The organism is Pseudonocardia sp. C8 (assembly GCF_014267175.1).
Classification (GTDB): Bacteria; Actinomycetota; Actinomycetes; order Mycobacteriales; family Pseudonocardiaceae; genus Pseudonocardia.
In genome coordinates, this window is the sequence record NZ_JACMTR010000002.1 from 5,966,816 (window position 1) to 6,082,158 (window position 115,343).

General features: G+C 75.3%; 92 protein-coding genes (2 of these 92 running past the window's edge). 53 read left to right on the forward strand and 39 right to left on the reverse strand.

From position 1 onward, the window contains the following. Together H7X46_RS28380 and H7X46_RS28385 are read right to left on the reverse strand one after the other, a co-directional pair. Positions 1-883, reverse strand: partial view of a VWA domain-containing protein gene (locus H7X46_RS28380; protein ID WP_186362255.1) — the 5' portion only. It extends 254 nt beyond the left edge of the window; the window shows 883 of its 1,137 coding nt (coding positions 1-883); the start codon lies at positions 881-883; its stop codon lies off the left edge, out of view. 26 nt (positions 884-909) lie between these two features. Next, the gene (locus tag H7X46_RS28385) at positions 910-1,821 is read right to left on the reverse strand and encodes a MoxR family ATPase (RefSeq protein ID WP_186362256.1); all 912 of its coding nucleotides are present in this window, start codon (positions 1,819-1,821) and stop codon (positions 910-912) included. A gap of 489 nt (positions 1,822-2,310) precedes the next feature. On the opposite strand from H7X46_RS28385, the gene H7X46_RS28390 reads away from it, so the two are divergent. Beyond that, positions 2,311-2,895 carry a transglycosylase family protein gene (locus tag H7X46_RS28390; protein WP_186362257.1) on the forward strand — a complete coding sequence of 195 codons (585 nt, stop codon included), beginning with the start codon at positions 2,311-2,313 and terminating at the stop codon, positions 2,893-2,895. A gap of 141 nt (positions 2,896-3,036) precedes the next feature. On the opposite strand, the gene H7X46_RS31025 is transcribed toward H7X46_RS28390, so the two are convergent. From H7X46_RS31025 to moaC, 3 genes are read right to left on the reverse strand one after another with little or no spacing between them, the layout of a single operon-like run. Further along, complete coding sequence (locus H7X46_RS31025) at positions 3,037-3,477, reverse strand: molybdenum cofactor biosynthesis protein MoaE (protein ID WP_186362258.1); 441 nt, start codon at positions 3,475-3,477, stop codon at positions 3,037-3,039. Next, the gene (locus H7X46_RS31030; protein ID WP_186362259.1) at positions 3,474-3,956 is read right to left on the reverse strand and encodes a MogA/MoaB family molybdenum cofactor biosynthesis protein; all 483 of its coding nucleotides are present in this window, start codon (positions 3,954-3,956) and stop codon (positions 3,474-3,476) included. Before H7X46_RS31030 ends, H7X46_RS31025 begins: the two co-directional genes overlap by 4 nt. Continuing rightward, positions 3,953-4,450 carry a cyclic pyranopterin monophosphate synthase MoaC gene (gene moaC, locus H7X46_RS28405; RefSeq protein ID WP_370589032.1) on the reverse strand — a complete coding sequence of 166 codons (498 nt, stop codon included), beginning with the start codon at positions 4,448-4,450 and terminating at the stop codon, positions 3,953-3,955. The genes H7X46_RS31030 and moaC overlap by 4 nt, the downstream gene beginning before the upstream one ends. Before the next feature lie 443 nt (positions 4,451-4,893). Between moaC and H7X46_RS28410 the strand changes: the two genes are divergently transcribed. Further along, positions 4,894-5,496 (forward strand): transglycosylase family protein, encoded by a 603-nt coding sequence (locus tag H7X46_RS28410; protein ID WP_186362260.1) that lies wholly within the window; start codon positions 4,894-4,896, stop codon positions 5,494-5,496. Positions 5,497-5,579: 83 nt separating this feature from the next. Here H7X46_RS28410 and H7X46_RS28415 read toward each other — a convergent pair whose 3' ends face one another. Continuing rightward, complete coding sequence (locus H7X46_RS28415; RefSeq protein ID WP_222131464.1) at positions 5,580-6,140, reverse strand: NTP transferase domain-containing protein; 561 nt, start codon at positions 6,138-6,140, stop codon at positions 5,580-5,582. Between the two features lie 44 nt (positions 6,141-6,184). Continuing rightward, positions 6,185-6,364: a hypothetical protein gene (locus tag H7X46_RS28420; RefSeq protein WP_186362262.1), complete on the reverse strand. Its 180-nt coding sequence runs from the start codon at positions 6,362-6,364 to the stop codon at positions 6,185-6,187. 100 nt (positions 6,365-6,464) lie between these two features. Here H7X46_RS28420 and H7X46_RS28425 point away from each other — a divergent pair, with 100 nt between their 5' ends. Next, positions 6,465-8,768 carry a helicase-associated domain-containing protein gene (locus tag H7X46_RS28425; RefSeq protein WP_186362263.1) on the forward strand — a complete coding sequence of 768 codons (2,304 nt, stop codon included), beginning with the start codon at positions 6,465-6,467 and terminating at the stop codon, positions 8,766-8,768. On the opposite strand, the gene H7X46_RS28430 is transcribed toward H7X46_RS28425, so the two are convergent. The 4 genes from H7X46_RS28430 to H7X46_RS30445 all read right to left on the reverse strand — a co-directional run bounded on the left by H7X46_RS28430 (position 8,765) and on the right by H7X46_RS30445 (position 15,235). Then, on the reverse strand, positions 8,765-9,316 hold the full coding sequence (locus H7X46_RS28430) for an ATP/GTP-binding protein (RefSeq protein WP_222132526.1): 552 nt from the start codon (positions 9,314-9,316) through the stop codon (positions 8,765-8,767). The two genes, H7X46_RS28425 and H7X46_RS28430, sit on opposite strands and share 4 nt — an antisense overlap. Positions 9,317-9,356: 40 nt before the next feature. Beyond that, entirely contained in the window at positions 9,357-10,016 is a 660-nt protein-coding gene (locus H7X46_RS28435) for a DUF742 domain-containing protein (protein WP_186362265.1), read from the reverse strand. Positions 10,017-10,082: 66 nt separating this feature from the next. Further along, positions 10,083-10,511 carry a roadblock/LC7 domain-containing protein gene (locus H7X46_RS28440; RefSeq protein ID WP_010235343.1) on the reverse strand — a complete coding sequence of 143 codons (429 nt, stop codon included), beginning with the start codon at positions 10,509-10,511 and terminating at the stop codon, positions 10,083-10,085. Next, complete coding sequence (locus tag H7X46_RS30445) at positions 10,508-15,235, reverse strand: nitrate- and nitrite sensing domain-containing protein (RefSeq protein ID WP_186362266.1); 4,728 nt, start codon at positions 15,233-15,235, stop codon at positions 10,508-10,510. The genes H7X46_RS28440 and H7X46_RS30445 overlap by 4 nt, the downstream gene beginning before the upstream one ends. A gap of 443 nt (positions 15,236-15,678) precedes the next feature. Here H7X46_RS30445 and H7X46_RS28450 point away from each other — a divergent pair, with 443 nt between their 5' ends. The 9 genes from H7X46_RS28450 (at position 15,679) to H7X46_RS31035 (ending at position 24,935) form a co-directional block, all read left to right on the forward strand. Then, a complete protein-coding gene (locus tag H7X46_RS28450) occupies positions 15,679-17,340 on the forward strand; it encodes a DNA repair helicase XPB (RefSeq protein ID WP_186362267.1) in 1,662 nt (553 codons plus the stop codon). Between the two features lie 62 nt (positions 17,341-17,402). Next, positions 17,403-18,599 (forward strand): histidine kinase, encoded by a 1,197-nt coding sequence (locus H7X46_RS28455; protein WP_186362268.1) that lies wholly within the window; start codon positions 17,403-17,405, stop codon positions 18,597-18,599. After that, complete coding sequence (locus tag H7X46_RS28460) at positions 18,596-19,240, forward strand: response regulator transcription factor (protein ID WP_186362269.1); 645 nt, start codon at positions 18,596-18,598, stop codon at positions 19,238-19,240. The genes H7X46_RS28455 and H7X46_RS28460 overlap by 4 nt, the downstream gene beginning before the upstream one ends. A gap of 167 nt (positions 19,241-19,407) precedes the next feature. Continuing rightward, positions 19,408-20,220 (forward strand): ABC transporter ATP-binding protein, encoded by an 813-nt coding sequence (locus tag H7X46_RS28465; RefSeq protein ID WP_186362270.1) that lies wholly within the window; start codon positions 19,408-19,410, stop codon positions 20,218-20,220. Beyond that, positions 20,217-21,032, forward strand: coding sequence for an ABC transporter ATP-binding protein (locus H7X46_RS28470; RefSeq protein ID WP_186362271.1), 816 nt, complete (start codon positions 20,217-20,219; stop codon positions 21,030-21,032). Before H7X46_RS28465 ends, H7X46_RS28470 begins: the two co-directional genes overlap by 4 nt. After that, on the forward strand, positions 21,032-21,910 hold the full coding sequence (locus tag H7X46_RS28475; protein ID WP_186362272.1) for a branched-chain amino acid ABC transporter permease: 879 nt from the start codon (positions 21,032-21,034) through the stop codon (positions 21,908-21,910). Before H7X46_RS28470 ends, H7X46_RS28475 begins: the two co-directional genes overlap by 1 nt. 4 nt (positions 21,911-21,914) lie before the next feature. Beyond that, positions 21,915-23,111, forward strand: coding sequence for a branched-chain amino acid ABC transporter permease (locus tag H7X46_RS28480; protein ID WP_370589033.1), 1,197 nt, complete (start codon positions 21,915-21,917; stop codon positions 23,109-23,111). Next, positions 23,108-24,400, forward strand: coding sequence for an ABC transporter substrate-binding protein (locus tag H7X46_RS28485; RefSeq protein WP_255426238.1), 1,293 nt, complete (start codon positions 23,108-23,110; stop codon positions 24,398-24,400). Before H7X46_RS28480 ends, H7X46_RS28485 begins: the two co-directional genes overlap by 4 nt. A gap of 175 nt (positions 24,401-24,575) precedes the next feature. After that, positions 24,576-24,935, forward strand: coding sequence for a PspC domain-containing protein (locus H7X46_RS31035; RefSeq protein ID WP_222131465.1), 360 nt, complete (start codon positions 24,576-24,578; stop codon positions 24,933-24,935). A 203-nt stretch (positions 24,936-25,138) separates the two neighbouring features. On the opposite strand, the gene groL is transcribed toward H7X46_RS31035, so the two are convergent. Further along, on the reverse strand, positions 25,139-26,770 hold the full coding sequence (groL, locus tag H7X46_RS28495; protein ID WP_186362273.1) for a chaperonin GroEL: 1,632 nt from the start codon (positions 26,768-26,770) through the stop codon (positions 25,139-25,141). A 215-nt stretch (positions 26,771-26,985) separates the two neighbouring features. Between groL and glp the strand changes: the two genes are divergently transcribed. The 4 genes from glp (at position 26,986) to H7X46_RS28515 (ending at position 33,133) form a co-directional block, all read left to right on the forward strand. After that, on the forward strand, positions 26,986-28,224 hold the full coding sequence (gene glp / locus H7X46_RS28500; RefSeq protein WP_186362274.1) for a gephyrin-like molybdotransferase Glp: 1,239 nt from the start codon (positions 26,986-26,988) through the stop codon (positions 28,222-28,224). Between the two features lie 566 nt (positions 28,225-28,790). Then, complete coding sequence (locus H7X46_RS28505; protein ID WP_186362275.1) at positions 28,791-29,528, forward strand: phosphatidylserine decarboxylase; 738 nt, start codon at positions 28,791-28,793, stop codon at positions 29,526-29,528. 3 nt (positions 29,529-29,531) lie between these two features. Next, a complete protein-coding gene (gene pssA / locus H7X46_RS28510) occupies positions 29,532-30,542 on the forward strand; it encodes a CDP-diacylglycerol--serine O-phosphatidyltransferase (protein ID WP_186362276.1) in 1,011 nt (336 codons plus the stop codon). A gap of 158 nt (positions 30,543-30,700) precedes the next feature. Beyond that, positions 30,701-33,133 (forward strand): AAA family ATPase, encoded by a 2,433-nt coding sequence (locus H7X46_RS28515; RefSeq protein WP_186362277.1) that lies wholly within the window; start codon positions 30,701-30,703, stop codon positions 33,131-33,133. Between the two features lie 81 nt (positions 33,134-33,214). Here H7X46_RS28515 and H7X46_RS30450 read toward each other — a convergent pair whose 3' ends face one another. Then, positions 33,215-34,063, reverse strand: coding sequence for a LytR C-terminal domain-containing protein (locus tag H7X46_RS30450; protein WP_186362278.1), 849 nt, complete (start codon positions 34,061-34,063; stop codon positions 33,215-33,217). Positions 34,064-34,114: 51 nt separating this feature from the next. Then, entirely contained in the window at positions 34,115-34,429 is a 315-nt protein-coding gene (locus H7X46_RS28525; RefSeq protein WP_186362279.1) for a DUF3263 domain-containing protein, read from the reverse strand. A 205-nt stretch (positions 34,430-34,634) separates the two neighbouring features. Between H7X46_RS28525 and H7X46_RS28530 the strand changes: the two genes are divergently transcribed. Continuing rightward, positions 34,635-35,219 carry a peptide deformylase gene (locus H7X46_RS28530; RefSeq protein WP_186362280.1) on the forward strand — a complete coding sequence of 195 codons (585 nt, stop codon included), beginning with the start codon at positions 34,635-34,637 and terminating at the stop codon, positions 35,217-35,219. Between the two features lie 53 nt (positions 35,220-35,272). On the opposite strand, the gene H7X46_RS28535 is transcribed toward H7X46_RS28530, so the two are convergent. After that, entirely contained in the window at positions 35,273-35,704 is a 432-nt protein-coding gene (locus H7X46_RS28535) for a nitroreductase family deazaflavin-dependent oxidoreductase (protein ID WP_186362281.1), read from the reverse strand. Positions 35,705-35,864: 160 nt separating this feature from the next. On the opposite strand from H7X46_RS28535, the gene thiC reads away from it, so the two are divergent. From thiC to H7X46_RS28560, 5 genes are all read left to right on the forward strand, one after another. Continuing rightward, positions 35,865-37,499 carry a phosphomethylpyrimidine synthase ThiC gene (gene thiC, locus H7X46_RS28540; RefSeq protein WP_186362282.1) on the forward strand — a complete coding sequence of 545 codons (1,635 nt, stop codon included), beginning with the start codon at positions 35,865-35,867 and terminating at the stop codon, positions 37,497-37,499. Between the two features lie 198 nt (positions 37,500-37,697). Continuing rightward, positions 37,698-38,564 (forward strand): bifunctional hydroxymethylpyrimidine kinase/phosphomethylpyrimidine kinase, encoded by an 867-nt coding sequence (gene thiD, locus H7X46_RS28545; protein ID WP_186362283.1) that lies wholly within the window; start codon positions 37,698-37,700, stop codon positions 38,562-38,564. Positions 38,565-38,638: 74 nt separating this feature from the next. Beyond that, complete coding sequence (locus H7X46_RS28550; RefSeq protein ID WP_186362284.1) at positions 38,639-40,909, forward strand: xanthine dehydrogenase family protein molybdopterin-binding subunit; 2,271 nt, start codon at positions 38,639-38,641, stop codon at positions 40,907-40,909. Next, positions 40,906-41,454 carry a (2Fe-2S)-binding protein gene (locus H7X46_RS28555; RefSeq protein ID WP_186362285.1) on the forward strand — a complete coding sequence of 183 codons (549 nt, stop codon included), beginning with the start codon at positions 40,906-40,908 and terminating at the stop codon, positions 41,452-41,454. The genes H7X46_RS28550 and H7X46_RS28555 overlap by 4 nt, the downstream gene beginning before the upstream one ends. Then, positions 41,451-42,275 carry a xanthine dehydrogenase family protein subunit M gene (locus H7X46_RS28560; RefSeq protein WP_186362286.1) on the forward strand — a complete coding sequence of 275 codons (825 nt, stop codon included), beginning with the start codon at positions 41,451-41,453 and terminating at the stop codon, positions 42,273-42,275. The genes H7X46_RS28555 and H7X46_RS28560 overlap by 4 nt, the downstream gene beginning before the upstream one ends. 108 nt (positions 42,276-42,383) lie before the next feature. Here H7X46_RS28560 and H7X46_RS28565 read toward each other — a convergent pair whose 3' ends face one another. Genes H7X46_RS28565 through H7X46_RS31040 form a run of 3 tightly spaced genes read right to left on the reverse strand, consistent with a single transcriptional unit; the run spans position 42,384 to position 45,398 of the window. Further along, a complete protein-coding gene (locus H7X46_RS28565; protein WP_370589034.1) occupies positions 42,384-43,031 on the reverse strand; it encodes a response regulator in 648 nt (215 codons plus the stop codon). Between the two features lie 58 nt (positions 43,032-43,089). Beyond that, positions 43,090-44,118, reverse strand: a complete 1,029-nt coding sequence (locus tag H7X46_RS28570) for an iron-siderophore ABC transporter substrate-binding protein (RefSeq protein WP_222131466.1) — start codon at positions 44,116-44,118, stop codon at positions 43,090-43,092. A gap of 38 nt (positions 44,119-44,156) precedes the next feature. Further along, the gene (locus H7X46_RS31040; protein WP_186362287.1) at positions 44,157-45,398 is read right to left on the reverse strand and encodes a histidine kinase; all 1,242 of its coding nucleotides are present in this window, start codon (positions 45,396-45,398) and stop codon (positions 44,157-44,159) included. Positions 45,399-45,508: 110 nt separating this feature from the next. Between H7X46_RS31040 and H7X46_RS28580 the strand changes: the two genes are divergently transcribed. Continuing rightward, entirely contained in the window at positions 45,509-46,705 is a 1,197-nt protein-coding gene (locus H7X46_RS28580; protein WP_186362288.1) for a DUF418 domain-containing protein, read from the forward strand. Here the strand turns inward: H7X46_RS28580 and mftM are convergent. From mftM to mdo, 5 genes are all read right to left on the reverse strand, one after another. Beyond that, positions 46,659-47,369 carry a mycofactocin oligosaccharide methyltransferase MftM gene (mftM, locus tag H7X46_RS28585; protein ID WP_186362289.1) on the reverse strand — a complete coding sequence of 237 codons (711 nt, stop codon included), beginning with the start codon at positions 47,367-47,369 and terminating at the stop codon, positions 46,659-46,661. The two genes, H7X46_RS28580 and mftM, sit on opposite strands and share 47 nt — an antisense overlap. A gap of 85 nt (positions 47,370-47,454) precedes the next feature. Continuing rightward, positions 47,455-48,054: a hypothetical protein gene (locus H7X46_RS28590; protein ID WP_186362290.1), complete on the reverse strand. Its 600-nt coding sequence runs from the start codon at positions 48,052-48,054 to the stop codon at positions 47,455-47,457. A gap of 125 nt (positions 48,055-48,179) precedes the next feature. Continuing rightward, positions 48,180-49,727 (reverse strand): VWA domain-containing protein, encoded by a 1,548-nt coding sequence (locus H7X46_RS28595; protein ID WP_186362291.1) that lies wholly within the window; start codon positions 49,725-49,727, stop codon positions 48,180-48,182. Positions 49,728-49,751: 24 nt separating this feature from the next. After that, the gene (locus H7X46_RS28600) at positions 49,752-51,044 is read right to left on the reverse strand and encodes a MoxR family ATPase (protein WP_186362292.1); all 1,293 of its coding nucleotides are present in this window, start codon (positions 51,042-51,044) and stop codon (positions 49,752-49,754) included. A 129-nt stretch (positions 51,045-51,173) separates the two neighbouring features. Beyond that, the gene (gene mdo / locus H7X46_RS28605) at positions 51,174-52,466 is read right to left on the reverse strand and encodes an NDMA-dependent methanol dehydrogenase (RefSeq protein ID WP_186362293.1); all 1,293 of its coding nucleotides are present in this window, start codon (positions 52,464-52,466) and stop codon (positions 51,174-51,176) included. Positions 52,467-52,701: 235 nt separating this feature from the next. Between mdo and H7X46_RS28610 the strand changes: the two genes are divergently transcribed. From H7X46_RS28610 to H7X46_RS28625, 4 genes are all read left to right on the forward strand, one after another. Next, positions 52,702-53,559: a siderophore-interacting protein gene (locus H7X46_RS28610; protein WP_370589036.1), complete on the forward strand. Its 858-nt coding sequence runs from the start codon at positions 52,702-52,704 to the stop codon at positions 53,557-53,559. A gap of 104 nt (positions 53,560-53,663) precedes the next feature. Continuing rightward, positions 53,664-53,876: a CbtB-domain containing protein gene (locus H7X46_RS28615; RefSeq protein ID WP_186362989.1), complete on the forward strand. Its 213-nt coding sequence runs from the start codon at positions 53,664-53,666 to the stop codon at positions 53,874-53,876. Next, entirely contained in the window at positions 53,876-54,619 is a 744-nt protein-coding gene (locus H7X46_RS28620) for a CbtA family protein (protein ID WP_222131467.1), read from the forward strand. Before H7X46_RS28615 ends, H7X46_RS28620 begins: the two co-directional genes overlap by 1 nt. An 84-nt stretch (positions 54,620-54,703) precedes the next feature. Next, positions 54,704-55,588, forward strand: a complete 885-nt coding sequence (locus H7X46_RS28625; protein WP_186362295.1) for a universal stress protein — start codon at positions 54,704-54,706, stop codon at positions 55,586-55,588. A 55-nt stretch (positions 55,589-55,643) separates the two neighbouring features. Here H7X46_RS28625 and H7X46_RS28630 read toward each other — a convergent pair whose 3' ends face one another. Continuing rightward, the gene (locus tag H7X46_RS28630) at positions 55,644-57,167 is read right to left on the reverse strand and encodes an ABC transporter substrate-binding protein (RefSeq protein WP_186362296.1); all 1,524 of its coding nucleotides are present in this window, start codon (positions 57,165-57,167) and stop codon (positions 55,644-55,646) included. A 212-nt stretch (positions 57,168-57,379) separates the two neighbouring features. Between H7X46_RS28630 and mftA the strand changes: the two genes are divergently transcribed. Genes mftA through mftE form a run of 6 tightly spaced genes read left to right on the forward strand, consistent with a single transcriptional unit; the run spans position 57,380 to position 65,547 of the window. Further along, entirely contained in the window at positions 57,380-57,466 is an 87-nt protein-coding gene (gene mftA, locus H7X46_RS28635; RefSeq protein WP_186362991.1) for a mycofactocin precursor MftA, read from the forward strand. Then, positions 57,456-57,809 (forward strand): mycofactocin biosynthesis chaperone MftB, encoded by a 354-nt coding sequence (mftB, locus tag H7X46_RS28640; RefSeq protein WP_186362297.1) that lies wholly within the window; start codon positions 57,456-57,458, stop codon positions 57,807-57,809. The genes mftA and mftB overlap by 11 nt, the downstream gene beginning before the upstream one ends. Before the next feature lie 7 nt (positions 57,810-57,816). Then, positions 57,817-59,034 carry a mycofactocin radical SAM maturase gene (mftC, locus tag H7X46_RS28645; protein WP_186362298.1) on the forward strand — a complete coding sequence of 406 codons (1,218 nt, stop codon included), beginning with the start codon at positions 57,817-57,819 and terminating at the stop codon, positions 59,032-59,034. After that, positions 58,992-63,278: a mycofactocin system FadH/OYE family oxidoreductase 1 gene (locus H7X46_RS30300; protein WP_370589037.1), complete on the forward strand. Its 4,287-nt coding sequence runs from the start codon at positions 58,992-58,994 to the stop codon at positions 63,276-63,278. The genes mftC and H7X46_RS30300 overlap by 43 nt, the downstream gene beginning before the upstream one ends. A gap of 17 nt (positions 63,279-63,295) precedes the next feature. After that, positions 63,296-64,813 (forward strand): MFS transporter, encoded by a 1,518-nt coding sequence (locus H7X46_RS28655; RefSeq protein ID WP_186362299.1) that lies wholly within the window; start codon positions 63,296-63,298, stop codon positions 64,811-64,813. A 17-nt stretch (positions 64,814-64,830) separates the two neighbouring features. Further along, entirely contained in the window at positions 64,831-65,547 is a 717-nt protein-coding gene (mftE, locus tag H7X46_RS28660) for a mycofactocin biosynthesis peptidyl-dipeptidase MftE (RefSeq protein WP_186362300.1), read from the forward strand. A 10-nt stretch (positions 65,548-65,557) separates the two neighbouring features. On the opposite strand, the gene H7X46_RS28665 is transcribed toward mftE, so the two are convergent. Further along, positions 65,558-66,682: an alkaline phosphatase family protein gene (locus H7X46_RS28665; protein ID WP_186362301.1), complete on the reverse strand. Its 1,125-nt coding sequence runs from the start codon at positions 66,680-66,682 to the stop codon at positions 65,558-65,560. A gap of 90 nt (positions 66,683-66,772) precedes the next feature. Here H7X46_RS28665 and mftF point away from each other — a divergent pair, with 90 nt between their 5' ends. The 5 genes from mftF to H7X46_RS28690 all read left to right on the forward strand — a co-directional run bounded on the left by mftF (position 66,773) and on the right by H7X46_RS28690 (position 73,402). Beyond that, entirely contained in the window at positions 66,773-68,440 is a 1,668-nt protein-coding gene (gene mftF / locus H7X46_RS28670) for a mycofactocin biosynthesis glycosyltransferase MftF (protein ID WP_186362302.1), read from the forward strand. A 281-nt stretch (positions 68,441-68,721) separates the two neighbouring features. Next, on the forward strand, positions 68,722-69,243 hold the full coding sequence (locus tag H7X46_RS28675) for a (2Fe-2S)-binding protein (protein WP_186362303.1): 522 nt from the start codon (positions 68,722-68,724) through the stop codon (positions 69,241-69,243). A gap of 1 nt (position 69,244) precedes the next feature. Beyond that, the gene (locus tag H7X46_RS28680) at positions 69,245-71,737 is read left to right on the forward strand and encodes a xanthine dehydrogenase family protein molybdopterin-binding subunit (protein ID WP_186362304.1); all 2,493 of its coding nucleotides are present in this window, start codon (positions 69,245-69,247) and stop codon (positions 71,735-71,737) included. After that, positions 71,734-72,585 (forward strand): xanthine dehydrogenase family protein subunit M, encoded by an 852-nt coding sequence (locus H7X46_RS28685; RefSeq protein ID WP_186362305.1) that lies wholly within the window; start codon positions 71,734-71,736, stop codon positions 72,583-72,585. Before H7X46_RS28680 ends, H7X46_RS28685 begins: the two co-directional genes overlap by 4 nt. Before the next feature lie 94 nt (positions 72,586-72,679). Next, the gene (locus H7X46_RS28690) at positions 72,680-73,402 is read left to right on the forward strand and encodes an SRPBCC family protein (RefSeq protein WP_186362306.1); all 723 of its coding nucleotides are present in this window, start codon (positions 72,680-72,682) and stop codon (positions 73,400-73,402) included. A gap of 88 nt (positions 73,403-73,490) precedes the next feature. On the opposite strand, the gene H7X46_RS28695 is transcribed toward H7X46_RS28690, so the two are convergent. Beyond that, a complete protein-coding gene (locus H7X46_RS28695; RefSeq protein WP_186362307.1) occupies positions 73,491-73,718 on the reverse strand; it encodes a hypothetical protein in 228 nt (75 codons plus the stop codon). Positions 73,719-73,882: 164 nt separating this feature from the next. On the opposite strand from H7X46_RS28695, the gene H7X46_RS28700 reads away from it, so the two are divergent. The 5 genes from H7X46_RS28700 to H7X46_RS28720 all read left to right on the forward strand — a co-directional run bounded on the left by H7X46_RS28700 (position 73,883) and on the right by H7X46_RS28720 (position 82,661). Then, positions 73,883-74,869, forward strand: a complete 987-nt coding sequence (locus H7X46_RS28700; protein ID WP_186362308.1) for a P1 family peptidase — start codon at positions 73,883-73,885, stop codon at positions 74,867-74,869. 65 nt (positions 74,870-74,934) lie between these two features. Next, the gene (locus H7X46_RS28705; RefSeq protein ID WP_186362309.1) at positions 74,935-76,386 is read left to right on the forward strand and encodes a hypothetical protein; all 1,452 of its coding nucleotides are present in this window, start codon (positions 74,935-74,937) and stop codon (positions 76,384-76,386) included. Beyond that, on the forward strand, positions 76,383-77,186 hold the full coding sequence (locus H7X46_RS28710; RefSeq protein WP_255426239.1) for a hypothetical protein: 804 nt from the start codon (positions 76,383-76,385) through the stop codon (positions 77,184-77,186). The genes H7X46_RS28705 and H7X46_RS28710 overlap by 4 nt, the downstream gene beginning before the upstream one ends. Further along, positions 77,179-81,681 (forward strand): hypothetical protein, encoded by a 4,503-nt coding sequence (locus H7X46_RS28715; RefSeq protein ID WP_186362310.1) that lies wholly within the window; start codon positions 77,179-77,181, stop codon positions 81,679-81,681. Before H7X46_RS28710 ends, H7X46_RS28715 begins: the two co-directional genes overlap by 8 nt. After that, positions 81,678-82,661: a DUF2399 domain-containing protein gene (locus H7X46_RS28720; protein ID WP_186362311.1), complete on the forward strand. Its 984-nt coding sequence runs from the start codon at positions 81,678-81,680 to the stop codon at positions 82,659-82,661. The genes H7X46_RS28715 and H7X46_RS28720 overlap by 4 nt, the downstream gene beginning before the upstream one ends. A gap of 374 nt (positions 82,662-83,035) precedes the next feature. Here H7X46_RS28720 and H7X46_RS28725 read toward each other — a convergent pair whose 3' ends face one another. From H7X46_RS28725 to H7X46_RS28735, 3 genes are all read right to left on the reverse strand, one after another. Beyond that, complete coding sequence (locus tag H7X46_RS28725) at positions 83,036-83,494, reverse strand: PepSY domain-containing protein (RefSeq protein ID WP_186362312.1); 459 nt, start codon at positions 83,492-83,494, stop codon at positions 83,036-83,038. A gap of 159 nt (positions 83,495-83,653) precedes the next feature. Next, positions 83,654-84,931, reverse strand: coding sequence for a HAMP domain-containing sensor histidine kinase (locus tag H7X46_RS28730; RefSeq protein ID WP_186362313.1), 1,278 nt, complete (start codon positions 84,929-84,931; stop codon positions 83,654-83,656). Next, complete coding sequence (locus H7X46_RS28735; RefSeq protein WP_186362314.1) at positions 84,931-85,635, reverse strand: response regulator transcription factor; 705 nt, start codon at positions 85,633-85,635, stop codon at positions 84,931-84,933. Before H7X46_RS28735 ends, H7X46_RS28730 begins: the two co-directional genes overlap by 1 nt. Positions 85,636-85,740: 105 nt before the next feature. Here H7X46_RS28735 and H7X46_RS28740 point away from each other — a divergent pair, with 105 nt between their 5' ends. Continuing rightward, a complete protein-coding gene (locus tag H7X46_RS28740; RefSeq protein ID WP_186362315.1) occupies positions 85,741-86,232 on the forward strand; it encodes a hypothetical protein in 492 nt (163 codons plus the stop codon). 5 nt (positions 86,233-86,237) lie between these two features. Here the strand turns inward: H7X46_RS28740 and sbnB are convergent, their stop codons facing one another. The 4 genes from sbnB to H7X46_RS28760 all read right to left on the reverse strand — a co-directional run bounded on the left by sbnB (position 86,238) and on the right by H7X46_RS28760 (position 96,280). Then, entirely contained in the window at positions 86,238-87,305 is a 1,068-nt protein-coding gene (gene sbnB / locus H7X46_RS28745; RefSeq protein WP_186362316.1) for a 2,3-diaminopropionate biosynthesis protein SbnB, read from the reverse strand. Next, the gene (locus tag H7X46_RS28750; RefSeq protein WP_186362317.1) at positions 87,302-88,279 is read right to left on the reverse strand and encodes a TauD/TfdA family dioxygenase; all 978 of its coding nucleotides are present in this window, start codon (positions 88,277-88,279) and stop codon (positions 87,302-87,304) included. The genes sbnB and H7X46_RS28750 overlap by 4 nt, the downstream gene beginning before the upstream one ends. Before the next feature lie 13 nt (positions 88,280-88,292). Continuing rightward, positions 88,293-91,607, reverse strand: a complete 3,315-nt coding sequence (locus H7X46_RS28755; RefSeq protein WP_186362318.1) for an amino acid adenylation domain-containing protein — start codon at positions 91,605-91,607, stop codon at positions 88,293-88,295. Positions 91,608-91,834: 227 nt separating this feature from the next. Further along, a complete protein-coding gene (locus H7X46_RS28760; protein WP_186362319.1) occupies positions 91,835-96,280 on the reverse strand; it encodes a Pls/PosA family non-ribosomal peptide synthetase in 4,446 nt (1,481 codons plus the stop codon). 194 nt (positions 96,281-96,474) lie between these two features. Here H7X46_RS28760 and sbnA point away from each other — a divergent pair, with 194 nt between their 5' ends. Further along, positions 96,475-97,452, forward strand: a complete 978-nt coding sequence (gene sbnA / locus H7X46_RS28765) for a 2,3-diaminopropionate biosynthesis protein SbnA (RefSeq protein WP_186362320.1) — start codon at positions 96,475-96,477, stop codon at positions 97,450-97,452. Here sbnA and H7X46_RS31045 read toward each other — a convergent pair. The 4 genes from H7X46_RS31045 to H7X46_RS28785 are packed head-to-tail and all read right to left on the reverse strand — an operon-like array spanning position 97,404 to position 102,728. Continuing rightward, positions 97,404-100,073, reverse strand: coding sequence for an ATP-binding protein (locus H7X46_RS31045; RefSeq protein ID WP_186362321.1), 2,670 nt, complete (start codon positions 100,071-100,073; stop codon positions 97,404-97,406). The two genes, sbnA and H7X46_RS31045, sit on opposite strands and share 49 nt — an antisense overlap. Beyond that, positions 100,070-101,398, reverse strand: coding sequence for a hypothetical protein (locus tag H7X46_RS28775; protein ID WP_186362322.1), 1,329 nt, complete (start codon positions 101,396-101,398; stop codon positions 100,070-100,072). Before H7X46_RS28775 ends, H7X46_RS31045 begins: the two co-directional genes overlap by 4 nt. A gap of 59 nt (positions 101,399-101,457) precedes the next feature. Then, positions 101,458-102,120 (reverse strand): response regulator transcription factor, encoded by a 663-nt coding sequence (locus H7X46_RS28780; protein WP_186362323.1) that lies wholly within the window; start codon positions 102,118-102,120, stop codon positions 101,458-101,460. Then, positions 102,111-102,728: a sensor histidine kinase gene (locus H7X46_RS28785; RefSeq protein WP_186362324.1), complete on the reverse strand. Its 618-nt coding sequence runs from the start codon at positions 102,726-102,728 to the stop codon at positions 102,111-102,113. Before H7X46_RS28785 ends, H7X46_RS28780 begins: the two co-directional genes overlap by 10 nt. Positions 102,729-102,890: 162 nt before the next feature. On the opposite strand from H7X46_RS28785, the gene H7X46_RS28790 reads away from it, so the two are divergent. Continuing rightward, on the forward strand, positions 102,891-105,776 hold the full coding sequence (locus H7X46_RS28790; RefSeq protein ID WP_186362325.1) for an Hsp70 family protein: 2,886 nt from the start codon (positions 102,891-102,893) through the stop codon (positions 105,774-105,776). 8 nt (positions 105,777-105,784) lie between these two features. On the opposite strand, the gene H7X46_RS28795 is transcribed toward H7X46_RS28790, so the two are convergent. Together H7X46_RS28795 and moaA are read right to left on the reverse strand one after the other, a co-directional pair. Then, a complete protein-coding gene (locus H7X46_RS28795) occupies positions 105,785-106,066 on the reverse strand; it encodes a MoaD/ThiS family protein (protein WP_186362326.1) in 282 nt (93 codons plus the stop codon). Further along, on the reverse strand, positions 106,063-107,151 hold the full coding sequence (gene moaA / locus H7X46_RS28800) for a GTP 3',8-cyclase MoaA (protein ID WP_186362327.1): 1,089 nt from the start codon (positions 107,149-107,151) through the stop codon (positions 106,063-106,065). Before moaA ends, H7X46_RS28795 begins: the two co-directional genes overlap by 4 nt. A 237-nt stretch (positions 107,152-107,388) precedes the next feature. Here moaA and H7X46_RS28805 point away from each other — a divergent pair, with 237 nt between their 5' ends. The 7 genes from H7X46_RS28805 to H7X46_RS28835 all read left to right on the forward strand — a co-directional run. After that, positions 107,389-107,793 carry a helix-turn-helix transcriptional regulator gene (locus tag H7X46_RS28805; protein ID WP_186362328.1) on the forward strand — a complete coding sequence of 135 codons (405 nt, stop codon included), beginning with the start codon at positions 107,389-107,391 and terminating at the stop codon, positions 107,791-107,793. An 80-nt stretch (positions 107,794-107,873) separates the two neighbouring features. After that, positions 107,874-108,647 carry an ABC transporter permease gene (locus H7X46_RS28810; protein ID WP_186362993.1) on the forward strand — a complete coding sequence of 258 codons (774 nt, stop codon included), beginning with the start codon at positions 107,874-107,876 and terminating at the stop codon, positions 108,645-108,647. Next, positions 108,644-109,735, forward strand: coding sequence for a sulfate/molybdate ABC transporter ATP-binding protein (locus tag H7X46_RS28815; protein ID WP_186362329.1), 1,092 nt, complete (start codon positions 108,644-108,646; stop codon positions 109,733-109,735). Before H7X46_RS28810 ends, H7X46_RS28815 begins: the two co-directional genes overlap by 4 nt. 96 nt (positions 109,736-109,831) lie before the next feature. Then, a complete protein-coding gene (locus H7X46_RS28820; protein ID WP_186362330.1) occupies positions 109,832-111,013 on the forward strand; it encodes a S8 family peptidase in 1,182 nt (393 codons plus the stop codon). A 29-nt stretch (positions 111,014-111,042) separates the two neighbouring features. Next, positions 111,043-112,668 (forward strand): phosphatidylserine/phosphatidylglycerophosphate/cardiolipin synthase family protein, encoded by a 1,626-nt coding sequence (locus tag H7X46_RS28825; protein WP_186362331.1) that lies wholly within the window; start codon positions 111,043-111,045, stop codon positions 112,666-112,668. Between the two features lie 89 nt (positions 112,669-112,757). Then, the gene (locus tag H7X46_RS28830; RefSeq protein WP_370589038.1) at positions 112,758-113,825 is read left to right on the forward strand and encodes an alpha/beta fold hydrolase; all 1,068 of its coding nucleotides are present in this window, start codon (positions 112,758-112,760) and stop codon (positions 113,823-113,825) included. Between the two features lie 138 nt (positions 113,826-113,963). Next, a protein-coding gene (locus H7X46_RS28835) for a helix-turn-helix domain-containing protein (RefSeq protein ID WP_186362332.1) crosses the window boundary here: on the forward strand, positions 113,964-115,343 show its 5' portion. It continues 414 nt past the right edge of the window; only the first 1,380 of its 1,794 coding nucleotides appear in the window; its start codon is at positions 113,964-113,966; its stop codon lies off the right edge, out of view.

Below are 115,343 nucleotides of genomic sequence, written 5' to 3' on the forward strand. Positions count from 1 at the left end.
CGCCGCGCCGGCCCCAGCGGTCGACGAACGCCTTCAGCACCTCGCCGAGCCGGGTCCCGCCGGACCAGTCGGGGATCGCCTTCCCGGCCGCACCGAGTGCGCGTTCGGCGTCGCGCTGGCGCAGCTCCCGGGTGATCCGGGTGAGCCGGGTGCCGAGGGTGAACGCCTCCACCGACCGGGGCGCGCGGCGCACGAACACGTGCGCGAACCGCATGAGCGCATCGGCGTAGGGCTCCATCGAGCCGGACACGTCGATCAGCAGGACGACCTTGCGCGGCCGCCGGGACGCGTCCCGGCGCTTGATCGAGAACAGCTCGCCCTGGTTGCGCAGCGCCGCACGCAGGGTCCGCTGCCGGTCCGGATCGCCGCGGCGGTGCCGGTGCTTGCGGCGCGACGCCCGGGTCGGCGGCTCCGGCCGCAGCAGCGTCATCAGCCGGCGCAGGTGCTCGCGTTCGGCCGGGCTCAGCTCGCCGAGATCGCGGCTGCGCAGGATCTCGGTGCCGGTGGCGGCGGCCTTGATCTGCGGGCCGTCGTCGGAGTCGTCGTCGCCGGTGCCCTCGCGCCCGGGGACGAGCGCGGCGAGCTTCGGCGGGGCGGGCGGCCGCTCGTCCCGGTTGGTCGCCCGGCGGGCTTGCGACGGCTCGAACCAGGCCGGGAACGCCAGGTCGTAGCGGGCGACGTCGTCCGGGTCCGCGCACAGGGTCAGCCGCCCCGCCCAGTACGCCTGGTCGCGGTCGGTCACGTCGAGGGCGTCGGCCGCCTCCAGGAACGCGGCGGTCCGGTCGCTGGTCACCGGCACCCCGGCGGCGCGGAGCACCTCGGTGAAGCCGACGAGCCCGGTGAGCAGGGTGTCGGCCTCGGTGCGTTCCGTACTGCTGGTCATGGCGATGGTCAACCGGTCACGGCGGTCTACGACGCCAGCAGCGCGTCGAGCTGCTGGTGCACCCGGTCGGCGTCCTCGCGGTACTTGAGGACGGCGCCGAGCGTGCGGGCTGCGGTCCCGACGTCGAGGTGACGGGCCCCGACGAGCTGCAGCGCCCGCGCCCAGTCGAGGGTCTCGGCGACCCCCGGGGGCTTGATGAGGTCGGCGTGGCGCAGCTTCTGCACCGCCCGCGCCACCGCCGCGGCGAGCCGCTCCGGGACGTCGGGCAGCCTGCTGTGCAGGATCTCGATCTCGCGTTCGATCGTCGGGTGCTCGAGCCAGAGGTAGAGGCAGCGGCGCTTGAGCGCGTCGTGCACCTCGCGGGTCCGGTTGGAGGTGAGGACGACGATCGGGGGCGTCTCGGCCCGGACCTCCCCGATCTCGGGGATGGTGACGGCGTGCTCGGTGAGCACCTCGAGCAGGAAGGCCTCGAACTCGTCGTCGGCCCGGTCGATCTCGTCGATCAACAGGACCGAGGGCGTGGTGCGCAGCGCGCGCAGGACCGGGCGGGCGAGCAGGAAGCGCTCGTCGTAGAGGGAGGCCTCCACCGAGTCGACGTCGAAGTCGCCGCCCGCGGCCTCCAGCGTGCGCAGGTGCAGCAGCTGGCGGGGGAAGTCCCAGTCGTAGAGCGCCTGGCCGGCGTCGATGCCCTCGTGGCACTGCAGCCGGATCAGAGGTGTGCCGAGGATCTCGGCGAGTGCCTGGGCCAGCGCGGTCTTGCCGGTCCCGGGCTCGCCCTCGCAGAACAGCGGACGGTTCATCTGCATGGCCAGGTAGGTGGCCGTGGCCAGGCCGTCGTCGGCCAGGTAGCCGGTCGCGCGCAGCGCCTTGGCGAGCTCGTCCGGGCTCCCGGGGGCCGGGTGGCCGAGCGGGGCGCCGGCGGGTGCGGTGTCGTTCACCGAACCAGGATGCCGGACGGTGGGCAGGGGCGGCCACAGCGGCACTCCGGAGGGTCAGGAGGCCGACTTGCTTCCGATCCTGAACTGTTCATGGGTCCGTGATACGTCCGTGATGTGACGTCGTTGACCAGGGCGTTTAGGTCCCGTCTGATAATCACAAGCATGTAACCGTGATTCCGCTCACCCATTCCATGTTTGACGGATTCCATTCCCGCATTCACATTTCTCGTCGGCCGGTCCGACCGGAGCGGCCAGCTGAACGAGCCAACATCCGGGCCCGCCGCGCCGAACACCCCCGTCCCGCGGCTGCCCGGTCCGTCGAGGAAAACGGAACGGGACGGGGACGAGAGAGACCACTTCCGCGGGCGTCATGGACGTCGCTCCCCGGTCCCGATCGACGCTCCGCGGCGAACGGCGGGCACACGTGTGTGTCCGGGGACCACTGCGCGGACGTGTGACCGATCGGGCCGGCGCGGTGGGAGCAGACCAATGACCAAGGGACCCAAGGGCCGAAGTCTCCTGCGCGTGGCCGCGGCGGGCATCGTCGCGGTCGGCGCGACGGCCGCGATCTCCGGTACCGCCAACGCCGCCCCGGACAACGTCTGGGACCAGCTCGCGCAGTGCGAGAGCGGCGGCAACTGGTCGATCAACACGGGTAACGGGTACCAGGGTGGCCTGCAGTTCTCGCCGTCCACCTGGCGCGCCTACGGCGGCAGCGGGTCGGCGAGCAGCGCGAGCCGCGCCGAGCAGATCGCCGTCGCCGAGCGCGTGCTGGCCGCGCAGGGCTGGGGCGCGTGGCCGTCCTGCTCCAAGAAGCTGGGCATCACCGGCCACTCGGCCGACCCCGGCAAGCGCGTGAAGGCGTCGGCCCCGGCCGCGAAGGCCGCGCCGAAGAAGGCCGCCCCGAAGGCGGCCGCGCCGAAGGCCGCCGGCGGTGGCTACACCGTCAAGTCCGGCGACACCCTGTCGAAGATCGCCGCGGCGCACGGCACCTCGGTCGCGAAGCTCGCCGCCGCGAACGGGATCGCGGACCCGGACGTGCTCAGCGTCGGGCAGGCCCTCACGCTGCGCTGACCTCCGCTCCCGGACCGCCATCCGGGAGCGCGGCACGGGGCGTGCGGTGTCCCCAGCACCCGCCCCGGCGGACGACGGCCCGGGTCCTCCCTGCACGGGAGGGCCCGGGCCGTTCCGTTGCCGCAGGTGTACCGGGCGCCCTCAGGTGGAGTTGACCCACTCGTCGGTGCCGTCGGCGAAGCGCTGGTGCTTCCACACCGGGAGCAGCCGCTTCACCTCGTCGACCAGCTCGGCGCAGGCGGTGAAGGCCTCCTGCCGGTGCTCGGCCGCGACCGCGCAGGCCAGGGCGACCTCCCCGACCTCGAGCGGGCCGACCCGGTGGCTCACGGCGAGCGCCCGGACGCCCGGCGAGCCCGCGGCCACCTGCTCGGCCACCTCGGCGACGATCCGGCCCGCGGTCGGGTGCGCGCTGTACTCCAGGCCGTGCACCGACTTCCCGCCGTCGTGGTCGCGGACCACGCCGGCGAAGGTGACGACGGCGCCCGCGGCCGGGTGCTCGACGAGGCGGGCGTGCTCGTCGACGTCGAGCGGCTCCTCGCCGACCGCGGCCCGCAGGACGAGCGCGTTCGCGGCAGACGTCATCGGTGGTCACCTCCGTGGAGCTGGTCGACGGCGTGGTCGAGGACGCGCCCGAGCACGCCGAGACCGTCCTTCACACCGCCCGGGGACCCGGGCAGGTTGACGATCAGGGTCCGGCCCGCCACCCCGGCCACGCCCCGGGACAGGACGGCCGTGGGGACCGCGTCCTCCCCGGCCCGCCGGATCGCGTCGGCCAGCCCGGGCACCTCGTGGTCCAGCACCGCCCGGGTGACCTCGGGGGTGGCGTCGGTGGGGGAGATCCCGGTCCCGCCGGTGGTCACGACCACGTCGACGCCGTCGGTGACGGCTGCCCGCAGCGCCTCCCCGACGGGCTCGCCGTCCGGCACGACGACGGGGTCGGGGGTGGCGTAGCCGCGCTCGCGCAGCCATTCGGTGATGAGGGGCCCGCCCCGGTCGGCGTACACGCCCGCGGCGGCCCGGTTGGAGGCCGTGACGACGCGTGCGGTGCGGCCGGTGCTCACGGCCGGTCCCCGGGCCGCGTCCAGTGCCCGGTCTTGCCGCCGTCCTTGCTCTCCACCCGGACGGCGTCGAGCACGGCGGCCGGGTCGACGGCCTTGATCATGTCGTGCAGCGTGAGACCCGCGACGGCGACCGAGGTCAGGGCCTCCATCTCGACGCCCGTGCGGTCGGTGGTCCGCACCTCGGCCCGGATGGCGATCCGGCCGGCGTCCCCGTCCGTGCCGGGCTCGAGGTCGACGGTGACTCCGCTGATCGCGATCGGGTGGCAGAGCGGGACGAGGTCCGGGGTCCGCTTGGCGCCCATGATCCCGGCGATCCGCGCGGTCGCCAGCGCGTCGCCCTTGGGCAGGCCGTCGGACTGCAGCAGCCGCACCACCTCGGCGGTGGTGTGCAGGACGCCGGTCGCCACCGCGGCACGGCGCCCGGGCTGCTTCTCCGAGACGTCCACCATGCGGGCCGCCCCGGCCTCGTCGACATGGCTCAGCTCGCTGCTCACGCCACGACCCTATACGCCCGCGGGGGCACGTCCGAGGCTCCTCCGGGAGGGCGCTCAACCGGGGCTTGAAGTGTGATCTGCATCACGTTTATGTTTTCACACACACAGTTTCCGTCAACGTATTCACTTCGTGATCTGCGGCAATGACCAGCGGAAACGGTTTACTCGATCTTGATCTGCCGGATCGGGCGCGCGCCGAACCGTGTCGCGGACGACTTCCGTCTCACTCCGACGTGTCCTACCTTCGTCCGCGGCCCGGCCGACTCCCCCTTTGCGGACGGGCTCCGGTGCCGCAGCGCTCCCTGTCCGGCGGTACACCGGCCCCCGAGGTATCCGTGGGACAGGGCCGACCGCAACGGCGGATCGGTGGTCACTCCCCGGCCACCGGACCGCGCGCCCGCTCCCCAGGGCGCTGTCGGAACGCGCCACGCGGGAGACCAGCCATGGCTCGATACCGCGGCAAGCACCGCAAACCCAGTACGGCCGGCCGCACGATCGCCCGGACCGCCGCCGCAGGCGCGGTCCTCGGAGCCCCGATGCTCGCGGTCGTCCCGGCCAACGCCGCCAGCGACGCCACGTGGGACAAGCTGGCGCAGTGCGAGAGCTCCGGCAACTGGCAGGCCAACACCGGGAACGGCTTCTCCGGCGGGCTGCAGTTCACCCCGAGCACCTGGAAGGCCTTCGGCGGCGGCGAGTACGCGCCCGCCGCGCACCAGGCCAGCCGGGCCGAGCAGATCGCCGTCGCCGAGAAGGTTTTGGCCGGGCAGGGCTGGAACGCCTGGCCGTCCTGCTCCAAGAAGACCGGCGCCTCCGGCTCCTCCACGCCGCGCACCGTCGAGCGCGACGCCGGCAGCCAGGCCCCCCAGCGCGTGAAGCTCAGCGCGCCGGCCGCGAAGTCCGGCAAGACCTACACGGTCAAGTCCGGCGACACCCTCGGCAAGATCGCCGCCGCGCACGGTGGCGGGCACTGGAAGACCCTGCTCGCGAAGAACCCGGGCCTCGGCGCCGGGCAGCTGATCCACCCGGGCCAGGTCATCAACGTCTGATCCGGCCCCACCCGGGCTCCCGCTACACCCGTGCTCCGGTTCCCTCGTGGAGGGGGCCGGAGCACAGGTGGTCCGGGCGGAGGTCAGGTGCCGGCGAGCCGGCGGAGCTGGGCGGGCGTGTCGACGTCGTCCGGGACCGCGACGTCGGAACACTCGACCAGCTCGAGATCGGGGCGGCCGGCCAGGTAGCCGCGGGCACCGGCGTCGCCCGCGGAACTGCCCACCACCCCGGACCAGTGATCCCGGCCGAGCAGGACGGGGTGGCCGGGGACGCCGTCGTAGGCGGCCCGCCGCAGCGACGCGTGCGTCGCCCCCTCGATGACCCGCGCGACGGCCTCCGGCCCGACGCCGGGCAGGTCCACCAGGTGCACCAGCGCGGCCCCGGTGCCGGGCAGGTGCGCGAGCGCGCCCAGGCCGCGCCGCAGCGACGCGCCCATGCCCTCGTCCCAGTCCTCGGCGACGACGACGCCGACGTCGCTGCCGCGGGCACCCATCCCGGCGCTGCGCAGCAGGTCGGTGACGTCGTCGGCGCGGGCGCCGAGCACCACCGTCACGGGGCCGCAGCCGCCCGCCTGCAGCGCCCGCACGGCGCGCACGGCCAGCGGCTCGCCGTGCAGCCGCACCAGCGCCTTCGGGGTGCCCATCCGGCGCCCGGCACCACCGGCGAGGAGCAGGCCCGCGACCACGGTCAGCGGTTGATCTCGGTGACCGGGTGCTCGTAGGGCACGCTGTCGACCGGGAACTCGACCTCGCCGAACGGCGACATGTTCCCCTGCACGCTGCCCGTGAGCTCGGTGACCGGGTGCTCGCCGTCCGGCAGCTGCGGCCAGGTCGGGTCGATCCGGTCGGGGTTGGCGGGCTTGGCCATCGGGGGTCCTCCAGCGTGCTGTCCGGCGTGTCGGGTGTCATTATCCCGGACGGCCACGGGTCCTGTCCGCCCCGGTGCGGATCCGCCGACTACCCTGGTCGTGGTGCAGACGTCCCTGGTCGAGTGGCTGCGCGGGCAGGACGACGGGTTCCTCGCCGCGCTGCTCCGTACGCGCCCGGACCTCGCCGTGCCGCCGCCGGCCGATCTCACGGTGCTGGCCACCCGGGCCTCCATCCGAGCCTCCGTGCAGCGTGCCTGCGAGGACCTCGGCACCGTCGCCCTGACCGTGCTGGAGGCGCTGGTCCTCGCCGGGGCCGGCAGCGGCCCGGTGGACGGCACGGCGACCGGCCACGGGCCCCGCTGGTGGCTCGGCCCGGACGTCGACGCCACGACGTTCGCCGACGGCCTCGCCGCGCTGCGCGCCCGCGCGCTGGCGTGGGGCCCGGACGAGGCCCTGTCGGCGGTCCCGGCGGCCGCCGAGGTCGTCGGTCCGTGGCCGGCCGGCCTCGGCCGGGAGGAGGCGGGCGTCCCCGGCCCGGCCGAGCTCGCCGACCTCCTGGCAGGAGCCGGCGAGGACGAGCGCCGGGTGCTCGACGTCCTCGCCCAGGGGCCGCCGATCGGGCGCTCCCGCGGCGCGTCCGAGGGATCCGGACCGGTCGGCGCCCTGCTGGCGAAGGGCCTGCTGCGGCGCCGGGACCCGGACACCGTCGAGCTGCCCATGCAGGTGGCGCTGGCGCTGCGCGGGGAGCGGCCGATGGGCCGGCTCGACATCGCCCGGCCGGACGTCGGACTGCGCGAGCGCGATCCCGCCACCGTGGACGGCACCGGGGCCGGTGCGGCGCTCGAGTTCCTGCGCCGGGTCGACCGGGTCGTCGAGTTCATCGGACGCGAGGCGCCCGGGGTGCTGCGGTCCGGCGGCTTCGGGGTGCGGGACCTGCGCCGGGCGGCCAAGGAGGCCGGCACCGACGAGCCCACCGCCGCGCTGGTCGTCGAGCTCCTGCTCGGCGCCGACCTGATCGGCGAGAGCGAGGCGATGGCACCCGAGTGGCTGCCGACCACCAACGCCGATGTCTGGGCCGCCGCGCCCGAGGAGTCCCGCTGGGCGGTGCTGGCCCGGACCTGGCTGGAGCTGCCCCGGCTGCCCGGACTGGTCGGCCGCCGCGACGAGGCCGACAAGCCGATCACCGCGCTCTCCGACGGCCCGCGCCGCCCGCCCGCCCCGCGGGACCGGCGGCGGATCCTGGAGACCCTCGCCGACCTGCCCGCCGGCACCGCCGTCGGCTCGGCCGGCGACCTGGCGCGGGTCCTCGCCTGGGCCGCCCCGCGGCGCGGCGGGCGGCTGCGCGACGAGATGGTGGAGTGGACGGTCGCCGAGGCCACCACGATCGGCGTCGTCGCCCTGGACGCGCTCACCACGGCCGGGCGGGTGCTGCTGGACCCGGTGACCCGCGACGCGCGGCACCCGACCGACCTGGCCGCCGCGCTGCACGCCGCGCTGCCCGCCCCGGTCGAGGAGGTCCTGCTGCAGGCCGACCTCACCGCCGTCGCGCCGGGGCGGCTGTCCGCCGACCTGGCGCACGAGCTGGCGATCCTGGCCGAGGTCGAGTCCGCGGGCGGCGCGACCGTCTACCGGTTCACCGAGCAGAGCCTGCGCCGGGCCCTGGACACCGGCCGCACCGCCGAGGACGTACACGCGTTCCTGGCCGCACGCTCCCGCACCCCGGTGCCGCAGACCCTGACCTACCTGGTCGACGACGTCGCCCGCCGGCACGGCCGGCTGCGCGGCGGCGCGGTCAGCTGCTTCCTGCGGTCCGACGACGACGTCCTGCTCTCCGAGGTCCTCGCGCACGAGGGCACGGCCGGGCTGGGCCTGCGCCGGATCGCCCCGACCGTCGTGGTGAGCGCGCTGCCGCTGGCCGAGGTGCTGGACGGGCTGCGGGCCGCCGGGTTCAGCCCGGCCGCCGAGGACGCGGGTGGGGCCGTGCTCGACCTGGCCGCGAAGGGCAGGCGGGTCGAGCCCCGCCGGCGTGGCACGAACGGCCGCCCCGTCGTGACCGAGAGCCCCACCGACCGGGCCGATGAGCTCGTCGAGCGCCTGCGCGCCGGGGACGCCCTGGCCGGGGTGCGGCGCAGCGTCGCCGGGCGGCGGGAGGCCACCGGCTCCACCGGCAACCTCGCGTCGCTGCAGGCCGCGGCACGCGAGGGCCGGACCGTCTGGATCGGCTACGTCGACGCGCACGGCGTCGCCGGGGACCGGGTGCTGGCGCCGACGTCGGTGGGCGGTGGGGTCGTCGAGGGCCGGGACGCCCTCGACGGGGAGCTCCGCCGGATCCAGCTCCACCGGATCACGTCGATCGCGCCCGTGGAGCCCGGCGGGGCCACCACCGGCGCCAGGTCCTCCTAGCGCGCCCCGGCGGCCATCCGCTGGTGCATGGCGTGCTGCACCAGCGCGATCAGCGTCTCCTTCGTGGACTGCCGCTGACGCGCGTCGCACACCACCATCGGGACGGTCGGGTCGATCGACATCGCCTCGCGGACGTCCTCCAGGCCGTGCTGCAGGCGCCCGTCGAACGCGTTCACCCCCACCACGTAGGGCAGCCCGCGGTCCTCGAAGAAGTCGATCGCGGCGAACGAGTCGGCGAGCCGGCGGGTGTCCACCAGCACGACGGCGCCGATCGCGCCGCGGACCAGGTCGTCCCACATGAACCAGAAGCGTTGCTGGCCCGGCGTGCCGAACAGGTAGAGCACCAGGTCGGCGTCCAGCGAGACGCGGCCGAAGTCCATCGCGACGGTCGTCGACCGCTTGTGCGGGGTCGCCGACAGGTCGTCGTGCGACGAGCTCGCCTCGGTCATCACCGCCTCGGTGGTCAGCGGCATGATCTCCGAGACCGAACCGACGAACGTGGTCTTCCCGACGCCGAACCCGCCGGCGACCACGATCTTGGCCGACATCGTCGCGGCACGGGCGACGGGCTGCTGCGGTGCCTGCGGTCTAGAGCCGACGGAGTCCACTCAACACCCTTTCCATCAGCGCGAGATCCGGCACGTCACCGGGGGTGCTCGCGGTCTGGTGAACGGTCACCGTGCCGCCCGAGGCCATGTCCCCGAGCAGCACCCGGGCCACGCCCAGGGGGAGCGACAGCAGCGCCGCGACCTCCGCGACCGAGCGGGTCTGCTCGACGAGGAGGTCGGCGACGGAGCGGTGCTCCATCGGCAGCCGTTCCAGCTGGCTGCGGGCCCGGTTGCTGACCGAGACGAGGGTCTCGACGGCCAGCTCGTAGCCCGACTTGGTCCGTCCCCGGGTCCACGTGTAGGGCCGCACGAAGGCAGCCCCACCCGCGGTCGGTGGGGACGGTGGGGGCGGCGCCGCTGCCGCAGGGGGGTCGACGGGACCGGGCTGGTGCGCGGACTCCAGCTCGGCCGGCGTGGGGGGCATCCCGTAGGCGGCCGAGCCGCTGATCGGCCCGGTCATCTCGGCCGGCCCGGGCTGCGGGGCCCGGGGCTCCGCCGGTTCCGGCCCGGCGTCCGGCGCGTCGGACGGTGTGCGACCCCATCGCCGCTTCTTCGGTGAGCGCTTCGAGTCGAGGCTGAACCCGTTCATGACGTCAGCGAACGTGGGCTCGGGGCCCGACCCGCCCGGGTCCTGGGTCATCGGATCTCACCCGCTCTGGTCGATCCTCGGATGGGGTGCATGACGCTTCCGGCTCCGGCTGGACCATCAGGGGCCGAACGAGCCCTGCAGCTCCGCGCGGAGCTCGGGGGTGAGCAGCTGGCCGACCCGGTCGACCAGCAGCGTCATCTCGTAGCCGACCAGGCCGATGTCGCAGCTCGGCGAGGCGAGCACGGCCAGGCAGGAACCGTCGCTGATGGACATCAGCAGCACGATCCCACGGTCCATCTCCACGACGGTCTGCACCACGCCGCCGGCGTCGAAACACCGCGCCGCGCCCTGGGTCAGGCTGACGAGCCCGGACGCGACCGCGGCGAGCTGGTCGGCGCGGTCCCGCGGGAGCCGGTCCGACGCGGTCAGCAGCAGCCCGTCGGCCGACACCACGATCGCGTGCGCGACCCCGGGGACGCGCTCGGCGAAGTTCGTGACCAGCCAGCCGAAACGGCTCTGGCTGGGCTGTGCCTGGGGTGCCCTCACTGGTTCTCCTCCGGGTCGGACGGGTTCGATCGGTCGGCGGACGGCTCGGGGGTGCCGTCCGCGGTGGTCCGGGGGGTGCGCGACCGGCCGGCGCTCTCCCGGCCCTGGCGCACCCCCTGCTGGTAGCTGGCCAGGCGACCGCGCACGCTCTCGGCGCTGCGCGACTCACCGGCCGGCGAGGGGCTGAGCACCGTGGATCCTGCCGCACTGCCCGGGAGCAGCCGCGCCCGCGGACGCCGCTTGGGCAGACCGGCGGAGGTCAGTTCGTCCGGACGGTCGCCGTCCTCGACCTCCTGGGCCTGGCGCCACGCCTCGTCCGCGGGGGAGGCGAAGCCGGGGTCACGGCCGTCCTCGGTCGCGGTGCCGGCCCGTGCGGTGGGCGCGGGCTGCTCGGCCGGGCCGTCGGCTCGCGCGGGGCCACCGGACTGCCACCGGACCGGCACCGACCGGTTCGAGCGGAACCAGGCGGAGGCGATGTCGTCGAAGATCGGCGTGGTCTGCTCGACCTCCTGCCCGGTGTACACCCGGGCGGGCTCGAGCGCGCCCGGCCGGCGCAGCTGGCCGCGGTCGCCCTCGACGGGCACCCGCGGTGCGAACAGCTCGTCCGCCGCGGCGCCGCCCGCCCCGGGCTGCGGGGCGGTGGCACCGCGGGCCGGGTACGGCTGGTCGGCCGGGCCACCGTGCGGAGCGTCCGGTGCCCCGGCGCCCGCCGGACCGCCCGGGGTGGGCCCGTACAGGGCGTTGCGGCCGGGGACGCGCTGCGGCAGACCTTGCTGCCCGGGCCCGTGCTGTCCGGGTCCCTGCTGGCCCGGTCCCTGCTGGCCGGGCCCGTGCTGGCCGGGCCGGCGGGTCGGGAGCGATCCCGGCCCCCGGGACGGGCCGCGGCCGGCCGGCATGACCGGGCGGCGGCCGGGGCTGGGCCGGGCCCCGTTCGGCCGGGACGACGGCGGGCCCGCCATCGGCTCCCGCCCGGACGGCCGGACCGTCGGGAAGGCGGCGGTCGTCGGGTCGTGGTCGCCGGTCCCGTCGGTGCCGCTCGTGCTGGTGCCCGCCGCACCGGCGCCGCCGGTGCCGGTGTCCGTGCCGCCGGTGTTTGCGCCGCTGGTGCTGCTGGTGCCGGCGCTGCTGGTGCCGGTGTCGGAGTCTCCGGTGCCGGTGGTGCCGGTGCCGGAGCTGCCGATGTCGCCCCGGTCGGAGCCGGCGGTGCCGGTCTCGCCGCCGGTGTCACCGGCCGTGGAGGCACTGCCCTCGGTGCCGGTGCGCCCGGCGTCACCACCGGTCACGCCGGCGCGGCCGGCATCGTCGCGACGGGCCTCGTCGGGCCGGTCGGTGGCCGTGCTCCCGGCGGTCTCCCCGCCGGATGCTCGCTCGGCCGCCGCCTGCCCGGATGCGGACCGTTCGGCATCGGACCGCTCAGTGGTGGACCGCTCGGTGGTGGACTGCTCGGCAGTCCCGTCCGTGGTGGACCGCTCCGCGGTGCGGTCGGCGGTGCGCGCCGCGCCGAGGCCCGCGACCGCGGCCGCCCCGGCCACGGCCGCACCTGCGGCGGCCGCGCCGGCCGTCGCCGCACCGTTTCCGGTCTCCGCGGGCGCGTCCTCGCCGCTCGGCCCGGTGGATCCGGTCGTGCCGGCCGTCCCCGTGGCGTCCGAGGCTCCGGCGGTGCCGGAGCCCGCACCGGCGGACGCCGGCGTCCCGGTGCCCGTGCTGGTCCCGGCCGACGGCCGGTCGGTGTCGCCACGATCGGTGGATCCGGCTGCGATCGAGCCGGTCGCCGTGGAGCCGGTCGTGGTCGAGCCGGTGGCCGCGGAGCCGGCCTCGGCGGCCCGGGCACCGGACCCCCGCTCGGCGTCCGTGGCCCCGGCCCCCTCCGCGGAACCGGGCAGGGTGCTGCCGGCCGACCCGTCGGCGGTGGTGCCGGACCCGGTCGTGCCGGTCGACCCGGCGTCACCCGTGTCGGGGGCCGCGGTGGTCGCCGCCCGGGCCTCGGCCGGCGCGTCCGCGAACCCACCGGGCAGGTCGATCTCCCCGGTCTCCCCGGTGACGTCCTGCCCGGCCGCGTCCGCCCGGTCGGCCGGCGCGTCCCCGGCGGCGGGCGGCGGACCGTCCCCGGTCGCCGCGTCGATGACCACGGTGTCGTCCATCTCGCCGCCGGCCGGCCGGCCGGTGCCGGACCGTGCCGCGGCCGCCCCGGCGAAGCCGAGCCCGAGCCCGAGCGCGGCGGCGGTCCCGGCCCCGGCCGACCGGGGGGCGTCCCCGGCGTCCGTGGCCGTGCCGCCGGCGGTGTCGCCGCCGGTCGGCGCGTCGTCCCCGGTGCGGGTGCCCGGCCGGCCCTGCAGGGCGTGCGGGCCCGTGCCGGTGCGCTCGTCCGCACCGCCGGCCTCCTCGGCCGGGGTGAACATGTCGGCCGGTCCCCGGTCGTCGTCGCGGGACGGCGAGAACGCGTCCAGCCCGCCCGGGGCGACCCCGTTCGCCGACGCTTCCTGTCCGCTCGGCGCATCGCCGGCGGCATCCGAGGCGCTCTTGCGGAGCGACGAACCGGGCGTGCGGGTCGGCAGCGCGGCGGCGGCGCCGTTCCGGGCACCGCCGGTGACCGTTGTGCCCGCCTCGAACGTCGGCGTCAGCGGGCCGTCGGAGCCCGCCACCAGCGACGGCAGCGACCCGCTCCGGCCGGCGCCGTTGACCGCCCCGGCCGGCACCGGGGCGGCGCCCTCCGCGGCCTCCGGGGCCTCCGGCGCGGGCGGCGCCGCGGCCGCGGCCTGCGGCGGCGGGCCGGCGTCGAGGTGCTCCTCGGGCCGCTGCGCGGACGGCACGAGCTGCGCCGGCACCGTCACCGACGCGCTCAGGCCACCGGACCCGCCACCGACGGCAGCCGACGCGAGCCGGACGCCGACGTGGTGCCGGGCCGCCAGCCGTCCGACCACGAACAGGCCCATCCGGCGCGAGGCCGACACGTCGACCTCGGCGGGGCCGGAGAGCCGCTGGTTGGCGTCGGCGAGCTCGGCGTCGGACATGCCGACACCACGGTCCGAGATCTCGATCAGCAGCGACTCGTCGGCCGTCCTCGTCGTCGACATGACGACCTGCGAGTCCGGCGGCGAGAAGTTGGTCGCGTTGTCCAGCAGCTCGGCCAGCAGGTGGACGAGGTCGTTCGCGGCCCGCCCGGCGATCGTCGCGGTCGGCGGGGTCTGCACGACCACCCGCTGGTACTGCTCCACCTCGGACACCGCAGCCCGCAGGACGTCGACGACCTGCACCGGCGCCACGTTCCGCTTGGCGAGGTCGGTCCCGGCGAGCACCAGCAGGTTCTCGCTGTTGCGCCGCATACGGGTCGCGAGGTGGTCGAGCTGGAACAGGTTCGACAGCTGGTCCGGGTCCTGCTCGTTGCTCTCCAGCTGCTCGATCAGCTGCAGCTGCCGCTCGACCAGCGCCTGGGAGCGGCGGGAGAGGTTGACGAACATGCTGTTGACGTTCTGCTGCAGCCCCGCCTGGTCGGCCGCCAGGCGGATCGCCTGGCCGTGCACGGCGTCGAACGCCCGCGCGACCTCGCCGATCTCGTCCCGGCTGTCCAGCGGCACCGGCTCCACCAGCGCGTTCGGCGCCTGACCCGAGCGCATGGACTGCACGGCCGCCGGCAGCTTGCGCTCCGCGACCTCCAGCGCCGAGCTGCGCAGCAGCCGCAGCGACCGCACCATCTGCCGGCCCAGCAGCAGGATGACGCCACCGGTCAGCAGCAGGGTCAGCATCAGCAGCACCGAGTTGAGGCCCGCGGTGTTGCCGGCCTCCTCGGCGGCCGCGGACCGGGCGTCCACGAGTGCCTGCTCGGCGGCCTCCGTCGACCGCTCGACGGCCTGCCCGGAGCGGTCCACGGCGCCGTTCCATGCCGCCGGGTCCACCGAGGGGGACGGCCCGGCCAGCGCCTGGTCGCGCAGCCGGTTGCGGTCGGCGTCGCCCGGGCCCGCCAGGTCACCGATCGTGCCGGCCTGCTCCGGCGACAGCGAGGACCGGAAGTCCCCGGCCGCAGCCTGGAAGGAGGCCTCGGCCCCGGTGACCTGCGCGCGCTGCACCTCGTCGAGCCGGCCCCCGGACACCGCGCCGTTGATCACCGTGCGTTCGAGCTCGAGCGCCTCGCGGGCGTTCGCGCCCGCGCCGACCGCGCCGGCCAGGCCGCCGGTGTCGGCGGTCTGGAGCCGGCCGACGATCGCCCGGTCGAGCCCGAGCGTCCGCTGCACCACCGAGGTGTAGCGGCTCGTCACCTCGGATGCGGGGGCCGGGCCGCCCGTCACCTGCGCCCGGATGGCGGGCAGCTGCTGCAGCGTCGACTCGGCCTGCTCGCGGGCCGTCGCCAGCTGCGGCTCGTCCGCCGTGGCCGCGTCGAGCTGGGCGGTGGTGTCGCGCAGCGCGGTGTCGGTGGCGCCCTGCGCCCGGTCGACGGCGGCGCGGTCGCCCTGCCGGTTCCCGGCGACGAACGTCACACCGGCGTTCCGCTCGGCCTGCAGGGCCCCGGTGAGCGTCTCGATCTGGCGGTGGACGTCCACCAGGCCGGTGCCCCGGCTCAGGTCCTCGGCCACTCCTGCCTGGTCCATCACCCGGAGCGCCCCGATGGTCAGGGCGAGCACCGTCGGGACCAGGCCGACGACCGCCAGCTTGGCGACCAGGCTCCAGTTCCGCGGGTCGAGTCGCTCCGACCAGGTGCTCGGGCGTTCCGTGCTGGTCACGGTGGTCACGGCGAGGTCTCCCTGTCGGTCTCCGGTCCGGGCACGGGCAGCGCCGTCGGCGCGGCCGGCGCAGCGTCGCTCGGCACGGTGGCTCCCGCGCGTTCCCGGCGGGCAGCGGGCGGTCGTCCCGGCCGTGTGGGGTCGAGGAAGGGGAGCATCAGCTGGTCCGGTGCGCCTTTCGGGGTCACGACGGATCCGTTCGACCGGCTCCGCGCCGACACGGGGCGGCAGTGCCGCGCCCCGGGGGAGCCGGGCGGATATGATCGAGCCGGGTCTCGTCTGTGCATGACGGACGGCTCCGGAGTCTAGCCCCCGTAAGGTGCCCCTCCCGAGTGGCGTATCGCCGGTTCGGGCACCGGTCACGTGATGTGACCCACCCCGACCGCTCGTCTCTGCTCGTCGTCCGGCGGGCCCGTCCAGCTCGAAGAACCGGCGTCGAAGGGATCCGTTCCGTGACCGACGGTCCACTGATCGTGCAATCCGACAAGACCCTTCTGCTGGAGGTCGACCACCCCGATGCGGAAGCCGCCCGGGCCGCGATCGCGCCGTTCGCCGAGCTCGAGCGCGCCCCGGAACACGTCCACACCTACCGGGTCACGCCGCTGGCCCTGTGGAACGCCCGTGCCGCGGGGCACGACGCCGAGCAGGTCGTCGACGCACTCGTCCGCTGGGCCCGCTACCCGGTGCCGCAGCCGCTGCTGGTCGACGTCGTCGACACGATGGGCCGCTACGGGCGGCTGCAGCTGTCGAACCACCCGGCGCACGGCCTGGTCCTGACCGCCCTGGACCGCGCGGTCCTCGAGGAGATCGTCCGGCAGAAGAAGATCACACCGATGCTGGGGGCGCGGATCGACGACGACACCGTCGTCGTCCACCCCTCCGAGCGCGGCCGGCTCAAGCAGGCGCTGCTCAAGGTCGGCTGGCCGGCCGAGGACCTGGCCGGCTACGTCGACGGCGAGGCGCACCGCATCGAGCTCGAGCAGGACGGGTGGTCGCTGCGGGACTACCAGCGCCAGGCCGTCGACGGGTTCTGGGAGGGCGGCTCCGGCGTGGTCGTGCTGCCGTGCGGGGCCGGGAAGACCCTGGTCGGCGCGGCAGCGATGGCCAAGGCCGGTGCGACCACGCTGATCCTGGTCACCAACACCGTCGCGGGCCGGCAGTGGAAGCGCGAGCTGATCGCGCGGACGTCGCTGACCGAGGAGGAGATCGGCGAGTACTCCGGCGAGCGCAAGGAGATCCGGCCGGTCACGATCGCCACCTACCAGGTCGTCACCCGCAAGACCCGGGGCGAGTACAAGCACCTGGAGCTGTTCGACTCCCGGGACTGGGGCCTGGTCGTCTACGACGAGGTGCACCTGCTGCCGGCCCCGGTGTTCCGGATGACGGCCGACCTGCAGTCCCGGCGCCGGCTCGGCCTGACCGCGACCCTGGTCCGCGAGGACGGCCGCGAGGGCGACGTGTTCTCGCTGATCGGCCCGAAGCGCTACGACGCGCCGTGGCGGGACATCGAGGCGCAGGGCTGGATCGCGCCGGCCGAGTGCATCGAGGTCCGGGTGACGATGACCGACGCCGAGCGCATGGCGTACGCGACCGCCGACTCCGAGGAGCGCTACCGCACGGCGTCCACCGCGCACACCAAGCTCGACGTCGTCCAGGCGATCCTGGACCGGCACCGCGGCGAGCAGACCCTGGTGATCGGCGCCTACCTGGAGCAGCTGGAGGCGCTCGGCGAGAAGCTCGACGCCCCCATCGTGCAGGGCTCCACCCGCAACCGGGAACGCGAGAAGCTGTTCGACGCGTTCCGCCGCGGCGAGATCGACCGGCTGGTCGTCTCCAAGGTCGCGAACTTCTCGATCGACCTCCCGGAGGCGACGATCGCGGTGCAGGTCAGCGGCACGTTCGGGTCACGGCAGGAGGAGGCCCAGCGGCTCGGACGGCTGCTGCGGCCCAAGTCCGACGGCCGGCAGGCGCACTTCTACTCGGTCGTCTCCCGGGACACGGTCGACACCGACTACGCCGCGCACCGGCAGCGGTTCCTCGCCGAGCAGGGGTACGCCTACCGGATCGTCGACGCCGACGACCTCCTCGGCCCCGCGCTGCCCGACTCCGGCTGACCCGCGGAAACCGGGAGTCCGATTCGTTCCGATCCGGGTGCCGTTGTGCCATCGTCTCGCACATGCCGGCGTCGGAACGGTCCGCGGTGGAGCGGGCCCGGGAGCGGGAGCACCTCCTGGACTCCCTGCTCGCCGAGCGGGACGGCCTGGAGACCGTCCTGGACCGGGTCCTCGCCCTCGACGGGACCGCCCGCATGGTCCGGGAGGCCGCCGGGCTGGACGCGGCGTTCGTCGCCGACATCGACCGGCCCGGCCGCGCCGTGGTCCGCTGGCAGTGCGGCAACCGGACCGACCTGCTGCAGGACCTGGTGGTGCCGGAGGGGCGCGGGATCGGCGGCCGGGCGATCGCGCTCGGCGTCCCGGTCCGGGTCGACGACTACCTGACCTCGTCCACCATCACCCATCACTTCGACGTCCCGGTGCTGCACGAGAAGCTGGGCGCGATGCTCGCGGTGCCGGTGCTGGACACCGGCCGGGACGGCACGGCGCGCCCGGTGGCCGTCGCCTACGGCGCACTGCGGCACGCCGCGGTGATCGGCGACGACGCGGTCGACGCGGTGGAACGGGTCGCGGCCCAGGCGGCCAGGGCGCTGCGGCTGGCCGAGCGGGCCGAGGCGGGGCGGATCACCGCGGTGCTGGCCGAGCGGCAGCGGATGCAGGCCTCGCTGCACGACTCGGTCGGCGCGATGCTGTTCTCGATCGGTGCCCAGGTCCGGGACCTGCGGGCCGCGCTGCCGGACAACCCGGAGCTGGCCGGCCAGTTCGGCCGGCTGGAGGCCGACGTCTCGGCCGCCACCACCGCGCTGCGCGAGGCGCTGCTGGCGCTGTCCGAGACCACCCCGGAGCGCGCGCTCCCGGTCGAGCTGGCCGAGCACTGCCGCAGCTTCTCGGCCCGGACCGGGGTGCCGGCCCGGTTCGTGCAGCTCGGCCCGGTCGAGCCACTGGACCCGGAACGCACCGCGGTCCTGGTGGCCGCGGTCCGGGAGGGCCTGCTGAACGTCGAGAAGCACGCCGCGGCGCGGACCGTGGTGGTCAGCCTGGGAGCCGAGTCCGGCACCGTCCAGGTCGCCGTGGCCGACGACGGCACCCCGCCGGACCGGGACGGGCCGGCCGGCCCGACCGGGGTCGGCATGCGGATGCTGGCCGAGAAGGCCGCCCGCACCGGCGGCCGCGCCGTGCTGCTGCGCGACGAGGACGGCGGCAGCACGCTGCGCGTCACCGTCCCGCTGCCGCCCCGCCCGGAAGGGGAGCCGTCGTGACCGCCGCGGTCCCGCGCCCGGCCCCGGCCGAGCCGGCCCGGGTGCTGGTGGTCGACGACCACCCGGTCGTCCGGGACGGGGTGGCGCTGCTGCTGCGTGACGAACCCGGCCTCAGCGTGGTGGGCTCGGCGGAGAACGGCCAGGCCGCACTGGCACTGGCCCCCGAGCTGCGGCCGGCCGTCGTGCTGCTCGACCTGCGGCTGCCCGACCTGTCCCCGACCGAGGTCACCGTCCGGCTGCGGCGCATCTGCCCGGAGGCGCGGATCGTGGTGTTCACCGCGCACGGCGACGGGCCGGCCGTGCAGGCCGTCCTGGACGCCGGCGCGCACGGCTGCCTGCTCAAGGACGCCGCCGCCACCGACCTGGCCGCCGCGCTGCGGCGGGTGCTGGCCGGCGAGCGGGTCGCCGACCCGCGGATCGCGCTGCACGGCCCGGCCCCGGCGGCCGCGGCCGGGCTGACCCGGCGCGAGATCGAGGTGATCCGGCTGGCCGCCCGGGGCCTGACCAACCCGGAGATCGCCGCGCGGACCGGCCTGGCGCGCAACACCGTCAAGACCTACCTGCAGTCGGCGCTGCACAAGCTGGGGGCGCGCAACCGGATCGAGGCGATCGTCCGGGCCGCCGAGCTCGCCCTGCTGTAACCGCACGGGCACGGAGGGTCCGCCGGTCCCGGCGGCTCGGTAACGGTGCGTTCACGAAACCCCCGCACCTCTCCACATGGAGGTACTCCGGCGGTGTGACCCATCCCACGATGTGCGCCTCGCATGCAGTCGTCGGGAGGGGAGCCACGACCCGTGGATGATCGAGGGTGCTGAACGTGCAGGGCCTGACCGTGCGGTACGGCCGCGCGGTGCAGGCGCTGAGCGACGTCGACCTGGAACTTCCCGACGACGGCGTCCTGGCCGTCCTGGGCGGGAACGGGGCCGGCAAGTCCACCCTGCTGCGGGCGATCTCCGGGACGCTGCGGCTGCACGGCGGCGCGGTGACCGCCGGCGAGGTGCGGGTCGACGGCGACCGGATCGACGGACTCGACCCGGCGCTCGTGGTCCGTCGCGGGGTGGTCGCGGTGCCCGAGGGGCGCCAGGTGTTCGCCGGGATGACCGTGGAGGAGAACCTGCGGGCCGGCGGGCTGGGCACCCGGTCGTCGGCGGTGCGGGCGGCGGCCCGGGAGCGGATCCGGGAGCTGTTCCCGGTGCTGACCGAGCGGGCCCGCCAGCCCGCCGGCCTGCTCTCCGGCGGTGAGCAGCAGATGCTGGCCATCGGCCGGGCACTGATGTCGGGGCCGAGGCTGCTGCTGCTCGACGAGCCGTCGCTGGGCCTGGCCCCGCAGATGGTGGGGCGGATCGCGGCGATCATCCGGGAGATCCACGAGCAGGGCACCGCGGTGGTGCTGGTCGAGCAGAACGCGACCATGGCGCTCGGCGTCGCCGACCACGCCGTCGCCCTCGAGGTCGGCCGGGTCGCCCTGTCCGGCCCGGCCCGGGAGCTGGCCGAGAGCGACGAGGTGCAGCGGCTCTACCTGGGCGGGCACGCCGAGTCGGCCGAGCAGGCGGAGGTCGAGGGCCGGGCCGCGGCCGCGCACCGCGGCGCGGCCCCGACGCTGGCCCGGTGGTCCGGGTGAGCGCCCCGGAAACCGCGGCCCCGCGGACCGGGCGCGACGACGTCCCCGAGCTGCGGGTCGACGCGGTCAGCCTGCACTTCGGCGGCATCCGGGCGCTCGACGACGTGTCGTTCACCGTCGTGCCCGGCACCGTCCACGCGCTGATCGGCCCGAACGGGGCCGGGAAGTCCAGCTGCTTCAACGTGATCTGCGGGGTGTACCGGCCCACCGCGGGCCAGGTGCTCCTCGACGGGGAACCGATCACCGGCCTCCCGCCGCACAAGCTGGCCGGCAAGGGGATCGGCCGCTCGTTCCAGAACCTCGCGCTGTCCCCGCACTCGTCGGTGCTGGACAACGTGATGCTCGGCCGGCACGTCCTGACCCGGGGCGGGTTCCTCACCGGCGGGCTGCGCCTGCCCGGCCGGATCCGCGAGGAACGCCGGCACGCCGACCGGGTGGCCGACATCTGCACCTTCCTCGGCATCGGTCACGTTCTCCACCAGCCGGTCGGCGCGCTGCCCTACGGCGTGGCCAAGCTCGTCGACATCGCCCGCGCGCTGGCCGTCGAGCCCCGCGTGCTGCTCCTCGACGAACCGGCGGCCGGGCTCAACGCGGCCGAGACCGCCGAGATCGCCGTGACCATCGGCAACCTGCGCGACGCGCTGGGCATCTCGGTGCTGCTCGTCGAGCACGACATGGGCCTGGTCATGGGCATCGCCGACCGGGTCAGCGTCCTGGACTTCGGCCGGCTGATCGCCGACGACGTGCCGTCCGCGGTGCAGGACGACCCCGAGGTCATCCGCGCGTACCTCGGCACGGGGGAGGAGTCCTAGTGGGCACGTTCGTGCAGCTGCTGGTCAACGGGCTGGGGAAGGGGGCGGTGTTCGCGCTGCTGGCCCTGGGCTTCGTGGTCATCTACAAGTCCACCGAGGTCATCAACTTCGCGCACGGCTCGCTGGCCCTGATCGGCGGGTACGTCATCGCGTTGACCCACGAGACGCTGGGGTTCTGGCTCGCCGCGCTGCTCGGCATCGTCGGGGCCGCGGTCGCGGCGCTGCTGGTGGAGCGGCTGCTGCTGGCCCGCAGCCGCAACGCCGACCCGGCGGCGCTCGCCCTGCTGACGATCGGGGTCGACGTCGTCGTGGTCGAGGACGTGTTCCGGCGGCTCGGCACCCGGGTGCCGTTCCTCGGCGCCCCCTGGGACGCGCGCCCGATCCGCATCGCCGGGGTGGCGATCTTCTCCACCCAGCTGGTGGCGCTGCTGGTCGGGCTGGTGCTGATCACCGCGTTCTTCCTGGCCTTCCGGTACACGAACTGGGGCGTCGCCATGCGGGCCCAGGCCGAGAACCGGGAGGCCGCGGCGCTGATGGGGATCCGCAGCTCCCGGGTGACCGCGACGGCCTGGCTCGTCGGCGGGGCACTGGCCGCGGTGGCCGTCACGTTCATCGTCACCCAGGACTTCTCCGGCAGCGGCCTGTCCCGCACCACGCACGCGATCGCGTTCGCGGCGTTCCCGGCCGCGATCATCGGCGGGCTCGACTCGACGGCCGGCGCGGTCGTCGGCGGGATCGTGGTCGGGCTGACCCAGGCGCTCACCGAGGTCTACGTGTCGATCCCGTTCGCCAAGGTCGCGGTGTTCCTGGTGATGCTGCTGGTGCTGGTCGTCCGCCCGTCGGGCCTGTTCGGGAGCCGGGTACTCAGCCGTGTCTGACGCCGTGACCGCTCGTTCCTCCGCGCCGTCCACCGACCCGGAGCCGGACGCCACCGGCCCGGCCGGTCACGGCCGCGCCCCCGCAGGCGGGATGCGGTGGGTGCGCCGGGCGGCCTGGCTGGTGCTGCTGGTGCTGCTGCTCGTCCTGCCGCTCTACGTGCAGCCCGCCCTGCTCGGCGCCGGGCGCTTCGTGATGGTCGGCGTGGTCGGTGCGATCGGGCTCACCCTGGTGATCGGGCAGGCCGGCCAGCTGTCCCTGGCGCACGCGTTCTTCCTGCTCGTCGGCGGCACCGCCTACACGGTGCTGGCCGGCAGCACCGGGCAGGAGGGCGCGGAGCACGTCGTCGGGCTGGGCCTGCCACCGGTGATCGCGCTGGTCGGCGCCGTGGCCGTCTCGGCACTGGCCGGGCTGGCGTTCGCCCCGGTCGCCGGCCGGCTGACCGGGATCTACCTCGGTGTGGCCTCGCTGGCACTGGTGTTCGTCGGCTTCTACCTGGGGCAGGCGCTGCCCGCGCTGACCGGCGGCCCGGCCAGCGGGCGCAACCCGGAGCCGTTCTCGCTGTTCGGGTTCCCGTTCACCAACGAGGGCCGGTTCGAGGTGCTCGGCGTGCCGTTCCGCGAGGAGGAGCGGCTCTGGTACCTGTTCGTGGTCCTGACCGTGGTGGCCTACCTGCTGGCCCGCGGTGCGGTGAACAGCCGGGTCGGCCGGGCCTGGCGGGCCGTGCGGGACAACCAGGTCGCCGCCGGGGTGCTGGGCGTGAACGTGCTGCGGGCCAAGGCCGGGGCGTTCGCGGTCAGCGCCGGGTACGCCGGCCTGGCCGGTGTGATGCTGGTCCTCTGGTTCGGGCTGCTCAAGCCGGACGAGAGCGAGTTCGGCAGCTACGGGCTGAACACGTCCATCGCGTTCCTGGCGATGGCGATCATCGGCGGGCTCGGGTCGGTGCCCGGGGCCGTGGTGGGCGCCGTCGTCGTCTACGGCACCCAGCAGCTGCTCACCCTGTACGCCGACGACCTGGGCCTGGGCGGCGACGCGCTGTCCGGGTTCAGCCCGACCGTGGTCAGCCTCTACGTCTACGGCCTCGCGGTGATCGTCGTCGTGCTCTTCGAGCCCGGCGGCCTGGCCGCCATCGGCCGGCGCGTCGCCGCCGCCGTCGACCGGCGGATGCACCGCCCGTCTCGTGATGGAGAGGAACAACGATGACTCGACGTCGAATGTCCGGGCGCCCCGCGCCGGGCCGTGCCCGGGCGCTGGCCGCCGTCGCCCTCGCGGCCGCGATGGTCCTGGCGGGCTGCGGCACCCGCGGCGGGGACACCGGTGGCGGCGGTGGCGGCAACATCGCCACCGACGTCGGCGTCAGCGCCGACACGATCACCCTGGGCGTGCTGGGTGACACCTCCGGCCCGTTCCGCAACCTGGGCACCGGACTCGTGCAGGGCAACCAGCTCTGGGCCGACGACATCAACGCCGCAGGCGGCATCTGCAACCGGCGGATCGCGCTGGACGTCAAGGACAGCGGCTACAAGGCCGACGTCGCCACGACCCAGTACCGCCAGCAGGAGCCGAACATCCTCGGCTACCTGCAGCTGCTCGGCTCCCCGATCAACGCGGCCCTGCGCGGGAACCTGGAGAGCGACCAGGTGACCTCGCTGGCCCTGTCCTGGTCGTCGATCATCCTGGACAACCCGTACCAGATCATCCCGGGCACCACCTACGACCTCGAGATGGTCAACGGGATGGCGTTCCTGCAGCAGCAGGGCAAGCTCGCCGACGGCGACACCGTCGGGCACATCTACATCGGCGGGGAGTACGGCGACAACGGCCTGCTCGGCGCCCAGGCCTACGCCCAGCAGCACCGGCTGAAGCTGCTGCCGGCGAAGGTCGCCGCCACCGACACCGACATGTCCAACATCGTCACCGGCTTCCAGGGCCAGGGGGTCAAGGCCATCCTGCTGACGACCACCCCGGCGCAGACCGCGAACGCGCTGAACGCGGCCCGGACGCTCGGGCTCAACGTGCCGGTGCTCGGCAACAACCCGACGTTCGACCCGGCGGTGAACCTGGCCGGTGCCGCGGCTCAGTCGGTCGGCAACCTCTACGTCTCGGCCAGCTCGGTGCCGTACTCGGCCGCCGTGCCGAAGGCCCAGGAGATCCGGACCAAGTTCACCGCCAAGTTCCCGCAGGCCACCAAGAACGCCGGTGTCCCGTACGGCTACGCCGGCGGCCTGGTCTGGCAGCAGATCCTCACCAAGGCCTGCCAGAACGGTGACCTGACCCGGGCCGGCGTGCACGAGGCGTTCACGACCGCCGGCTCGATCACCACCGACGGCCTGGTCGCGAGCCAGCTGGACTTCTCCAGGCCCGGGTCGCCGCCGAGCCGCTCGGTGTTCATCGGGCAGGCCGACCCGAGCCAGGAGGGCGGGCTGCGCCAGGTCTCCGAGGTGTTCAGCGCACCGGAGGCGGCCTCCTACAAGGCCCCGCACGAGCGCTGACGCCCACGAGCGCCGGCGCTGCGGCGCAGGCGCACCCCGCTCCGGCCCGTGCGCGGGTGCGGGGTGCGCCCGGCCGGCCCGGGCCGGTGCCCCTGAGCGGGCCCGGCACCGGTTCCGGGTCGGACTCCGGGGTCGTCCCGAGCCGCCGGGCCGCACCGGGGACCAGTCTCGAGGCATGGACATCGCAGCGCAGAACCCCTCCTCCGACACCGACCCGACGACCGCGGTCCCCGGCACCGGGCCGGCGAGCGCGGTCCCCGGCACCGGGCCGGCGAGCGCGGTCCCCGGCACCGACCGGCCGGCGGCGGGGGTCACCGGGACGCCCGCGCCGTCCCTCGGCGACCGGCTCGCCTCCTACCGGCTGCGGCGCAGCACCACCGACAAGATGCTCGGCGGGGTCTGCGGCGGCCTGGCCCGTGACCTCGGCGTCGACGCGGCCCTGCTCCGGATCGCCGTGCTGGTGCTGACCCTGGTCACCGGGGGCGCTGCTGCACTGGTCTACCTCGCCGCCTGGATCGTCGCCCCGGCCGACTGAGCGGTGATCACGGATCCGGAGCAGATGCGGCCACCCGTGGCCGGATCGACGACGGTTCGTGGATCAGCGGCGGCACCGCCCCGGGCTGCACCTCGGCGGGAATCGGGGACGGGCGCCCGGGGCGCCGGCGGTCCCGGCCACCGCACGCCGCGGGGGCGGCACCGGCGAACCGGTACCGCCCCCGCGGATGGTGCTGAGCGGGACTAGAAGTCCATGCCGCCCATGCCACCGGTCGGGTCGGCCGCGCCGCCGCCGGCGTTCTTCTCCGGCTTGTCGGCGATGACCGCCTCGGTGGTGAGGAACAGGGCCGCGATCGAGGCCGCGTTCTGCAGCGCCGAGCGGGTCACCTTGGCCGGGTCGATGATGCCCGCCTTGATCAGGTCCGTGTACTCGCCGGTGGCGGCGTCGAGGCCCTCACCGGTCGGCAGGTTGCGGACCTTCTCCGCCACGACGCCGCCCTCGAGGCCGGCGTTGATGGCGATCTGCTTCAGCGGGGCCTCCAGCGCGACCTTGACGATGTTCGCGCCGGTGGCCTCGTCACCCTCCAGGCCGAGACCCTCGAACAGGCCCGCACCGGCCTGCAGCAGGGCCACGCCGCCACCGGCGACGATGCCCTCCTCGACGGCCGCCTTCGCGTTGCGGACGGCGTCCTCGATGCGGTGCTTGCGCTCCTTGAGCTCGACCTCGGTGGCCGCGCCGGCCTTGATGACGGCGACGCCGCCGGCCAGCTTGGCGAGGCGCTCCTGGAGCTTCTCGCGGTCGTAGTCGGAGTCGGTGCGCTCGATCTCGGCGCGGATCTGGTTGACCCGGCCGGCGATCTGGTCGGCGTCACCGGCGCCGTCGACGATGGTGGTCTCGTCCTTGGTCACGACGACCTTGCGGGCGGTGCCCAGCAGCGACAGGTCGGCGTTCTCCAGCTTGAGGCCGACCTTCTCCGAGATGACCTCGCCACCGGTGAGGATGCCCATGTCGGTGAGCATGGCCTCGCGGCGGTCACCGAAGCCCGGGGCCTTGACGGCGACGGACTTGAAGGTGCCACGGATCTTGTTGACGACCAGGGTGGCCAGGGCCTCGCCCTCGACGTCCTCGGCGATGATCGCCAGCGGCTTGCCCGACTGCATGACCTTCTCCAGCAGCGGGAGCAGGTCCTTGACGGTCGAGATCTTGGAGGAGACGAGCAGGACGTACGGGTCCTCGAGCTCGACCTCCATCCGCTCGGCGTCGGTGACGAAGTACGGCGAGATGTAGCCCTTGTCGAAGCGCATGCCCTCGGTGAGCTCGAGCTCGAGCCCGAAGGTCTGCGACTCCTCGACGGTGATGACGCCTTCCTTGCCGACCTTGTCCATCGCCTCGGCGATGAGCTCGCCGATCTGCGAGTCGGCGGCGGAGATCGACGCGGTGGCGGCGATCTGCTCCTTGGTCTCGACCTCCTTGGCGCTCTTCAGCAGCGCCTGGGAGACGGCCTCGGTGGCCTTCTCGATGCCCCGCTTGAGGGACATCGGGTTCGCGCCCGCGGCGACGTTGCGCAGGCCCTCGCGGACCAGCGCCTGGGCGAGCACGGTGGCGGTGGTGGTGCCGTCACCGGCGATGTCGTCGGTCTTCTTGGCGACCTCCTTCACCAGCTCGGCGCCGATCTTCTCCCAGGAGTCCTCGAGCTCGATCTCCTTGGCGATCGACACGCCGTCGTTGGTGATGGTCGGCGCGCCCCACTTCTTCTCCAGGACGACGTTGCGGCCCTTGGGGCCCAGCGTCACCTTGACGGCGTCGGCGAGGGTGTTCATGCCCCGCTCCAGGCCCCGGCGGGCCTCCTCGTCGAACGCGATCTGCTTCGCCATGGGGGTGTTGCCCTCCGTAGACAGAGTCGAGTGATCGGATGCGATGCCCGCGACGGACGCCCGGCTACCCTGCGCCGGACTCACCGACCCGACCTGGCACTCCACGGCCACGAGTGCCAGTGGATGCTGAGCCCGTTTCTAGCACTCGCCGATGGCGAGTGCAAGCTGGTGGCGCCGGGGTGCGGGCCGTCCGGGCCGGGGGGCAGGATGGCGCCATGAGCACCTGGTCGGAGACCGGTCCGCGCACCGTCGAGCAGCACGCCGCCGTGGTGGCCGCGCTCCTGCACCCGACCGGTGCCGAGACGGTGCCGCTCGCGGAGGCGAGCGGGCGGGTGCTGGCGGCGGACCTGACCGCCGGCGTCGCGCTGCCGCCGTTCGACAACTCCGCGATGGACGGCTACGCGGTGCGGGCCGCCGAGCTCGCCGGCGCGTCCGGCGAGGCGCCGGTGGACCTCCCGGTCGCCGCCGACATCCCGGCCGGCCGGACCGACGTCGGGCCGCTGGAGCCCGGCACGGTCGCGCGGATCATGACCGGCGCCCCGGTGCCGGCGGGGGCCGACGCGATCGTCCCGGTGGAGCGGACCGACGCCGGCACCGAGCGGGTGCGCATCTCGGCCGCCCCCGAGCCCGGCGCGTTCGTCCGCCGCGCGGGCGAGGACACCGCCGCCGGTGCCGTGCTGCTCACCGCGGGAACGGTGCTCGGTGCGTCGCAGATCGGCCTGGCGGCCGCGGTCGGCCGGCCGGAACTCCCGGTCCGCCGCAGGCCCCACGTCCTGGTGCTGTCGACCGGCTCGGAGCTGGTCCCCCCGGGGGAGCCGCTCGCGCCGGGGCAGATCTACGAGTCGAACGGGACGATGCTCGCCGTCGCCGTCCGGGAGGCGGGGGCGACGGCCGAGCAGCTGTCGTTCGTCCCGGACGACGTCGAGAAGTTCCGAGCGGTGCTCGCCGAGAAGGTCTCCGACGGGGTGGACCTGGTCCTCACCTCGGGCGGGGTGAGCGCGGGCGCCTACGAGGTCGTGAAGGAGGCGCTGACCGGGCACGGCGTCGAGTTCGGCAAGGTCGCGATGCAGCCCGGCGGGCCGCAGGGGTGCGGCCGGCTCGACCTGGGCGGCGCGACGGTGGCGGTGGTGACGCTGCCCGGCAACCCGGTCAGCTCGCTGGTGTCGTTCGAGGTGTTCGTCCGGCCCGCCCTGCGCGCCGCGGCAGGGCATCCCGCGCCGGTGCGGCCGGTGGTGACGGCCCGGCTCGCCGGCGGGCTGACGTCCGTCCCCGGCAAGCGGCAGTTCCGCCGCGGCGTCCTGGACGCTGCGTCGGGCACGGTCGCGGAGATCGGCGGCGCCGGATCGCACCTGATCGCGGCGCTGGCGCGGGCCGACTGCCTCATCGACCTCCCCGCGGAGACGACCTCGGTGGCCGACGGTGACCCGGTCGCGGTCTGGCTGCTGGACGGCTGACGGGCGCGGTCCGCGGTGAGCGGTACCGCCGGACACCGGAGCCGAACGCGCTGTGCGACAGGGCCACCACCCGCGCGGCCCTCGTGCTGGGCCGAAAGTGTGACCTGATTCATAGGCAGACGGGGCAACGAACTCACCCCGCGCGACGTCGGTGGGGGTGCGCGTTCGGCCGAACGAGGTAGATCACGGTGTTCATCCATCGTGATCTGGACGGCCGGTCGCCGGGGAGGAATACTTTTGCTCACGAGGGGGTAGACCCTTCACAGCACAGGACCCACCGCCCGTCGCTGGGGAGCGGACGAGCGGTTCCACGGCCGGGGTCGTCGTCTCGGGGGACGACGGCCCCGGCCCTTTTGTCGGCCCGTCCCGGTGCCCGCCCGGGAGATCCGGCAGGAGCGCGTGCTGCACCGCCCGCGTCACGAGCCGGTGATGGTGCCACGTCTCCGTGGCCGTGGCACGGACGGGGCCGGCCCGGCGTGTCCCGGTCGTCCCGCCGGTCGTGTGCGCGGGGTGTCCGCGTAGCGTGACGGGTCCCCAACCGGAGTATCAGGAGTCCACGACCCGCCATGGCCGAAGGAACCGGGACCTCGCCGACCCGCATCGCCCGACTGGTCCGGGACGCGATCCCCCCGATGCACCCGGGCGGGCGGCCGATCGTCGCCGGGGTCGCGCTCGCCGCCGCCGGAGTCCGGGCCCTCAGCGGCCGCGGCGCGCTGCCCGGCCTGCTGGCCACCGCGGCCACCGCCCTGTTCTTCCGCGACCCGCGCCGCACCCCGCCGCTGCGGACCGACGCCGTCCTGGCCCCGGCCGACGGCGTCGTCGCGACCGTCGACGAGGTCGTGCCGCCGGAGGAGCTGGCGCTGCCGCGCGAGCCGCACACCCGGGTGTCGGTCTTCCTCACCGTGCTCGACGTGCACGTCCAGTGGGTGCCGGTGAACGGCCGGGTCGCCGCGGTGGGTTACCGGACCGGGAAGTTCCTGTCGGCCGACCTCGACAAGGCCAGCGAGGACAACGAGCGCAACGCGATCACCTTCGTCCGCCCGGACGGCGCCCGGGTCGGTGTCGTCCAGATCGCCGGGCTGCTGGCGCGCCGGATCGTGTGCTCGCTGGCGGCCGGTGACGAGGTCGCGGCGGGCGAGCGGTTCGGCCTGATCCGGTTCGGCTCCCGCGTCGACACCTACCTGCCCCCCGGGACCGCGCCGCTCGTCCGCCCCGGCCAGCGCACGCTCGGGGCGGAGACCGTCCTCGGCGTCGTACCGGAGTCGACGGGCGATCCGCAGCCCCCGCACCGGGCGGAGGACTGAGCCATGGGGATCGGCCGTCCGCCGAACGGATACCCGGCCGGCGTCCGGCTGCTGCCGAACGCGGTCACCGTCCTCAACCTCTGCGCCGGGCTGTCCGCGGTCTACCTGGCGTTGCAGAACCGGTTCGACCTCGCCATCGGGGCCGTGCTCGCGGCCGCGCTCTGTGACGCGCTCGACGGCGGCCTCGCCCGGCTGCTCGACGCGTCCAGCCGGATCGGCGCCGAGCTCGACTCGCTCGCCGACCTGGTCTCGTTCGGTGTCGCGCCGGCCCTGGTGATCTACATCTGGGCGTTCGACGACTCGTCGCGCGCGGGTTGGATCGTGTCGCTGGTGTTCGCGGTGTGCATGGCCCTGCGGCTGGCCCGGTTCAACACCCTCATCGACGACGAGAGCGCGCCCCCGTTCGCCCGGGAGTTCTTCGTCGGCGTCCCGGCTCCGGCCGCGGCGATGACCGCCGGGATCCCGCTCTACCTGTGGCTGCACTTCGGCGACGGCTGGTGGTCGGCCGAGCCGCTGGTCGCGGCCTGGGCCCTGGTCACGGCGGCGCTGATGGTGAGCCGGATCCCCACGCTGTCGCTGAAGACCGTCCGGGTGCCGCAGCGGGCGATCGCCCCGCTGCTGGCCGGCGTGGCCGTGATCGTCGCGGTGATGTTCACGGTGCCGTTCCTCGGCATCACGATCGCCGGCGTCGGCTACCTGCTGCTGATGCCCTACACGATCTACCGCCACCGCTGGCTGTCCAAGCACCCCGAGGCCTGGGACGTCCCGGTGCGCCAGCGCCGCGCCGTCGCCCGGGCCGCACGCTCGGCCCGGCGGTTGGGCCTGCGCCCGCCGCTGCGCAGGCGGGTCGCCGGACGGGCCGGGGCGATGGCCCGCGGCGTGCGCCGCCGGCTGGACCCGGAGGGCGCGGCCCGGCGGGAGAACGACGCGAACCGCCGCGCCGCCGCCCGCGGCCCGGGCGTGGCCCCCGCCCCGCGCGGCAGCGGCCGCCGCCTCGGCCTGCGCCGCCGCTGACCCTGCGCCGCACCGTCCCGCCCACCGGGACGCTCACCGAACCCGGGAACGCTCGCTCGATCCGGTGAGCGTGGCCGGGTTCCGTGAGCGTCGCCGGGGCCGGTCGTACGCCGGGCCGGTCAGCGTCGCCGTCGCCGCCGGTGGATAGCGTGGGCGCCGTGGGAGATCCCTCGCTGACCCTGGTCGCACGCCTTGCCTCCGCGGCCGTCGACGCCCGCCGCGGCGTGATCCGGCTGCACCCCGAGGTGCTCGCCGGGCTCGGCCTGCGTTCCTGGGACGCGGTCACCCTCACCGGAGCCCGGGTGACGGCCGCGCTCGCCGTGGCCGGGGACGCCGGCACCCCGCACGGACAGGCCCGGCTCGACGACGTGACCCTGTCCAACACCGGGCTGACCGACGGTGCTCCGGTGGTCGTCGCGCCGGCGGCGGTGTCCCCGGCCCGCGAGGTGCGGCTGCTCGGCTCCCGGCTCGCGACGGCGTCGGTCACGCCCGCGACGCTGCGGCTCGCGCTGATGGGCAAGGTCCTGGTCCGTGGGGACGCGGTGTCGCTGCTGCCGCAGGACATCGCACCGCCGCCGGGCGCGGACGTCCACTCGGCGCGGCGCGCCCTGGCCGCCGCCGTCGGCGGGGCGTGGACGTCCGAGCTGCTGACCGTCGCGGTCGCCGACCCGAACGGCGTCCCGGTCGTCGTGCAGCCGTCGACGGTCGTCGGCTGGCAGGGCGGTGCGGACACCGGGTCGGTCCTGGTCAGCCGGACGGCCGGTGGGCCCGGTCCCACCGGCGCCCCGGGCGCCCCCGGCCCGGCCGGCATCGTGGGCGCCCCGGGCTCCCCAGGCTCGGCCGGCATCGTGGGCACGCCGGGCGGCGGGACACCGGCCGGTGGCGTTCCGGCCGACGGCGCACGGGCTCCCGGCTCTGCCCGATCCGGCGCCGGCAGTGCACCCCCGGCTGCCGCGGGCCCGGCCGCCGCCGGCCCCGGGACGCCCGGGGCCACTCCCGCCGCGACCGACCCGCCGATCGCCCTCGACGACCTGGCCGCCAACGAAACGGTCGCCCGCAGGCTCGTCGACTGGCTGGAGCTGATGTTCCGCCGCCCCGAGCTGCTCACCCGGCTCGGTGGCAGCGCGCGGCTCGGCGTGCTCGTCACCGGGCCCGAGGGGGCCGGCAAGGCGACCCTGGTGCGCAGCGCCGCCGCCGCGGTCGGGGCGCGCTGCGTGGAGCTGGTGGCGCCGGGCGTCGCCGCCGTGGAACCCGCGGCCGCCGCCGAGCGGGTCCGGGCCGCGATCGCCGACGCCCGCAGCACGCCGGACGACCCGGCCGTCCTCCTGGTGCACGACGCGGACGCCCTGCTGCCGGCGTCGAACCCGCCCCCGCTGGCGACCCTGGTGCTCGACGAGCTGCGCGCGGCGACCGCGCCCGGCGGGCCCGCGCTCGTCGTCACCAGCGCCGAGCCGGAGGGGCTCGACCCGCGGCTGCGTGCCCCCGATCTCGTGGACCGCGAGCTCGCCGTCCCGTTGCCGGACACGGCGACCCGGCGTGCGCTGCTCGAACGGCTGCTGTCCGGCGTCCCGCGGGCCGGCGACGTCGACCTCGCGGCGATCGCGGCCCGCACGCCGGGGTTCGTGGTGGCCGACCTGGCAGCGGTCCGCCGGGAGGCCGCGATCGCGGCCGCGCTGCGGGGCGGGAGCGACCCCGGGAGCGAGGAGCTCCGCCAGCAGGACCTGCTCGACGCCGTGGGCTCGGTCCGCCCGATCTCGCTGTCCGGTGGCGGGACGCTGAGCGCGGGCGGCCTCACCCTGGACGACGTCGGCGACATGACCGAGGTCAAGCAGTCCCTCACCGAGGCGGTGCTGTGGCCGCTGCGGCACCCGGACTCGTTCGCCCGGCTCGGTGTGGACGCCCCGCGCGGCGTGCTGCTCTACGGCCCGCCCGGCGGTGGCAAGACGTTCCTGCTGCGGGCGCTGGCCGGGTCCGGCGACCTCAACGTGTTCGCGGTGAAGGGCGCCGAGCTGCTCGACAAGTACGTCGGCGAGTCCGAGCGTGCGGTGCGCGAGCTGTTCCGGCGGGCCGCCGAGGCCGCGCCCGCGCTGATCTTCCTGGACGAGGTCGACGCGCTCGCCCCGCGCCGCGGCGGCTCGACCGACGCCGGTGTCGCGGACCGCGTCGTCGCCGCGCTCCTCACCGAGCTCGACGGCGCGACCCCGCTGCGGGAGGTGGTCGTCGTGGGTGCCACCAACCGGCCGGAGCTGATCGACCCGGCGCTGCTGCGGCCGGGCCGGCTGGAGCGGCTGGTGTTCGTCCCGCCCCCGGACGCCGAGGCCCGTGCCGACATCCTGCGCGCGGCCGGCCGGGACGTCCCGCTGGCCGGTGACGTCGACCTGGACGCGCTCGCGTCCGACCTGGAGGGCTACTCGGCCGCGGACTGCGCGGCGCTGCTGCGCGAGGCCGCGCTGACCGCGATGCGGGAGTCCCTCGAGGCGGGCGAGGTGACGGCCGCGCACATCGTGACCGCCCGCGCGGCGGTCCGCCCGTCGCTGGACCCGGTGCAGGTCGCCGAGCTGGAGGAGTACGCGCGGCGCCGCAGTGCCTGAGGAGTCCACCGGCGGACACACGACGGCCCCGGACGGAACCCGTCCGGGGCCGTGTCCGCGCGCCGGGGAGCGGAGTCGGTGTCAGGCCGCCGAGAAGTCCTTCGTGACGATCACGATCACGCCCGGGGTGGCGTCCTGGATGCCCGGGAAGCGGGGCTCGACGCGCATGCCGAACTTCTTCCCGATCTCCTCCGCGGCCGCCTTCTCACCCGAGCCCTCGCGGTAGTAGACGGTCGTGGTCGGGACGACACCCTGGGAGTAGTTCTGCACCTGCGAGACGTCCCAGCCGTTGGTGCGGAACTTGCCGGCGGCCTTCTCGGCGAGTCCGCGGATCGTCGAGTTGTTGTAGATCCGGACGGCCGGGCGGGCCGTGGCCTTGGACCCCTCGGCGGCCGCGACGCCCCCGGAGCCGGGGGGCGGGGGCGGCGGTGCGACGGCCGGCCCGACGCCGTCGTAACCGGGCGACCCCGGGGTGCCGGGCGCGCCCGGGGTGAACGGCGAGGTGCCCGCGCCGGGGGTACCGGGCGCACCGGGCGTGCCCGGCGCTCCGGGGGTGCCGGGAGCACCGGGGGTGCCGGGCGCGCCAGGGGTCCCGGGGGCAGGTGCGCCGGGTGCGCCGGGCGTGCCGGGAGCCGGTGCTCCGGGAGCGCCGGGTGCGCCGGGCGTGCCGGGAGCCGGTGCTCCGGGAGCGCCGGGGGCGGGTGCTCCGGGAGCGCCGGGTGTTCCGGGCGCGGGGGCGCCGGGTGCGGGCGCACCGTCCGGTGCGGGCGAGGTCTCGGAGGTCGCCGACGGCGGCGCCGCCTGCGGGCTCTCCTGGCCTCCGCCGCCGAGCCCGGCCAGGCCGACGATGCCGGCGACCGCACCGACGCCGATCAGGGCGATGCCGGCGATCTTCAGGGGCGAGCGTCCGCCCGACGCGGGTGCGGTCATCCTGACCTCCGATAGGGGCTCGAGCTGCGGCTCACGGCTGTCGTCCGTCGCTCAGGGCTCGAGGCCCAGCCGGCGGGCGGCACGGGTGCGCTGCCGGCTGGAGCGCAGCCGGCGCAGGCGCTTGACCAGCAACGGGTCGACGGCCAGCGCCTCCGGCTTGTCGACGAGCGCGTTCAGCACCTGGTAGTAGCGGGTGGCGGACATGTCGAACAGCTCGCGGATCGCCTGCTCCTTGGCGCCCGCGTACTTCCACCACTGGGCCTCGAACGCGAGGATCTCGCGCTCCCGGCGGTCGAGCTCGCGCGAGGGAGCGGCAGAGCGCCGGTGCGCTCCGCGGCTTTCCGACAGGGACCCAGCGGACTCCATCACGCTCCTCGAGCGGCCGACGAACTCAGGTGGTGGCGGCCCGTGCGCGGGACGGCACCACCTGCGAATGACACGCCTGTCATTCGCGGCACGGATTCAACCACACAGGACCGACAGGAACCGGTCGCGACGCGCCCCGGGGCGCGAAACCGCCCGGACGGGTCCGGCGGCGGGAGCGGGTGGGTGCTGACCGTACCCTGCGACGGTGACCGTTCTGCGCATCCGCATGGTCGGCGATCCCGTGCTGCACCGGCCCACCCGGCCCGTCGAGCAGGTGGACGACGAGCTCAGGACGCTCGTCGCGGACATGTTCGAGACGATGGCGGCCGCGCACGGCGTCGGCCTGGCGGCGAACCAGGTCGGTGTCGACCTGCGGCTGTTCGTCTACGACTGCCCCGACGAGGAGACCCGCACGATGCGCCGCGGGCACGTCCTCAACCCGGTGCTGGAGACCAGCGAGCGCCCCGAGATCATGCCGGACCCGGACGACGACCTGGAGGGCTGCCTCTCGGTCCCGGGTGAGAGCTTCGCGACCGGGCGCGCCGAGTGGGCCCGGGTCACCGGGACCGACCTGGACGGGAACCCGGTCGACGTCGAGGGCAAGGGTTTCTTCGCCCGGTGCCTGCAGCACGAGACCGACCACCTCGACGGCCACCTGTACCTGGACCGGCTGATGGGCCGGAACCAGCGGGCGGCCCGCAAGATGCTCAAACGCAACGGCTGGGGCAACCCGGACGACTCGTGGGACCCGTCCGCGCTGCTGGCGGAGGACGTCCCCCGGCAGGGCTGACGCCTCGTGAGTGGTGACGCGGGCCCTGGCCCACGTCACCACTCACGGGCGCGTCAGCGCCGTGGCTCGAGCACGAAGACCGGGATGAGCCGGGAGGTCTTCTCCTGGTAGTCGGCGTACGGCGGGTAGGCCTCGACGCAGCGGTCCCACCACTCCTGCCGCTCGTCACCGGTGAGCTCGCGGGCGACGTAGGTCCCGGTCTCGGTGCCGTCCTGCACGGTGACCTCGGGATGGGCGCGGACGTTGTGGTACCAGGCCGGGTTCTGCGGGGTACCGCCCTTGGAGGCGACCATCGCGTACGCGCCGTCGTGCTCGACCCGCATGACCGGCACGTAGCGCTTCCTGCCGGACCTCGCGCCGGTCGTGGTCACCAGGACGATCGGGCGGTCCAGCACCGTCACGCCGTGGGTCGTCCCGTTCTCCAGGATCGTCTCGGTCTGCTCGCGCACCCAGTCGGTCGGGCTCAGTTCGGCCTTCTGCGTCATGGTCGCCAGCGTATGGCGTAACCGCCGGGGCTGCCCTAGGGTCCGGGGCACATCTGAACACGCGGGAGCTCCGTCGCGCGGGGCTGAGAGGGCGACACACCGATCCACGGTCGCCGACCGCAGAACCGGCCGGGTAATGCCGGCCAGGGAGGAAGTCGTCATGACGGCTGCACACGTGCGTCCCCAGGTCACGACCGGGCCGATCGCAGGCTCCACGAAGCACTACGTGGACGGACCGGACGGCCTGCGGGTCCCGGTCCGGCGGATCGCGCTGTCGAACGGTGAGCACCACGACGTCTACGACACCTCCGGCCCCTACACCGACGACCAGGCCGAGATCGACGTGCGGGCCGGCCTGCCCGCGCTCCGGTCGGACTGGATCGGGGGCCGGGACGGGACCCAGCTGTCGCACGCCCGTGCCGGGACCATCACGCCGGAGATGCGGTTCATCGCGATCCGCGAGGGCTGCGACGCCGAGCTCGTCCGCTCCGAGGTCGCCCGCGGCCGCGCGGTGATCCCCGCCAACGTCCGCCACCCCGAGTCCGAACCGATGATCATCGGCAAGCGGTTCCTGACCAAGGTCAACGCCAACATCGGCAACTCCGCGGTCTCCTCGGGGATCGAGGAGGAGGTGGAGAAGATGGTGTGGGCGACCCGCTGGGGCGCCGACACCGTGATGGACCTCTCGACCGGCCGGGACATCCACGCCACCCGGGAACGGATCCTGCGCAACTCCCCGGTCCCGATCGGCACCGTGCCGATCTACCAGGCACTGGAGAAGGTGGACGGCGACCCGGCGAAGCTGTCCTGGGAGGTCTACCGGGACACCGTGGTCGAGCAGTGCGAGCAGGGCGTCGACTACATGACGGTGCACGCGGGGGTGCTGCTTCGGTACGTCCCGCTGACCGCGAAGCGGGTCACCGGGATCGTCTCCCGCGGCGGTTCGATCATGGCCGCGTGGTGCCTGGCGCACCATCGCGAGTCGTTCCTCTACACCCGTTTCGCCGAGCTGTGCGAGATCCTGCGCCGCTACGACGTCACGTTCTCCCTCGGCGACGGCCTGCGGCCGGGCTCGATCGCCGACGCCAACGACACCGCGCAGCTCGCCGAGCTGGAGACGCTGGGCGAGCTCACCCGGATCGCCCGCGAGCACGACGTCCAGGTGATGATCGAGGGGCCCGGGCACGTCCCGATGGACAAGATCGTCGAGAACGTGCGGCTGGAGGAGGAGTGGTGCGACGAGGCGCCGTTCTACACCCTCGGCCCGCTCGCCACCGACATCGCGCCCGGCTACGACCACATCACCTCGGCCATCGGCGCCGCGCGGATCGCCGAGGCCGGCACCGCGATGCTCTGCTACGTCACGCCCAAGGAGCACCTGGGCCTGCCGAACCGCGACGACGTGAAGGTCGGCGTGATCAGCTACAAGATCGCCGCCCACGCGGCCGACCTGGCGAAGGGGCACCCGCACGCCCAGGCCCGCGACGACGCGCTGAGCCAGGCCCGGTTCGAGTTCCGCTGGCGCGACCAGTTCGCGCTCGCGCTGGACCCGGACACCGCGCAGGCCTACCACGACGAGACGCTGCCGGCGGAGCCCGCGAAGACCGCGCACTTCTGCTCGATGTGCGGGCCGAAGTTCTGCTCGATGAAGATCACCCAGGACGTCCGGGACTACGCCGAGGAGCACGGGCTGACCAGCGTCGAGGCGATCGAGGCGGGGATGGAGGAGAAGGCGGGCGAGTTCCGCGACGAGGGCGGCCGGGTCTACCTGCCGATCTCGTCGGCCGGGGACTGAGCACCGGGCGGACCGGCCCGGTGCCGGGGAACCGGGTTACCGTCGTCGGTGCAGGACGTCGCCGGTGCACGAGGCGCCGGCGATCAGGACGCGGGAGCTCGCGGGGCGAGCGGGCTGAGAGGGCGGCTGGTGTCCGGACGGACCACCGCCGCCGACCGCGGGACCGGCCGGGTAATGCCGGCCAGGGAGGACCGGGCCATGGAACCCACCGTCGGCACCACCCCGCCGCGCGTCATGACGATCGCCGGCACCGACTCGGGCGGCGGCGCCGGGATCGCCGCCGACCTGCGCGCGTTCGCCGCCTGCGGGGTGCACGGCTGCCTCGCGGTCTGCGCGGTCACCGTGCAGAACTCGGTCGGCGTCACCGGCGTCCACACGATCCCGACCGGGACGATCACGGGGCAGATCGCCTCGGTCGCGTCCGACATCGGGCTGCAGGCCGCCAAGACCGGCATGCTGGCCAACGCCGAGATCATCGAGGCGGTCGCGTCGGCGTTCGACGAGAACGGGATCGGTGCCGGGCACGCCACCCCGCTCGTCGTCGACCCGGTCGCGGCGTCCATGCACGGCGACCCGCTGCTCGCCGCCGAGGCCCTGGACGCGTACCGGCACGTCCTGTTCCCGCGGGCCACCCTGGTCACCCCGAACCTGGACGAGATCCGGCTGCTGGTCGAGCACGACGTCCACGACCGGGACGGCCAGTACGCGGCGGCGAAGGCGCTGCACGCCCTCGGGCCGCGGGCCGTGCTGGTCAAGGGCGGCCACCTCGCCGGTGACCGGGACGGCTGCCTCGACCTCCTCTTCGACGGCGAGTCCTTCGTGGAGCTCCCCGGTCCGCGCTTCGACACCGGGAACACCCACGGCGGCGGGGACTCCCTGGCGGCCGCGACCGCGTCCGGGCTGGCCCGCGGGCTGTCCGTCGAGGGCGCGGTCCGGTTCGGCAAGCGCTACATCGTCGAGGCCGTCCGGCACTCCTACCCGCTGGGCGCGGGACACGGCCCGGTCTCTCCACTGTGGGCGATCCGGCCGTGGTGGGACGACCCCGCGGCGAGCGCCGGCAGGTAAGGGTGCCCTGACCTGCGGATCCGCCATCGTGTGGATCTCGCCGACACCGGTGCGCGCGTATACGCTCGCGCTCGATGAGCATCTTGGGCACGCGCGTCGTCCGCACGGAGGATCCGGTCTTCCTCACGCGCGGCGCGACCTACACCGACGACCTGATCGACGAACGGCTGACCGGAGCGTTGCACCTGACGCTCGTCCGCTCGCCGCTGGCCCACGCGGAGATCACCTCGATCGACACCTCGGCGGCGCTCGAGTCGCCCGGCGTCGTCGCGGTGGTCACCGGCGCCGACCTCGACATCGCCCCGGCGCTGCTGTTCCCCGGGGCGAACAAGGCGATGACCCGCCCCTTCCTCGCCACCGACCGGGTCCGGTTCGTCGGCGAGCCGGTCGCGGCGGTGCTGACCGAGGAGTTCTACCAGGGCGAGGACGCCGCCGAGCTGGTCGACGTCGAGTACGAGCCGCTGCAGGCGGTGATCGACCCGCTGGCGGCGGCCCGCGACGAGGTCCTGCTCTTCGACGAGGCCGGCACCAACACGGCGGCCGCGTACGGCTACGACACGGAGCCGGCCGCGGACTTCTTCGACGACTGCGAGGTCGTCGTCACCCAGGACCTGGTCAACCAGCGGCTCGCCGCCGCCCCGCTGGAGACCCGCGCCGCGAGCGCGTTCTGGGAAGGGGACCGGGTCACGATCTACCTGTCCAACCAGAACGCCCAGGGCGGCCGCGACGAGATCGCCGGCTGGCTGGGCATGGACAAGGAGAACGTGCGGGTCGTCCTGCCCGACGTCGGCGGCGGTTTCGGCGCGAAGATCGGCTCCGACCCGGAGTTCGCGCTGGTGGCCTGGCTCGCCCGCCGGCAGGGCCGCCCGGTCCGCTGGAACGAGTCCCGCTCGGAGAACATGACCGGGATGGTGCAGGGCCGCGCCCAGCGCCAGACCGTCACCATCGGCGGCACCCGTGACGGCAGGGTGACCCACTACCGGCTCGACGTCACCCAGGACCTCGGCGCCTACCCGCGGCTGGGGACCTTCCTGCCGATGTTCACCCGGATGATGGCGCCCGGCACCTACGACATCGAGCACGTCGAGTCGCGGGCCCGCGCCGTCGTCACCAACACCACCTCGGTCGCCGCCTACCGCGGCGCCGGGCGGCCGGAGGCGACCGCGGCGATCGAGCGGGCGATGGACCTGTTCGCCGCCGAGATCGGCAAGGACCCGGCCGAGGTGCGCAAGCTCAACGTCGTCGCGCCGGACAAGTTCCCGTTCAAGACCAAGGGCGGCGTCGAGTACGACTCCGGCGAGTACGCCAAGGCGATCGACCTGGCGCTCACCGAGGCCGGCTACGAGCAGCTGCGTGCCGAGCAGAGGGCGCGCCGCGAGCGCGGCGACGTCCGCCAGCTCGGCGTCGGCGTCTCGTCCTACGTGGAGATCACCGGCGGTGGCGCGTTCGCCGAGGACGCCTCGGTCGAGGTGCACGCCGACGGCTCGGTGACCGTGCTGACCGGCACCTCCCCGCACGGGCAGGGGCACGCGACGGCCTGGGCGATGCTGGCCTCCGACCAGCTCGGCGTGCCGATCGAGAAGATCACCGTCAAGCACGGCGACACCGACCTGGTGCCGCGCGGCGGCGGCACGATGGGCTCGCGGAGCCTGCAGACCGGTGGCGTCGCGGTGCACCAGGCCTCTGCCGAGCTGATCGACCTGGCCAAGCAGCGGGCCGCGGACCTGCTCGAGGCGAGCGTCGAGGACCTGGAGCTCGATCCCTCGAACGCGGCGATCACCGTCCGCGGCGTCCCGTCGGCGAAGTCGGTCACGCTGGCCGAGCTCGCCGCGCAGGAACCGCTCAAGGTCGACACCACCTGGGACGGCAAGAAGCCCACATTCCCGTTCGGCGCGCACGTCTGCGTCGTCGAGGTCGACACCGAGTCCGGGAAGGTCACCGTCGAGCGGATCGTCGCGGTCGACGACGCCGGCCCGGTCCTCAACCCGCTGCTGTGCGACGGCCAGCGGCACGGCGGCATCGCCCAGGGCATCGCGCAGGCGCTGCTGGAGGAGGTGCTCTTCGACGAGGAGGGCCAGCCGCTCACCGGCACGTTCGCCGACTACGGCATCCCCTCGGCGGCCGAGCTCCCGAGCTTCGACCTCGTCGAGATGACCACGCCGACGCCGATCAACCCCATGGGGTACAAGGGCATCGGCGAGGCCGGGACGATCGGGTCCACCCCCGCCACCCAGAGCGCCGTCATCGACGCCCTGTCCCACCTCGGCATCACGCACATCGACATGCCCCTGACCCCGCTGCGGGTCTGGGAGGCCATCCACGCCGCTTCGGAGGCGAGCACGTGAAGGTAGAGATCACCGTCAACGGCGAGGCGACCACCGCCGACGTCGAGCCCCGCCAGCTGCTCGCGCACTACCTGCGCGACACGGTCGGGCTGAAGGCGACCAACATCGGTTGCGACACCTCCTCCTGCGGCGCGTGCACCGTGCTGCTCGACGGCGAGGCCGTGAAGTCCTGCACCGTGTTGTCGGTCCAGGCCGACCGGCAGTCGGTCACCACGATGGAGGGGCTCGACGGCGCCGCCGAGGGCCGCCCGGAGCACCCGGTCACCGCGGCGTTCCACGCCGAGCACGGCCTGCAGTGCGGGTTCTGCACCCCGGGCATGGTCATGGCCGCGGTGTCGCTGATCGAGCACGACGAGGACCTGGACGAGCGCAAGGTCCGGGAGGGCCTGGAGGGCAACCTCTGCCGCTGCACCGGCTACCACAACATCGTCCGCGCGGTGCTGGTCGCGGCCGGCAAGGACCCGGACGCCGCACAGAAGGCGGAGGCCGCGTCCGGCGCGCCGCGCACCGCGCCCGGCTTCTCCCGCGGGGAGGCCGGCGCATGATCCCGCTCGCGTTCGACTACGCCCGCCCGGACACCCTCGACGACGCCATCGCGCTGCTCGCCGAGAAGGGCGAGGACGCCAGCGTCCTCGCCGGCGGGCACTCGCTGATCCCGGTCATGAAGGTCCGGCTCGGGGCACCCGAGTTCCTGATCGACATCGGGCGGCTGTCCGAGCTCAGCTACATCACGCTCGACGAGGCCGCGGGCGAGGTCGCCATCGGGGCCGGGACCAAGCACCGCGACCTGGTGAGCTCCGAGGTCCTGGCGGCCGAGGTGCCGCTGCTGCCGGCGGTGGCCCGCACCGTCGGGGACCCGCAGATCCGGGCCCGCGGCACCCTGGGCGGGACCCTCGCGCACGCCGACCCGGCCGCCGACCTGCCCGCCGCGGTGCTCGCCCTGGACGGCACGGTCGTCCTGCAGGGCCCGCGGGGGCGCCGCTCGGTGCCGGTCGGCGAGTTCTACACCGGTGTGTTCACCACGGTCCGCGAGCCGGACGAGCTGATCGTCGAGATCCGGATCCCGCGGTGCGGGGACCAGGGCTGGGCGTACGAGAAGTTCACCCGGCGCTCCAACGACTGGGCGATCGTGGCCGTCGCGGTGTCCGGTGACCGGGTCGGGCTGGTGAACATGGGCTCGACGTCGTTGCGGGCCACCGCCACCGAGCAGGCGCTGAAGGACGGCAGGTCGATCGCCGAGGCGGCCGCGCTGGCCGCCGAGGGGACCGAGCCGCCCGCCGACACGCACGGCACCCCCGCCTACCGCACCCACCTGGCGCAGGTCCTCACCCGCCGGGCCCTGGAGACGGCACGCGGGCAGCGCTGATCCCGGGGCGGCGCCGACCCCACGGGTCGGCGCGCGCCCGCCCCTTCCCACGAGCGGACCCCTCGTGGGAAGGGGCGCCACGGGGCGATGAGTGCGCCGCTGTGACCGTCAGACGAGGCCGGCCTCCTGGGCGGCGATCGCCGCCTGGGTACGGGAGCGCAGGCCGAGCTTGGCGAGCACCCGGGAGACGTGCGTCTTCGTCGTCGCCTCGGAGATCACCAGCTCCGCCGACAGCTCCGCATTGGACAGGCCCCGGCCGAGGCCGGCGAGCACGTCGGTCTCCCGTGCGGTGAGCGTCTCCAGGCCCGGCACCGACGACGCCCGGGGCGCCCCCGCGTAGCGCGCGATCACCCTCCGGGTGATCTCCGGGGCCAGCACGCCGTCGCCACGGGCGACCGCGCGCACTCCCTCCTGCAGCCGCACGGCGTCCACCGACTTCAGCAGGAAGCCGGCCGCCCCGGCGGCGAGCGCGCCGTCCACCAGCTCGTCCAGATCGAACGTCGTCAGCACCAGGACCTGCGCCGATCCCGCGGCGAGGATCCGGCGGGTCGCCTCGATGCCGTCGATGCCGGGCATCCGGATGTCCATCAGGACGACGTCCGGCCGGTGCTCGGCGGCCGCGCGCACGGCGGCCAGCCCGTCCCCGGCCTCGGCGACGACCTCGACGTCCGGCGCCCCGCCCAGGATGAGCACCAGCCCGGTCCGCACCGCGTCCTGGTCGTCGGCCACCACCACCCGCACCCGTTCCACGGTCACATCCCAGCACGGCGGCAGCCCGGCCGCGTCCGTCGAAGGATGCAGGGGCGCGCCTGCCTCAGCCCGCGGCCGGGACCGGGGTCGCCGGGTTGCCGTCGAGGGCGGCGACGAAGCGCGGCACGGTCTCGTCGAGCGCCTTCGGCAGGCTCAGCACCGACCCGAACGACAGCGTGCCGTTCAGCGTGCTCATCTCGGGCATCAGGACCGTGCGCCCCTCGCGGACGACGCGCAGGCTCTGCACGACCGGGTCGGTGGTGAAACGCCGCTGGGCCTCGCCGCCGTAGAGCCCGACGAGCAGCAGGTCGGCCTCCAGCAGCGCGAGACGCTCGCGGCTGACCGCCTGCGGCGCCCGCTCCGGGCCGGTGAAGATCGCGGCGGTGGCCGGGGGGAGCGTGAAGCCCAGGTCGGTGAGGAAGCGCGGGGCAGGGCCCTCGGCGTAGACGTAGTAGGAGCCGTCCTCCAGCACCGTGGCCAGGAGCGCGGTACGCCCGCCGAACTCCGGGTGCCGGGCCCGCGCGTCGGCGAACCGTGCCTCGACCTCGCGGGTCAGCTGCGCGGCCCGCTCCTGCTGGCCGAGCGCGGCACCGGTCATCTCCATGATCTTCTGCCACGGTGCGCCGTAGTCGGCGAACTCGCCCGGCTGCGGCACGGTCGGCGCGATCCGGGAGAGCTGGTCGTAGTCGGCCCGGGTGATGCCCGCGCTGGGCCCGAGCACCAGGTCGGGGCGCAGCCGCACGATCTGCTCGAAGTCGAGCGCGTCCACCGGCAGCACCTCGGGGACGGCCGCGCCAGCCCGCTCGCGCGCCCACGGCCACAGGCCGCCGGGCTGGTTGCCGAACCACTCCCGCACGCCGACCGGCACGGTGCCGAGCGCGACCGCGTAGTCCTGGTCGGTGAGGCCGATCGTGACGACCCGCGTGGGCGTGCCGGAGATCTCGGTGCTGCCGAACTTGTGCGCGATCGTGCGGGCGTCGGGCGCCGGCGCCCCACCGGCGCCGCCGTCACCGGCACAACCGCCCAGCAGGGCGGCGAGCCCGAGACCGCCGGCTGCGCGCAGCAGGGTGCGCCGATCGAGGTGCAGGGACACGATGGGCCTCCGTCGTACGCGATGGTCGGACGCCCAAGTTAGCCAAGCCTCAGCTCATTCTCCATGTCGTGATGATCACCTCGTCCGGACGGGAGCTCGGCCCGGACCGCCCAGCCGTCGCCGTCGGGGCCGGCGTCGATCGTGCCGCCGACCGCGGCGGCTCGTTCGGCCAGCCCGGCCAGCCCCGTGCCGGCCCGGGTCCCGGGCGCCCGGGCGAGTGGCCGGGTGGCGGCGCCGTTGCCGATCTCGATCCGCAGCGGCCCGCCCGCCCGGCCGGTCGCCAGCCGGACCCGGACGGCGGACCCCGGGGCGTGCTTGATCGCGTTGGTCAGCGACTCCTGCACGATCCGGTAGGCGGTCAGCTCGACCGCAGCCGGCAGCTCGGTTCCGGCGGCCCGCTCGTCGTCGAGCCGCACGGTGAGGCCGGCGTGCCGCGCGTCGTCGACCAGCCCGTCCAGGTCGGACAGGCGGGCGGGGGCCGACGGCGGGTCGGCCGGGCCGCCGTCCCGCAGCAGGCCGATCATGGTGCGCATCTCGCCGAGCGCGGCCACCCCCGACTCGCGGACCGTGCCGAGCACCCGGCGCACCAGCTCGGGGTCGGCGCCCGGCTGCAGCGCCGCCTCGGACTGGAGCGCGATCGCCGAGAGCCGTCCCGCGACGACGTCGTGCAGGTCGCGGGCCATCCGGGCCCGCTCGGCGGCGACCGCGGCGTCCCGTTCCCGCTCCGCCGCCCGGGCCGCCTCCTCGGCGCGTTCCCGCTCGGCGACCGCGAGGTCCCGGTGCCGGCGCACCTCGGTGCCCCACAGCAGCGGGACGCCGACGATCAGGACCAGGTTGAGCAGGTGCAGCGCGGCGAGCCGGGTGCCCTGCAGGACCAGCGAGGCCAGCGCGAGCCCGGCGATCGCCAGCCCGACCGTGACGGCGATGATCCGCGAGGTGCGCCGGGGCGGGTACACCACGGCGCAGTAGAGCAGGTCGGTGAACACCGCGATCGTGCCGATGTCGGTCCCGCCGACCCAGAGCGGCCCGGCGAGCAGGGCGACGGTCCCGATCGCCAGCCCGACCGGGGCGAGGACCCGCCGGAGCACGACGCCCGCGCAGCCGACGGCCAGCACCAGCACCGACGCCGCCGTGACCGCGGTGTCGCGCGGGCCCCACCACGTGATCCGCAGTTCGGGCAGCCCCCACAGCAGCAGCACCCCGAGCGCGAACCAGGTCAGCGCCACACCGGCGTCCCGCCACGGCGATCCCTCGTCGCGGTCCGCCAGGAAGGAGATCACCGGCCCATCCCAGCACGACCACGGGCCCGCGGCGTCCGACGAAGGAGGTACGGCCGGGTCGGTCGCGCGCCCGACGACCGGGGGCGCGGGCGTGGGCACGCTCGTCGGCCATGGGGGACTCACTGCTCACCGTGCCCGACCGTCGCCTCGTCGCGCCGGACGTGCTGCGCGGGATCGCCATCGCCGGCACGTTCGCGACGAACGTCTGGGTGTTCGCCGACCCGCGCGGGCCCGGCGCGGTCCTCGCCGGGTACGCCGGTGGCTGGTGGCTCGACGTGCTGCTGCGTGCTGCAGCGAACGGGAAGTTCCTCGCCCTGCTCACCCTGCTGTTCGGGATCGGGATGGAGCTGCAGTACCGCTCGGCGGTCCGGCGGGAAATGCCCTGGCCCGGCCGCTACCTGGTCCGGGCGGGGATCCTGTTCACCGAGGGACTCCTGCACTACGTGCTGGTGTTCGAGTTCGACGTGCTGATGGGGTACGCGATCGCGTCGGTGCTGGTCGCGTGGCTGGTCGGCCGGTCGCGCGCGGCGCAGGTCGCGGCCGGCGCGGTGGCCGGCGGGATCGTGGTGCTGGTCGTCGGCGCGCTCACCGTCGCGGCCGCGGGGACGTCCCCGGGTGGCGTGGTGCTCCCGCCGTACCCGGCGACCTGGACCGGCCAGGTGTGGGTCCGGATCACCGAGGCGTGGCTGTACCGGATCGAGCTCGTGCTGATCGTGCCGTCGGCGGTGGTGCTGTTCCTGGCCGGCGCGGCCTTGCTGCGGGCGGGGGTGTTCGACGGCGGCGGCGCCCGGATCCGGCGGACGCTGATGGCGATCGGGGCGGCCGGCGTGGTGCTGAACGTGCTGACGGTGCTCGCCGGGCCGGCCTGGTTCGCCGTCGAGCGGTACCTGGTGGCGCCGATGGTCGCGGCCGGGCTGCTGGGGCTCGTCCCGGCGCTGCTGGCGCGGACGCGCGGGCCCGCCGGGCGGGTGCGGCGCGGGGTCACCGCGATCGGCCGGACCGCGATGACCTGCTACGTCGGCCAGAACGTGGCCGGGGCGGTGCTGTTCCACGCGTGGGGGTTCGGGCTGGCCGGGGCGCTGTCCACGGTCGCAGCGCCCGCGCGCACCGCGGCCGTCGCCGGGATCTGGGCCGCGGTGATGGTGGCGTCGGCGCTCGCCGCGTCGTGGTGGCTGCGGCGGTACGCCCGCGGCCCGCTGGAGACTCTCACCCACGCGTTCCTGGGGCGGCCCGCGGCCGCACACCCCTCCGCGCCCCCGCTCAGAGGTCGATCACGAGCCAGCCGCCGTGGTGCTCGGACACCGTGAACGGCCGCCCGGTGCGCTCACCGATCCGGCGCAGCACGCCGGTGTCGAACACCCGCACGTGCCCCCACGCCGGGTTCGGGCGGTCCTCGAACGGGACGGCGAGGACCACCCGCCGGCGGGCGAGCCGCAGCATCTCCGCGACCACCGCGTCGCACTCGGCCTCGGGCAGGTGCTCGACGAGGTGCACGGCGAACACGGTGTCCGCGCAGCCGTCGGGCAGGTCGACGGCGCGGGCGTCGGCCACCCGGGTCGCGAGGTCGGCGCCGAGCCGCGGGGCCATCCGGGCCAGCAGGTCCACGGTGCCGGCGGTGAGGTCGGTGGCGGTGACCCGGTGGCCGTCGCGGGCCAGCTGGAGGGAGAGGAAACCGAAGCAGCAGCCCAGCTCCAGCACGTCGTGCCCGGCGACCAGCGACCGCGCCCTGGCGTGCACCGGGGCCATCTCGGCGTTCGTGCCGCCCGGCTCCGGGACGCCGGCCAGGGCGTCGAGGGTGTTGCGGTAGAACGCGAGCCACGCGTCGTCGGGGGCGTCCGGGTCCGTCGCCGCGCTCGCGACGCAGGCCACGAACGCCTCCTCGAACCGTTCCGGCGGCAGCAGGCCGGGGCGGACGAGGGTGCGGTCCAGCCATCCGGCGAGGTCGTTGCTGAGCCGGTCGGCTCCGATCATCGGTAGCTCCATGGCGTTCGGGGAGCTCCCACGCTAGGGGCGGCGCGCGGGCCGCACCACGTCCGACCGGGGAGGCTCGGAACGCTCAGGCGGTCTGCGCGTCGGCGAGCCGGGCCTTCAGCTCGGCGTCCTTGTTGACCGGGTCGTGCGCCCCGTCGGGCGTGGTCCCGGCGGCGACCGCGATCTCGTTCATGGTGCCGACCATCCGGCAGAGGTGGGCGATCCGGCGCTCGTCCGAGTCGATCGGTGCGCCGCCGTCGAGCAGCGCGAGCGTGCGGTCCACCCAGATCACCTCGGCGTGCAGGCCGGCCTCCTCGAGCACCGACCGGAGCCGCTGGCGGATCTCGCGCCGGGACAACCCGATCCAGCCGTCCAGGGTGCGCGCGTCCAGCGGGAACAGCCGGCCCCGGTCACGCAGGTAGATCAGCTCCAGGGCGTGCGCGCGGCCGTAGGCGCAGTACACGCACCCGTTGGTGAGGGAGATGGTGAGCCCGGCGAGATGGGTCCGGACGGGGCCCAGCACACGCTGGGTGACCAGGAACCGCGGGAAGTTGGCGGCGAACCAGCGCAGCGCCGGTCCGCTGCCCATGGACGCGACCATCGCGGGGATCACACCCGGCGTGTAGCCCCAGAGCGCGGTGCACGCGCTTCCGACCAGGCGGACGGCCATCCCACCGTCACCCATCACCGGTACTCCCTCCCCGCAGGGGACGACCGAGTGTAACCCAGCGGTGCCCCGCGGTGGTCGGATGTCGACCGATCGGCACAGCGGGCCTGGTCCGCGGGGCGGAGGACGGTGATCGAGTGGGGTCAGCGGCCGATCAGCTCGCCCGCCATCTCGTTGGTCGTCGCCTCGAGTCCGGACAGGTCGCGGACGACGCGGACGCGGTCGCAGTACTCGGCGTAGGCGGGCAGGTCGCAGCGGCCCAGGCCCCACGAGTAGCGGGGCTCCGGGGTGAGCCAGATCGTCTCCCGGGCCCGGCGGGTGATCTCGACGAAGGCCTCCATGTTCGGGTCGTTGCCGTTGCCCCGGCCGTCGCCGAGCACGAGCACCGTGGTCCGCCGGGTGACGGCCGAGCCGTGCTCGTCGAGGAACTGCCCGAACGCCAGGCCGTAGTTCGAGTTGGCGTCGACGTCGAGCTGGTCGCCCCCGAAGATGAGCCCGAGGGCCTGCTCGACCGGGTGGTCGGCGAACAGCTCGGTCACCTCGACCAGGTCGGCCACGAACGCGAACGAGCGCACCTGCCCGAACAGGTCCTGCAACCCGTGCACCAGGTGCAGGGTGAACCGGGCGGTGGCCCGCACCGACAGCGAGACGTCGGCCAGCACCACCAGCCGTGGCTTGTCCTCCTGCCGCTGCACGGTGACCGGGGTGAACGGCACGCCGTCGTGGCGCATGTTCTTCCGCATCGTGCGCGCCGAGTCGATCCGGCCGCGCGGCGACACCCGGCGCCGGTGGGTGAGCGCCCCGTGCAGCGACTTGGCCAGCCGGCGCAGCGAGTCCTCCAGCTGCATCCGCTCGGCCTCGGACGCTCTGTCGACCTCGGAGGCCCGAGCCGAGCCGTCAGCGTCGTCGTGGCCCTCGACGATCCGCTGCTCGATCTCGAGCAGCTTCTCCAGGTGCGCCTTGAGCAGCTCGGGCAGGTTGTCCAGCACCCCCGCCAGCCGGCGGCGCAGGGCTGCGGCGTCGTCCTCGGTGCCCTGCTCCTCGGCGAGCCGATCCTCCTCGGCGTTGAGCCAGCCCAGCAACGCGTCCTGCTGGGCGACCGACAGGTCGGCGTCGACCTTGGTGCCCTGCGTCTGCGAGATGTCACCGGGCACGCCGCCGCCGGAGAACCGGTCGGTCTCGATCTGGACCCGCCTGCCGTCGGTGACGTCGTTCGCCTGCTCCTTGGACAGCACGATCTCGTCCGTCATCGAGGCCATGTCGATCTTGTTGGCCTCCTGGTGCAGGTTGTACTGCTCGGCCAGGTCCTCCGGGTCGAAGAAGTCCCGGATGTCGGCCGGTGCGCCGTGGTCGTGCCCTTCCTGCGGGGTCTCGGACGGCTCCTCGGAGAGCGTGAAGTCCTCCAGGGGCGCGTCGTCGGTCATGTCGCCGTGCCCGTGCCCGTGACCGTGCCCCGTCCCGGACTCGCCGACCTTGACCAGCGAGAAGAACAGGTCGAAGACCTCGTCGAAGGTCTCCTCGTCGCGCCGGTCCTTCACCAGCGCGACCCGCAGGGCCTCCTTGAGCACGGACCTGTCGGCGAGCACCCCGGGCTGGGCGGCGCACGCCATGGCGTCGAGCGCCTCCGAGACCGAGATGCGTACCGACCGGATCCGCAGGAGCCGGACGAAGCGGTGGATGCTCGCCTCCACGCGGCCCTCCCTTCGCGATGCGGGTCAGACCGGCCGCTTGCGGGAACCGCCGAACGAGCGGGACCCCTGGCCGGGGCTCACCGGCCGGGGCTGGGCGTTGCCCGCGGTGGCGGTCACGCCGCCGTAGACGGGGTGCCGGCCGGGTTCGTCCCGGGAGGCCCGCCTGGCACGGCCGTCGACGTCGCCGTCGTCCGGGCCGGCCGCACGTGCGGTGCGGGCCGGCGGGGTGTCGTCGTGGGTGTGGTCGCCGTCGTGGCCGTGCCCGTGTCCGTGGCCATGTCCATGGCCGTGCCCGTGGCCGTGCTCCTCGACGGAGGCGTTCGGGTCGACCAGCGCCGGGATGGCGTCGAGCGCCTTGCGGACGTCCTTGTCGTACTTGACGACCACCGACACCGTGTCGGAGAGGATCTGCGGGTTGAGCTCGTCCACGCCGAGCACCGCGAGGGTGCGGGCCCAGTCGATCGTCTCCGAGATGGACGGTGCCTTGCGCAGCTCCAGCTCCCGCAGCCCGCGCACCACGTTGACGAGCTCCTCGGCGAGCTGGTCGCCGAGCCCGGTCTTCTTCGACCGCACGATCTCCAGCTCGCGCCGGGCCGAGGGGTAGTCGAGGAACAGGTGCAGGCAGCGCCGCTTGAGCGCGGCGGCAAGATCGCGGGTGTTGTTCGAGGTCAGCAGCACGTACGGGCGGTGCTTCGCGCTGAACGTCCCGACCTCGGGCACCGAGATCTGGTACTCGCCCAGCGTCTCCAGCAACACCGCCTCGAGGGCCTCGTCGGCCCGGTCGACCTCGTCGATGAGCAGCACGCACGGCTCGTCGGAGCGGATCGCCTCCAGCAGCGGGCGGGGAGCGAGGAACCGCTCGGAGAAGAAGACGCTCTCCTGCGCCCCGATCCGCTCGACCGCGCCGGCGAGGTCGGGGGCGTCGGCGACGACCTGCCCGATCTTCTCGCGCAGGATCTGCGTGTACATGAGCTGCTTGCCGTAGTCCCACTCGTAGAGGGCCTTGGTCTCGTCCTGGCCCTCGTAGCACTGCAACCGCAGGAAGCGGCGGCCGGTGACGGCGGCGAGCACCTTCGCCAGCTCGGTCTTGCCGACGCCCGCGGGGCCCTCCAGCAGCAGCGGCTTGTCGAGGCGGGTGAGCAGGAAGACGGTCGTCGCCAGCCGGGTGTCGGCGATGTAGCCCTGCTCGCGCAGGGCCTCGACGACCTCGTCGACCGACTCGAACGGGCCGCCGTGGGCGACGGCGTCGGCAGCCGCCCCGACATCGGCCGGGGACGGGACGGTGCTGTCGACGGTGCTGTCAGCTGCCTCGGGCACGTGGCATCTCCTTCGCAGGCCGCACCGGTTCCGGTGCGGGAGGGCGCGCAGCCAGCAGGCCCACCCCCTCCGAGTGTCCCCGGAGTGGCGTGGGCCCGCTGGTGTGGACTGGGCGGACTGGCCGGACGATCAGGTCAGGAGGTCGTCCAGGTCGCCGTTGATCGAGTGCGCGACGACCGGCCGGACGGTCTCGAAGGTGCACTCCTTCGCGTTGCCCGGGGTGCAGGCGTCACCCAGGACGTGGTTGGTGATCCGGTCGATGTCGGCGTCGTCGCCGATGATCCTCGGCGCGTTCTCGTAGAACTTGGTCGGGCCCTTGCCCAGCCGGTTCTTCGAGTACGTGTCCTGCGTGACGTCGGCGAACTTCTCCGGGATGCCCACGTCGCGCAGCAGCCGGATGGAGGCCGCGAGCGCGGCGTCGGCGGCCTGCGGCTTGGTCATGCCGTGGGTGTCGATGCCCATCGCCTCGGCGATGTCGGCGAACCGCTCGTAGCAGACCGGCATGTTGAACGCCCACACGCGCGGCAGCGCGATGGCGTTGTTCAGGCCGTGGTGGGTGTCGTAGAACGCCGACACCGCGTGCGAGATCGAGTGGATGATCCCGAGGCCGCCGGAGTTGAACGCCTGCGCGGCGATGTACTGCGCGTACATCATGCCCTCGCGGCCGGCCAGGTCCTGGCCGTTCCAGACCGCCTGGCGCAGGTGCTGCGCGGTCAGCTTGATCGCGTGCAGCGCGTTGCCCAGCGACGGCTGGAAGTTCAGCCGGGAGACGTAGGGCTCGGAGGCGTGGGCGAGCACGTCGAACCCGCACTGCGCGGTGTAGTCGACCGGGCAGTCGTAGTACAGGACCGGGTCGTCGATGGCCAGCGAGGTCACCGACGCGTCGTCGAACGCCACGTACTTGTGCGGGTTGTCCGGGTCGGTCGTGGTGTCGGTGATGACGTAGGCCCACGAGGTCTCCGAGCCGGTGCCGGCCGTGGTGGAGACCGCGATGTGCGGCGGGTTCGCCGGGTTCTCGGACTTGTTGAAGCCCTCGAACTCGTTGACGTTGCGGCCGTCGTGGGCGACCGAGACGCGCGCACCCTTGCAGGCGTCGTGCGAGGACCCGCCGCCGATCGAGACGAACGAGTCGCAGTTGTTCTGCTGGTAGAGGCCCACAGCGTCCATGACGTTGTAGTCCTTGGGGTTCGACTCGACCTGGTCGTACACGACGACCTCGAGGCCGTGGTACTTCATCGACTCGACGATCTTGTGGACGACGTCCGTGCCCCGCAGGCCCGAGGTCATCACCAGGGTCTTCTTGAAGCCCATCTTCAGGGCCTCGGGGCCGATCAGCTCGTGCGAGCCGGGACCCATGAGTGCCCGGGGGAACGGGTGGAACTCCTTGATGGGGAACGGCTTGAGCAGCTCGTCTACCTGCATGTCAGCCCTTTCATCGGCCAGGCGGATGGGTCGGAAACCGGACCGTAGGACCGCGCGTGGTCGCCGGCACAGAGATGATCGCGATTACCCCTCGGGAGTCCGGGCAGGAACCCCCTCCGAACGGAGGGGGACGGGACGGTGCCGGACCCGGCGGCGCCGGCGTGACCGGGCCGGTCCGTCCCGGCATCGGCTAAGGTTCACCTCACCTAACTCGAGCGACCGCGCTGGAGGCGCCGTGACCCAGCCCCTGCCCCCGTACACGATCGGCCGGGTGGTGGGGGTCGAGCCGCTCACCCCGCGGATGCGCCGGATCACCTGCGCGTCCGACCGCTGGCGGGGTGCCCGGTCGATCGCCCCGGACCAGCAGGTGAAGCTGTTCTTCGCCCGGGACGGCGGGACCCCCGAGGTCCCCGCCGCCCCGGAGGACGGCAGCGGCATCGGCGGCTGGTACGCCCGCTACCTGGCGGTACCGGAGGAGCGGCGCCCGTGGATGCGCTCCTACACGGTGCGGGCCCTGGACCCGGACGCCGGCCGGATGGTGATCGACTTCGTGCTGCACGGCGACGGCTCGCACGACTCCGGCCCGGCGAGCCGGTGGGCGGCGCGGGCGGCGATCGGCGACGTCCTCGGCGTGCTGGGGCCCGCCGTCGCCGGCTACCGGAGCCCGTCCGGGCAGGCGGTCCGGCTGCTCGCCGGCGACGAGACCGCGCTGCCCGCGATCGCGGCCACCCTGGAGGCGCTCCCGCCCGATGTGCGCGCGGTGGCGGTGATCGAGGTCGCCGACGCCGCCGAGCAGCAGGAGCTGTCCTCGCCGGCCGAGGTGGAGGTGCACTGGGTGCACCGGCCGGCGTCGCTGATCGATGCGGTCCGGTCGGTGAGGCTCCCCGCGGGGGAGGTGTTCGCGTGGGTGGCGGGTGAGGCCTCGGCGGTGCGCGCCGTGCGCCGGCACCTGGTCGGGGAGCGCGGGCTGGACAAGCGGGCGGTGGCCTTCACCGGGTACTGGCGTCGCGACCTGACCCAGGACGACGCGCCCACCGAGCAGGACGTCGCGGACGCGACCGAGCAGATGGAGGCCGCAGGTACGACCGGGTGACGGTGGCTCCGGTCACGGCTCCGCTGCTCGCTTGACTCCCTCCGGCATCGGAACGACCATACATCCGCGCAATTGTTCAGATGTATGAGCCGAGGGAGCTGGTCATGACCCACGCCGTCGCCGACGTGCCGGGAGCCGTACCCGCGCCGATCCCGTTGCGGGAGATCGCGCCGTGGGCGTTGTTCGCCGGGACCGGACTGCTCGTGCTGCTGTACCTGGTCGGCCTGGACCAGGGGGTCACCTCGCTGGTGCCCGGCGAGATGATCCACGAGTTCGTCCACGACGGCCGGCACCTGCTGGCCTTCCCGTGCCACTGATGATCGTGCGATCGCTGCTGGTCCGCGGGATGCTCGCGGGCCTGGTGGCCGGGCTGGCCGCCTTCGTGTTCGCGCGCGTGTTCGGCGAGCCCGCCCTGGAGGCCGGGCTCGCCTTCGAGGACGCGCTGGCCCACGCGGCCGGCGAGCACCAGCACGAGGAGCTGGTGGGGCGCGGCGTCCAGGCCGGGCTCGGGCTCGGGGTGGCCCACGCCGTCTTCGGCATCGTCGTCGGCGGGATCGTCGCGCTGGCGTACGCGGTCGCCCGCGGCCGGCTCGGCCCGCTCGGGGCACGCGGGACCGCGGTGCTGGTGAGCGTGCTCGGGTTCGTCTCGGCGATCCTGGTGCCGATGGTGAAGTACCCGGCCAACCCGCCTGCGGCGACCGACGACGACACCATCGGCGCCCGGACCGGGCTGCACCTGCTGTTCGTGGTCGCGTCGGTGCTGCTCGCCGTGGCGGCGGTCGTGGTCGCCCGGCGGCTGGCCGAGCGGGCGGGCTGGTGGACCGCCACCCTTGCCGCGACCGGCGGGTACCTGGTCGTGATGCTCGTGCTCGGGGCGCTGCTGCCGGCGTTCGCCGAGACACCGCCCGCTTTCCCGGCCCCCGTGCTGTACGACTTCCGGATGGCCGCGCTCGGTGGTCACGCCGTCCTGTGGGGCGTGCTGGCGGCGGTGTTCGGCTCGCTCGCCGGCGGCCGGGCCGGCGCTCGGACCGGGAGCCCCGGCCGGGCCGCGGTCGGCTGACCGGTGTCACCGTCCGGGGTCTCGCCGCGCGGACGGCGTGGCGGGACACTCGGACCCTGCCGGTGACGAGGACAGGGGGTCGCCATGAGCGGGGACGCAGCGGTGATCGTGGGGGTCGACGGCTCCGGTCCGGCGACCGAGGCGGTGCGCTGGGCGGCCCGCGAGGCGGCGCGCCGCGCTGCGCCGCTGCGCCTGGTCGGGGTGCTGGACTGGGCGGCGTTCCGGCCGCTGGCCCGGCTGGCCGACCTGGAACACCGGGACCGCGAGCGCCTGCACGAGCACGTCAGCGGGTTCGTGACGGCGGACGCGGACGAGGCCCGCGCCGTCGCCCCGGACGTGCCCGTCTCCCAGGTGGTCCGCTCCGGATCGGTCCGGGAGGTCCTGCTGGCCGAGGCGGAGACCGCGCAGCTGCTGGTGGTCGGCAGCCGGGGGCACGGCGGGTTCTCCGGTCTGCTGGCCGGGTCGACGTCCCGGGCGATCTGCGCGCTGTCGCCGTGCCCGGTGGTCGTGGTCCGCGGTGAGGGCGAGCACGACGGGCCGGTGGTGGCCGCGTTCGACGGCTCACCGCCCGCGCGGGCCGCGCTGGCGTTCGCGGCCGCCGCGGCGGCGAGCCGGGACGCGACCCTGCACGTGGTGCGCGCCTGGACCCACGACACCGCCGAGGCCTGGATCATGGACATGGTGCCGTGGGACCAGGTCGAGGCCGAGGTGGACGCGGAGCTGCAGGCCGCGGTGCAGCCGTGGCGCGCCCGGTACCCGGAGCTGCGGATCGAGACCGAGCTCGTGCACGCGCACCCGATCCCGGCCCTGGTCCGGGCCGCGCGGGGAGCCCGGCTGCTCGTGACCGGGTCGCGCGGGCGCGGCGCGATCGCCGGGCTGCTGCTGGGCTCGGTCAGCCAGTCGGTGCTGCACGACGCGGAGTGTCCGGTGGCGATCGTGACCGCCCGTGGCGAGCGGGCCCCGGCCTGACGACCGGCGCGCGGACGGCCGGTGCATCCCCCGGCCGGACCGGGCCGGCCCGCGTTCAGCCGAGCCGGACCCGGTGGAACCGGGCCCACGTGCCGGTGTCCGGCCGGGCGGGCCGCACGCCGGACAGGCCGGCGGTGACCCCGATGTGCTCCGCGCCGTCCGACCAGACCGTCGCCGCGTCGCGCAGCAGCGCCTGGGCCCGGCGCAGGGCGCCGTCGCGGGCCCGCTCGTCCGGGGTGGCGGCGGCGGTCGCGAGCAGCCCGGCCACGTCCGGCCGGGCGGTGACCCGCCGCCCCGAGCCGGCGTCGTCGACCGTGGGATCGGGGTCGCCGCCCTGCGCGGCGGCGCGCAGGTAGAGCGGGATCGGCTGGGCCGGAGCCCGGCGGAACCGGATCCCCGGGACCGGCGCGGCATCCGGCGGAGCCGGCTCGCGGGGCTCGACGCGCAGGCCGACCTCCTCCAGCTGCTCGGCGAGCACCTCCGCCGCCCGGCGGGACAGCGGGTCGAACGGGTCGAGCAGCAGCGGCACGGTCGTGTCGCGCACCCCGGCGGCGGTGACCAGCTCGCGGGCCCGGCCGACGTCGCGGACGACCGGTGGCACGCCCGCCAGATGGTGGGCCAGCCCCGGCCCGAACAGGTCGTCACCGGGGGTGCCGAGGTCGAGCAGCACCGTGCGGACGAGCTCGTCGCGGTCGATGCCGAGCCGGAGTGCCTCGCGCAGGCGCGGGTCGTCGAGCGGGCCGGACCGGCGCCGCGTCCCGACGACCTCCAGGAACCGGGTCGCCGAGCCGGGGGTGGACACGACACCGGTCCCGGTGCGGCCGAGGATGCGCCGCACGCTGTGCGGGAACAGGTCGTGGGCGTAGGCGACGTGCCCGTCGAGCAGCGCCCGGTAGCGGTTCTCCTCGTCGTCGTCGACCAGGAACTCCAGCTCGCGGTGGTGTGCCGGGCCGAGCCAGTGCGCGTCGTGCCGGGTCAGGACGGCCCGGTCGCGGCCGGCGACCCGGAACGCGCCGGTGCCGACCGGGGCGTCGCCGCGGCCGCCGCGGACGATCCCGGTCCCGGGCGCGCCGAGGACCAGCGGGAACAGGAAGTCGGGGGTGCCGAGGACGATCTCCAGCTCGGTCGGCGAGACCGCCCGGCTGGCGTCGAGGTCCACATGTGACAGGAGGGCGGCTGCGGTCCCGCGGGTCGCCGGGTCGGTGATCCGGCGGAACGACGCCAGCACGTCGGCCGGGGTGAGCGGCCGGCCGTCGTGGGCGATCACCTCCCGCAGCCGGATCCGCCACCGGGTGCCGGTGCGGTCCGGCCCCACGGACGCGGCCAGGTGCGGGCCGGGGCGCATCTCCTGGTCCCACACGAGCAGGGTGTCCGCGACGGCGGCCGCCCGGGCCCGGTCCACGGGCCGCCACACGACGTGCGGATCCGGGACGTCGAGCGGGCCGAGCCCGGCGAACGCGACCGTCAGCCGGGACGTCGCGGGCGCGGCCGGTGCGCCGCAGGCCGCGAGTGCCGGCAGGCCGGCCGCCGCGACGGCGGCCCCGGTGGCGCGCAGGAAGGCCCGTCGGCTCAGTGGCACCCGCACAGCCTGCCGCAGGCGGCCCGTGAGTGGTTGGGAGGGCCGGGGCCCTCCCAACCACTCACGGGCGCCCCTCCGAACGGACGGGCGTGGCCGCAGGATCTTGCATTGCGGCACCGGGTGCCAATAAGTTCGGCCGCGCTGCCACCGTCGGCCGGCGGGGCGGCTCACCACCTCTCTCGCCGAGAGCCGGAACCCAGCGGAGGTAGCCCATGAGCGAGCACCAGACCGAGGACGCCCTGGTCGAGGAGACCCTCGTCGAGGAGGTCTCCATCGACGGCATGTGCGGTGTCTACTAAGCCGGTCGACGCCGCGGTGCCGGGCAGCAGCCCGCAGGAGGCCGCGGGGTCGGTGTTCGACCCCGCGGCCCCGTACCGCGTCAGCGAGAGCGTCTCGCTGCGCCCGGAGCCGTTCGGCGCACTGGTGTACGACTTCGTGACCCGCAAGCTGTCGTTCCTCAAGACCCCGCAGCTCGTCGAGGTCGTCACGAGCCTCGAGCAACACCCCGACGCCCGGTCCGCGGTCGAGGCCGCGGGCGTCCCGGAGTCCCAGCGGGAGGCGTACCTGAAGGCGCTCGCCGGGCTGTTCGCGTCCCGGACCATCGTCGCCCGCCAGACCCCCGAGCCGTCCACCACACAGTGAGGTGCCCGTGAAGCTGGTCGATCACTTCCAGTACGGCCTCAACTCGCCCATCTGCCTGACCTGGGAGCTCACCTACGCGTGCAACCTCGCGTGCGTGCACTGCCTGTCCAGCTCCGGGCGTCGTGACCCGCGCGAGCTGACCACCGCCGAGGCCAAGGCGGTGATCGACGAGCTGCAGCGGATGCAGGTCTTCTACATCAACATCGGCGGTGGCGAGCCGACCGTGCGCCCGGACTTCTGGGAGCTGCTGGACTACGCCATCGCGCACGACGTCGGGGTCAAGTTCTCGACGAACGGCGTCAAGCTCGACAAGGCGCGGGCCGCGCAGCTGGCCGCGACCGACTACGTCGACATCCAGATCTCGATGGACGGCGCGACGGCCGAGGTCAACGACCACGTCCGTGGGCCCGGGTCGTTCGACACCGCGATCACGGCACTGGAGAACCTGGCCGAGGCCGGGTTCGACCGGCCCAAGATCTCGGTGGTGATGACCCGGGAGAACGTCGACCAGCTCGACGAGTTCAAGGCCATCGCCGACAAGTACGGCGCCCAGCTGCGGATCACCCGGCTGCGCCCGTCCGGGCGCGGCGCGGACGTCTGGGACGAGCTGCACCCGACCCAGGCCCAGCAGAAGCAGCTCTACGACTGGCTGGTCGAACGCTCGGCGGCAGCCGACAACCCAGTGCTGACCGGGGACTCGTTCTTCCACCTGTCGGCCTACGGCGAGGCGCTGCCCGGGCTGAACCTGTGCGGGGCCGGCCGGGTGGTCTGCCTGATCGACCCGGTGGGCGACGTCTACGCCTGCCCGTTCGCGATCCACGAGAACTTCCTGGCCGGCAACGTGCGCGACACCGGAGGGTTCGCCGAGGTGTGGGCGAACTCGGAGCTCTTCCGGGACCTGCGCTCGCCGCAGACCGGCGGGGCGTGCACGTCGTGCGCCCACTACGACGCCTGCCAGGGCGGCTGCATGGCGGCGAAGTTCTTCACCGGCCTGCCGCTGGACGGCCCGGACCCGGAATGCGTGCAGGGCTACGGCGAGCAGATGCTGGCCGCCCGCGACGCGGACACGGTGATCCCGAAATCCGACGTGGACCACTCCCGGTCGGCGCCGCGGAACTCCCGCACGCCGAAGCAGCCGACGATGCTGTCCCTGGCCCCGCCGCCGCGGCGGCCGGACCGGGCGTGCGACGAGAACCCGCTGGCCGGGTTCAGCCCCGGGCACTGACCGCCGGCCTGCTGACGGGGCCCGCCGTCCTGCGCGGCCGGCGGGCCCCGTCGCGGGTGCTGTTCGGCCCGCACGAGACGAACCTCGGCAACGCCCGCCGGGAGATCACCGCCGACCACGCGGCGTACTACGCGGCCCGCGCGGCCGGCGGGGCGGGGCTGATCGTGGTCGAGCCGGCGTCGGTGCACCCCTCCGACCACCCCTACGCCTACGCCCCCGCCGCGTCCGCGGCCGCGCCGGGATGGGTGGCCGTCGTCGAGGCGTGCCGGCCGTACGGGACCCTCGTGCTCGCCGGGCTCGCGCACGCCGGCGGGCAGGGGACGTCCGCGCACTCCGGGCACCCGCTGTGGGGGCCGTCCGCCGTCCCGGACGTGGTGACCCGCGAGACCCCGGTCGCGATGGGATCCGCCGAGATCGACGCCGTCGTCCGCGCCTTCGCCGCCGCCGCCCGGTCCGCCGTGGACTCCGGCGTGGACGGTGTGGAGATCTCCGCGGGGCAGCACTCGCTGCTCCGCCAGTTCTGCTCCGGGCTGACCAACCACCGCACCGACGGCTACGGCCGCGACCGCGCGCGGCTCCTGCGCGAGGTCCTGGCCGCGGTCCGGGACGCGATCGGGCCGGCCCCGCTGCTGGCGCTGCGGCTGTGCGTCGACGAGCTGGCGCCGTGGGCCGGCATCCGGTTCGGTGACGGCCTCGCACTGGCCCGGGAGGTCACCGGGGACGTCGACCTGCTCGTCCCGGTGGTCGGCAGCGGCCCGTCCGTCGGCGCGACCCGGCCGGACCTGCACACGCCCGAGGCGTTCCTGCGGGGGCGGTGCGCGGAGGTGCGCAGAGCTGTGGGAGGTGCGGCCCGGGTCGTGCTGGCCGGGAGCGTCGCATCGGTTTCGGTCGCGTCCGACGCCCTGACCTGCGGAGACGCTGATCTTGTCGAGATGACGAGAGCGCAGATCGCCGATCCGGGACTGGTCGCGCTCGCCCGCGCCGGGACGCCCGAGCGGATCCGGCCCTGCCTGCTCACGAACGCGCTCGCCGCGGCCCGGGATCCGCGCAACCCCGTCGTCGGGGACGAGCTGGAGCCCCGGTCGGGGCACGAGCGCACCGAGCCGCCCGCAGGACCGCGCATGATCGACGATCGGGCACCGGAACCGGCCGGATCCGGCCGCCTTCCGTGCCCGATCGTCGATCACCCGGCGCCGCGGCCCGTCCTCGTCGTCGGGGGTGGGCCGGCCGGGCTGGAAGCGGCGTGGACCCTCGCCCTGCGCGGGCACCCGGTCACCGTGCACGAGCGCTCCGACCGGCTGGGCGGGCTGCTGCACGCTGCCGCGGTGCTGCCCGGCCGCGCTCGCCTCGCGTTGCCCGCAGCCTGGTGGGCGCGCGAGCTCGCCCGGCTCGGCGTCCACGTCGAGCTCTCCTCCGAGGTGGACGACGCCGGCGTCCGTGCCGCCGAGTCGCGCGGGGAGCTGGTGGTGCTCGCGACCGGGTCACGGCCCGGCCCGCACGGGTACGACGCCGACGTCCCCGTCCTCCCGGCGGCGGAGCTCGCCGGTGCCGTCGCGGGCGCGCTGCCCGGGCCCGGGCGCGTTCCGCGGAACGCGGCGGACTGCCCGTCGCGTGCGGTCCGGACGGTCCTCGGGGCGCGCGGTGTCCCGATGGGCGCGCCGGTGCTGGTCCGGGACCCGCTCGGGGACTGGACCGGGCCGGGCGTCGCGGAGCTGCTGGCGTCGGCCGGGTACGCGGTCACCCTGTCCACGCCGGACGCCGTCGCCGGGCACCAGCTCGGGCGGTGCGGCGACATGGCACCGGCGAACGCCCGGCTGGAGCGCGCCGGCGTCGTCCGGGCCGTGTTCACCGAGGTCGGTGGGGTCGCCGGCGGGATCGCCGAGCTCGCCGACGTGCACACCGGTGCGGCGACGCGCGTGGCGTGCGCGGCCGTCGTCGACTGCGGGTCCCGGCTGCCCGAACGCACCCTCCCGGACGCGCCCGGCCGGTGGAGCGCCGGGGACCGGGTCGCCCCGAGGACGCTCGCCGAGGCCGTCCGGGAGGGCCGCCGCGTCGCGCTCGGGATCGCCACGGGCCGGGTCGCCGGGGTGGCCGGCGCACGGCCCGCTCCGCGGCCGAACCGTTCCGAGCCGGCCGCTCGGGGAAGCACTGCCGGCGCGACCGGTGCGCGGGCGGCGACCCCGGCCGGGCTCGGCGCCCCGCTGCGGCTCGGCCGGCGTGAGCTGCGGAACCGCATCGTCTTCACCGCGCACCTCACCGGGTTCGCCGAGGGCGGCCTGCCCACTGCGCGGCACGCGGCCTACTACGCGGCCCGGGCTGCGGGCGGCGCCGGGCTGGTGATCACCGAGGAACACGCCGTCCACCCGCACGACCGGCCGTACGAGCGGCTGATCCGCGGCCACGACCCGGCCGTGCTGCCGGGCTACCGCCTGCTCACCGAGGCGGTGCGCGGGCACGGCGCGGTCGTGCTCGCCCAGCTCAACCACAACGGTGCGCAGGGCTCCGGGATGTACTCGCGGGAGCCGGTCGTCGGGCCGTCGGCGCTGCCCGACCCGATGTTCCGCGAGGTGCCGTCCGAACTGGACGCGGCCGGGATCGCGGAGATCGTCGCGGGGTTCGCCGACGTCGCGGCGCGATGCGTCGCGGGCGGGTTCGACGGCGTCGAGCTGCAGTGCTCGCACGCGTCCCTGCTGCGCCTGTTCCTCTCCCCGGCGACGAACCGGCGGACCGACGCGTGGGGTGGCGACCGCGCCCGCCGGGCCCGGATCGTGCTGGACGCCGTCGCGGCCGTGCGCGAGGCGATCGGGCCGGACCCGGTGCTGGGCCTGCGGATCGGTGCCGACGAGCGCGTCCCGGGCGGCATCACCCCCGGGGACGGCGCCGATCTGGCCCGCCGCCTCGCCGGGACCGGGATGGTCGACCACCTCACCACCTCGATCGGCGTCGCCACCTCGACGCTGCACCTCGTCGAGCCCTCCATGCACACGCCGGCCGGGTACGCCGGGCCGCTCGCCGCGACCCTGCGCCGCGCCGTTTGGGCCGCCGGTGCGGACATCCCGGTGATCGGTGTCGGCCGCTTCACGACCCCGGACCAGGCGGCGGCCGCGCTGGAGCGCGCCGAGTGCGACCTGGTCGGCGTCACCCGCGGACAGATCGCGGATCCCGGGTTCGCGGCCAAGGCGCTGGTCGGGCGCCCGGTGCGCCGCTGTGTCGGGTGCAACCAGGACTGCATCGGGCGGGTGGGGATGAACCTGCCCCTGGGGTGCGTGGTGAACCCCGAGGCGGGGCGCGAGCGGCTCGTGCTCGCGGGCCCGGCTGCGACCGCGGCGTCCGGCCCGGCCGCGACCGGTCCGCTGCTGCACGGGCGCGGCGCCACCGGCTCCGGCGGGCGCGGCGCCCGGCGGGTGCTCGTGGTCGGCGCCGGGCCGGCGGGGCTGTCCGCCGCCGCGTCGCTCGCCGGCCGGGGCCACCGGGTGCTGCTCGCCGAACGCGCCGAGGGACCCGGCGGGCGGCTCACCCTCGCCGCGGCCGCACCCGGCCGTGCGGAGCTGGGGAACGTGGTCGCCGACCTGGTGCGCGCGGCGGAGGAGGCAGGCGCCGAGGTCCGGTACGGGACCGGGGTGGACGCCGAGGTCGTCGCCGAGCACGGCCCGGACGCCGTCGTGCTCGCGACCGGGGCGGAGCCGGCCGTGCCGCACTGGGACCCGGACCGGCTGACGGTCCCGGCCGACGACGTCCTGGCCGGGGCCCGGCTCCCGGCCGGAGCGGTGCTCGTCGTCGACGGGACCGGGTTCCACGAGGCGACCTCGACCGCCGAGCTGCTCGCGGCCCGGGGGCACGACGTCGAGATCGTCACGGCGGCACTCGTCGTCGGCCAGGATCTCGGGCTCACCCTGGACCGCGAGGGCTTCCGGCGGCGCGCGCACGCCGCCGGGATCCGCTGCCGCACCGACCGGGTGGTGCTGGGGGTGGCGCGTACCGGTGAGCAGAGCAGGACGGTCGAGCTCCTGCACCACCCGACCGGGCGCACCGAGCGCCGCGAGGTCGCCGCGGTCGTCACCGCCCTGCCCGCGGTGCCCCGCGTGCTGCAGTGCGCCGGGCGGTTCCGGTCCGACCCCGGCGGCGGTCCTCCCCGGCCGGGTGGGCCCCGTACGGTCGTCCGGATCGGGGACGCCCTTGCCCCGCGCCGCGTCGACGCGGCGATCCGGGAGGGAGCAAGTGTCTTGACCTGTAGTCAAGTCTAGATTCTAGCGTCCCCGCCATGCCGACCGAACCTCTCGCCGCCGCCGACCGTGCCGGGCCCCGCGCCTGGATCGGGCTGGCCGTGCTCGCCCTGCCCCTGCTCGTCCTCGCGCTCGACGTCAGCGTCCTCTACCTTGCGGCGCCGACGCTGGCCGCGGACCTGCAGCCGTCGGCCACCCAGCAGCTGTGGATCCTCGACATCTACGGCTTCCTGATCGCCGGGTTCCTCATCACCATGGGTGGCCTGGGCGATCGCATCGGGCGCCGCCGGCTGTTGCTGGCCGGGGCGGCGGCGTTCGCGCTCGCCTCGGTCGTCGCTGCGTTCGCGCCCACCGCCGAGCTGCTGATCGCGGCCCGCGCGCTGCTCGGCGTCGCGGGAGCGACCCTCATGCCCTCGACGCTCGGGCTGATCTCGACGATGTTCCCCGACCCGGGCCGGCGCCGGTTCGCGGTCGCGGTGTGGATGACGACCTTCTCGGCCGGTATCGCGCTCGGCCCGCTGATCGGTGGCGTCGTGCTCGACGCGTTCTGGTGGGGCGCGGTGTTCCTGCTCGGTGTCCCGCCGATGCTGCTGCTCCTGGCGGTGGGCCGGTGGTTGCTGCCGGAGGAGCGCGGGACCGGGACCGGCCGTCCGGACATGCCGAGCGTGGGGCTCTCGCTCGCGACGATGCTGCCGCTGGTCCTCGCGGTGAAGGACCTCGCCGCGTACGGCCCCGACCTGCAGGTACTGATCGCTGCGCTGGTCGGCATGCTGGCAGGTGTCCTGTTCGTGCGGCGGCAGCGGCGGCTCCCGGACCCGTTGCTGGACATCGCGTTGTTCACCCGCCCGGCGTTCACCGCCGCCGTGGCGGTGCTCCTGATCGGACTGGTCGCGGTGAACGGGCTGTTCTTCGTCCTGCCGCAGTACCTGCAGCTGGTGGAGGGCACCTCGGCGCTGGTCGCCGGCGTCTGGATGCTGCCGCTCGCCGGGGTCAACGTGGCCGGCTCGTTGCTCACGCCCGCGCTCACCCGGCGGTTCAGCGTGTCGGCGGTGGTCGCGGCCTCCGCCGGGACGGCCGCGCTCGGTGCGCTGCTGGTCGGGCTGACCGGTACCGGCTCCGGCCCGGTCGCGCTGGTCGCGCTGATGTGCGGCACGGTGCTCGGGCTGAGCCCCATCGGCGTGCTGGCCACCGACCTGGTGATCGGGTCGGTGCCGACCGCACGGGCCGGGTCGGCGGCGTCGATCTCGGAGACCGCCGGGGAGCTGGGGGTGGCGCTGGGCGTCGCCGTCACCGGGAGCGTGCTGACCGCCGTCTACACCGGACGGCTGGTGGTCCCGCCCGGGGTACCGGCCGTGGCCGCCGCCCGGTCCGGGGAGAGCCTGGCCGGTGCGGTGACCGCGGCCGGGGAGCTCCCCGGCGATCTCGCCGGAGCGCTCCTCTCGTCGGCCCGGGAGGCGTTCGGCGCCGGGCTCTCCGCGGTCGGCCTGCTCGGGGCGGGCCTGCTGCTGGGTGCGGTCGCGCTGGCACTGACCGCGCTGCGCCGGACCGGTGCGTGACCGGGCAGGCTGTACCCGTGCTGCTCGCGGATCTGACGTGGACGGACCTCGTGGACCGGCCGTGCACCCTGCTGGTCCCGGTCGGCTCGACCGAGCAGCACGGACCGCACCTGCCGCTGGGCACCGACACCGCCGTCGCGTCCGCGGTCGGGACGGCCCTGCAGGCGGGCGACCCGGCACTGGTGCTGGCCCCGGCGCTGGCCTACGGCGCGGCCGGGGAGCACGAGGGGTTCCCGGGGACGGTCTCCATCGGGGAGGAGGCGCTGCGCACCGTGCTGGTCGAGTACGGCCGGTCGGCCTGCCGGTGGGCCACACGGCTGGTGCTGCTCAACGGGCACGGCGGCAACGTGGCGGCACTGACCGCGGCCGTGACCCGGCTGCGCGGGGAGGGGCGCGACGCCGCCTGGCTTCCGTGCGTGGCCAGGGTCCCGGGGGTTCCGCTGGACGCGCACGCCGGGCGCTACGAGACGTCGCTGCTGGCGCACCTGGACCCGGACCGGGTCCGCACCGACCGGGCGGTCGCCGGCGACACCCGGCCGCTGCGCGAGGTGATCGACGCGTTGCAGGCGCGCGGTGTCGCGGCCGTCAGCCCGAACGGCGTGCTGGGGGACCCGGCCGGGGCGTCCGCCGGGGAGGGTCGGGAGCTGCTGACGGCGATCGTCGCGGCCGCGCGCGCGGCGATCGCCGTCTGGGAGCCCGACCCGGGCACCGGGCGGCTCCGGGTCCCCCGGTGAGCGTCCGGGGTCAGCGCACGAGCAGCGGGACGAGCTGCTCGGCCGCGGTGAACGACCCGTGCTGCCCGGGGAACGACGACAGGTAGGGCTCGGCCTGCCGCCGCACCACGGCCGCCGTGCCGTGCAGCGCGGCCACGACGTCGCCGATCCGGTCCTGCACCCGGTCCCCGACCGGGCCGAACCAGCCCTCGGCGACCGCCTCCTCCCGGGAGACCACCCGGGCGTCCTCGCCGAGCGTCGCGCGCCAGGCCGCCAGCACGTCGTCGGTCGCGCCCGGGCGGGCGTAGACGTGCCGGGCACGCGGGTCGCCGCCGAGCAGCGCGACGCCGTCCTGCAGCGCCGGTTCGGCGTCGGCGTCGACGATCCGGTCGACCGTGACCATCCCGTGGTCACCGGTGACGGCGAACAGCGTCCCCGGCGGGAGCACCTCGAGCAGCATCCCGGCCAGCGTGTCGATCTGGCGGAGCTGCCAGCGCCACGCCGGCGTCCCGGGGCCGTACAGGTGGCCGACCTTGTCCAGGTCGGCGTGGTAGGCGTAGACGAGCCGCGGGCCGGGCCCGTCCAGACCCGACAGGATCTCGGTGGCGAGGTCGCCGAGCGCGGCCACACCCCGGTACTCGCCACCCCGCAGGCCCGACCGGGTGAGCCCGGACGTCCGGAACTCCAGAGGGGACACCGACCGCACGGTGACACCCGCCGCCGCGGCCCGTTCCAGGACGGTCGGTTCGGGCTGCACCTGCTCCGGGACGAGCTTGTCCCGCAGGTCCTTGCGGTCCTCCGACCAGCCGAGCGCGTCGAGGAGCCTGCCGTCCACCCGGAACCGGAGCCCGAGCGTGCCGTGCGCGCCCGGCGGGAGCCCGGTGCCCAGCGAGGTGAGGCTGATCGGGGTCGTCGAGGGGAACCCGACGGTCAGCGGGCCGGCGTCGGCGAGCCCGGCCAGCACCGGTGCGTCCTCGGCGTGCGCGTGCAGCAGCTCGTGGCCCAGGCCGTCGACGAGGAGCAGGGCCGCGGCCCGCGCGGGCGGCAGCGCGAAGGCGGGTGGGCGCTCGTCGAGGGGCGCGCCGATCGCGTGCAGCAGGGCGGGGAGGACGTCGGCCAGGGTCGCGACACCGTAGCGGGGCAGGAGGGCGGTCATGCGACGAGTGTGCGGGGGAGGGAGGTGTTGCGCGATCGCCGGCGCATCCGGGTGTCGACCCGGGAGCGGCCGGGATGGAAGGCTCGCCCGGTGACCGCTGCCGACACCCTCCCCGACGGCCCCGAGCCCCCCGACGCTCCCGGGCCCCGCGGCGGATCCGGCCCCGCGGCCCCGGCGACCGGGGAACACCGAGCGGACACGGGCCCCGCGGACCGGCGGCTCCCCGACGGGTTCCGGATCGTGCTGGACCGCCGCGCCCGCCGGATCGACGGGGGCGCTGCCCTGCTCGGCGGGGCTCCGCCGCGGCTGGTCCACCTGTCCGCGACGGCCAGGGCCCTGCTGCCCGCACCGGGCGCGCCGCTGGTCGTCGAGGGGCCCGTGCACCGGGCGCTCGCCCGGACCCTGCTCGATGCCGGGCTGGCCCACCCGGTCCCGGCGCCCGCCGACGCTGCCCACCCGGCCCCGGCGCCCGCCGACGCTGCCCACCCGGTCCCGGGAGGCCCCGCTGCGGCCGGCCCGCACGCGGGGACCCCCGCCGCGGTCCGGCCGTGCGAGGTGACGGTCGTCGTCCCGGTGAAGGACCGCCCGCTCGACCGGCTGCTCGCCGCGCTGGGGCCGGTCGGGAACGGTCCGGACCAGCCGGGCGGCCTCGTCGTCGTCGACGACGGGTCGGCGGACCCGGAGCCGCTGCGCCGCACCGTCGGGGCCGCCGGGGGCACCGTCCTGCGGCACGACCGCCCGCAGGGGCCCGCCGCGGCCCGCAACGCCGGGCTCGCCGCGGCCCGCACGCCGTACGTGGTGTTCCTCGACTCCGACGTCGTCCCCGAGCCGGGCTGGCTGGAGCCGCTGCTCGGGCACCTGGCCGACCCGGCCGTCGGGCTCGTCGCCCCGCGGATCGTCGCGCTGGACCCCGAGACGGGGGCCGGGCTCCGCGGGGTGGTCGGACGCTACGAGGCGGTCCGGTCCTCGCTGGACCTCGGTCCGGAGCCGGCCCTGATCGTCCCGCGGTCCCGGGTCGCCTACGTGCCGAGTGCCGCGATGCTGGTGCGGGTGACGGCGGTGGCCGGGGCGGGCGGCGCGTTCGACCCCGCCCTGCACGTCGCCGAGGACGTCGACCTGGTCCTGCGGATGCATGCCGCCGGATGGGCGATGCGGTTCGAGCCGACCGCGCGGGTCGCCCACGACCACCGCACCCGGCCAGCCGAGTGGTTGCGCCGCAAGGCCTTCTACGGCACGGGTGCGGCACCGCTGGCGCTGCGGCACCCGGGCGCGGTGCCGCCGATGGTGCTGTCGCCGTGGACCGCCGCGGTCTGCCTGCTCCTGCTCGTCCAGCGCCGCGGCACGACGGCCGCCGCCGCGACGGTCACCGCCGTGGCGACGGAACGGCTGTCCCGCAAGCTGACCCGCCTCCAGCATCCCCGGCGTAGCGCCGCGCGGCTCACCCTGCTCGGCCTGTCCGGGGCGCTGTGGCAGACCGCCTCGGCACTGACCCGGCACTTCTGGCCGGTCGCGGCGGTTGCGTGCCCGTTCTCGTCGCGGGCCCGGCGCGCGGTCGTGGTGGCCGCGCTCGCCGAGGGAGTCGCGGACTGGTGGCTGCATCGCGACCACGATCGGCGGGTGCGGGTTCCGGCGGTCGCCCACCTGGTCGCGCACCGATTGGACGATCTGGCCTACGGCGCCGGGTTGTGGTGGGGCGCCTGGCGGCACCGCACGACGGCCCCGCTCCGCCCGGGCGGGCCTGGCCCGCGGTCGCGATGAAGGCGAGGCTGCCCTGATCCGAGGAGGGGGGACCACTCCGTCCGGGGTGGCCTGAACGGGTGATTCCGATTGCCTGGTGGATCCGTTTCTGCGGGCCCGGTGCGGTGTGGCGACCCGCGCGTGCGGGGAAGGGTTCGGAGGCGACCCGGTCAGGCGCTCGACCTGACGATCACCCGGCACTCGGCCGTCCGGCCGCTCTCCTTGCACCCCTGGAAGATCGGGAGTGAGATGTGGGCGTCGCCACAGGCCAGCGCGTGGTCGCGTACGAGGAGTGAGAGTCCATGACAGAGGTCCGGGTCACCGTCGACGGCGTGAACTACGCCGACGACGTCGAGCCCCGCATGTTGCTCGCGCAGTACCTGAGGGAGACGCTGGGCAAGACGGGAACGTTGATCGGGTGCGACACCAGCAACTGTGGTGCCTGCACCGTCAGCCTCAACGGTCAGAGCGTGAAGTCCTGTTCGGTGCTCGCGGTCCAGGCGGACGGCTGCGAGGTCACCACGATCGAGGGTCTCGCCCGCGACGGCCAGCTGCACCCGGTGCAGGAGGCGTTCCGCGAGTGCCACGGCCTGCAGTGCGGCTACTGCACACCGGGGATGATCATGGCTGCGGTCGATCTGCTCGGTGACAACCCCGACCCCACCGAGCAGGAGGTGCGGGAGGGCATCGAGGGCAACCTCTGCCGCTGCACCGGCTACCAGAACATCGTCCGTGCGGTCCAGACCGCGGCGCAGAACATGAAGCCGGCCGCCGCGGCCCGTCCCACCGAGCAGGCCGCCCCGGTCGCCGGGGGAGGGAACTGAGTTGACGACGACCGCCGAACCCACCACCGAGATCGGGAAGGCGCGGGTCCGCAAGGAGGACCAGCGCCTGATCACCGGTCGCTCCCGCTACACCGACTCGATCACGCCGACGGGGACCGTCCACATCGCCGTCGTCCGGTCGACGATCGCGCGCGCGACGATCAACTCGATCGACAAGTCCGAGGCCGAGAAGGCCCCCGGCGTCTACGGCGTCTACACCGCCGCCGACCTCGGGGCCGAGGAGATCGGGCTGCCCTGCGCGTGGCCGGTCACCCCGGACCAGAAGGCCCCGCAGCGCCCGGTGCTGGCCACGAACCGGGTGAACTTCTCCGGTGAGGGCGTCGCCGTCGTGGTCGCCCGGTCGGCCGCTGCCGCCCGGGACGCCGCCGAGCTCGTCGACGTCGACTACGAGCCCCTCGACCCGGTGCTCGACATGGAGGCCGCCGCCCAGGACGGCGCCGAGCTGGTGCACCCCGATCTGGGCACCAACGTGTCCGCGACCTGGGTGTTCGACTCCGCGCAGGCCGGCACCGGCGGTGACGTGGCCGAGGCGATCCGTGCTGCCGAGTCCGACCCGGACCAGGTCGTCGTCCGCCGGCGGTTCCGCCAGCAGCGCCTCATCCCGGCGTTCATGGAGCCGCGCTCCTGCGTCGTCGACCCGACCGGCGAGCAGCTGACGATCTGGGCGGCCACCCAGGTCCCGCACATCCTGCGCACGATGACCACGGTGACCCTCGGCGTCCCGGAGTCCAAGCTGCGTGTCATCGCCCCGGACGTCGGCGGCGGCTTCGGCGGCAAGATCGGCGTGCTGCCCGAGGAGATGCTCTGCGTCCTGCTGGCGCAGAAGCTGAACCGGCCGGTCAAGTGGACCGAGACCCGCAGCGAGTGCATGCTCACCGCGCACCACGGCCGGGACCAGATCCAGGACCTGGTGATGACCGCCCGCAAGGACGGCACCATCACCGGCTTCGACGTCCACCTCTACGCCGACATGGGTGCATACCTGGGCCTGGTCGGGCCGGGCGTGCCGATCCTGGGCGCGTTCATGTTCAACGCGATCTACAAGATCCCGGCGCTGAAGTTCACCTGCTCCAACGTCTTCACCAACAAGACGCTGACCGACGCCTACCGCGGGGCCGGCCGCCCGGAGGCCACCTTCGCGATCGAGCGGATGATGGACGAGCTCGCCGTCGAGCTCGGCCGGGACCCGATCGAGCTGCGCGAGCAGAACTGGATCAAGCACGAGGAGTTCCCGTACAGCACCGTCGTGGGCCTGACCTACGACACCGGCAACTACGAGCAGGCCACGCAGCGTGCGATGGAGCTGTTCGACTATGCCGGCCTGCGCCGCGAGCAGGAGGAACGGCGGCGGAACAACGACCCGGTGCAGCTGGGCATCGGCATCTCGACCTTCACCGAGATGTGCGGCCTCGCCCCGTCCCGGGTGCTCGGCTCGCTCGACTACGGCGCAGGCGGCTGGGAGGCGGCCAACATCCGCATGCTGGCCACCGGCAAGGTCGAGGTCACCACCGGTGCCTCCGCCCACGGCCAGGGCCACGAGACGGCGTTCTCCCAGATCGTCGCGGACAAGCTGGGGGTGCCGTTCGAGGACGTCGAGATCCTGCACGGTGACACCCAGGTGGCGCCGAAGGGCCTGGACACCTACGGCTCCCGGTCGCTGGTCGTCGGCGGCATCGCGATCGTCAACGCCGCCGAGAAGGTGATCGAGAAGGCGAAGAAGATCGCCGCGCACCTGCTGGAGGCGTCCGAGGACGACATCGAGTTCGGAGGAGGGCAGTTCACCGTCCGGGGCACCGACAAGGGCAAGGCGATCCAGGAGATCGCGTTCGCCACGTTCATGGCGCACGACTACCCGGAGGGCATGGAGCCCTCGCTGGACTCGGACGCCGTGTTCGACCCGGAGAACTTCTCCTTCCCGCACGGCACGCACCTGTGCGCGATGGAGGTCGACACCGAGACCGGCCGGGTCAACCTGCGCAAGTACGTCTGCGTGGACGACATCGGCAACGTGATCAACCCGCTGATCGTCGAGGGGCAGGTGCACGGCGGCCTCGCCCAGGGCATCGCGCAGGCCCTGTTCGAGGAGGCGAACTACGACGACCAGGGCACCCTGGTGAACGCCACGTTCGTCGACTACACCCTGCCGTCCGCGGCCGACCTGCCGAGCTTCACCACCGAGACGGTGTCGACGCCGTCGACGACGAACCCGCTCGGGGTCAAGGGGGTCGGCGAGGCCGGCACCATCGCGTCCACCCCGGCGATCGTCAACGGTGTGCTGGACGCGGTCCGGCACCTCGGCGTCGACGACATCGAGATGCCGACGACCTCGCAGCGGGTCTGGCGCGCGCTGCAGGTCGCGAAGGGCCGGAGCGTGCAGCAGACCCCGAGCGACACCCACGCACCGGGCGGCGGCCTCGGCTCGGTCGATCCGAAGCAGTCCGACCCGAACAACCCCCAGGGAGAGATCCAGTGATCCCGGCGAAGTTCGACTACGTCCGGCCCTCGTCGGTCGAGGAGGCCGTCCAGGCGCTGCAGCAGGCCGGTGAGGACGCCAAGATCCTCGCCGGCGGGCAGAGCCTGCTGCCGGTGCTGCGGCTGCGGATGGCCGCACCGTCCACCGTGATCGACCTCGGCGGGATCCCGGAGCTCCGGCGGATCGGCGAGGACGACCAGTTCGTCATGATCGGTGCGATGGCCACGCACCACGAGGTCATGCGCAACGAGCTGGTGACCCGGCACGTCGAGCTGCTCTCCCAGGCCACCGAGACCGTCGCCGACCCGCAGGTCCGGCACCGCGGCACGCTGGGCGGTGCGCTCGCGCACGCCGACCCGGCCGGTGACCTGGGCGCGGTCGCCCTCGCGCTGGACGCCGAGTTCGTCATCCTCGGGCCGGGCGGCACCCGGCTGGTCCCGGCGCGGGAGTTCTTCCAGGACTACTTCACGACCGCGATCGGCGAGGGCGAGATCCTCACGATGGTCCGGTTCCCGAAGTACACCGGCTGGAAGAGCCACTACGAGAAGTTCAACCGGGTGGCGCAGGCGTGGTCCATGGTCGCGGTCGCGGTCGCGCTCAAGGTGGACGGCGGCACCGTCGCGGAGGCCCGCGTCGGCCTGACCAACATGGGCAGCACGCCGATCCGGGCGACCGGCGTCGAGCAGGCCCTGGTCGGGCAGGCCGCCGGTCCGGACGTCGCGAAGGCGGCGGCGGAACACGCCACCGAGGGCACGTCCGCTCCGAGTGACGCGGACGCCGCGGCCGACTACCGTGAGCACCTGGCGAAGGTGCTCACCGGGCGAGCGGTGCTGGCTGCGGCCGGCTGAACGCCGACGACGCACGGGAAGGGGCGCCTGTCCGGGACCTCCCGGACGGGCGCCCCGTCTGTTCCCGGCCCTTTCGAGGAGGCAGTGAGAGAAGATGCAGCTGGAGAACAAGTTCACGATCGCGGCGCCGATCGAGGACGCCTGGAAGGCACTCAACGACCCGGAGCTGATCGCTCCGTGCTTCCCCGGGGCGACCCTGACCGAGTACGAGGGTGACTCGTTCCAGGGCACGGTGAAGGTCAAGCTGGGCCCGATCTCCTTGACCTACAAGGGGAAGGGCACCTACATCGAGCGTGACGACGCCAACCACAAGGTCGTCATCGACGCCTCGGGCCGGGACGCCCGCGGCAACGGCACGGCGAAGGCCGTCGTGACCGGCACGATGGTCGCCGACGGCCCGGACAAGACCGAGGTCACGATGGTCACCGACATGACGGTCACCGGCCGTCCGGCGCAGTTCGGCCGCGGTGTCATCTCCGACGTCGCCGACAAGATCATCGGCCAGTTCTCGACGTGCGTGGCGGACAAGCTGACCGGGCCGGCGACGACGTCGACCAACGGCTCCGGCCCGAAGCACGCCGCCGACGAGACCGGCCCGATCCCGGCGGTCCCCCCGGCACCCGGCGAGCGGGCCGCGACGGCCACCCCGGCCCCCGCGGTCCAGCCGCAGAGCCAGCCGGTCGAGGCGATCGACCTGCTCGACTCGGCCGGCGCCCCGGTGCTGAAGCGCCTCGCCCCGGTGCTCGGCGGCCTCGGGGTCCTCCTGCTCCTGTTCGTGGTCCTCAAGCGGGCCCGTGGGGGGAAGAAGGAGGACTGAGCCGAGCCGGGTCCTGGCGACACGCGACGGGCCGGCTCTCCCGCGAGGGGGAGCCGGCCCGTGCCGTACGTCCGTCCGGTCGGCCGGGTCAGCCGCCGCCGCTGAGGCACTCCGCGTCGGCCTCGAGGGTGCCCGCCGGGTCCTCGAGCGTGCCGGTCAGGGCGCCGGCGGGATCGGCGAACGCCGGAGCCAGGCAGTCGGCGGGGGACGACGTCGGCATCGTGGCGGGCGCGGCCGCCCACGCCGCGGCCCCTCCGGCCAGCAGCAGGCAGCCTGCGGCGGAACCGGCGACGGCGGCTCGGGTCACGGTCTTCATGAAATGATCTCCTTGCGTGTCGGGTGATCGGGACCGGGTCCCGGTGCGGCGGTGGTCCCGGCCGTGATGTGACGAAGATCGTAGTGACCGAAGTGACGGTGTCCACTCCCAGTGGACGTCTGCGGCGGGTTCCACCCGGACGTGTGGCCGGAGGCGAGGAACGGATGCATGCGGGTGCGGGTAACGGGCTGACCGACGTGACCGGGCTGCGGGTGGGGCATGCCGCGCTCACCGGCCCGGGAGCGCGCAGCGGCACGACCGTGGTGCTCGCCCCGCCCGGTGGGGCGGTGGCCGGCGTGGACGTCCGCGGCGCCGCCCCCGGCACCCGGGAGACCGACCTGCTGGCCCCGACCGCGACCGTGCAGCGGGTGCACGCGATCACGCTGTCCGGTGGGAGCGCGTACGGCCTGGACGCCGCGTCCGGGGTGATGGCCCGGCTGGAACGCGACGGCGAGGGGTTCCCCGTGCCGGGCGCGGTCGTCCCGATCGTCCCGGCCGCGGTGGTGTTCGACCTGGGCCGCGGCGGTGACCCGGCGGCGCGGCCGACCGCGGCGACCGGCGCGGCGGCCTACGACGCCGCGCACGCCGGCCCGGTGGAGCAGGGCTCGGTCGGTGCCGGTACGGGCGCGGTGGCCGGCGGGCTGCGCGGCGGCATCGGGTCGGCGTCCGCGGTCCTGGACACCGGGGAGACCGTCGCCGCGCTCGTCGTGCTCAACTCCGCGGGCTCGGCGACCGACCTGACCAGCGGCGAGGTCCTCGGCGCCCGGTACGGGGCGCCGGGCGAGTTCGGCGCCGGCACCGCGCCACCCGCCCGGCTCGCGGAGCTGTACGCCCGGCACCACAACCCGCTCGGGACGGCGACGACGCTGGTCGTCGTCGCCACCGACGCGGCGCTGGACAAGGCGGGCTGCACCCGCCTCGCCACCATGGCGCACGACGGCCTCGCCCGCTCCGTCCACCCGGTGCACACGATCCGGGACGGGGACTGCGCGTTCGCCCTCGCCACCGGCACCGCCCCGGTCCCGGACGCGGCCGGGACGTTCGCGTTGCAGGCCGCCGCGGCCGACGTCACCGCGCGGGCGGTGGCGCACGCCCTGCTGGCGGCCGACGCCGCGCCGGACCGGCCGTCGTACCGGTCGCTGATCGGCTGAGGAACGAACCCCCGGCGCCCGACGCCGGTCCGGGGCCGCCACGGGCCCGAACTACAGTCGTCGGGGTGTCGACCATCAGCCCGGACGAGGGAGTGGCGCGCCGGCTGAAGGCCCTGGCCTGCACGGCGCCGCTGCACGACCTCGACGCCCGCAAGGGCAGGCTCGAGTGGGACGCGGGCGCCTACCAGATGGCCGAGATCGGCCTGCAGGCCATCGACCAGGTCACCCTGGCCATGGACTTCGACCACGGTGCCGACCACGCCGAGGTCGTCCGGCGGCTGCTGCCGGTGGTCGCGGCCCAGGTGCCGGACGCGCCCCGCGAGGAGCACGCCAGGGTCGCCCAGTGGGTGATCGACAACCTGATCAACGTCGGCAGCATCGACCGCGGGTTCGCCGTCGAGTACGGAGCCACCGACGCCGACGGGCGCTACGTGCGCCGCCGGTTCGACTTCAAGCTGCTGGTCGAGGTCGCGGCCCCGGACGGCGGGGTGTACCTGCGCGCGTCCGACGAGGCGATCAACGTGCTGGTGGGGGCGCTGGACACCGACGTCGAGTCCGCCCAGGAGGCGGCCGAGACCAAGCTCGAGACGCTGATCAGCCGGGGCCGGCTCGGTGACGCGCGGCTGGCTGCGGAGCAGGCCCGCTACCGCACCGTGCAGTACGCCGAGTCGCTGCGCCGCAAGCTGGAGGCGACCCGCCGCGACGTCCGCTCGGTGGACTGGCTCGACGCCGTGCCGCAGCTGCTGGACGAGGCGCTGACCCACATCGAGGCCCGCTACCGGGCCGAGACGGTGATCAAGGCGAACATCGCCGACGCCCGCGACGAGGCGACCGAGCCCGGACGCAGGCGGCAGGCGGCGGAGCTGGTCGCGGTCGTCGACGACTGCATCCAGCGGCACACCCAGCTGCAGGCCCGGCTGCAGGAGGCCGGGACCGCGTTCCGGGCCGAGCAGGACCGCCAGCAGTTCTCGGGCCGCCCGAAGCGGGCCGCGGTCGACGTGTTCGGGCAGCTCCTGCGGCCGTCCCTGGGCCTGACCGTGGAGGCCGCGCACGACCCGGTGACCGCGTACTTCGCGGCCGGGACCGGGGTCGGGACCCCGCTGGTGCCCAGCCTGGGCGGGCTGGTGGAGACCCTGCTGACCCCGCCCACCGACCGGGACCCGTTCGGCGCGGAGGTGCCCGAGCCGGAGCTGGCGCCCCAGCCGGCCGAACGCTTCGGCGAGGACACCTGGGCGGCCACCGACGCCGTCCTGCCGCGGGGAGGGCGGGACGGAGACGCTGCCCCGGTCCGGCTGTCCACCGCGCTCGCCCGGGCCCGGGCGGCGGGCGCGGACCTGCCGCAGCTGGTCGCGTTGCGCGCCGTGCACGCGGTCGGGACGTCCATCGGCACCGCCCGCACCCAGGGCGACCCGTCGGTGCTGGTCGCGGTCGACGACGGCACCGTGCTGGACGACCCGGAGTTCGGCGGGTCGGACCTGCTGCTGGCCGTCGCCGCCGTCGAGGGGGAGGCGCGATGAGGACCGATGTCGAGACCGCCGCCCGGCTCGTCGCCTTCGGGATGCGGCCCAAGGCGCTACCCGGCCGCGACCCCGACTACGCCGACCTGGTGCGCCGCTACCGCGAGGACGACGACTTCCGCGACACCGTGCAGCGGGTCGCGTCCGGGCTCGGTCTCGTCGTGCTCGCCGTCGACACCGCGCCGGGGATCGTGCTGGCCGCGACCGAGGGCTCGGTGTTCGAGATCCGGATGGACTCCTACGCCCGACGCACGGCGCTGGCGAACCGGCAGGCCGACAAGGTGCTGCACGGGATCGCGCACCTCGCCGTCGCCGCCCTGGCCTACCCGCGCCCCGACGACCTCGGCGACGACTCCTACGTCGGGCGCGTCTCGGTCGAGCTGGTGGACGGCGCCGTCCGGGAGGCGTGCCGGGTGCTGAACGAGCGCGCCGCCGGGCCTCCCGACCCCGAGTCGGACGCGCCGCAGCTGGAGGAGGTCTGGCGGGTGTGGCTGCGCCGGCCGGAGGCGACCGCCACGAAGGACGGCCGGGCCGGCGAGTCCACCACCCGCGGGATCGTCGGGAAGGCGCTGCGGTTCCTCGCCGACCAGGGCTTCCTGGTCCCGGTCGGCGCCGAGGGCGCCTACCGGACGACACCGCGCTACCAGGTCCAGGTCCGGGAGCTGGCCGCCCAGCGGGCGTTCGACGAGCTGCTGTCGCTGAACGTGCTCCCCGCGGGCTCGGCGACTCCGTCGCTCGTGAGTGGATCGGAGGGTCTGGACGCACCGGACCACTCACGAGCCGGAGGCGACGATGTTTGAGCTGACCCGCGCCCGCCTGTTCTCGGTCGGCCCCACCGCGGCCCGCTACCAGGACGTCACGCTCGACCTGCGCGGTGTCGGCCGCCCGGTGAAGGTGGCCGTGCAGGAGGACCTGTTCGCGCCCGACCAGCTCGACCGCGGCACCCCGCGGCGGCCGTCGCCGGCGTCGGTGCTGTTCCTGGAGAACGGCGGCGGCAAGTCCGTCCTGCTCAAGCTGATCTTCTCGGTGCTCCTGCCGGGCCGCCGCCAGGTCGTCGGGACGACCAGCACGACGGTGCTGGAGAACTTCGTGCTCGCCGAGGACGTGGCGCACGTCGTCTGCGAGTGGATGCACGTGGAGACGGGCCGGCTGCTGGTCACCGGCAAGGCCTCCGAGTGGCGCGGGCACGTCGCGTCGTCGGACCCGGAGAAGCTCGCCGACGCCTGGTACGCGTTCCGGCCGGGCCACGGGTTCGGGATGGACGACCTGCCGTTCACCCACGAGCGGCGGCGGGTGACGCTGGCGTCGTTCAAGGAGCGGGTGCACGCCGCGCACCGTGACCACCCCGAGGCCGAGCTGGCCTGGGAGACCGGGCACCGGGACTGGACGCGGCACCTCGTCGACGTCGGGCTGGACCCGGAGCTGTTCCGCTACCAGCGGGCCATGAACGCCGGCGAGGGCGAGGCGGCGGAGGCGTTCTCGTTCGCCAGCGACGAGGCGTTCGTCGACTTCCTGCTGCGTGCCGTGCTCGATCCGGAGGAGCCGCAGAACGTCGCCGAGCTCGTCGCCGGCTACGCCGACCGGCTGGCCCAGCGCGAGCAGCTCGAGACCGAGCGCGAGTTCGTCGACGGCACGCTGTCCCGGCTCGAGCCGATGGTGGAGGCCGAGACGGCGGCCGCGGCCGCGCGGACCGCGGAGACCGAGGCCCGGGACGCGCTGCGCGCCACCGCCGCGGCCGTCGCCGCGCGGCGGATCGCGGAACAGGCCCGCTCGCGGACGACCGCGGTGGACGCCGAGCAGGCGGTCGCGGCCGAGCAGGAGGCGACCCGGGCGGCGGAACGGTTGCAGGACACCGTCGGCGAGCTGAAACGGCGGACCGCGGTGCTGACCGTCGAGGCCGCCGAACGGGTCGCCGGGGCCGCCACCCGGGAGCGGGACGAGGCCGCCGCCCGCTCGACCGTGCGGGACGCCGCCGAGCCGGTGCTGGCCCACCGGGTCGCCGCCGCCGAGGCCGCCCGGCTGCGGGCCCGGGTCGACGAGGAGGAGCAGAAGGCCCGGCCCGCGCTCCAGGCCCGGCAGGACGCCGCCCGCGCGCTGTCCGCGGCGCTGCTGCGGACCGCCGCCGAGGCCGACGAGGCCGCCGACACCGCCGAACGGGCCCGCGCCGACGCCGAGGACCGCGCCGCGGCGGCCCACCGGGAGCAGGTCGAGCGCACCGCCGACGCCGCCCGCGCGGAGAGCGCGGCGGCCCAGGCCACCGAGTCGCTCGCGGATCTCGACCGGCGGGTCGCCGCCGCCGTCGCCGCCGGGCACCTGAAGGAGGGGTCCGGCCCGGCCGACGTCGACGACGAGGCCGTCGCCGCCGACCGGGACGCCGACGCGACCGCGACCGCGCTGGCCGACGCGGACCGCGCCGCCGCCACGATCCGCGACGAGCGCCGCGCCGCCGAGGCCCGCCGCACCGCGGCCCAGGACGCGGCCGCCACCGCCCGGGCCGCCGCCGCGAGCGCCGAGACCGCCCGGGCGGCAGCCGCGGCCGAGAGCGAGGAGCTCGCCGCGGAGCCGCGCCCGGCCGAGCTGCTCGGCGTGGAGACGATCCGGCCGGACGCCGACGCCGCGCTCGTCGTCGACACGCTCACCACCGCGATCCGCGGGGCCGAACGCGAGCGGACCGCGCTGCTCGGCGAGCAGAGCCGTGACGAGCGCGCCCTGCACGCGCTCGGCGACGGCGGCCTGCTGCCCGACCCGCCGGAGATCGAGTCGGTGCTGCAGGTGCTCGAGAAGGCCGGGATCACCGCCTGGTCCGGGCGCCGCTACCTGGCGATGCTCCCGGCCCGGGACCGCGGGACCGTGCTGGAGCGGCTGCCGCACCTGGCGGGCGGCGTGCTGCTCAACGACCCCGCCGACGCGCCGCGCGCGCGCGAGGAGCTCGACGAGGCCCGGCTGCTGCCGGCCTGCCTGGTCGCGGTCGGGTCCACGGCGGCCCTGACCGCCGACGCCGGCGCCGCGCCGGGGATCGAGCTGGTCGTCCCGCCGAACCCGGCACTGCACGACGAGGACGCCGCCGAACGGGTCCGGGTCCGGCTGGTCGCCGAGACCGCGGACCGGGCTGCCCGGACCGCCGCGCTGGAGTCCACACTCGACGGCGACCGGCGGCTGCGGGACCGGTTCGCCGCCCTCCGGGACCGCCGTCCGACCCTGGACGAGCTGACCGACGCCGCGGCCGGGGCGGCCCGGGAGCGGGACGATGCGGTGCGCGCCCACGAGGCGAGCGTCGCCGAGGTCGCCGCGCTCGACGAGCGCGCCGACCGGCTCACCGCCGACCGGCCGGACCTCGAGCGGACCGCCGCCGAGGCCCGGCGGCGCGCCGAGGCACTCGCCGCGCTGCGCGAGGAACTGGCCCGCCGCACCGGCCTGGAGGAACGGCGGCGGACCGGTACCGCCGACGCCGCCCGCCTGCGGGAGGAGGCGGACGCCGCCGGTGCCGCCGCCGAGCGGGCCGGGCAGGAGGCGGCGGCCGCCCAGCGGACCCGGGACCGGCAGCACGCCATCGCCGTCACCGTGCGGGACGAGGCGGCCACGCTGCCCCTGGAGGAGGAACCCGACCCGGCGGAGGCCCCGGACACCCCGCTGCCGGAGCTGCGGGACGCCTTCCAGCGGGCCCGCGACGCCTACGCCTCGGCCGCCGTCGACACCGACCTGCGCGGGGCGCTGGAACGTGCCGAGGCCGACGCCGCCGCGAAACGGGTCCCGGTCGACGGCCTGCCGCGCTCGGTGGTGGAGGAGGCCACCGCGTTCCTGCACACCCCGGACGGCGCCGACGCCGCCAGCCGCCGCGCCGCCGCCGAGCAGGCCAGGACCGCCTACACCGAGGCCGAGCAGCGCCGGGCCGACGCAGCGACCGAGCTGGCCGTCGCCCGCCGCGAGCTCGACCGGTTCCCGGCCGGGGAACGTCCGATCGATCCGTACGACGCGCCCCGCGACGCCGAGCACGGCCGCGAGCTGGTGAGCACCGCGTCCGCGGACCTGGACGCGGCCGGTGCGGAGCGGGACCGCGCCCACCGGGCCCGGCAGGCCGCCGAGGAGACCCACCGCACCGCCACCGAGCTGGCCCGCGGGTTCGCCCGGCTCGTCGACGGTCTGGAGGAGACCCCGGAGCCGGGTGGGGTGCCGTTCCCCGGCGACGTCGACGACGCCGTCGCCGCGCTGAAGCAGCACCAGTCCCGGTTGCGTGACGCCGCGGCCGACCGCGGGCGGGCCGAGCGGAAGGTGCAGGCCGGGGTCGACGCGGTCGCCCGGTTCGCCCAGGACCCGCGGTTCGCGGCCCTCACCTCGCCGGTGCACCGGCACATCGGCGGGGTCGACCGCGCCGACATGCCGGGCCTGGCCCGGGAGTGGATCGAGGCGCTGCGGCCGCGGCTGCGCTCGCTCGACGACGACATCGGCAACATCGAGCGGCACCGCTCCGGGATCGTCACCCGGCTGTCCGGGATGGTCGGCGAGGCGTTGCGGACCGTGCGGCTCGCGCAGAAGCTGTCCCAGCTCCCCGACGGCCTCGGCGACTGGTCCGGCCAGCAGTTCCTGCGGATCCGGTTCGAGGAGCTGGAGGACGCGGCGCTGCGGCACGAGCTCGGCGTCGTCGTCGACCGGACGGCGGAGGCCGCCGCGTCCGGGAAGGGCCGGGACCGCCGGGACGGCATGTCGATGCTGCTGCGCGGGGTGCGGGCCGCGATGCCGAAGGGCGTCCGGGTGGAGATGCTCAAGCCCGACGCGGTCCTGCGCACCGAGCGGCTGCGCGTCTCGGCGATCAAGGACGTGTTCTCCGGCGGCCAGCAGCTGACCGCGGCGATCGTCCTGTACTGCACGATGGCGGCGCTGCGGGCACACCAGCGCGGGCACGGCCGCCGCGCGCACGCCGGCGTGCTGTTCCTGGACAACCCGATCGGCCGGGCCTCGGCGGGGTACCTGCTGGAGCTGCAGTTCGGGGTCGCGCAGGCGCTCGGGGTGCAGCTGGTCTACACCACGGGCCTGTTCGACGCCGGCGCGCTGTCCGGGTTCCCGCTGCTCATCCGGCTGCGCAACGACGCCGACCTGCGGGCGGGGCGGAAGTACCTCTCGGTCGACGAGCGGGTGACCCGCTCGGTCCCGGACCGCGCCGAGGAGGGGGGACGGATCACCGCGGCCCGGGTCTACCGGCGCCCGGACGCGGACGCGCGGGCGGATCCGGCGCGTTCCGCGGAACGCGCGGACGGCGACCGGGCGGGTGACGCGGAACGCGCGGGCGGGGGAGCGTGACCGCGCCCGGCGCCCGCGACCTGGCGGAACTCCTGCGCGCCACCGGCCGGACCCGGATCGACCGCGCCGGGCTGTGGCGCGCGTTCACCGAGGCGCTGCCGTCGGCCCAGGGATCGGTCGACGCCCGCCGGATGCTCGCCGAGGCCGTCGCCGAGCTCGAGGCCGAGGGCGTGCTCGTCCCGTCGAAGGCCACCGACGACGGGACACCGCCGCTGCCCCGGTCGGTCCGGCTGACCCGGCCCGCCGCGGCGCCCGCGCGGCCCCGGGCCGTCGAGCCCTGGCATCCGGAGATGCGCGGCGCGGACGGCCTGCGGTCCCCGTCCGAGGTGGTGCGGCAGGTGAACCGGTGGCTGTTCGCCGGCGGGACGGGAGCCGAGGTGGTGCCGCTGCGGGAGCGGGCGCTGGAGATCACCGGTGACGAGAAGGCGTTCGACGCGGGCCTGCCGGCCCCGCTGACCCTCGCGATCCTCCGCGCGGCCCGGGTGGCGTTGCCGCTGCACCGGGAACCGGTCGGTGACGGTCCGGTGCTGCTGGTGGTGGAGAACGCGGACACCGTCCACTCGCTGACCCGCGCGCTGCGCGCCGAACCGGGCCCGGTCGGCGCGGTGGCCTGGGGCGCGGGGAACGCGTTCACGTCCTCGGTGCTGTCCCTGGTGGACGGTCCGCCGGCCGCGATCCGCTACTTCGGCGACCTCGACGCCGCCGGGCTGCGGATCCCGGCGCGGGCGTCGGCGCTGGCCGTCGCGGACGGGCTGCCGCCGGTGCGCCCGGCGACCGGCCTGTACCGGGAGCTGCTCGAGCACGGCCGCCCCGCACCGGCCCCGACGGCCGACCACTCCGACGTGGACTGGCTCGACCCGGGGCTGCGCGGGCCGGTGCGGGAGCTGTTCGCCGCCGGGCACCGGCTCGCGCAGGAGGCCGTCGGGCGCCGGGTGCTCGCGGCGGACCGGGGCTGGCGTGCCGGGCTCGACCCCGCCTGACACCGACGCGAGCCGGACGCCACGGTTCCCCGGCCACACGCGGCGGTCCGGCCGCACGCCGGTTGACCCGGCCGCACATCCGGTGGCCCGGCCGCGCATCCGGCGGCCCAGCCTCACACCCCTTGACCCGGCCGCACACCTGTTGTGTCGGGTGTGAGCCGCGGCAAGAGGGTGTGAGCCGCGGTAAGGGGGTGTGAGCTGCGGCGAAGAGGTGTGTGGCCGGCCGGGCCGGGACGTGCGGCCCGTGGTGACGGGACCGCGCACGCGTGGCGCGATCCCGCACGGATTGAGACGTGCGGCGGGACCAGGTTCCACGTGCGGGGTACCCCGCACCGACCGGGGTCCCGGTTGCCCGTGCGGGGTACCCCGGGTGATCAGTCGTCGTCGCGGTCATCCCGGGCGTCGTCGTCCCGGTCGTCCCGGGCGTCGTCCCGGTCGTCGCCGTCGGTGTCGTGGTCGAGAACCTCGCCGGTCGCGGCGTCGACGTCCACGTCGTGCTGGCCGGCGCCGTTGCGGACCTCGACCTCCCAGTGGTCGCGGTCGTCCCGGTCGTCGGGCTCACCCGCGTCGTCGCGGTCGTCGTCGGCCCGGTCGAACCCGGCCTCGGTGACCTGGCCGCCACCCACCCGCTCCAGGGCGATCCGCTCCGCGGCGGCCCGGTCGACGGCCGGCTGCGGGGCGCCGGGGGCCGGCCCGTCGTCGTCCGAGGACACGGCGGCGGGGAGGACGGCGGCGGCCGTCCCGCCGTCCGTGCCGAGGGCCAGCGCGGTGCCCCCGCCGACGAGGAGCAGGCCGGTGGCGGCGAGGGTCGTGACGGTGAGCCTGGAACGCATGGCGATCTTCCTCCGTGTCGTTTCTGCTGGTCCCGGGGTGGCCCCGGTGACAGGAACGACGATGCCGCCGCGGGCACCAAGGCCGCGCTGCGCGATCCCTAAGGCGGCCTTAGGGCTGCGGTGACCGTGCTCACCCGTGGCGGAGCCGGCGGTCCGTGATCAGTCGGCGGGGGCGGCCAGCTCCAGCACGACCTGCAGGCCGCCGCCGGGCGGGCCGTGCAGGGTCAGCCGCCCGCCGCCGGCGTCGGCGGTCCGGCGGGCGATGTCGAGGCCCAGCCCGGTCGAGCCGCCGCCGCTGACCCCGCGCGAGGTCGGATCGGCGCCCGGCGGCAGCCCGGGCCCGTGGTCGGAGACGACGAGCCGCGCCCCGCCGCCGGGCCGCCCGGCCAGCTCGACGCCGAACGCGGTCCCGTCCGGCGTGTGCGCGAAGACGTTGCCGAGCAACGCGTCCACGCAGGCTTCGAGGTCGCCGCGGGCGCAGCCGACCGGCAGCGGGCCGTCGGCGAGGTCCAGGGTCACGGCCCGGTCGGTGTCCTCGGCGAGCACCTGCCAGAACTCCACCCGCTCCCGGACGACGGCGGCGGCGTCGGCCGAGCGGGTCTCCCCGCCCCGGCGGCGGGCCTGCTCGATGGCACCGGTGACGGCGCGCTGCACGCCGTCCACCCCGGCCGAGATGCGGGCGGCCTCGTCGGGGTCGCGCAGCGTCTCGGCGTCCAGCCGGAGCGCGGTGAGCGGGGTGCGGACCCGGTGCGCCAGGTCGGCGACGTTCTCCCGCTCCTCGCGCAGCAGCTCCGAGATCCGCCCGGCGAGCCCGTTGAGCGCCCCGGCGACGACGCCCAGCTCGGCCGGCGCGTCCGGGTCCGCGCGGGCCGCGAGGTCGCCGCGGGCGAGCCGTTCCGACACCTGCGACAGGTCGGTGGTGGCATCGACCAGGGATCGGGCCAACCGGTCGGCGACCAGCAGGCCCCCGGCCAGCAGCACGACCGACAGGCCGGCCAGCAGCAGCCAGGACCGGGTGACCCCGCGGGTCAGCTCGGCGTCCGGGACCAGTACCCGGATGACCCCGTTGCCGGCGGACGCGCCCTGCACGGCGAACACCATCTCCCGCCCGCCCGGGACCTCGGTGGAGGCGCTCTGCCCGCGCAGTCCCAGCTCGACCAGCCGGCTGCGGGGTGCGGGGGCGCCGAGCACCGTCCCGTCGGCCAGGAGCACCGAGACGTGGGCGGGGGTGCGCTCGTCGACCAGCTCGACGGTGGGCGCCATCGTGGCCCGGTCGGCGGTGGCGACCACCGGGGTCAGCGTCTGGGCCTGCGCGGTCGCGGCGGACAGCGCGGTGTCCGCGGCGACCGTCCGGATCAGCGTGGCCAGCGGGATCGCGAAGGCGACCAGCACCAGCAGCACCGTGGCCGCGACCAGGACCAGGATCCGGCGGCGCATCAGGTCCCGTCCGGACCGGCGGGCGTGGCCGGTGCGGAGAGCCGGACGCCGACGCCGCGCACCGAGTGCAGGTAGCGCGGCTGCTGGGCGGTCTCGCCGAGCTTGCGGCGCAGCCACGACAGGTGCACGTCGACGGTCTTGTCGGCGCCGCCGTAGGGCTGCTGCCAGACCTCGGTCACCAGCTCCCGCTTGCTGACGACCTGGTCGGCGCGGGCGGCGAGGTGGTGCAGCAGGTCGAACTCGCGCGGGGTCAGCTCCAGCTCGGCCCCGTCGAGCTGCGCGCGCCGCGACCGCGGATCCACCGACAGCCCCCCGACGACGACGGTCGGGTCGGGTGCGCCGTCCCCGAGCCGGCGCAGGACGGCGCGGATGCGGGCGTCGAGCTGGGCGGCGGCGAACGGCTTGACCAGGTAGTCGTCGGCGCCGGCGTCGAGCACCGCGACGATCTCGGCCTCGTCGTCGCGGGCGGTCGCGACGATCACCGGCACGGTGCTGGCGCCGCGGAGCATCCGCAGCATCGTCGTGCCGTCCATGTCCGGCAGTCCCAGGTCGAGCACGACCAGGTCCGGGCGCTGCCCGACGGCTGCCTCGAGGCCGGCCATCGCGGTGGGGGCGGAGCCGACGGCGTGCCCCCGCTCACCGAGGCCGCGGATCAGCGCGCCGCGGATGGCGGGGTCGTCCTCGACGATCAGGATCTGGGCCACGGGAGGACAACCTATCCGCTCCGGAGGTGGGAACCGGGTGCTCCTGGGTGCGGCTTGGGGCCGTCTTAGGGCCGCGTTAACCCGCGCCCGGGGCATGCTGGGGGCGTGAACCGTCGGAGCACGCGCACCACCCGGACCGGGCTGGTCGCCGGTCTGTGGGTCGCCGCAGCGGCCGGTGCCCTGCTGCTGGGGCTGACCGCGGTCGGCCAGATCGGCAGCGGCCTGTCCGGCGGCGACCCGGTCCGGCCGCTGGCCGCGGAGGAGGTCGAGGCCGCGCTGGCCCGGCACGCCGCCGCCCAGCACCGGCAGCCCGCGCCGCAGCCGCCGGCCACGCAGCCGCCGGCCGCGCGTCCGGCGCCGCAGGCACAGGCCCGGGTGGTGCCGGCCGGGCCGGCCGGGACGGTCCTCGTCCGCTGCGAGGGCGGGACCCCCCGGGTGGTCTCGGTGAACCCGGCCCAGGGTTTCGAGCGGGAGGACGACGAGGACGTCGCCGCCGGCCAGGTGGCGTTCGACGGCGACGACCTCGACGTGCGCGTGGCGCTGAGCTGCACGAACGGGGTCCCGGCGGGCCGGGTCAGCACCCTCGGCGAGGGCTGAGCCCGCTATCCGTGCCGGCTCAGCTCGTGGAAGAAGTCCTCGATCACCGTGAGCTCGCCGGCCCGGACGACCTCGTCGTAGACGTACCGGCCGACGGCGAGGTCGAGCACGCCCAGCCCGAACGGCGAGAACACCACCGGCCGGTCGGTGGGCAGCGTGACGCGGCCGGCCATGACGTCGTCCAGCGTCCCGTCCAGGAAGTCCCGGTTCCCGGTCAGCTGCTCGACCAGGTGCGGTGAGGTGTCGGCCTTCAGGCAGTGGTCGACGTCGTCGACGACGTTCGCGCCCGCCAGCAGGATCTCCGGCGCGAGGTCGCGCAGCGACACGTTGAGCACCAGCGGGTTGTGCGCGAACCAGGCGGGATCGTGCAGGTACGGCCGGGCCGCGACGGTGGCGAGCACGACCAGGTCGCTGGACCGGATCAACGACTCGGCGTCGTCGTGCACGGTGATCCGCCCGGGCCCGCCGGAGCGTTCCAGGTAGCCGCGGAACCCCTGCGCGCTGGCGGCGGCCAGGTCGTGCACCCCGACCTCGTCGAACGTCCACCCGGTCCCGGCCAGGAACGTGTGGATGTAGCGGGCGATCAGCCCGGTGCCGATGAACCCGACCCGGGCCGGCCGGGCCCGGTCGCGGGAGAGCCGGTCCGCGGCCAGCGCCGCCGACGCGGCGGTGCGGGTCGCGCTGATGATCGAGCTCTCCAGCACGGCGAACGGGTAGCCGGTGGCGGGGTCGTTGAGGATCAGCACGGCGGATGCCCTGGGCAGCCCGGCCGCCACGTTGTCCGGGAAGCTGGAGATCCACTTCAGGCCGTCGGTCCTGGCCGGCCCGCCGATCGAGGCGGGCAGCGCGATGATCCGCGCGTTCGGCCGGTCCGGGAACCGCAGGAAGTACGACGGCGGGTTCACCGAGTCCCCGGCCCCGTGCAGCCGGTAGGTGGCCTCGACGAGGTCGACGACGTCGCGCTCGCGGCCCTGCAGCACCCGCCGGACCTGCCCGCCCGGGATCACCGCGAACGGCGGCGGGGCGAGCGCCGGCGTCGCCGGGGACGGTGCGGATTCCTGGACACCGGTCATCGGAGGTCTCCTGCTCGCATCGGGTCGCCGAGGCCGACGAGGATCTCGCGCGGCCCGTCGTAGGGGTCCCGGCCGTGTGCGGTCCGGATGTTGTCGACCAGCAGCAGGTCCCCGGCCTGCCACGGCTCGCGCAGGGTGTGCTGCTCGTAGGTCCCGGTGAGCAGATCGACGACGTCGCGGTCGATCGGGTCCCCGTTGCCGAACCGGGTGGTGAACGGCAGCCCGTCCGCCCCGTAGACGTCGATCAGGTACTCGCGGACCTCCGGTTCCATGGTCCACTCGTTGAGGAACGCGATCTGGTTGAACCAGCAGCGGCGGCCGGTGACCGGATGCCGCACGACCGCGCGGCGGTGCTGCCGGGTCCACAGGCCCCCGTCGGGCTGCCAGGCGAACTCGATCGCGTTCGCCCGGCAGTAGGCCTCGACGCTGCCGCGGTCGTCGGTGCCGAACGAGTCCGCGACCGACGCCCCGATCTCGGCGTTGTAGCTGCGGACCAGCTGCCAGCCCTCCCGCTCGAACCGGTCCACCAGCCCCGGTGGCAGCGCCTCCAGCACGCCCGGCGAGTCGGCCACCCCGGTCGTGCCGCCGGAGGACGGCGCGACCAGGCAGGCGAACAGCATCAGGCCGGGGAACTCGTGGGCGTAGCTCAGCTCGTGGTGCATGCACATCTGCTGGGCGGCCGGCCAGGTCGAGGACGAGTAGATGCCGTCGGCGTAGACCGTGCGGGCGGCGAAGGCCTCCCGCTCGGCCATCAGCCCGTCGGCGAGCCCCCGGAAGACGCCTTCGACGTCGCCGGGGTTGGCCAGCCCGAAGCCGCGGACCAGCACGGCGCCGTGCTCGACGACCAGGTGGCGCAGCGCGGCCCGGAACTCGTCCCAGGCCATCCCGCGCACGGCGTCGGCCGGCAGGAGCGGCGGGCGGCCCGGGCGCAGCTCGACGTCGAGCCGGGCGGACGGGGCGGAAGGGGTGGACATCGGTGTCTCCTTCTCAGGACGAGGTCGTGACGGCGACGGAGCTGGTCACGGCCCGCGCCGCCGCGGCGGGCCGGGTGCGCAGGAAGTGGTGGCCGCCGTCGGGGAGCTCGTGCAGCTCCACCCGGTCGGCCAGGGCCTGCCACCCGCGGTGGCGGACCCGGTAACCGGCGGTGCCGGGGTCGTCCGCGGCGACGACGACGGTCACCGGCGCGGCCAGCCGCACCTGCGGCGGGTCGTCGAGCAGGTCGGCGAGCAGCAGGTTCGCCGTCGCGTGGTCGTGCCGGAACGCGGCACCGACCCGGGCGGCCCGGGGCGCGTCCAGCCGGTCGAGCTCCGGGTGCCCGCCCTCGGCGCCGAGCCCGGCCGCGATCTCGGCGTCGTCCCGGCCGGTGAGCGCCGCGACGTCGTTGCGCCGGCTCTCGGGTGTCCGGGGCAGCTGCGCCGCCAGGAACACCCGCTCGACGGCGGTCCCGCGCTCCTCCAGCACCGCGGCCGTGCGCAGCGCGAACGCGCAGCCCGCGGAGTGCCCCCACAGCAGGACCCGGCCCGGGGCGAGCGCGGTGATCTCCTCGGCCACCTGCGCCACGACGTCGTCGAGCGGGGCGAACGGGCGCGGTTCGGCCGCGTCGAGCTCGTGGCCCGGCAGCTCCACCGCGTGCACGGCGAGCCCGCTTCCGCGCAGCTCCGCGGCCATCGGCCGGTAGGTGACCGCGTTGCCGCCCGCGTAGGGGAAGCACACCAGCAGGCCGGTGGCGGCCGGGTCGTCGAGCAGCGGGAGCAGCAGCCCGGCAGGCGGCTCCACCCGGCCGTCGACCACGGCGGCCAGGTCGGCGAGGACGGGGTGGCGGGTCACGTCGGCCAGCGACACCACCCGGTCCAGCCCGATCACCACCTTGACCGCGGACAGCGACGTGCCGCCCAGGTCGAAGAAGTGGTCCCGGCGGTCGATCCGCTCGACCGGCAGCTCGAGCACCCGGGCGAACACGGCCGCGATCCGCTGCTCGGTCGGGCCGGTCGGCGGCTCGTGCCCCTCGCCGGGGGCCGCGGGGCCGTCGCCGGCGAGCTCCGCGGCGAGCGCGGTCAGCGCCTTCGTGTCGATCTTGCTGTTGGCGGTGAGCGGGAGCGCGGCCCGGTGGTGGAACGCGGTGGGCACCATGTAGCCGGGCAGCGACGCCGCGAGCCGCTCGCGCAGCAGCGTGTCCTCGATCGGCTGCCCCGCGGCGTAGAACGCGACCAGGTGCTTGCCGCCGTCGGCCCCCTCGGTGACGACGACCGCCGCGTCCCGCACGCCGGGCACCCGGGCGAGGGTGTTCTCGATCTCGCCGATCTCGATCCGGAAGCCGCGGATCTTGACCTGGGTGTCCCGGCGGCCGAGGAACTCCAGGGTGCCGTCGGGCAGCCAGCGGCCGTGGTCGCCGCTGCGGTACAGGCGCTGGTGCGGCCGGTACGGGTCGGTGGTGAACGCCTGCCGGGTGCGTTCGGGGTCCCCGATGTAGCCGCGCCCGACGCACACCCCGGAGCAGACGATCTCGCCCGGCGCGCCGAGCGGGACCGGGACCAGGTTCTCGTCGACGACCCGGACGGCGGTGTTGCGCACCGGGCGGCCCAGCGGGACCCGGCCGTGCGCGGGCAGCCGGTCCAGCACGGCGTGCGTGAAGTCGTCCGAGGTCTCGGTCAGGCCGTAGGCGTTGGCGAGCCGGACCCCGGGCCGGGCGGCGAACCAGCGCGCCGCCAGCTCGGCCTTCAGCGCCTCCCCGGTGGTCGACACCGTGTGCAGGTCCGGCAGCTCCCGCGGGTGCGCGTCCAGGGAGGACAGCACGACCTCCAGGTACGACGGCACCACCTGGACGACGTTCACCCGGGCGTCGGCGAGCCGGTCGAGGTAGCGGGCGACGTCGAGGATGAGGTCCTGCTCGATCAGCACCGTGCGCCCGCCGACCAGCAGGGCGGCGACCAGCTGCCACAGCGAGATGTCGAAGCACTGCGGCGCGGTCTGCGCGACCGCCTGACCCTCGCCGATCCCCAGGTCCTCGATCTTGGCGAAAAGGTGGTTGAGCATGCCCGCGTGCTCGCACATCGCGCCCTTGGGCACCCCGGTCGAGCCGGAGGTGAAGTACAGGTAGGCGAGCCGGTCCGGGCCGATCTCGACGCCGAGGTCGTCGGCGGGCAGCGCGTCGAGCTCCGGGGCGTCGACCAGCAAGGTCCCGGGGGCGCCGTCGCCGAGCGACTCGAGCGCGCGGTCCAGGTTCGCGGTGCTGGCCGGTTCGGTCAGGACGAGCCGGCACCCGGCGCGGGACAGCGTGGTCGCGATCCGCTCGGGCGGGAAGTGCGGCTCGATCGGCAGGTAGGCGCCGCCGGCCTTGAACACGGCCAGCACCGACGCCATCCAGTCCAGGTTCCGCTCGGTCACCACCGCGACCGGGTCCTCCGGGGCCAGCCCGCGGTCCAGCAGCGCGCGGCCCAGCCGGTTCGCCCGGGCGTTGAGCTCGCGGTAGGTCCACCGGGTGTCGCCGAGCTCGGCGGCGACCGCCTCCGGGTGCGCGGCCACCCGCTGCTCGAACAGCTCGTGGAACCGGAGGTCGGGCAGCTCCCGGTCGGGGCCGTCGAGGTCCTCCAGCTGGTGGTGCAGCTCCTCGGCGGACAGCAGGTGCCGCCGCCCGGGTGCCGCGTCCGGCTCGGCGGACACGGCGTCGAGCGCCGCCAGGTGGTAGCCCCCGATCCGGGCCGCGCACTCCGCGTCGATCACGTCGGTGCGGTACCGCAGCCGCAGCACCGGCGGGCCGGCGTCCCGGACGGCGCCCACGGTCAGCACGAGGTCGCCGGTGGGCTCGCCGCCGTCCCCGGCCGGGTCGAGCAGGGTCTCGAACGGGGTGTCGTCCGGGACCGTCGACGGCCGGGCCGCGGCCTCGAGGACGGCCCGCCAGGACGGGGCACCGGTGTCGATCCGCCGGGGCACCGGCTCCGCGCCCGGCGCGGGCCGGTACCCGGTGACGACCTCCGGCTCCCCGGACAGCGCCGCGAGCACCCGGGCGTGCGCAGCCAGCAGCGCCGCCTCGGCGGGGACGCCGCCGGGCAGGCCGGCCGGGAACCCGGCGGGCAGCGGGACGTCGTGCACCGCGGTACCGGGGGCCGGGTCGGTGCTCCAGCGGGGGATCCGGGTCGCGGCGCCGGGCCGGGCCGCAGGAGCCGGGCTCGGCGGTGCGGGTGCCGCGGAGGGGTCCGGGTGCGGTGGGGCCGGCGGCGGGGTTCCAGCGGGCCGGTCCGGGCGCGGCGGCGTGCCCGCCGGTGCGGGCGGTGCGGAAAGTGCCGGGCCCGGTGCGGCCGGCATCGCGGGGCCGGACGGTGCGGGGGGCGTCGGGAGTGCGGGCCCCGGGGAGGCGGGCGGGGCCGGGAGCGCCGGGCCCGGCGAGGCGGGTGGCGTGGGGAGTGCCGGGCCGGTCGCGGGCGGGGCCGGCAGGGACGGGCCGGGCGAGGCGGACGATGCGGGCGGGGTCGGGAGTGCGGGCCGGTCGGTCATCGGGTGGTCCTCTCCGGACGGGTGGGTCGGGGCGGCCATCAGGCGGCCCGCTCGAACGGGGACGGTGCGGGCGGTGGCGGTGCCGCGGTGACGGCGGTGGGCGCGTACCGGTCCGACCGGATCTCGCCCGCCGGGTTGCCGCCCCAGTGCGCCCAGGCCGGCACCTCTTCGCCCTTCATGAGGAAGGAGTCGGCGGCGAGCACCGATCCGTCACCGACGTGCACGCCGTAATGCACGAACGCGGCCACCCCGAGGGTCACGCCCGGGCCGAGCACGGTCCGGTCGGACTTGAACGCGCCGTCCTCCTGCGAGTGGCACTGGACGATGCTCCCGGCGTTGAGCGTGCAGCCGTCGCCGATGGCGGTGAAGGAACGTTCGGTGAGGAAGCAGCCGTCGTCGAACACCCGGCGGCCGATCCGCACCCCCAGCAGCCGCCACAGCACGCACTTGAACGGGGTGCCGTCGAAGGCCGGGAAGTACGACTCGGAGGGGACCTTCCAGGCCCGCTCGTGCCGCCAGAACGTGCGGTCGTAGATCGAGCACCCGTTCGGGGCGAGGGTCTGCAGGTGCTCGGTGGCCCGCTCGACGAGCACGAAGAAGACGACCGTGAAGAGCAGGATCGCGGCCGGCACCGGCAGGAACGCCCACACCCCGTAGGTCCGGGACAGGTCGAACGCCCCGGTGGTCAGCATCAGCACACCGGCCAGGTGCAGCCAGCGCACCAGCAGCCGGAGCACGATGCTGCCGGCATTGTGCACGTTCTTCGAGGCCAGCCGGCGGCGCAGCTCGGCGGGCGGCAGCTCCAGGCCGGTGTCGCGCTCCACCGAGCGGGGGATCTCGAAGCTGGGCGAGCCGAGCAGGCCGACGCCGGACCGGACCGGCCCGTCGATCGGGACCATCACCTTCGTCGCGAGCAGGCAGTTGTCCCCGGTGCGGCCCTGCGCCGGGTAGGCGATGTTGTTGCCGAGGAAGTTGTCCGCGCCGATCGACACCTGCGACACCCGGAACGCCGACGCCGAGTAGTCGGCGTTGAGCAGCGACAGCCCGTCGGCGACGACCGTGCCCCGGCCGGCCGAGCTCAGGTACGGCGACTCGTGCTGGACGGCCATCCCGAAGTTCGACCCGGTCTGCACCACCGGGGTGAGCCGGTACCCGATCCAGCGCAGGTAGCCGACGATGTAGGACGAGTCCCCGAACAGCTCGGTGAAGAACTTCCGGTTGGTCGACCCGGCGATCACCCGGTGCGCCCAGTGGTGCAGCCCGTAGAGCCGGTACACCCGGTCCGCCCGGACCAGCGGCTGCAGCAGCCGGGGCAGGGTTCCGACGGCGAGCAGGCCGGCCAGCGACCCACCGGCGAACAGCAGCGCCGACCCGACGAGCGCCTCGGCGTAGAACCCGAGGCTCGTGAACGCCGATGTGCTGGTGTCGATCAGCGCGCCGAACTGCGGGACGGCGTTCAGCAGCAGCATCGCCCCGACCAGGACCAGCGGCGTCGTCACCGCGATCGGGAACAGCAGCAGCACGACCGGGAACACGACCCGGCGCAGCCGCGCGACCGGGAGCTCCGGCACGGTGCGGTAGTCGGTGCCGGTCGGCTGGGCCGGCGAGCCGTGCCAGTGCGCCCCGGGCGGCACCGCCTGCCCGGCGTGCAACGACGACGTGTGCCCGAGCTGGGCGCCGTCGCCGATCGACGTGCCGATGTCCAGCACGGTCTTCTCCCCGACGAGCACCTGGCTGCCCAGGGTGACCGGCCCGATCTGGATGACGCCGTCGTAGGCGCGGTAACCGGACAGGAACGAGTCCTTCCGGATCACCGTGCCGTCGCCGATCGCGATGAGGTCGGTGCACACCGGCACGTGCTTCGACAGCACGGTGACGTCCCGGCCGACCCGCGCGCCCAGTGCCCGCAGGTAGAGCAGGTAGAGCGGGGTTCCGGCGAACAGCGCCAGCGGGTTGGACCGGACGAGCGTGCGGACGATCCAGAACCGCAGGTAGGCCATGCTCCAGACCCGGATCTGGGCCGGCCGCCAGCGGCCGACGAGCACCCACTTCGCGATGATCGGCAGCACGCACAGGACCAGCAGCGTCGCGCCGGAGAACCCGACCGACCGCAGGTACAGCTCGAGCAACCCGCTGCCGGCCAGCACCCACTCCAGCCCGCGGTACATCACGAGCATCGGGAGCGCGGAGTAGAGCAGGAACGCGAGCGCCTGCAGGGCGCCGCACAGCGCGTGCCGCGGGGTGCCGACCGGCTCCGGCATCGGGACGGGGGCGGCCTCGGCCACCGCGCCGGGGCCGGCGGTACCGGCCGCGCCGGACGGCGTCCCGGAGCCGGCCACGCCGAGCGCGGTCGCCAGCTCCCGGATCGTGCCGTACCGGTAGACGTCCTTGATCGACACCGGCGGGAGGTCCGGGCGCTTGCGCAGCGCCGCGCAGAACCGGGCCATCGTCATCGAGTCGGCGCCGAGGTCGTCGAAGAAGTGCTGGTCCGGGCCGGCCTCGACGCCGAGCACCGCGGACAGCGCCTCGAGCAGGCTCCGCTGTGCCGGGCTGGACCCGTCATCGGCGAGCGCGCCGGCCAGCTCCCGCACCGTCGGGTGGCGGTAGACGTCCTTCATCGACACCGGCGGCAGGTCCGCACGCCCGCGCAGCTTCGCGCAGAACCGGGCCATCGTCATCGAGTCGGCGCCGAGGTCGTCGAAGAAGTGCTGGTCCGGACCGGCGGGCGTGCCGAGGACGTCGGACAGCACCGCGGCCAGGGCCGCCGCCGGGCCGCTCGGGGCCGCCGCGGCGGGCGCTGCGCCGGCCGGGACGGTGCGACCCGGGGCCGTGGCCCCCGTGCCGCCCGGGACGGTGCCTCCGGTTCCGCCCGGGACGGCCGTGGGCGCCGGGACGACGGCGGGGAGCCGGGTGGTGACCGCGGCGGCCGGCGGCGGGGCGAGCGCGGTGCCCGGCCCGTACCGGTCGTGCTCGCGGTCCCGCCCGTCGACCCGGCCCAGGTACTCGAGCTCGCCGTTCGCGTTCACCCGCCCCAGGTCACCGGTGCGGTAGATCCGCCCCGACGGGTTGCCGGGGATCCCCAGGAAGTCCCGGATGAACACCTGCTCGGTGAGGTCGTCGTGGTTGAGGTAGCCGCAGGCCAGCCCGATCCCGGCGATCCCGATCTCCCCGGCCCGGCCGTGCGGCAGCGCGCGGTACGGGTCGGACACGTCGAGGACCACGGTGCTGTACGTCGGCAGCGGGATCCCGATCGTGACCGGCCCGACCTGCCGCACCTCCGACCAGGTGGCGGTCACGGTGGCCTCGGTGGGGCCGTACACGTTGAGGAACCGCCGCCCCGGCCGGCACCAGCGCCGCAGCTGGTCCGGCCGGCCGTCCTTGCCGCAGACCAGCAGGAACCGCAGCCCGGGCAGGCCGGCCGGGTCGAGGGTGTCGAGCACCTCGGGCACCGTGCAGAGCGCCGTGACCCGGTGCGCGTTCACGAACTCGGCCAGCGCCGGGCCCAGCAGGCCGGGGCCGGGGGGCCGCGGCACGAGCGTGGCCCCGCTGACCCACGGGACCCAGATCTCCTCGACCGCGAAGTCGAACGCCAGCGCCATGCCCTGGTAGACGCGGTCCTCGGGCCGGATCCGGTAGGTCTCGGCGGCGACCTTGACGAAGTTGCAGATGCTCGGGTGGTCGATCGCGACGCCCTCGGGGCGCCCGGACACCGACGCGTAGCTGATGTAGGCCAGCGGGTTGTCCCCGGCACCCCGCTCGGCGTCGATCAACCGGCGCCCGTCCAGCTCGTCGACCAGCGGCGCGACCGCGTCGAGGTGCACCAGCTCGGCGCCGGTCGCGGTGAGCAGGTCGATCTGCTCCACCCGGCGGGCCAGGTGCGACAGGGACAGCACGGTGCGCGCCCTGGCGTCCTCCACGATGTACACCAGCCGCCCGGTGGGGGAGGTGACGTCCAGCGCGACGTAGGTGGCACCGATCTTGAGGACGGCCAGCATCGCGACGTACGCGTGCGCCGGGACGTCGATGAGCAGCGCCACCCGGTCCCCGGGGCGCACCCCGCGCAGCCGCAGGTACCGGGCCAGGCGGTTGGCGCGGGTGTCGAGCTCGTCGTAGGTGAGGGAGAGCTCGGGGGAGTCGACGGCCAGCCGGTCGGTGCGGCCGTAGCGGCGGATCCAGTCGCACCGCTGCTCGAACAGGTGGTCCAGCCGCTCGTCGCGGCGGACCCGGCGGCCCTGGGGCTGGTCCCGGTCGACCAGCACCAGGTCGGAGACGGGCACCGCGGTGTCCGGCGTCGAGGATCCGGAACGCAGCGGCACCTGGCCTCCTCCGGAGCACGGACGGGCGCCGACCGGCCCCTCCCCGCCGTCGGCGCAGGTGGGAAGGCTGGCACCGGCCGGCGGGGTGGTCAACGCCCGCGCGGCCCCGGCGGGGGTGGAATAGCCAGTTCTGACGACGGGCAGGCCGGGGACGGTCGGTGCGGGCATGGGACGAGCATCCGCTGCGGACGGCCGGCCGGGAAGCCGTGCGGGCCCCCCGCGGGCCGGTGCCGGCACCCGGGGGCTGTCCCTACTCCGGAACGGGGGCGGCCACCGCGGAACCGGGTGTGCACACGATCGAGCCGGAGGCCGCCGGGGACGACCGTTGTCCTCAGTCGCACCGAGCGAAAGAGGCGGTCCCAATGTCGATCATCACCGGTCCCCAGCAGTTCAACCAGGACGACCTGTACGTCGACCTCCGCGCGACCGTCGGCCACGAGCTGTACCTCAAGTGCGAGGGCTTCAACTTCGCAGGCTCGGTCAAGCTGAAGGCCGCCACGGCGATGGTCGAGGCCGCCGAGCGGGACGGGATCCTGCGGCCGGGTTCGTTCCTGGTCGAGTCGTCGTCCGGCAACCTCGGCGTCGCGCTCAGCATGATCGCCGCCAACCGCGGCTACCGGTTCGTGTGCGTCACCGACTCCCGCTGCAACCTGGCGACCCGCCGGCTGATGGAGTCCTTCGGCGCCGAGGTGCACGTGATCACCGAGCCGGACCCCGAGGGCGGCCTGCTCGGCGCCCGCAAGAACCACGTCCGCGAGCTGTGCGCCTCCGACGAGCGCTTCGTCTGGCTGAACCAGTACGAGAACCCGAACGCCTGGAAGGCGCACTACGCCACCACCGGGCCGGCGATCGCCCGCGAGTTCCCGCAGGTCGACGTGATCTTCGTGGGCGCCGGCACCTGCGGCACGCTGATGGGCATCGCCCGGTACTTCCGGGAGACGAACCCGGACGTCCGCATCGTGGCCGTCGACAGCGTCGGCTCGGTGACCTTCGGCGGTCCCGCGTCCCGCCGGATGATCCCCGGCCTGGGCAGCGGCGAGCGCCCGCCGCAGCTCGACGAGTCCTACGTCGACGACGTCGTCCTGGTCGAGGAGGCCGACACCGTCCGGACCTGCCACCAGCTGGCCCGCACCGGCTTCCTGTTCGGCGGCTCCACCGGCACCGTCGTCAGCGGCGCGACCGCCTGGCTGGCCGAGCACGGCACGCCCGGCATGACCTGCGTCGCGCTGGCCCCCGACTTCGGCGAGCGCTACATGGACACCATCTACCAGCAGCACTGGGTCGAGGACCTCTACGGCGACGACGTCCTCGCCGGCGAGCCGGTCCTGGCCGCAGCGTGATCCGTCCCGGCGCCGGTGCGTCCGGTCCGGCCGGCGAGCAGCCGCTCGCAGGTCCGGACCAGCACCGGCGCCGCGTCGCGCACGGCGCGGGTCGCCGCCGGGTGCGCGGCCAGGTGCCGCCACCGCGCCAGCTCGTGCTCGGCGGCCCGGCACACGTCCTCGGGACCGGCGTCCTCGGGCAGCCCGAGCCGGGCCCGCGGCCCGGACCCGTGCCGGCCGAGCAGCCGCTCGGCGGCCTCCCGCAGGTCACCCGGCAGTGCCGCCCCCGCCGCCCCCGAACGTCCCAGTGACTCGGCGAGCTCGAACTCGACGAGCTCGTGCGCCTCGGCCCGCAGGCGCTCGGCGCGGTAGCGGAGCCGCTCGGCCGCCCGCGGCACCGGCCGGGCCACCCGCAGGACCTCGTCGAGGGTCCCCAGCGCCGACCGGGCCGCGCGCAGCCCGTCGCTCTCGGCGCCGGGCGGGATCCGGTCGAGCCACGCGGCGGCGGCGGCGAGCGCGGCCGCGTGCGCGGTGCCGGCGTAGGCCTCGGCGCCGTCCCGGAGCAGCCGGCGGACCTGGCCGCGGACCCCGGCCGGTCCCGGCTCCGCCTCCGGCGCGGGCGGGGCGGGCTCGGCCGGCTCCCAGCCGGCGGGCAGCGGGAGCGACCACAGCACGGTTGTCCCGGCTCCGGGCGCGGAGCGGACCGCGACCGTCCCGCCGACGGCCACCAACCGCACGGTGAGGTTCCGCAGCCCGCGCCCCCGGGTCGCGGGCGTGCCCGGGCCCGGGTCGGGGTCGAAGCCGGGGCCCTCGTCGCGGACCGCCATCCGCAGCGTCCCGTCCTGCTCGCTGATGCGGACCGTCACCGGCGCGCCGCCGGCGTGCTTGCGGGCGTTGTTGACGGCCTCCAGGCAGCAGAAGTACGCGGTGTCCGCGATCTCGTCCGGGTAGCGCCGGTCGGCCGGGACACCGTCGTGCTCGATCGTCACCGGCGGGTCGGACCCGGACAGGGTGTCGCGCAGCACCGCGACGAGGCCCTGCCCGGCCAGCACCGCCGACGAGACCCCGCCGACCGTGTCGCCCAGCACCGACTCGGTCACGTCGACCTGCTCGAGCAGCCCGTCGAGGCGGGCCCGGGCCTGCTCCCGTTCCCCGGCGGAGACCAGGTGCTCCACCAGGCCGAGGCTGAGCCCGAGGGTGACGAGGTGGTGCTGGGCGCCGTCGTGCAGGTCCCGCTCGATCCGGCGCCGCTCGGCGTCCATCCGGGCGACGGCGTCCCGCCGGGCCGCCGCGATCCGCTCCCCGTGGGCCAGCGCCGCCCGCAGCTGGCGTTCCAGCTCGATGGCCGAGCGGTTCGCGTGCAGCACCACGCCGAGCCCGGCGGCGATGTCCGGCAGCAGGGTGCGCCACTCGCCCAGCAGCCCCTCCGCGGCCTCGCGGTCGACGGCGAGCTCGCCGAGCTCCTCGTCGCCCTGCCGGACCGCGACCCGCACCAGCGCGGCGCCGTCCACCGGTGCGGCCCGCTCCGCCGGCCAGGCGTACGTGCGGTCCCGCAACCCGGGCCGGTACACGGTCAGCCGGCAGACGCTCGCGCCCAGCGCCCGGCCGACCCCCTCGGCCACCCGGGCGAGGTCGGGCCCCTCCGCCGTCGAAGCCCGGGACAGCGCGGTGACCCCCGCCAGCACGCTGTACGGGGACGGCCGCGCGCCGTACAGCAGGCGGTCCACCCCCCGCTCCACCCGCAGGTACAGCGGGAGGAACCCGGCGGCCACCGGGAGCCCGGCCACGGCGGACGCCGCCACCGGCCCCATCCCGGCGGCGGTCAGCAGCGCGTGCAGGGCGCAGACGGCGCCACCGGCGAGGGCCGCCACCAGCGTCACCGCCAGCCCGCGGCCGAACAGCCGCTCGGCCGCCTGCGCCCGGGGCCCGGTGCCGGCGGTGACCAGCGCCGCCGCGGCGACGGCGATCCAGGCCGCCCGGGCGAACCAGAACGGCAGCGCGATCGGGGGCCCGGCCGGGTCGCCGAGCGTCAGGCCGGGAATGCCGAGGGCGACGAGCAGGACCGTGATCAGCGCCAGCACGGTCGCGATCACCACGGTCGCCGCCAGCGCGCAGAGCAGCAGCCGGATCCGCGCCCGCGGCCCGCCGGTGACGCCGCCCCGCAGCCGCGACCACAGCGCGACCAGCCCGGCCCCCGGCAGCAGGAACCCGGCGGACAGGACGGCGCCGGCCGCCGTCCCGGCCACGGCGGTGGCGGCCACCCCGGCCACGACGGCCGCGGCCCCCGCCGCCGCGGCCACCCGGCCGGCCCCGCCCCACCGGCCCGGTCCGGGGGCCGGGAACAGCACCAGCCCGCCGGCGGCGGTCGCGCACGCCACGGCGACCAGCCCGAGCCGCAGCACCGTCCCGGCTCCGAAGCCGGTCGCCGCGTCCAGGGCCGCGGCCGCCGCCCCGGCCTGCAGGTGGAACGCGCCGGCCGCGGCCGCCGACGCGACCGCCAGCAGCCGCAGCGAGCGGCCACCGGCCTGCCACAGCACGACGGCGAGCACCAGGCCCAGCCCGCTGCAGGCGTGGTCGAGCACCGCCTGCAGCATCGGCTCGGGCGGCGGCCCGGGTGGCGGCACGGCCTGCGCCCCGGTCACGGTCCCACCCTCCCGGCCGTCACCGGCTCGACCAGCGGCTCGAGCCGTTCCGGGAGCCAGCCGTCCACCGCGACCGGGCCGGTGCCGGTGCCGGTGAGCTCGACGATGCCGCCGAGGGCGTCCAGCCGTTCGGCGTCGATCGCGAGCGCTTCCCGCAGCGCCCCGGCGTCGGCGCCGGGATCGGGGTCCTCGACCCGGACCGACAGCCGGCCCGCACCGTGCGCCAGCCGCACCAGCAGCTCCGGGCCCTCGGCCCGGGCCGCGAGGTGCTGCAGCGCCGACGCGGCCAGGTAGTAGACCCCCGACTCGATCTCCCAGTCGAGGCGCCGGTCCACGGCCGGCTCCAGCCGCACCGGCCGGGGGAGGTCGGCGATCAGCTCCTCCAGCGCGGCAGCCGGACCCTGGTCGCGCAGCACCGACGGGTAGACCCCGCGGGCGATCGCACGGAACCGCTCCAGCAGCTCCTCCAGGCCGGCCCGGGTCCGGGCCAGGCCGGCCCGGACCTCGCCGGGCGGCGCCCCGGCGGCCAGCTCGTCGCGGGCACCCCGCAGCCCGTCCCGCAGGGCGACCAGGCGGCCCGCGGTGGCGTGCGAGAGCTCCCCGACCAGCCGGCGACGCTCGACGTCGCGGGCCCGGCCGAGCCGCTCGCGGGACCGCTGCAGCTCGTCGGCCAGCTCGTCGGCCCGGCGGACGCGCCGCTCCAGCTCGATCCCGTGCTGCACCTCGCGCAGCAACGCGCCGGCCCCGTTCGCGAGGTCCTGCAGGAGCCTGCGGTCGTCCGCGGTCACCGCGGCGCCGCCCATGCCGATCGCGAGCGCGGCCCGCAGCTGGTCCCCGTCGAGCACCGGCACGACGTGGTCGGTGTCCGGCCGGGCGAGCAGCACCGCCAGGCCCGGCACGGAGAGCTCCCCGGCGCCGTCGGTGCCGCCGGTGTCACCGGGCGGGTGGACGGCGGCCGCGACCAGCCGGTCCTCGACGGCCAACCACACCACGGCCCGCGCCGCCCCGGTGCCCTCGGCGACGACCTCGGCCAGCCCCGGCAGGGCGGCCGGCAGGCTCCCGGCCCGGATCCGGGCGCCGGCCCGGGCGAGCACCGAGTACGGCGTGCCGGCGCGGTGCGGGTCCAGCCGCCGGGCCCACCGGTCGAGCCGGGGCAGGGCGGCGACCGTGCCCAGCGCGCCCACGGCGGCGGCCGCGAACGGCAGCAGGACCGCGACCGGGCCCGCCCACCCGCCGGCGACCCCGACGAGCAGCACGAACACGGCGAGCACGCCGGCCGCGACGGCCAGCGGGCGGACGATCCGCGCAGCCAGTGCCCGACCCATCTCCACCACCCGCTCCCGGATCCGAGCAGCGCAACGCTAGCGCCACCGCCCGGCCCGGGTCAGCCGCCGTCCTGCGAGCGGAGGTAGGTCAGCACCGCCAGCACCCGCCGGTGCTGCTCACCGGCCTCGGCGGTCAGCCCGAGCTTGCCGAAGATGTTCGCGATGTGCTTCTCGACGGCCTTGGGCGTCACGTAGAGCTGGGCGGCGATCCCGGTGTTCGACCGGCCCTCCGCCATCAGCCGCAGCACGTCGAGCTCCCGCTCGGTGAGCCCGCGCAGCGCGTCCCGCCGGTCCCCGCGCGGCCGCTCGACCAGCCGCTTGGCCAGCACCGGCTCGATCACGATCTCGCCGTCCCGGATCCGGTCGAGGGTGTCGGTGAGGACCTCGACGCTGCCCACCTTCTCCTTGAGCCGGTAGCCGATCGCGTCGGTGCCGATGGCGAGGATCCGCATCAGGTAGTGCGACTCGGCGTAGTGCGACAGGAACAGCAGGCCCATCTGCGGGTGGAGCGCGCGCAGCCGTTCGGCGGTGACCAGCCCGCCGTCCGGCTCCGGCGGCATCCGGATGTCGAGGATCGCGACGTCGGCGCGTTCCCGGGTCAGGATCGCGACCAGCTCGTCCCCGCCGGCCGCGCAGCCGACGACCTCGTGCCCGGCCGCCCGCAACAGCATCAGCAGGCCTTCCCGGAACAGCGCGCCGTCCTCGGCCAGGGCTACCCGCACGGGAACCTCGCAGTGATCGTCGTCGTGTCCGGTGTGCTGCCCGCGGTGACCACGACCGACCCGCCGAGCGGCCCGGCGCCGTCCCGGAAGTGGCTCGCGTGCGCCACGTCGGCGCCGTCCATCCGGAGCAGCAGGTCGCCGCGGTCCCGGCGGGCGGTCAGCGTGATCCGCCCGGCCGGGCGGCCCAGCCCGGCGACCACGGCGAAGTAGGCGGCGCCCTCGGCCGCCGGACCGAACCGCTCGTCCGGGACGTCGATCGTGGCGGGGACGCCGCGGCGGCCGGTCTCCTCGCGCAGCGCCGGCCCCAGCCCGGCCTCGTCGAGCAGGGGCGGGTAGAGCTCGGCGGCGATCCCGCGCAGCTCCTGGAGCACGGCGTGCAGCTCGTCCTGGACGTCGTCGACGGCCTCGTGCAGCTCGGCGTCGTCGTCGGGGAGCCGGCACCGGACGAGGCCGAGCCGCAGCGCGAGGGCCGAGATGCGCAGCGCGGCACCGTCGTGCAACCTGCGCTCCAGCGCCCGCCGGTGCGACCACTGCGGCCAGCCGGCGGCGCGGCCGTCCGGTGACGGGGGGACCGCGTCCGCGCCCCGCCACACCGGATCGACCGTCATCGGTCGATCGTGCCGCCCTCGCGCGGGTGGAGGAAGCGTGCGGGCCCCACCCGGACGTAGGGACAGCCCCCTTGTGCGCAGGAAAAAGTCGTGGCATGAGCGTGTAACACCGCGGCTACTGTGGCGAGGGTCACGACATCACCGAGATGTGGAGGTGGGTCGGTGGCCTACAGCCTGGGCGTCGATCTGGGCACGACCTTCGTCGCCGCCGCGGTCGCGCACGCCTCGCAGGTCGAGATGTTCACCCTCGGGGACCGGAGCGTCGTGTCCCCGGCGGCCGTGTACGCCCGCGAGGACGGCGAGCTGGTCACCGGCGACGCCGCGGTCCGGCGGGCCGTGAGCAATCCCGACCGGGTGTGCCGGGAGTTCAAGCGGCGTCTCGGCGACCCCACGCCGGTGATCCTCAGCGGGTCGGCGTACCCGGTCTCGATGCTGCTCGGGGCCGTGCTGCGCGACGTCGTCGCCCGGGTGACCGACACCGAGGGGGAGCCCCCGGAGCGCCTCGTGCTCACCCATCCCGCGAACTGGGGCCCGTACCGGCGCGAGCTGTTCGACGAGGTGCCGGAGGCCGCCGGGCTCACCGACGGGCGCATCGCGGTGCAGCGCGCGGTCACCGAACCCGAGGCGGCGGCCGCGCACTACGCGGCGTCGCGCCGGCTCGGCGAGGGCGACACGGTCGCCGTGTACGACCTCGGCGGCGGGACGTTCGACGCGACCGTGCTGCGCAAGCAGGCCGACGGCATCGAGATCCTCGGCACCCCGGAGGGCATCGAGCGGCTCGGCGGCGTGGACTTCGACGAGGCGATCCTGTCCTACGTCAACTACCAGGCCGGTGGTGCCCTGACCGAGCTCGATCTGGGCGACCTGCAGACCTCGGTGGCGATGGCCCGGCTCCGCCAGGACTGCGTGCTGGCCAAGGAGGCCCTCTCGATCGACACCGAGACGACGATCCCGGTGTTCCTGCCACAGCGGCACTTCGACGTCCGGCTCACCCTGACCGAGTTCGAGAACATGATCCGCGCCCAGATCGAGTCGACGATCGGGGCGCTCACCCGCACCCTGCAGTCGGCCCGGGTCACGCCGGACGACCTCAGCGCGGTGCTGCTGGTCGGCGGCTCCTCGCGGATCCCGCTGGTCGCCCGGATGCTCTCCGAAGAGCTGGGGCGTCCGATCGTGGTCGACACCCACCCCAAGTACGCGGTCGCACTCGGCGCCGCCGAGCTGGCCCGCGGCGAGGCGGGCACGGCCCCGGCAGCGGCCGGGGCACCGGCCACGAACGGCCACGCCGCCGGGACGGGCCTGCCGCGGCCCGCCGAGCCGGCTCCCGCCGCGGGCGGTCTGCCCCGGCCGCCCGGGAAGGCTCCCGCCGCGGGTGTCCTGCCCCGGCCGCCGGGGACGGCCGAGCCCGCGGCCGCGGCCGGTGCGCTGCCGCGCCCCGGTGGAGCGGCCGGTGCCGGTGGGCTGCCCCGCCCGCCCGCCTCGGCCGGGCCCCCACGCCCGCCCGCCGCGGTGGGCGCCGGGTCCGCCGTGCCGGACGGCGGGGGCGCCGACCCGGAGGCCACCCGCGCGCTCGCCGCGCACGGACCGGCGGCGAGCGCCGCACCGCCCGGCACCGACGCACCGCCGGGCTCCGCCACGTCGTCCCGGGGGGCCGGGTCGTCCGGCGGTCCCGGGCCGGGCATGCCGGCCTGGGCCGCGCCCGGGGCCGCCGGATCCGGGACGTCCGGGCCGGCGGCGCCGGGGTCCGGGGCGCCCGGCCGTCCGTCGTGGGCGGCCGGTCCCGCGAACGCGGGCCGGGGCGGTACGGGGACCGCGGAGCCTCCGGCCGCACCCGGAGGAACCGGGGGACCCGGCGGGGCCGGGAACGCTCCTCCGCCGGGTGGCATCGGCGCCGGCACCCCGCCGCCGTCACCGGACGGCGGCCGTCGCAGCCGGAGCCGGCTGCTGGCCGTCGCGGTCGTCGCGGTGCTCGCCCTCGCGGCGGGCGCGGTCTACCTCGGCACCGGCGGCTACGGCCTGCTCCTCGGAGACAGCAGTGCCCAGACCGGCCAGCCCGAACAGCCGGGCGGCTCGGGCAGCTCGGAGGAGTCGGGCGGGTCCCCCGAGGCGCCCCCGACGGAGCAGGAGATCGCCGTCGCGGTCCCGATCCCGACCCTCGGGGAGGTCATCCCGGCCGGGCCGACGTCGGGCTTCGCCGCTGTGTCCCCGAACGGCCGGCTCGTGTACGTGGCCAACCGGGCGGCGGGCGTCGTCACCGTGATCGACACCTCGGTCAACAAGATCACCGCCACGATCGCGGTCCCGGCCGGCCCGCCCCAGTACGTGGCGTTCGCCCCGGACGGCAGGCACGTCTACGTCAGCGTCTTCAACGAGGCGCGGACGATCGCCGCGGTCGCGGTCCTCGACACCACCACGAACTCGGTGGTCGCGACGGTGCCGGTGCAGACCCGGCCGTTCGCGCTCGCCGTCACCCCCGACGGGTCCAAGGTCTACGTGCCCAACCACGACTCCGGCACCGTCTCGGTGATCGACACGTCGACGAACCAGGTGACCAGCGAGATCCGGGTGGCGCCCAACCCGCACTGGGTCGCGATGTCCCCGGACGGCTCCCGATTCTACACCGCGAACCACGAGTCGAACCTGATCACCGTGCTGGACACGGCGAACGACCAGGTCGTCGCGCAGATCCCGGTCCAGAAGAGCCCGCACAGCGTCGCGGTCAACCCGTCCCGCCCGCTGGTCGCCAACGTCAACTACGACGCCGCGTCGGTGTCGTTCAGCGACACCGGCACGAACGAGGTCGTCGCCACGGTGCCGGTCGGGCGGAACCCGCAGGCCATCGCCTGGTCGCCGGACGGCCGGTTCGTCTACACCGCGAACGTCACCGACAACACCGTCTCGGTGATCAGCGCCGACACCTTCGCCGTCACGGCGACGCTGCCCGTGGGCAACGGCCCGACCAGCGTCGCGGTGCTGCCGAACGGCGAGCAGGCCTACGTCACCAACCTCAAGGACGGGACCCTGACGATGCTCGACATCGCGGGCTGAGCGGGACGTCAGCCGCCGGCGAAGGGGGGCAGCACGTCGAGGGTGCGGGCCCCGCCGAGCGCGGCGGCGCGGTCCCGCACCGCCACCTCGTCGAGCAGGAAGCTGCAGCGCTCCAGCACGCGGCCCAGCTCGGTGCCGTGCGCGTCGCGGACCGCGGCGACCGCGTCGGCGACGGACGCGCCGTCCGGGAGCTCGACGGTCTCCTCGGGGGTGCCGGCGGCGGCCTTGGCGGCGGCGAAGTAGCGCACGGTCAGCGTGCGGGTGGTGACGGTGGTCGGCACGGGGTTCATCCTCCGATTGCGCTCATGGGGCGCGCGGGCTGCAGGAATCCGGGGTCGTCGATGCCGTGGCCTGCCTTCTTGCCCCACATGGCGGCGCGCCAGGTGTCGGCGATCTCCGCGTCGGTGGCGCCGCCGCGCAGCATCGCCCGCAGGTCGGTCTCGCCGGTGGCGAACAGGCAGGTGCGGACCTGGCCGTCGGCGGTGAGGCGGGTGCGGTCGCAGGAGCCGCAGAACGGGCGGGTCACCGAGGCGATCACGCCCACGACCTCCGGCCCGGCTGTGCCGATGTTCGTTCCGTCAAGCCTTCTCTCGACCAGGAACTTCTCCGCCGGCGCGCCGCCCCGGTCCTCGTCGGACTCCGTGAGCACGAACCGCTCCTCGAGCCGCTCCAGGATCTCCCCGGCGGTGATCATCTCGCTGCGGCGCCACCCGTGCTGGGCGTCCAGCGGCATCTGCTCGATGAACCGCAGCTGGTAGCCGTGCTCCAGGGCGAACTCGAGCAGGTCCGGGGCCTCGTCGTCGTTCACGCCGCGCAGGAGGACCGTGTTGATCTTCACCGGGCGCAGGCCCGCGGCGTGCGCGGCGGCGAGCCCGTCGAGGACGTCCTGCAGCCGGTCCCGTCGGGTGATCTCGGCGAACCGCTCCGCGCGCAGGGTGTCCATCGACACGTTGAGCCGGTTCACCCCGGCCGCCGCGAGCGCGTCGGCGCGCCGCGCCAGCCCGATGCCGTTCGTGGTGAGCGAGATGTCCGGGCGCGGTTCCAGGGCCGCGGCCGCGGACAGCACGTTCTCCAGGCCCTTGCGCAGCAGCGGCTCGCCGCCGGTGAACCGCAGCTCGGAGATGCCGAACTCGCGCACCGCGAGCGCGATGAGCCGGTTCAGCTCGGCGTCGGTGAGCTGCTCGTCGCGTGGCATCCAGTCCAGGCCCTCGGCGGGCATGCAGTAGGTGCAGCGCAGGTTGCAGCGGTCGGTCAGCGAGATCCGCAGGTCCGTCGCCACGCGGCCGAACCCGTCGACGAGGCGTGTGTCGTCGGGCCGGCCCGGGGCCCGCGAGGGCGCGCCGCGCAGGGTCGGCAGGCCGAGCTCGGTGGTCATGCTCGCGAGGCTAACCGCGTCCCGCGTGCCCGGCCAGGACGGATTTTCCCAGCTCAGAGGCATGATCCGCAGGCGCGGTCGCGGTCGGGGCATCCGTGCGCAGATGCGGAACTAGTCACTCTGTTACTAGTCCGATGACGCGATCGCCCGGGTCGCACGGCGGGGTACGGGGTGCCGCCGGGATCTGCGTGGCAGCCACCGTGGCACTGCCGCAGGCGCGAACCTAGTATCCAGGTCGTGCCGCACTTCAGGATCTCCGAGGCCGCGCGACTGCTCGGCGTCAGCGACGACACCGTCCGCCGGTGGGTGGACGCGGGGACGCTGCCGGTGCGGGCCGACGCGTCGAACCGCAAGGTCATCGACGGGGCCGCGCTCGCCGAGTTCGCCCGCGAGCACGCGTCCGCGCCGCCGGACCCCTCCGGCGTGCAGCGGTCGGCCCGGAACCGGATGGTCGGGCTGGTCACCTCGGTCGTCACCGACACCGTGATGGCCCAGGTCGAGATGCAGTGCGGGCCGCACCGCGTGGTCTCGCTGATGAGCAGCGAGGCCGTGCGCGACCTCGGCCTGGAACCCGGCGCGCTCGCGGTGGCGGTGATCAAGTCGACGAACGTCGTGGTGGAGACCCCGGGCGGCCATCTGTGACGAGCCCGGCGCCCGCGCGACCGGCCGGCCGGGACGGCGCCGCCGACCGGCACGGCACCGCCGTCGGCCTGCCCGCCTGGATGTGGGTCCCGGCCGGGATCGGCTTCCTGGTGATCGCGCTGCCGGTGGCCGGCCTGCTGTGGGAGGCCGACTGGGCGGCCATGCCCCGCCTGCTGACCAGCGACGCGGCGCTCGCGGCGCTGCGGCTGTCGCTGCTCACGGCGGCGGTCTCCACCGTGCTGTGCCTGCTGTTCGGCGGCCCGCTCGCGGTCGTGCTCGCCCGGGGCCGGATCGACCGGCTGCCGCGGCTGCTGCGCGCCGTCCGCTCGGTCGTGCTGCTGCCGCTCGTGCTGCCCCCGGTCGTCGGGGGCCTGGCCCTGCTGTTCCTGCTCGGGGCGAACGGGCTCGCCGGGCAGGGCCTCGACGCCGCGTTCGGGATCTTCGTCCCGTTCACCACGGCCGCCGTGGTGCTGGCCCAGACGTTCGTCGCGATGCCGTTCCTGGTCGTCTCCCTGGAGGGGGCGCTGCGGACGGCGGGGGAGCGCTACGAGGCGACCGCGGCCACGCTGGGCGCCTCGCCGGGCCTGGCGTTCCGCCGGGTGACGCTGCCGCTCGTGCTGCCGGGGCTGGCGTCCGGGCTGGTGCTGGCGTTCGCCCGGTGCATGGGCGAGTTCGGCGCGACGATCGCGTTCGCCGGCAGCCTGGAGGGCACCACCCGGACCCTGCCGCTGCTGGTGTACCTGCAGGGCGAGACCGACGTCGCCGGCGCCGTCGCGCTGTCGCTGCTGCTCGTCGTGGTGTCGCTGGTCGTGATCGTGGTCGGGCGGCCGCGCGGCGTGGACGGCCGCGGATGACCGGCGTCGAGCTCGCCGCGCGCCTCGACCGGGACGGGTTCGCACTCGATCTGGAGCTGTCCGTCGCGCAGGGCGAGGTCGTCGCCGTCCTCGGGCCGAACGGGGCCGGGAAGTCGACGCTGCTCGGGATCCTGTCCGGCCTGCTCCGTCCGGACTCCGGGCGCGTCCGGGTCGGCGGGCGCACCCTCCTCGACACCGCGGACGGCACGTTCGTGCCCGCCCACCGGCGCGGTGTCGGGCTGCTCGCCCAGGAACCGCTGCTGTTCCCGCACCTGTCCGCGCTGGCCAACGTGGCGTTCGGCCCGCGGGCGCACGGCGTGCCGCGGGCCGCGGCCGAGGAGCGCGCCCGCGGTCTGCTCGGCGACGTCGGCGTCGCCGGGCTCGCCGGGCGCCGGCCGGCACAGCTCTCCGGCGGGCAGCAGCAGCGGGTCGCCCTGGCCCGGGCCCTCGCCCCGCAGCCCGGGCTGCTGCTGCTCGACGAGCCGCTCGCCGCGCTGGACGTCGACGCCGCCCCCGCCATGCGCAGCCTGCTCCGCCGGGTGATCGCGGACGCGAAGCAGACCGCGCTGCTGGTCACCCACGACGCGCTGGACGCGCTCGTGCTCGCCGACCGGGTGGTCGTGCTCGACCGCGGCCGGATCGTCGAGCACGGCCCCGCCCGGGAGGTGCTGGCCCGGCCGCGCAGCGCGTTCTCGGCCCGGATCGCCGGCCTCGACCTCGTCCCCGGCTCCGCGGACGCCACCGGGCTGCGCACCGCGGACGGCGTCGGCCTGCACGGGCACGCGGTCGAGGTCGCCGACGGTGAGCCGGCGGTGGCGGTGTTCCCGCCGTCGGCGGTCTCGGTGCACGCGGCCCGCCCGCAGGGCAGCCCCCGGAACGTGTTCCGCGTCCGGGTGGCGGCGCTGGAGCCGCGCGGTGACACCGTCCGGGTGCGGGCCGCGGCCCCCGGGGACGGTCCGGGGTGGGTCGACGGGCTCGCCGCCGACGTGACCCCCGCGGCCGTCGCCGACCTGGCCCTGGAACCCGGGCACGAGGTGTGGTTCGCGGTGAAGGCGACCGAGGTCGCGATCCACGGCCGTCACACCTGATCCCAACGCACCGTCACCCACTCCGGTCACAGGCATCACCCGAGCCACCATCGTGTCTCTCGCCCCATCCGTCACGGCCGCATACCGTCGCGTTCCGTGAACCTCCTCCGTTCCCGCGCCGCCGTGGCGGTCACCGTCGGTGCACTTGCCCTGACGCTCGGTGCTCCCCTTGCGCCCACCGCCGCCGCGGCCGGGTCGGCTCCGGGAGCGCCGACCGGCTACCTGGTCCACACGGCGACGGCCGACCAGACCCGGGCCGCCGCCGAGGCGGTGGGCGCCCGGCCGACGGTCACCTTCAACAGCGTCGTGCACGGGTTCGCCGCCGAGCTCGACCCGGCCCAGGCCGCGAAGCTGCGGGAACGGCCCGGCGTCGTCGGGGTCGAGGAGGACCGGACCATCACCCGGCTCGATCCCGGTGCCGTGCACCAGGACGCTCCGGCAGGCCGGGCCGAGCAGGCCCCCGGGAACTGGGGCCTCGACCGGATCGACCAGCCCGACCTGCCGCTGGACGGGCAGTACCGGCACCGTGCGAACGGGGCCGGCGTCGACGTGTACGTGCTGGACACCGGGGTGGACGCGGGCCACCCCCAGTTCGGCGGCCGGGCCCAGCTGGTGGCCAACACCATCGACCAGCGCAACGAGGACTGCGACGGCCACGGCACCGTCGTCGCCGGGATCGCCGCGGCGCGGGACTACGGCGTCGCGCCCGGGGCGAACGTCCGCGCGGTCAAGGTGCTGGACTGCCACGGGACCGGCACCCTGTCCTCGCTGATGGCCGGGATCGACTGGGTGGTGCAGCACAAGCGGGGCCCGTCGGCCGCGGTCATGTCCTGGAGCTACGGGAACTCGCCGATGCTGCGCCAGGCCGTCCAGCGGATGATCGACGGGGGTGTCTTCGCGGCGTCCTCGGCCGGCAACACCGGCGGTGACGACTGCGCCGCGCTGCCCCGGGCGATCCCGGACGTGCTGGTGGTCGCGAACTCCACGATCGAGGACCGGCGGGCGTCGAACTCCTCGACCGGGCCCTGCGTGTCGCTCTACGCCCCCGGCTCCCGGATCGTGGCCCCGGTGCCGGGCGGGGGCACGGCGTCCTACAGCGGCACGTCGATGGCGGCGCCGTTCGCGGCGGGGGTCGCGGCGCTCTACAAGCAGGCCCGCGGCGACCAGCCGTCGCGCACGGTGAAGCAGTGGATCGTCGACCGCGCCGTCACCGGCAAGGTCGGCGGCGGATCCACCGGCGGCACGGCGAACCGGCTGCTGCAGACCGGCGGGCTGTGAGCCCCGGGTCCGGCCGCTACCGTCCGGCCATGCCCGGACGATCACTGGACGACCTCGCCTCCCGGTATCTCGTCCCCGGCAGCCCGGACTGTCCCACCTTCACCGAGGACACCGAGTGGCACCCGATCATCGACGGCGTCGGCTACTTCGCGGAGCTGCGTGCGCTGTTCGACCGGGCCGGGCCGGGCGACTCGGTCCTGATCACCGGGCTGAACCTCGAACCCGGCATGGACCTCACCGGCGCCGGGCCCGGAGACGACGGCTACGAGCCGCTCGCCGACCGGCTCGCCCGGCTCGTGGACGCCGGCGTGGACGTCCGGGTGCTGCTGACGGCGGCACTGTTCTCCGGCTCGGTGCCGGGCGTGGCGATCGGGCCGTTCCGGGCCAACGCGTTCGCCGCCCTCGAGCTGCGGCGCCGCCCCGTGCTGCGCGGGCGGGTGCTGCTGGACTGGTCCGGGCCCGGGATCGGCTGCCACCACCAGAAGATCGTGCTCGCCCACGTGGGAAGGGACCTGACCGCGTTCGTCGGCGGCCTGGACCTGTCGGCCGACCGGTACGACGCCGAGCCGCACGACCGGCTCTCGATCGGCGACGAGCGGTGGGGCTGGCACGACGGCGCCGTCCGGCTCCGCGGACCCGCGGCCGCCCGGGTGTGGGAGGTCTACCGGGCCCGCTGGATCGAGGCCGCGACCCTGCCGCCCCGCCGCTTCATGGTGACGCCCGTGCACTGGGTGGAGATGAACCCCGAGCCGTTCCCGCACACCCTCCCGCCCGCGCCGCCGGCCCCGCCGCGGCCCGCGCCCGGCACCGCGGTGCAGGTCCTGCGGTCGTTCCGGCCCTGGAAGATCGACCACTTCGGGATGCTGTACCGGCGGCACTGGGACGTGCTGCCGCGGCACGGCGTCCACGAGGTCTTCCACACGCTCGCCACCGCGATCCGCGCCGCGCGGCACTACGTCTACCTGGAGGACCAGTACTTCTACGAGGTCCCCGGCGGGCGCCGCCGGTACCGCCTCTACGGCCTGCTCCGCGATGCCGCCGCCCGCGGCGTGAAGATCGTGCTCGTGTGCTCGGGCCGGAAGGACCCGGCCGAGGCCGGGGTCAACAAGTTCCGGCGCCGGGTCACCGGCGACGTCCAGCGCGGGGTGATCGACCAGCTGGAGCCGGCCAACCGTGGCAACGTGATCATGCACCGGATCGAGGACCTCACGGTGCACACCAAGCTGATGCTGGTCGACGACGTGTTCGCCGCCGTCGGGTCGGCCAACTTCTTCTCCCGCTCCATGCGCGGCACCGACAGCGAGCTGAACACCGCGCTCGTGACCACCGGCGACCAGGTCCGCGACCTGCGGGTACGGCTCTGGGCCGAGCACCTGCGCACCGCCGTGACCGACGAGCTGCGGCCGCACCTCGAGGACCTGGACCTGGCGCTGGGGATGTGGCGGCCGGAGTGGCTCCCGCCGGACGCGCCGGCCGGGACGTGGCGGATGGCCGGCTACCCGGCCGGCTTCGACCCGGCCGAGCGCGTGCTCGTGCCGGTCGGGCCGTGGCCGGAGCCGGCACCGAAACCGCTGCGGCGGGCCGCGCGGGGTGCGGCGCGGGGTGCGGCCCGGGTCGCGGAGTCCGGCGCGCGCGCCGCGCGCGCGCTCTCGTGACCGGCGGCTGACTCGATTTCGGACATCCCGCGCGGTGGGACGTGGGTCACCCTCGTCGCCGACACGAGCCCGGCGACGAGGAGCACGACGTGACTGCGATCGACAACCCGTACTACTCCCACGAGTTCCACGGCGACTACGACCTGGTGAACATCGGGCGGCTCGACCTGGAGGACGGCGGTGTGATCCCCGAGTGCCACCTCGCCGTCGCCACGTTCGGCACGCCGTCCCCCGACAGGGACAACGCGATCCTGGTGACGACGTGGTACTCGGGAACCCACCAGATCTGGCGCGACGCCTACATCGGCCCCGGGCACGCCCTGGACCCGGAGACGTACTTCATCGTCGTGGTCGACCAGATCGGCAGCGGACTGTCGACGTCACCGCACAACGCGTCCGGTGGCAACGCCGGCATCGCGATGTCGCGCTTCCCGCACGTGCGCATCGGCGACGACGTCGTGGCCCAGGAGCGGCTGCTGCGCGAGCACTTCGGCATCGACACGTTGGAGCTCGTGGTCGGCGGCTCGATGGGCGCCCAGCAGACCTACGAGTGGATGGTCCGGTTCCCGGACAAGGTCAGGCGGGCCGCCCCGATCGCCGGTACCGCACGGAACACGCCGCACGACTTCCTGTTCACGAAGGCCCTGAACGAGGCGATCACGTCCGACCCGGGCTTCAAGGACGGCGAGTACGCCTCGAACGCCGACGTGGTCGACGGGCTCAGGCGCCACGCCGGCATCTGGGCGGTGATGGGGTTCTCGACGGAGTTCTGGAAGCAGGAGGCCTGGCGGGCACTGGAGTTCGAGAGCAAGGAGGCCTTCCTGGAGGGTTTCCTGGAGCCGTACTTCACCGCGATGGACCCGAACGACCTGCTGTGCATGGCGTGGAAGTGGCAGCGCGGCGACGTCAGCCGGCACACCGGCGGCTCGCTGGAGGAGGCACTCGGCCGCGTCACCGCGAAGACCTACGTCATGCCGATCGACGAGGACATGTTCTTCCCGGTCCGGGACTGTGAGGCCGAGCAGAAGCTCGTCCCCGGCAGCGAGCTGCGGGTGGTGAAGGACATGCTCGGCCACCTCGGGCTGTTCTCCGTGAACCCGGACTACCTGCCGCAGGTCGACCGGCATCTCCGCGAGCTCCTCGGCACCGAGGTATGAGCCCCGGCGGCGCGGCGGCGGGGTCGAGTACGCCGCCGCGCCGCCGGTCCCACGTCGCCCGGATGTGTCCGGTCCTGGGACACCCGGGCGCTTGACATCCGCCCACACTGTGGTGGGTCCACAAGGAGGTGTCGCGGCGTGAACGGACGTCCTTCCGACCGGCGACTGGTGCTGTCCTCGGCCCGGGTGGAGCTCCTCGAGCGCGGTACCCGGCCCGAGCTGCACGGGGTCCCCGACGTCGTCGCGGCGTCGTGGAAGCGATGCGTCTCGCACGGCGTGGAACCGGACTCCCTCCACAGCGGGTACTCGCCGGAGTTCGACGTCGCGTCCCGCCTGGCGCACAGCGCCGAGCCGGTCGTCGAGCAGCTCGCGGCCCAGATCATGGACGTGCCGGCCTGCGTCGCCCTCACCGACGACAAGGCGCGCATCCTGCGCCGCATCGACGGCGACCCCTGGATCGCGCGCCTGCTCGACCGCGTCTACTTCGCGCAGGGCTTCGGTTACGCGGAGGACTCGGTCGGCACCAACGGTGTCGGGACCGTGTTCGAGTCCGGGAGGTCCGTGCAGATCGTCGGGGAGGAGCACTTCGTCTCCTCGCTGCACGCCTTCGCCTGCGCCGGCGCGCCGGTGCGCGACCCGTTCACCGGGCGGATCGAAGGCGTGCTGGACATCAGCTGCCTGTCCGACCACTCGACCCCGATCTTCCACTCCCTGGTCCGGGCGGCCGCCGCACAGATCGAGCACAACCTGCTGCTCGACCGCGACGCCGAGCAGCAGGCCCTGTTCGACCGCTACAGCCGGACGGAGTCCCGCACCCGGAAGGCCGTGCTCGCCGTCGGCCGGCGCACGGTCCTGTCGAACCGGGCGATGAAGTCACTGGTCGCCCCGCAGGACCACGCGGCACTCGAGGAACACCTCCGCTTCACGATGGACCGGCACGACCACGTCGACGACCGCATCGACCTGCCCTCCGGGATCCGGGTCCGGATGCGCGGGGAGCGGGTCCTCGCCGGCTCGTCCGTCGCCGGGATGGTCGCCCGGATCGTGCTACTCCGCGAGGTCGACGCCGATCCCGTGCCCTCCCGCACGATCGCGCCGCCGGACCGTCCGGGCCCGGCGTCGGGAGGCCGGGAGACCGCGTCACCGACGATGCGGGCCGCGGAACGGACGGTGGCCGCGGCGTTCGGCGGCCGCGCACCGGTGCTGGTCCTCGGCGAGCCCGGTACCGGCCGGACCCGGCTGCTGCGGGACCGGTTCCGGGCCCTGCACCCCGGCGCCGAGGTCGTGGTGCTGGACCGGACGGAGGTCGAGCTCTCGCCGGCCGCGGCCGCCGCCCGCATCCGGGACGGCTCCACCACCGGACCACGGCTGTGCGTATTGCGCGATCTCGACGCACTCCCGGCCGAGGTGGCCCGCGCGCTCGCCGGGGAGCTCCAGGCCGGATGCGGTGCGGCCGCACTCGCCGCGACCGCCGCGGACGGGTTGCGGGCGGCCGTGGCGGGTGACGGGCTGCTACGG

Coding starts and splice junctions, on each gene's coding strand:
- H7X46_RS28390 (WP_186362257.1), top strand. CDS start 2,311: ATGACCAAGGGACCCAAGGGCCGAAGTCTCCTGCGCGTGGCCGCGGCG.
- H7X46_RS31025 (WP_186362258.1), bottom strand. CDS start 3,477: ATGACGTCTGCCGCGAACGCGCTCGTCCTGCGGGCCGCGGTCGGCGAG.
- H7X46_RS28410 (WP_186362260.1), top strand. CDS start 4,894: ATGGCTCGATACCGCGGCAAGCACCGCAAACCCAGTACGGCCGGCCGC.
- H7X46_RS28415 (WP_222131464.1), bottom strand. CDS start 6,140: ATGGGCACCCCGAAGGCGCTGGTGCGGCTGCACGGCGAGCCGCTGGCC.
- H7X46_RS28420 (WP_186362262.1), bottom strand. CDS start 6,364: ATGGCCAAGCCCGCCAACCCCGACCGGATCGACCCGACCTGGCCGCAG.
- H7X46_RS28430 (WP_222132526.1), bottom strand. CDS start 9,316: ATGTCGGCCAAGATCGTGGTCGCCGGCGGGTTCGGCGTCGGGAAGACC.
- H7X46_RS28435 (WP_186362265.1), bottom strand. CDS start 10,016: ATGACCCAGGACCCGGGCGGGTCGGGCCCCGAGCCCACGTTCGCTGAC.
- H7X46_RS28455 (WP_186362268.1), top strand. CDS start 17,403: ATGCCGGCGTCGGAACGGTCCGCGGTGGAGCGGGCCCGGGAGCGGGAG.
- H7X46_RS28485 (WP_255426238.1), top strand. CDS start 23,108: ATGACTCGACGTCGAATGTCCGGGCGCCCCGCGCCGGGCCGTGCCCGG.
- H7X46_RS31035 (WP_222131465.1), top strand. CDS start 24,576: ATGGACATCGCAGCGCAGAACCCCTCCTCCGACACCGACCCGACGACC.
- groL (WP_186362273.1), bottom strand. CDS start 26,770: ATGGCGAAGCAGATCGCGTTCGACGAGGAGGCCCGCCGGGGCCTGGAG.
- glp (WP_186362274.1), top strand. CDS start 26,986: ATGAGCACCTGGTCGGAGACCGGTCCGCGCACCGTCGAGCAGCACGCC.
- H7X46_RS28505 (WP_186362275.1), top strand. CDS start 28,791: ATGGCCGAAGGAACCGGGACCTCGCCGACCCGCATCGCCCGACTGGTC.
- pssA (WP_186362276.1), top strand. CDS start 29,532: ATGGGGATCGGCCGTCCGCCGAACGGATACCCGGCCGGCGTCCGGCTG.
- H7X46_RS30450 (WP_186362278.1), bottom strand. CDS start 34,063: ATGACCGCACCCGCGTCGGGCGGACGCTCGCCCCTGAAGATCGCCGGC.
- H7X46_RS28525 (WP_186362279.1), bottom strand. CDS start 34,429: ATGGAGTCCGCTGGGTCCCTGTCGGAAAGCCGCGGAGCGCACCGGCGC.
- H7X46_RS28535 (WP_186362281.1), bottom strand. CDS start 35,704: ATGACGCAGAAGGCCGAACTGAGCCCGACCGACTGGGTGCGCGAGCAG.
- thiC (WP_186362282.1), top strand. CDS start 35,865: ATGACGGCTGCACACGTGCGTCCCCAGGTCACGACCGGGCCGATCGCA.
- thiD (WP_186362283.1), top strand. CDS start 37,698: ATGGAACCCACCGTCGGCACCACCCCGCCGCGCGTCATGACGATCGCC.
- H7X46_RS28550 (WP_186362284.1), top strand. CDS start 38,639: ATGAGCATCTTGGGCACGCGCGTCGTCCGCACGGAGGATCCGGTCTTC.
- H7X46_RS28560 (WP_186362286.1), top strand. CDS start 41,451: ATGATCCCGCTCGCGTTCGACTACGCCCGCCCGGACACCCTCGACGAC.
- H7X46_RS28580 (WP_186362288.1), top strand. CDS start 45,509: ATGGGGGACTCACTGCTCACCGTGCCCGACCGTCGCCTCGTCGCGCCG.
- mftM (WP_186362289.1), bottom strand. CDS start 47,369: ATGATCGGAGCCGACCGGCTCAGCAACGACCTCGCCGGATGGCTGGAC.
- H7X46_RS28590 (WP_186362290.1), bottom strand. CDS start 48,054: ATGGGTGACGGTGGGATGGCCGTCCGCCTGGTCGGAAGCGCGTGCACC.
- mdo (WP_186362293.1), bottom strand. CDS start 52,466: ATGCAGGTAGACGAGCTGCTCAAGCCGTTCCCCATCAAGGAGTTCCAC.
- H7X46_RS28615 (WP_186362989.1), top strand. CDS start 53,664: ATGACCCACGCCGTCGCCGACGTGCCGGGAGCCGTACCCGCGCCGATC.
- H7X46_RS28620 (WP_222131467.1), top strand. CDS start 53,876: ATGATCGTGCGATCGCTGCTGGTCCGCGGGATGCTCGCGGGCCTGGTG.
- H7X46_RS28625 (WP_186362295.1), top strand. CDS start 54,704: ATGAGCGGGGACGCAGCGGTGATCGTGGGGGTCGACGGCTCCGGTCCG.
- mftA (WP_186362991.1), top strand. CDS start 57,380: ATGAGCGAGCACCAGACCGAGGACGCCCTGGTCGAGGAGACCCTCGTC.
- H7X46_RS28655 (WP_186362299.1), top strand. CDS start 63,296: ATGCCGACCGAACCTCTCGCCGCCGCCGACCGTGCCGGGCCCCGCGCC.
- H7X46_RS28665 (WP_186362301.1), bottom strand. CDS start 66,682: ATGACCGCCCTCCTGCCCCGCTACGGTGTCGCGACCCTGGCCGACGTC.
- H7X46_RS28675 (WP_186362303.1), top strand. CDS start 68,722: ATGACAGAGGTCCGGGTCACCGTCGACGGCGTGAACTACGCCGACGAC.
- H7X46_RS28690 (WP_186362306.1), top strand. CDS start 72,680: ATGCAGCTGGAGAACAAGTTCACGATCGCGGCGCCGATCGAGGACGCC.
- H7X46_RS28695 (WP_186362307.1), bottom strand. CDS start 73,718: ATGAAGACCGTGACCCGAGCCGCCGTCGCCGGTTCCGCCGCAGGCTGC.
- H7X46_RS28700 (WP_186362308.1), top strand. CDS start 73,883: ATGCATGCGGGTGCGGGTAACGGGCTGACCGACGTGACCGGGCTGCGG.
- H7X46_RS28710 (WP_255426239.1), top strand. CDS start 76,383: ATGAGGACCGATGTCGAGACCGCCGCCCGGCTCGTCGCCTTCGGGATG.
- H7X46_RS28715 (WP_186362310.1), top strand. CDS start 77,179: ATGTTTGAGCTGACCCGCGCCCGCCTGTTCTCGGTCGGCCCCACCGCG.
- H7X46_RS28725 (WP_186362312.1), bottom strand. CDS start 83,494: ATGCGTTCCAGGCTCACCGTCACGACCCTCGCCGCCACCGGCCTGCTC.
- H7X46_RS28730 (WP_186362313.1), bottom strand. CDS start 84,931: ATGCGCCGCCGGATCCTGGTCCTGGTCGCGGCCACGGTGCTGCTGGTG.
- sbnB (WP_186362316.1), bottom strand. CDS start 87,305: ATGACCGGTGTCCAGGAATCCGCACCGTCCCCGGCGACGCCGGCGCTC.
- H7X46_RS28750 (WP_186362317.1), bottom strand. CDS start 88,279: ATGTCCACCCCTTCCGCCCCGTCCGCCCGGCTCGACGTCGAGCTGCGC.
- H7X46_RS28755 (WP_186362318.1), bottom strand. CDS start 91,607: ATGCCGGCCGCACCGGGCCCGGCACTTTCCGCACCGCCCGCACCGGCG.
- H7X46_RS28760 (WP_186362319.1), bottom strand. CDS start 96,280: ATGCCCGCACCGACCGTCCCCGGCCTGCCCGTCGTCAGAACTGGCTAT.
- sbnA (WP_186362320.1), top strand. CDS start 96,475: ATGTCGATCATCACCGGTCCCCAGCAGTTCAACCAGGACGACCTGTAC.
- H7X46_RS28775 (WP_186362322.1), bottom strand. CDS start 101,398: ATGGGTCGGGCACTGGCTGCGCGGATCGTCCGCCCGCTGGCCGTCGCG.
- H7X46_RS28785 (WP_186362324.1), bottom strand. CDS start 102,728: ATGACGGTCGATCCGGTGTGGCGGGGCGCGGACGCGGTCCCCCCGTCA.
- H7X46_RS28795 (WP_186362326.1), bottom strand. CDS start 106,066: ATGAACCCCGTGCCGACCACCGTCACCACCCGCACGCTGACCGTGCGC.
- moaA (WP_186362327.1), bottom strand. CDS start 107,151: ATGACCACCGAGCTCGGCCTGCCGACCCTGCGCGGCGCGCCCTCGCGG.
- H7X46_RS28810 (WP_186362993.1), top strand. CDS start 107,874: ATGTGGGTCCCGGCCGGGATCGGCTTCCTGGTGATCGCGCTGCCGGTG.
- H7X46_RS28815 (WP_186362329.1), top strand. CDS start 108,644: ATGACCGGCGTCGAGCTCGCCGCGCGCCTCGACCGGGACGGGTTCGCA.
- H7X46_RS28825 (WP_186362331.1), top strand. CDS start 111,043: ATGCCCGGACGATCACTGGACGACCTCGCCTCCCGGTATCTCGTCCCC.